Origin of the sequence: Massilia agrisoli, from assembly GCF_020831365.1 — a bacterium.
GTDB lineage: Bacteria > Pseudomonadota > Gammaproteobacteria > Burkholderiales > Burkholderiaceae_D > Telluria_A > Telluria_A agrisoli.
In genome coordinates this window covers 334,618-447,333 of record NZ_JAJHPV010000021.1, presented here as the reverse complement: position 1 = coordinate 447,333, position 112,716 = coordinate 334,618, and the positions used below count along the sequence as shown (strand labels likewise).

The following is a 112,716-nucleotide window of genomic DNA, read 5'->3' as shown; positions in this document are numbered from 1 at the left end:
TTGCTGCGGTCGGGGTCGGGCTCGCGCACTGGTCGGTGGTGGTCGTGGCCATGTTCCTGACGATGGGCGCGCACGGCATTAACTTCCCCGTATCGCAATCGGGTTCGGTCACGCCGTTCCCGCAGCAGGCCGGCACCGCGGCGGGCCTGATGGGCGCGATCGTCATGCTGGCCGCCTTCGGCGTCGGCACCATCGTCGGCGCGACCTTCGACGGCACGTTGTTCCCGCTGGCCGCAACCGCATGCGGCCTTGGCGCCTGCATCTTCGCGTCGGTGCGGCTGGTCGATCACAAGGAGGCGCAATGAAACCGCTGGCAGTTGCCATCATGGGTCCAACCGCATCCGGCAAAACGGCGGCGGCACTGGCAATCGCGCGTGAGATCCCGGCCGAGATCATCTCGGTCGATTCCGCGCTGGTCTACCGCGAAATGGATATCGGCACCGCCAAGCCAAGCGCTGAAGAACTGGCCAGCGTGCCGCACCACCTGATCGACATCATCGAGCCGACCGAGTCCTACTCCGTCGCCCAGTTCCGCGACGATACGCTGCGGCTGGTAGCCGACATCAGCGCGCGCGGCAAGCTGCCGCTGCTCGTCGGCGGCACCATGATGTACTTTAAAGGGCTCACCGACGGCCTCGACGACCTGCCGACGGCGGACGCCGAGCTGCGCGCGCGGATCGAGCTGGAAGCGGCGCGTATCGGCTGGCCCGCGATGCACGACAAGCTGCGCGCGCTCGATCCGCAAACTGCGGACCGCCTCGCGCCCAACGACGCGCAGCGGATCAACCGCGCGCTGGAGATCATTGAACTGAGCGGCAAGCCGATGTCCGAACTCCTCGCCAAACGTGAGAAGACCGAGCTGCCGTTCGAGCTGCTGTCATTTGCGCTGGAGCCTTCCGATCGCGCCGTGCTGCACGCGCGCATCGCCACCCGATTCGACCAGATGCTGGGCCAGCGCGACGACGAAGGCCTGGTGGCTGAGGTAGCGCGGCTACGCGCACGCGGCGACCTGAATCCTACGCTGCCGTCGATGCGCTGCGTCGGCTACCGCCAGGCCTGGGACTACCTGGAAGGCGTCACCGACCGCCCCACCCTGCGCGAGACCGGCATCATCGCAACGCGACAGTTGGCCAAGCGCCAGCTGACCTGGTTGCGTTCGATGCCCGCACGCGTCGTTATCGATTGCCTCGGCCCGGACGTTGCTGGTATCATGCTGGACTCGCTGAGCAATCGGAGAAAATAATATTCCGATAATATCTGTTCAAAGTTTCGCAGCGATTTACGCGAATCCTTGACAGACCGGATGAAAATCTGGATAATGCTCGGCTGTCGGGTGATATAGCTCAGTTGGTTAGAGCACAGCATTCATAATGCTGGGGTCGGTGGTTCAAGTCCACCTATCACCACCAAGAACACGCAAAAAGGCCTGTCTCGCAAGAGTCAGGCCTTTTTTGTTTGCTACGATTCTTTCGTTAGCTGTACACGAACACCCGGCGTGCCGGCCGGGTGGATCGGCACGAAAACTTACGCCCCCTGCCCTCTCGTATCTGTCGCCAACACCCGCTGGGAATCCTCGCTGGCGTTCGACGCAGGCTGGCGCGGCGTCATCCCCGCCCGCAGCGCCTGCTGGGCGGATGCCGCCTGGACGGCTGCCTGGAAAGCGGTCTGGCGCTGCATCGCCTGCGCTTGCGTCTCCCTCAACACGCCGCCGCGAAGCTGGTTTGGCGAACCCGCTGGCGCCGATCGCGCCAGCGGCGACTGTGCCGAGCCGGTGGAGACGGTGCCGGGCCGGTTCAAGCCGGTCGCTACGACTGTCACACGCATGGCGTCGCCCAGCGTGTCGTCGAACACCGCGCCAAACTTGATGATGGCTTCGTCGCTGGTCTGCGCGCAGATCACGTTCATCACCACCTTGGTTTCGCGCAGCTTCAGCGTTTCCTCCGATGCCGCGATGTTGACCAGCAGACCGCGCGCCGCATGCAGGTTCGAGCCGTCGAGCAGTGGACAAGAGATCGCCTCTTCGGCCGCCTTGACGGCGCGGTCTTCGCCGGCATGCTGGGCAGAGCCCATCATCGCCGTGCCGGTCTGGCGCATCACCGTGCGCACGTCCTCGAAGTCGACGTTGATCATGCCGGGCACGGCAATGATCTCGGCGATGCCCGAAACCGCCTTGCTCAACACCTCGTCTGCGGCTGCGAACGCCTGCTTTTGCGTGATGTCGTCGCCCAGCACTTCCTCGAGGCGGCTGTTAAGGACGATGACGAGCGAGTCGACGCTTTTCGCCAGCATCGCAATGCCTTCGTCGGCCACGCGCATGCGCCGCGCGCCTTCGAACTCGAAAGGCTTCGATACGACACCAACGGTCAGGATGCCCATCTCGCGCGCCACGTCGGCGACCACGGGAGCGGCGCCGGTGCCGGTGCCGCCGCCCATGCCCGCGGTGAGGAACACCATGTGCGCGCCCTTGAGCGCTTCAGCGATGACGCTGCGTTCGCGAATCGCGGCTTCACGGCCCACCACCGGGTCGCTGCCGGCGCCCAGCCCGCTCTCGCCGAGCTGGATGCGGTTTTCGGTGCGGGTATTCGACAGCGCCTGCGCATCGGTGTTAGCGCAGATGAATTCGATGTCGGCCAGTCCGGAGGTCGCCATATGGTTGACGGCATTACCGCCGGCGCCGCCGACGCCGATTACTTTGATTACCGTGTCGGGTTGGGCATTTTTCAGGTCGAACAAGGGAGACTCCTTTTGATGGGTTGTGCCCGGCCAGGCTTGCCATCCCGCAATTTGGCTCAACGCCTGAAACAGGGGCGGAGCGTGGGGCGCAACAAGTCCGCGGAGGAGGCCGCAAGACGGTCCTGGCCAGTGCCGAATCCAGTAGAGTAATCGCTGGGGCGCGCACGCGAAAGCGCGTAAAGTGTTTCAGACGAAAGCATTTGTAAGAAGGCGTGCAATCGAATCGAAAGGCTGGCCTCGCCAATGCATCGCGTCCCGGATAATGTTGACGCGAGGAACGGAAATACCAGCTGAGCAGGTTGCTTCGCCTTACAGCCCGAGCTCAGCCAGGATGGCGTCCTTCAGCACCTGCATCTCCGGACTGGACAGTTTGCGCGGGTGCGGCTGCGGCACCGCGAAGCTGGCCTGGATAACGGTCGGGCGCGGCGACAGCACGATGATGCGGTCAGCCAGGTACAGGGCTTCCTCGACATCGTGGGTAATCAACAGCACGGTGTGGCGCTCCTCCTGTAGAATGCGCAGCAGCTCGGTGCGCATGCGCAGGTTCATCAGCGCGTCCAACGCCGAGAATGGTTCGTCCATGTAGAGGATTTCGGGCTTGACCACCAGCGCGCGGGCGATTTCGACGCGCTTGAGCATGCCGCCGGACAGTTCGCGCGGGTAGCTGTTCTCGAACCCTTTCAGGCCCACCATCGCGGCGTAGTGATCGGCCAGCGCCGCCTTGTCGCCGTGGCCGTCGCCGTTCAGCCCGAACATCAGGTTTTCCTGCACGGTCAGCCAGGGGAAAACGGACCCGTGCTGGGAGATGACGATGCCTTTTGCGTTCGGCCGCAGCAGGGGCACGCCGTCGACCAGCACCTCCCCTTCGTCGGCCCGCTCGAAGCCCGACACGATCTTCATCAGGGTCGACTTGCCGCAGCCGGACGGTCCGACAATGGCGACGAATTCGCCGTCCGCCACGCTCAAGGTGACGCCGCCCACCACCGGCAACGACTGCTTGCCGGACATGAAGTTTTTCTTGACGCCGTTGACGGCAATCTTATCGGCCATAACGCCACCTTACCGAGTTGAGTCCTTCGAGCAGGCGCATGGCGCCGTCCAGCAGCAGGCCAATCAGGCCGATGATGATCATCCCGGCGATCACCAGGTCGTAGCGGTTGCCGGCATTGCGAGCGTCGATGATCAGGTAGCCGAGGCCGGAGCGCGGCGCGATCATTTCGGCGGCCACCACCACCAGCCAGGCGACGCCGAGCGTGATGCGCATGCCAGTCACCACTTCCGGCAGCACCGCCGGAATGACCACCCGGCGAAACAGCACGCCGCGCGAGACGCCGAAGTTTTCGGCCGCGTCGAGGTAGCGCCGCTCGATGGTGTGCACGCCCGCGGCGGTCTGGACGATCAGCGGGAATACCGAGGCGATAAAGATCAGGAAGATCGGCGAGGTGTTGCCGACGCCGAACCAGAGGATCGACAGCGGGATCCAGGCGATCGGCGAAATCGGCCGCAGTATCTGGAACAGCGGGTTCACGGTACGGAACACACCGTCAATGCGCCCCATCCACAGGCCCATCGGCACCGCCACCAGCACCGCCACCAGGAAGCCGCAGCCTACCCGGAACAGCGAACTGCCGATGTGAGTCCACAGCGTGCCGTCTTCAACCAGTTCCAGCGTACCGGTGAGCACCTGCAACGGGGTCGGGAAGATCACGCTGGCGCTTTGCACGACGATGATCCACCAGACGGCAAGTACGGCTGCAATCAGCGCGGCGGGCGGCATGAGCTGCTTTAATTTATCCAACTGGAGTCCTATTCAAAATAATGGCGCAGCGCGGCGAGCCGCCACTTCAACCGCGCCCAGCCAGGTGCGGGCGGGGCCACCACCGACACCGTCATCTGGCCGCTCGAGTGGGCGGTGCAGGCAAACTGGTTTTCGGAGACCTGTTCGAAAGGCAGCCGGAAATCCTGGCCAGGCATGATCAGCACCGGGCCAAACTGCTGCGGCACCGTGTCGCTGTTGCGCAGCAGGAGCACGTCCTGCACGCCCAGCGTCAGCGTCACCACCGACGGCAGGATCTCGACCTTGTCGCCGGCCATGCGGCGCTCCCAGGTGCCCTTCGGGATCTCGAACAGCAGGTCACGGCTGGCGGCATGGGGCGGCGCGAGGGCTGCCCATGCCAGCGCCAGCGCCAGGCAAGCGGCGAGGGTCCACGCGGCAGGATGGCGCCGCAAGCTGCGCATCATCGCCATCTAGTTGCGCAGCAGGAGCTGGACGTCACGCGCGATGTCGGCGGCCGGACGGCCGAATGGCATCATCGCGCGCAGCATGCCGCGCGTGTCGACAAAATACAGGTAGGACGAGTGGGCCATCATGTACTCAGTCTTCGAGCCTCCGGTCATTCGCTTGGTGGCGGTGATGCCGTAGGCTTTGAGCACGGCATCGACCTGGCCGGCGCTGCCTGTCACGCCGAGGATGCCGGGGCCGAACGGCGCCAGGTAGTCACGCATGCGGGCGATGCTGTCGCGCTCCGGATCGACGGAGATGAACACCACCTGCAGCCTGGCGGCGTCGGCGCCAAGCAGCTTGCGCGCCTGCGACAGCGCGTACAGCGAGACCGGGCAGACCTCGACGCAGTGGGTAAAGCCAAATTCGAGCACCACCACCTTGCCGCGGTATTTGGCCAGGTCGAACACGCTGCCATCGGTGGCGCGCAGGCCGATCGGCGGCGCCACGCGCGGCGGCTCGAACAGGCCTGACTTGAGGCCGGCAACCGGCTGTGCGGCTGCGCCGGCGGCACACAGCAAGAAAGAGGCAAGGACGAGGATGGATTTGAACATGGTCAGGCTTCAGGGCGCGATGGCGACTGGTTTCAGGTTTTTCACAAAGCTCTCGTCGACGTAGCGCTCGAAGGCGACCGGGCGCTTGAGCGTGCGCGCCTCGAGCGACAGTTTCATCAGGTCGTCGAACTCGGCGCGCAGCATGCGCAGGTCGCCGTAGGTGACCCGGTCTTCCGGGTTGTCCATCACGAAGCGCAAAATCTTCGGGTCCTGGTTGAAGAACTCGCGCCGCGCGGCAATCCGCACCGCCTTGTCGCGGTTGGCGGCGCCGGCGTCGAGCCAGCTGCCGGCCGCCTGCACGTAATTCACCAGGTCCTGCACAACCGGCCTGTGATCGCGGATCAGGTCCTCGCGCACAGTCAGCACGCAGCAGATGTAGTTGCGCCACTGGTCGCGCGTCATCGCCAGCGGCCGCGCGTAGCCGGCGCGCTGCGCCGCCGCGCCGAACGGCTCGCCCGTGCAATACGCGTCGATGGTGCGGGTGTACAGCGCTGCCGGCATGTCGGGCGGCGGCATCTCGATGATCTCGATGTCCTTCGCGGTCATGCCGGCGCTCGCCAGCATTTTGCGCAGGAACAGGTAGTCGACAGCGAAGCGGCTCGGGATCGCGATCAGCTTGCCGCGCAGGTCGCTGAACTTACGGTAAGCCGAATTCGCATGCACCATGATCACGGCGCCGGAACGGTGGCCGAGCGAGACGATTTTGAGGGGAATCCGGTAGTCGACCAGGTCCATCACCAGCGGCGCCAGCATGTAGGCGGCCTGGATCCGGCCCGTCATCAACGATTCCTTGATCTCCGCCCAGCCGCTGTATTTGGCATACTCGAAGCCGACCGGCTGGCCGCCGCCCTGCCTGAGCGACGCAGCCTTCGCCATGCAAGTGACCGGCAAGGTCAGGTTGCAGGTCACTGGCAGGCCGCCGACCACCAGCGGCGCTGGCGCCCGGCCATGCGCCAGCGACGGCACGGCCAGCGGCAGCGCGGCGGCCAGCGCGGCGCGCATCACCTGGCGCCGGCGCAGCAGGCCAGCAGTGAGGGAGTGTTCAGATTCTGGAGAAATGATGGTTAGCCTGCCGGTGAATGTCGGGCGACGCTTGCTTGCGCGTCGCCCCGATTCTCACGGCAAGCGGCCGTTTTGTAAAGGCCCATGAACCACAACCCGGAATACGGATGGAGGTCTAATGCGCTGTGATCAGGAACCTGCGGCAGCCACCGCAGCCAGCAGCGCTGCCGGACTCACCGGCTTGACCAGGTAGGCATCAAAGCCTGCCTCGATGGCGCGGGCGCGGTCTTCTTCCTGGCCGTATCCCGACAAGGCGATCGCATACGCGCGCTGGCCTTGCGCCGCGCGGCGCAGTTCCGCGATCAGCGCGAAACCGTCCATGCCGGGCAGTCCGATGTCGCATACCAGCACGTCGAAGCCGCCCTGCAGCGCGCTCGCCAGCCCTGCCACGCCGTCATACGCGGTGCTGACCACGTGGCCTTCGATCTCGAGGAAGCAGGTCAGGGTCGTGCAGGCGTCGACATTGTCTTCCACCAGCAGCACGCGGCAGCGGCTTGCCGCGCCCTCGCCCGCTTCAACTGGTGGTGCGGCCAGTTTCGCTTGCGCCGACACCGGCAACGTCACGGTGAATTCGCTGCCGTGGCCAATGCCTTCACTGCGCGCGACCACCGTACCGCCGTGCATGGAGATCAGGTTGCGCACCACGTTCAGTCCGACGCCCAGCCCGCCCTCGGAACGGGCCAGCGAGCGCGGCCCCTGCGTGAACAGGTCGAAGATATGCGGGATGACGTCGGCGGCGATGCCGGTCCCGTTGTCGGACACCTTGATGATGGCGAAGCCGTCCTGCTGCGCAACCGACAGGCGCACCTCGCCCAGGTCGCCGGTGTATTTCGAGGCATTGCCCAGCAGGTTGGAGAACGCCTGGGTCAGGCGCACCGGGTCGCCGTCGATAATCAGCCCGGCATCGGGAATCCCGGCCACCAGGCTCTGGCGGCGTTCGGCGATACGCGGCTCCACCGTTTCGACTGCCTGCGCGAGCACGTCCGCCAGCGACACCGGCTGGACGGTCAGGGTAATCTTTCCACTGCTGATGCGGGCCGCGTCGAGCAGGTCGTCAAGCAGGTGCGACATGTGGTCGACCTGGCGGCCGATCACCTGGGTCAGGTTGAGCAGTTGCGGAGTGGCTGCGGGAATACGTTCGAGCAGCGCGGCGGCCATGTTGATGGGCGCTAGCGGATTGCGCAATTCGTGCGCGAGCATGGCGAGAAATTCGTTCTGGCGCCGGTTGGCCGCCTCGGCGTCGTCGCGCAGCCCCTGGGCGTTGAGGGTGGCGAACACCAGGTTTTCGTTGGCTTCGCGCAGCTGCGCCACCATGCCTTCGAGCGCGTTACGTTCTTCCAGCGCCTGGCGCAGCGCGCTCACTTCGGCGGTCAGTGCCGCGATCCGCGCCTGCGGGTCTTGCGCCGCCGCGGCCGCGTCGTCATTGAAGGAACGCTCTGTTGAGCCAGGGCTGACATCATGTAACGTTCCCATCAATGGTGATCCTTAACCTATCGGCTGCTGGGGTGAGGGATGGCCCGACAGCAGGCCGTCAAACTGCATCGGCCCGCTTTCGATCTCGATGCCCGCGTCGGTGATGCGGTATTCGCGCAGATCCGTGCTGTGGCCGCTGCCGCGCACCTTGACGACCGAGATCAGCTTGGCCAGGCGCCCGCGCGTTTCCGCGTAGCGCATCGCCACGATCGCGTCGGTCAGGAAGGAGATTTCGGCCTCGCTGAAGCGCAGTTCGGTGAAGCGGTCATCCATGCCGATCGTCACCAGCACAGTCACGCCGCGCTGGGCCAGGCTCGACAAGATGCGGAACACCGCCGAGCGCAGGTCCTGGCGGAACTCCGGCGCCACATACAGGCCGAACTCCGACAGCGAGTCGATCACCACCCGGGTGGCCTGGGTGCTGTCGATGGCGTGGTTCAGGTAGTCCAGCAGCTCTTCCACGGTCAGGTCGAGCGAGCGGCTTTCGACCGTCACCACAGTGCCCGCTTTCACCATTTTGGCCAGCGCGGCATTGCGCAAGCGCGAGGTGCCTTTTTCGAAGAACACGGCCACGCCTTTTTCGCCATTGCGCTCGCCTTCCTGCAGGAAGCGGGTGCCGAGAATGGTCTTGCCGGAGCCGGATGGACCGACCACCAGCACCGAGTGGCCCTGCGGCAGGCCGCCATGGAGCATCGCGTCGAGGTCGGGAACGCCGGTGGAAATGCGCCGCACTTCGCCATCGGCGTCGCCTGCATTGGCGTGGTCCGCAGCCAGCGGCGGCAGCAGGCGCGGATACACGCGCAGTCCGTCCTGGGTGATGCGGAAAGTGTGCGAGCCGGCCATGTGGGCCTGGCCGCGCATCTTGACCACGCGGATCTTGCGCACGACTGAATTCTGTTCGTGGGTCTGGCCAAGCGCCAGCATGCCGTCGGCTACCGTCATGATGGGATTGGCTTCGGCGTCGGCATGCGCGTACTCGCCGATCAGGAAGGTGGTCGCCTGCCAGCTGGTCATGCGGGTACCGAGTTCCTGGATAAAGTGCTGCAGGTCGGCCACGCCCTCGGCGCCGCTTTTCGCGGTCTGCGCGACCGAGCGGAAGGAATCGACAAACACCAGGCTTGGCGAAAACGCCTCGACTTCCTTCATGATGCGTTCGAGCACCATACTGAAGTCGCCTGCGCGCAAGTCCTCGGCCAGGTTGACGTAGCGGATCGACTCGCCGACCTTGTCCAGGTCGAAGAAGGAATATTGCTGCTGGTAGCGCAGCATCTTCAGGGGCGGCTCGCCCAGCACAGTAAAGAACAGCGCCCTGCGCGACGGGTTCGCGAGCGTGAACATCATCTGGTGCGCCAGCGTGGTCTTGCCGCTTCCGGGCGCGCCGGCGATGAGGTTGAACGAGAACTCGCTCAAGCCGCCACCCAAAAGAGTATCAAGCCCGGGAACGCCTGTGGATAATGTCCCCAAGGTTACTTTGTCGGTCATTACTTGTGCTCCTGTACATGCTTTTGCTCGGTATTTTCCGAAGCTAGAAGCCGATTCGTAAGCGCTTCGCCGATCAGGGCGGTAAGCAGCTTGGTAAAGGTTGTGAATAAGGCCGTGTTGCCGGCGGCTGCCGTGCTGCCGTCGACAGAGGCGAGGTCGCCGCGCAAGGTCTCGAGCAGGGACGTGATCGAGGTGCAGGACTGGCTGGCGGTCAGCCATCCGAAGCTGGGCAGGACGAGCTTGACGGCGCGCCCGTACAGGGCGCAAAAGCCGCGCTCACCGACGAGCGGCGTGAGTTTTTCGGCCAGCCAGTGCCAGCGCTGCAACAGGCGCTCGACTGCGCCTGGCGCGCTTTCGCTGATCGCCATATCAAGCAGGGTGGGCCGCTTGTCGTCGTATTTTTCCATGCATGCTGGTCAGTTGAAGGGTGGGATCTGATGCGGCGGTCTTTTACTGCGTGCCGCAGGTTTTCAGGTGCCGTCGCGGATTATATCCTGTTTGTTAAATGCAAATATGGGAAATGTGTCATTACCGTACAATTTGACCGCGCTAGCGCACCATTGCTGCCAGCTGCGACACGAGATACAGCAGCACGCCGATCATGCCGCCGACGATGGTGCCGTTGATGCGGATGAACTGCAGGTCCTTGCCGATATTGAGCTCCACCTGTTCCGACATCTCACGGCTGTCCCAGTTCTTGACGGTGTCGGCGATATGGCGGGTCAGGAACTGGGCAAACTCGGGGCCGGCGCCGCGTACCGCGCCTTCGAGATGGTCGTTGAGCGAGGCGCGCAGCCGCGCATCGTCCTGCAGCACTTTGCCGACCCACGCGCCGGCGCCGACCACGCGCTTGTGCAGCACCGAGTCTGCGCTGTGCAGGTCTTTCCTGATCCATTCGCGCAGGTCGTCCCACAGCGCGCCGATGTAGGCGTTCATGCTCTCGTCGTCCTGCAGGTGGCGCTTGATCTCCTCGCCCTTGTCGACGAACTCCGGGTCGGTCTTCAGCCGCTCGATGAATTCGGCGGTGAAGCGGTTGAAGTTGACCCTCACCGGATGCTGCGCATCGTTGTGGATGTCGTTGATGATGCGGTGGGCGGTGGCCACGGCCACTTCCGCGCCCTTGCGGCCCAGCCAGTCCGACGGCAACACCTTTTCAGTGAACGGATAGGCATCCTTGAGCCAGTTGACGATGCCGTCGGCGATATAGCCCTGGGTCTCTTCGCTGCCCATCACCGTGGCCAGCTGGCCGATGCCGGCGTCGAGCAGCGCCTGGTGGCGCCCGTCGCGGGTCAGCGCTTCGAGCACCACGCCCGCGGTGCGCGACAGGTCGACCGTGCCGATCGCCGAACGGATCGCGCGGCTGATGAAGCTGCGTACCGGCGCGTCGTCAATAAAGTCGAGCATGCCCGACGCCAGCCTGACCAGGTAGCTGCCCAGCTGCTCGGTGTGCGCGGGCAGCGCCAGCCATGCCGCCACCTTGGCGGCCGGATCATGGCGCCGCACCAGGCCGACGATCGATTCGGTATCGAGGAATTTCTCGCGCACGAACAGCGCGAGGTTGTCGGCGATCTTCTCCTTGTTCTTCGGGATGATGGCGGTGTGGCGCGACACCACCGGTATCGGCACGCGCCGGAACAGCGCCACCACCGCGAACCAGTCGGCCAGCGCGCCCACCATGGCGGCCTCGGAGAATGCCTCCAGCAGTTCGGCCCACCATACGCGCGGCAAAAACAGCGTGAGGACGAACAGCCCGGCCGCGCCAGCCAGGAAGGCCAGCGCCAGCTGCTTGGCCTTGCGCAGCTCAATTTCCTTGGTCATTCGGGCTGGCCGACGTCGGCGTCGTCGCCCAGCGCAAAGGCGCCGCGCTCGAAGGCGTCCAGGACGCGGCGGGCCTCGTCCAGGTGCGCCGCCGGGACCAGGATGCGCACGCCGCCCAGCGCGGGTGCGATCAACAGGTCGGCCTGGACATGGTTGGCGTCGGCGACCACCGCCGGGATGCCCGCCGCGACCAGGCAACCCTGGACCACGTAGGCGTCAGTCGGCACCAGGCATTTGGCGACCACGAACAGGTCGCGGCCCGGAATGGCCTCCGCCCCAAGCTGGCCGGCAGCCATCGAGCCCGTACGCATCAGTGAATCCATAAGCCCTCCATCTGCCAGGATCGGCGAAGTCTTATGTTTAGCACAACTCCATGCCTAGCTCCAAGCGTGCTCGGCTTTTATGCGCCCAGCATATTATTTTTTAGCCAACACAATCCGGGTTTTACCGATTAAAATTGCCTCAAGACAATACAAGGAGGCCTTGTGGACCAGGAAGAATTTTGCTGGCTGGTGAACCGGCTGGAAGCAGAAGCGGCCAACCGGCCGGCGGCGTTCCGCGCCAAGGTTATCCTGATCAGCTGCGCCACCTACATCGTGCTGTTCGCCGCGCTGGCCCTGTACGCGAGCTTTGTCGTGCTGGGCTGGATCTACCTCGCCGACCAGGGCATGTGGGTGCACAAGGCCGCCTTCGCGCTGGCGACGCTGGCCGCGCTGCCGGTTTTCTACGGCGTCCTGCGCACCCTGCTCACGCCGCTCGCGCCGCCCACTGGCCGCGCCATCACGCGCGCCGAAGCCCCGGTGCTGTTCGACCTGCTCGATAAAATGCGCCGCAAGCTGGGCGGTCCGGCAATCCACCACGTGCTGGTCGACGAGGAGTACAACGCCTCGATCTGCCAGCTGCCGCGCTGGGGCCTGGTTGGCCCGGTCACCAACTACCTGGCCATCGGCCTGCCCTACCTGCTGGGCGGCCAGACCTCCGAAATCATGTCGGTGATCGCGCATGAATACGGCCACCTGTGCGGCGCGCACGGCAAGCTGCACGCGTGGATCTACCGCCAGCGCAACACGCTGGAAGCCGTGTACCGGAACGTCGGCGCGTCGGACAACGAATCGCCGTGGCACGCCATGATGGCCTGGCTGCTGGACCGCTTCATGCCCTACCACGACGCCTACACCTTCGTGCTGGCGCGGCAGGACGAGTATGAGGCCGACCGCACCGCCTGCCAGCTTGCCGGGCCCGACGCCAGGGCCAATGGTTTGATCCGCAACACGCTGCAGGGCCGCTGGTTCCACGAAGACTTCTGGCCCGGGCTGTACCTGCAGGCGGAAACGCGCGAGCGGCCGGCGTTCATGCCGTACCAAGCGATGCACACTGCCTTCAAGATGAGCTATGCGGACTGGGCGACCGGCGAGCGCCTGAAGCAGGCGTGGCAGGCCGGGTCAAGCGCGGACGACACGCACCCCTGCCTGCGCGACCGGGTTGAGGCGCTGGGCCTGCATGCGCGCCTGCCGCAGCCCATCACCGCGAACGCCGCCAGCGCGCTGCTGGGAAGCTCGGCCAAGCTGCTGGTCGATGAGTTCGACCGTGCATGGTGGGAGCGCGAGGGCCGCGGCTGGGGCGCGCGGCGCCGCCACGTGGAGCGCTCGCGCACACGGCTCGATGAACTGGCAGGCATGCCGCTTGCCAGCCTGGCGCTGCATGAACTGCAGGAGCTGGCCATGCTGCAGGTCGACCTGGAAGCGACGCCGGCCGCCCGTGCCACGCTTGAACACCTGCTGCGCCAGCCTGGCGGGCCTTTCCCGAAAGCCGAGTACACCTACGGCCGCCTGCTGCTGCGCCACGGCGACAGCCAGGGCCTGGACTACCTGCGCAGCGCGGCGCGCCACGACCGCAGGCTGGCCGACGATGCACTGCGCATGGCTTATTCGTTCCTGGCGGAGAAGCGTGGCGAGGAGGCCGCCGAAGCCTGGGTCAGTGAGACCATGCAGACTACGCAGGCCGCCTAAGCGTCAGCCGATCACCTGCCGCGCGCGCAGCGCGGCAATCGCCTCTTGCGGCCAGCCCCAGTCGGACAGGATCTCGCCGCCATGCTGTCCTGGCGCGGCGGGCAGCAGGCCGGTTTCGGGCTGGGTGCGGCTAAAGCGCGGCGCTGGAGCAGGCTGGGTGACGCCATCGACCTCGATAAAGGTCTCCCTTGCGCGGTTGTGCGGATGCTGCGGCGCCTCGTCCATGTCGAGCACCGGGGCGAAGCACACGTCGGTTCCTTCCATCAGCTCGCACCATGCGTCGCGGGTGCGGGTGCGGAAGACCGCGGCGAACTTCTGCTTCAGCGACGGCCACTCCGACCGCTGCATCTGGGCGTTGAAAGCGGGATCGGTGACACCGGCCAGGTGCAGCAGCTGCGCATAGAACTGCGGCTCGATCGAACCGATCGAGACGAACTTGCCATCGGCGCAGGCATAGGTGTCATAAAACGGCGCGCCGCCGTCGAGCAGGTTGGCTTCGCGCTTGAGGCCCCACGAACCATAGGCGCGAAAGCCATACATCATCGCGCCAAGCAGCGCGGCGCCGTCGGTCATGGCGGCGTCCACCACCTGACCTTTGCCGGAGGTGCGCGCTTCCAGCACGGCGCACACGACGCCGAACGCCAGCATCATCGCGCCGCCGCCAAAGTCGCCCACCAGGTTGAGCGGCGGAGCCGGAGGCTCGCCCTCGCGCCCCATCGCATGCAGCATGCCGGTCAGCGCGATGTAGTTCAGGTCATGGCCGGCGGCCTGCGCCAGCGGGCCGTGCTGGCCCCAGCCGGTGACGCGGCCGTACACCAGCTTTGGATTACGGGCGTGGCAGGCATCGGGCCCTGCGCCAAGCCGCTCCATCACGCCGGGACGGAAGCCTTCGATCAGCACGTCGGCCTTGTCGACCAGCTCGAGCAGCAGCTGCATGCCTTCCGGGTTCTTCAGGTCGAGCGCCAGCGAGCGCCGCCCGCGCGCCATCACGTCGTACTTCGTGCCCAGCATCGGGAACGGGTTCTGCGCACCCGCCGCAGCCTTGCGGTCGATGCGTATCACTTCGGCGCCCATGTCCGCCAACATCATGGCGGCAAAGGGACAGGGGCCCAGTCCCACCATTTCGACAACCCTTACGCCAGCCAGCGGTCCTGCCATGCGGTGTGCTCCCTACAGTGAACGTGCGATGATTTCTTTCATGATCTCATTGGCGCCGCCGTAGATGCGCTGGACGCGCGCGTCCACGTACATCTGGGCGATCGGATACTCGAGCATGTAGCCGTAGCCGCCGAACAGCTGCACGCACTGGTCGATGACCTTGCACTGCAGGTCGGAGATCCAGTACTTGGCCATCGAGGCCTGCACGGTGTCCATGCGCCCGGCGATCATGTCGTCGATGCAGCGGTCGATGAAGATGCGGGCGATGGTGGCCTCGGTCTTGATCTCGGCCAGCACGAAGCGGGTGTTCTGCATGTCGAACAGCGCCTGGCCGAAAGCCTTGCGTTCCTTGGTGTGTTCGACCGTCAACCGCAGGGCGCGCTCGATTGCGGCTACGCCAGCCACGCCAAGGATGGTGCGCTCGTACGGCAGCTCGGTCATCAGCTGGGCGAAGCCCTTTCCCTCGACGCCGCCCAGCACGTTCTCGAGCGGCACGTGGGCGTCGTCGAAGAACAGCTCGCAGGTGTCCTGGCCCTTCTGCCCTACCTTTTCCAAAATGCGGCCGACGCGGAAGCCCGGGTTGTTTCTGGTTTCGAGCAGCAGCAGCGATACGCCCTTGGCGCCAGCCGCCGCATCGGTTTTCACCACGACCAGGATCAGGTCGGCCAGGTAACCGTTCGAGATGAAGGTTTTCGATCCGTTGACCTTGTAGCCGTCGGCGCCTGCCGTGGCGGTGGTGCGGATGCCCTTCAGGTCGGAGCCCGCGCCCGGTTCGGACATCGCAATGGCCGCGACCATCTCGCCGCTGGCCAGCTTGGGCAGGTACTTGAGCTTCTGCGCCTCGGTGCCCTGGTTAAGAATGTAGTGCGCGACGATGGCGTGCACGTGGATGCCGAAGGCCATGTCGCCGGCGTAGCCGAGTTCCTCGAACACGACCGACTGGTGCGCAAAGCTGCCGCCCGAGCCGCCGTACTGTTCCGGGATGTCGGCCAGCAGGATGCCCATCTCGCCGCCCTTGTCCCATACGCTGCGGTCAACGTGCTGCTGTTTGCGCCAGTGCTCCTGGTTGGGCACGATTTCGGTGTCGACGAAGCGGCGTACGGCATCGCGGAAGCCTTCCAGCTCCGCGTTCATCCATGGCGAGGTGTATTCCATGGTGCTCACGCCGCGCGGTACATGGTGACGACGCAGGCGCCGCCCAGGCCCAGGTTGTGCTGGAGCGCGACGCGCGCGCCTTCCACCTGGCGGGCGCCCGCGCTGCCGCGCAGCTGGTGGGTCAGCTCGTAGCACTGCGCCAGCCCGGTGGCGCCGAGCGGATGGCCCTTCGAGAGCAGGCCGCCGGACGGGTTGGTGACGACCTTGCCGCCATAGGTGTTGTCGCCTTCGGTGATGAACTTGTCGGCGCCGCCTTCAGGGCACAGGCCCAGCGCTTCGTAGGTAATCAGTTCGTTATGGGCGAAGCAGTCGTGCAGTTCGACGACGTCGAGGTCGGCCGGGCCGATGCCGGCCTGCGCGTACACCTTCTGCGCCGCCTCGCGGCTCATGTCGTAGCCGACCACGCGCATCATGTCGTTCGAATCGAAGGTGCTTGGGCGGTCGGTGGTCATGGCCTGGCCGGCGATATAGACGTCGGTTTTCAGGCCGCGCTTTTTGGAGAAGTCTTCCGACACCAGCACCGCGGCCGCGGCGCCGCAGGTCGGTGGGCAGGCCATCAGGCGGGTCATCACGCCGGGCCAGATGGCAGGCGACTCCAGCACGTCTTCAGGGGTCACCACTTTCTTGAACAGCGCCAGCGGGTTGTTGGCCGCATGGCGGCTGGCCTTGGCGCGGATCTTGGCGAAGGCGTCGAACGGGGTGCCGTATTTTTTCATGTGCGACAGGCCGGCGCCGCCGAAGTAGCGCAGCGCCAGCGGGATGTCCGGCATGCCGACCAGTTCATCGGTGACGGCGTCGAACGGGTCGAACGGGCTTGGGCGGTCGTTGAACACCGAACCGAGTGCGCCAGGGCTCATCTGCTCGAAGCCCAGCACCAGCACGCAGTCGGCGGCGCCGCTGGCAATCGCCTGGCGCGCCAGGAACAGGGCGGTCGAACCGGTCGAGCAGTTGTTGTTGACGTTGACGACCGGGATGCCGGTCATGCCGACCTTGTACAGGGCCTTCTGGCCGCTGGTCGAATCGCCGTAGACGTAGCCGGCGTAAGCCTGCTCGATATCGTCGTAGGACAGGCCGGCGTCTTCCAAAGCCTGGCGGGCCGCGAGCGCGCCCATCTCGTCGTAGGGGGCGCTGGCGCCTGGCTTGGCGAACGGGATCATGCCCACACCGGTTACATAAACGTTGCGGCTCATCGAAGTCTCCTGGATGGTTGGATTAGGTCGCGCGACCTATCGCGACGATTATAGGTCAGCCGTACTATTTTTCCAAGCGGCATGCGATAATCCCGCCATGCCCGCCTCCCTCGCCACCGCACTCAAGCACAAGCCGTCGAACACCACCGGCAAGGGGCTGGGGCGCGCCCACGAAATTCTGCAGGCGGCGCGCACCGTGCTGGCCGCCGAAGGCTATGCGGGGCTGTCGATGCGGCGCGTGGCCGGCGAAGTGGGCATCAGCCTGTCCAATGTACAGCACTATTACCAGAGCAAGGATGCGCTGCTTGAAGCGGTGCTGCTGTACACGATGGACGTGTTCCAGGCCAAGATCGACGAGATCTCGGCGGCGATGCAGAGCGAATCACCGATCGACCGCTTCTTGTCGACGGTGGACATGTTCCTCGACGAGATCACCGACCCGGTGACCCACGCCATCTTCTTTGAAATCTGGGCGCTGGCCTCGCGCAACGACTTTGCCTCGAAGCTGATGGACAAGATGATGGCGCGCGAGCGCAAGACCATCTTCCACCTGATCCGCGGGCTGGCGCCTGCACTCAGCGACGACGACACCATGCAGCGCGCGGTTTTGATCGTGGCGCAGGTCGAGGGGCTGATGCTGTTCCGCCTGGACCGCCAGGCGCGCCCCGCCGAATTCATGCAGGTGCGCGCCTCGGTGCGCAAAGCGCTGACCGCGCTCGCAACCGAGCCATAGTAAAAACATATCAGGCGGCCCCGTGGCGCTTATACTTGGTGCTCAAGTAACGCGCAACGGGACCGCCTGCATGCACCACAATATCAGCCTGATCACCACCATCGCGGCCGCGCTGGGTTTCGGACTCATCTTCGGCATGATCGCCGTGCGCTTCAAGTTGCCCGCGCTGGTCGGCTACCTGGCGGCCGGCATCGTCATCGGTCCGGCTACGCCCGGGTTCGTTGCCGATGTGGCGCTGGCGAGCCAGCTGGCCGAGATCGGCGTGATGCTGCTGATGTTCGGTGTCGGGCTGCACTTCTCGCTGAAGGACCTGCTGGAAGTGAAGAAGATCGCGCTGCCCGGCGCGATCTTGCAGATTGCGGCCGCGACCGGCATGGGCATCGGGCTGGCGACCATGTGGGGCTGGAGCATCGGCGCGGGCCTGGTGTTCGGCCTGGCGCTGTCGGTGGCCAGCACCGTGGTGCTGCTGCGGGCGCTGGAAGACAAGGGCATCCTCGACTCCATCAACGGCCGCATCGCGGTCGGCTGGCTGGTGGTCGAAGACCTCGTCACCGTGCTGATGCTGGTGCTGCTACCGGCGATCGCAGGCTCGCTGGGCGGCACGGCCGCGCCTGGCGGCGACGACAATTTCTGGAAAGCGCTGGCCATCACCTTCGGCCAGGTGGCCGCATTCATCGCCTTCATGATGCTGATCGGGCGCAAGCTGTTTCCCTGGTTCCTGTGGCGCGTCGCCGCCACAGGCTCGCGCGAACTGTTCACGCTGGCGGTGGTTGCCACCGCGGTCGGCATCGCCTACGGCTCATCCGAGCTGTTCGGCGTATCGTTTGCGCTGGGCGCCTTTTTCGCCGGCATGGTGCTGCGCGAATCCGAGCTGAGCCACCGCGCCGCGCACGAATCGCTGCCGCTGCGCGACGCGTTTTCGGTGCTGTTTTTCGTCTCGGTGGGCATGCTGCTCGACCCGATGGTGCTGGTGGAAAGCCCCGGCCGGGTCGCGCTGGTGGTGGCAGTCATCATGTTCGGCAAATCGATAGCGGCCTTCGTGCTGGTACTCGCGCTGCGCTACCCGCTCAACACCGCGCTGACGGTATCGGCCAGCCTGGCGCAGATTGGCGAGTTCTCGTTCATCCTGGCCGCGCTCGGACTATCGCTGGGGCTGCTGCCGCCGGAGGGGCAAAGCCTGATCCTGGCCGGCGCCATCATCTCGATCGCGCTCAATCCCCTCTTATTCAAGACGATCGAGCCGGTCCAGCGCTGGCTGCGCAGCAAATCGCACCTGGCGCGGAAGCTGGAACGCTCGGCCGACCCGCTGGCCGAGCTGCCGGTGACCGTCGAGCAGCACAAGCTGAGCGGACAAGTGGTACTGGTCGGCTACGGCCGGGTCGGGCGCAAGATTGCCGAGGAACTAGAAGCCAACGGCGTGCACTACGTGGTGGCCGAGCAGAACCGCGAGCTGGTCGACCAGCTGCGCAAGCAAAATGTACCGGCGGTGGCAGGCAATGCGGGCGAGCCGGCGGTGCTGATCCAGGCGCACATTGCGCGTGCCGGCACGCTGGTCATCGCCACGCCCGATACGTTCCACGTGCGCGCGATGTGCGAAACGGCGCGTGCGCTCAATCCCGACATCCGCATCGTCATTCGCACCCACAACGAAGAAGAAGCGCAGCTGCTGCGCGAGGAAACCTCGGGCAAGGTATTCCTGGGCGAAAACGAACTCGCGACCAGCATGGCCCGCCACGTGCTCGAAGGCCTGAGGACAGCGGAAGCCGGGCACTGATCCAAAACAAATCCGCAAAAAAAAGGCCGACACCCAAAAATTCGGGGTCAGACCACCGGTTTTTTGGAATATTCCAAAAAACCGGTGGTCTGACCCCGAATTGGGAAATTGTTTGCCGGGGGGCTTAGGCGGCGGTGCCTTCCGTGCACAGCTTCAAGGCGGCGGCGCGCGGGGCGTGGATGTGCGCCATCAGCAGTTCGCGGCGCTCTTCCAGCAGCGCGAACACGGCGTCTTTCGACAGCACGTATTGCTCCAGCAGCGTGTCTTTCAGCGATTCGATCACCGCCTTGTAGTCGCGGATCGCGCCCAGCGTGTAGCTGTAGAGCTCGTCCGACTTTTCTTCTACCTGGCGGATCGTCGGGTTGTCGCTGCCCTCTTGCTTGAGCTGCGAGTAGTCGATCTTCGAGCGCGAGTACATCGACAGGCGGTTGACCATCAGGTTCAGCATCTTGGTCGCCTTTTCGATGTCGTTCTGGCTGCCAACCGAGATGCCGCGGGCGCCGTAGAACAATTCTTCCGCCGCCACGCCGCCGTACAGCTGGATGACGTCGCGCTCCAGTTCTTCCAGCGTGCGCAGCGAGACGTCGTCGCCCGATTGCAGCACGTAGCCCAGCGCGCCCAGCTTCGATACCGATTCGGTACTGATCTTGAGCAGGTGCGACTTTTCCTTCACTTCAGCCAGGCTCATGCCTGAACGCAGGTAGGGGTCGATCTGCATGAAGAAGTGGCCCAGCTCGTGCAGCGCAACGCGCTCGCGCTGCTTGTCCTTCTCGGCCGTGGTGGCGCGGTCGGTCAGGCCCAGCGTCGAGCGCTCGAAGGCGCGGAACATCAGGTCGGTGTCGATGATCGCCTTTTCCTGGATCGAGATCATGCTGGCGCGCTCGACCACGGTTTCCAGCAGCGCAGGGCTGAGGTTGGCCGTCATTTCGGCGACCTGGTCGAGGTCGAGGTTGTTCCAGTCCACCAGGCCTTCCTTCTTGCGCTTGAGGAAGCTGCGCAGCAGTTCGGTGCGCTCGCCTTTGTTGGGCAGGCGGAAATTGATCTTGACCGAGAAGCGGCGCAGCATCGCTTCGTCCATCTCGGACGAGGCGTCGTCGAAGTTCGAGGCAACCACCCAGATCACGCCCGCGCCCTTGTCGCTCTTGACGCCGTCGAGCAGGCCGAGCAGCGTGTTGGCGGTGTCGTCTTCCCATTTCTTTTCGCCGCGGCCGCGTGGCGTGAACAGGGTCTGCGCTTCGTCGAGGAAGATGATGCAGCTGCCTTGCTTGCAGGCCTTGCGGTACAGCGCGTTGAGCGCCTTGGAGCCGCCGCCGACATAGCCCGACTCCAGCGCCGAGCCGGAGGCCTGGATCAGCGGCACGTTCAGGCGCTTGGCCAGGTAGCCGACCAGCTTGGTCTTGCCGGTGCCCGCGGGCCCGGTCAGCATCACGTTGAAGGGCTTGTCGATGTTGTGCGACTTGTATTCGGCGCGGTTGCGGATCATGTCTTCGAGGTGCAGCACTTCCTGCTTGATGTCGTCCATGCCGATCAGGTCGTCCATGCTGCCCTTGAGCTTGTCCGGGCTCAGCACGTTGGCGGACATGCCCATGCCGGGGATGCCGAACTTGAGCACATAGATCAGCAGCAGGATGATGGCGATGTCGAGCGCGTGGCGCTTGAGGAAGGCCAGCGCTTCGGCGCTGGTCGAGTCTTGCCCTTCGTCGAGCAGCACGGCTTTGTGCGATGCCAGGTAGTCATCCTTGGCGATCGAATACGGAATCGCGTTCTTGAGCAGCACTTCGCGCTCGAGGCTGAGGTGCGAGGTGCTCGGCACCTTGACCACATGCAGCTGCTCGGCATTTTTGAACTTGTAGATGTAGCGCGGGGTTTCCGACAGCGGCTTGGCCACCATCAGGTACTCGAGATTGCCTTTCTGGGCAGCCAGGCTTGTAATCTCGGAAATATTTTGCGAGTACACGATCGGGCTGGTGGTCTGCGGCACATCGTTCTTATAGATGGCCAGGCCAATGACCGTGGCGAGCAGGAGTGCGGCGCTGATGCGCACGTAGACATTCTTGAAGGCGATCTGGAGTTTGGCGAGGTTAGGCATAATTTACTTTGTGAATAGTGGACGCAGGTACCGCAACATCGTTAAAAGTTCTGTTCTCCGCGCGCATTCCGGGCGCGGTCGCGACAGCAACGCTCGATATCGGTTCATCAACGTCGCTATACAGATCACGCAATTGCCGGGAAAGTCTGGCCCGGCGTGATCTTTTGCCATCAAATTAGTGCTTGGAAGCAAGAGGGATATGGAGACTATACCTCCTTTAAAAAGGCGCACGCAAACAGTTTTCGTAAAAAAATTTTGCGTCGCAACAGCTGTGGTGAAGGTGTCAATTGAATGCGTTATGAAGCTGGCAAAGTTCCTTGGCGAACTATCAAAAATGGCGGAATTCGTAACAGTTCGTTTCAGCAGTTGATGAGTTTGCAATGACGTTCCATCATCGTCCGAACTGCTTAGTGGACGATCTGTCATGACCTACTTCCTTGCGTTTTTTCACCGCTTGTTCGGCACATCAATTTCCGCGAAGGAAGACCATCTGGGCGGGGCCATTGACCTGTCGGACGCAGCATACTGCCTGGGATTATTGACGCAGGAAGCCGAGTAAACGCACGCCACTTTTTCCGCGCCGCACTGGAGCTGGCTCGGAGAAAAGTTCCGCTTGTAAACTCTCACGAAAATTCAGGCGATTCAATCGAATCATCGTAGGAAAACCGGCAGGGCCGTGGTTAAATACGATGAAGAAAAGGCATGCGACTGACGTATTTTTCGCTGCGGTGCACCATGATATCGGCGCATCAGGTCCAGATCAATAAGAAGAGGGAAACATCGTGAAAAAATTTGCCCTTTGCATTGCGTTGGCGGCTGGCCTGACAGGCACTGCCCAGGCTGCCCTTGTTGAATTCGAGCGCGCATCGGTCAATGCCGCGCCCATCGCCGGCTTCGCGTCCCGCGCCGACCTGATGGTAGCGGCCGGCACTGCTCCCTCTCCAGGCGACATGTCCGAGCTGCCCGAGCCGGAAGTGTTTGCCATGATGCTGCTCGGCCTGGTGCTGATCGGCTGGCGGGCCAGCAGGCACAGCGACGAAAAATTCGAATAACAGTGTTCAAAAAATCCCGCAAGCAGCGGGATTTTTTATTTCACCACGGAGCTCTACATCACTCGTAGTACTTCGGCGCATGCCGGATTTTCGCGTTCTGCTCCAGGTCATGCTGGATCCATAAGGTGGCCTTGTTGGCCTTCATGAACTGGGCCTGCTCTTCCATCGCCTTCAGCGACAACTCCTTGTCGACGTTAAAGCTCGGCACCCTGCGGTTTTCCCAGTTCTTGCTGAAATGTACCAGGTCGCCTGACAGCAAGACATTACCGGTTTTCGGCAGCTTGACGAACAGCGTCTGGTGCCCCGGCGTGTGGCCGATCGCCCGCTTGATGACGACGCTGCCGTCACCGAACACGTCGTGGTCGCCGGCCAGCTTGGTCACCGGGTTGGCCGACAGGGTCGGATAGTTCTTCGGGTCGTTGCCATACTTGGCGCTGTCAGGCCCGAAGGCCGCCTCGTATTCCTCGGCCTGCATCAGCAGGGTCGCCTTTGGGAACAGGCCGACATTGCCGATGTGGTCGAAGTGCATGTGCGATAGGCCCAGGTAGGTCACCGATTCAGGCGAGAACCCCGTCTCCTTGAATTGCTGGGCCAGCGTCTTGTTCATGCGTAAGTGGAAGCTCTGGCCGCGCTTGACGCCTGCCTTCTCCTTGGCCACTTCGTCCGGCAAGCCGGCATCCCATACCAGCGTGCCCTTCGGGTGCGCCACCAGGTAGCACGAATCGGTCAGGGTTTTCTTCTGTCCTTTATCGACACCCGGACTGAACAGCGAAATGTCGGACACGTCGATCGTGCCGCAATCGAACACGTACAGGCGCAGCGACGATACCGCCGGGTTGGTGTCGGCGGCATGGGCCGTGCAGGCGAAAACAGCAAGGCTGGCGCACAAGGCGCGAAGTTTCAGTGACATCTCTGGAGCTCTCCCTTCGGTTGGAAAAATTATTTCAGCAGGCCTTCGTCGCCCAGCGCCTGCTGCACGGCAGGACGGGCCGCGACCCTGGCCTGGAATGCCTGCAGGACTGGCCAGGGCGCCATGTCGATGCCGCTGAAGCCGCACCAGTTCAGCACCGTGAACAGGTAGGCGTCGGCGACCGTGAAGCGCTGGCCCATCAGGTAGTCGCGCCCTTCCAGCGACCGCGCCAGGTGGCCGAAGCGCACCGTCAGCGCAGAGATCGCCATGTCGCGCATTTCCGGCGTGGCGGCGCGGTTGAACAGCGGGCTGAAGCCCTTGTGTACTTCGGTGCCGATGTAGTTCAGCCATTCGGCCAGGCGGTAGCGCTCGAAGGAGCCGGCCGGCGGCGCCAGCTGCTTCTCCGGCACCAGGTCGGCCAGGAACTGGATGATCGCCGGTCCTTCGGTCAGCACCTCCCCATCCTTGAGCATCAGCGCAGGCACGGATCCCTTCGGGTTGACCAGCTTGTAGTCGGCGCCGCCCGTGGTCCGCTTGGCGCGCAGGTCAACTTGCTCGGTCGTGAAATCAAGTCCCGCTTCCAGCAGCACGATATGGGGCGAGAGCGAGCAGGCGCCGGGGCTGAAGTACAGTTTCATGATGGTCCTTTGCGAAAGGGTTATGGGGCTTATCGGGCAAAATGCCGAGAATACAACAGAAAGCATTCTGGCACTTACGCCCCCTCAAGTTGCCACACCGGTCGATGGTAAGATCGACTTATTCACTTGGAGAAATTGATGAGCGCTGCTTACCAGCATCTTGCCGTGGCCAAAGCAAGGCCAGGAATGATTCTCTCGGACGAGCTCCTCGACAGCCAGGGCCACCTGCTGCTGCCGCGCGGCGCCGTGCTGACCGAAGCCACCATTGCGCTGCTGCCGCGCCACGGCATCGAGTCGGTCGCCGTGCAGGTGGCCGCCGCCGCCCAGCCCGCACCCGACCCGGACGCCGTCGCCCAGCGCCTGGCGCACCTGTTCCGCAAGAATGACATTGACAACCAGAACGACTGGGCGACCGGCATCCTGCGCCGTTATGTCGAGGACTACCGCCTGCAGCGGGGAGTCGAGGAATGACGGCACTGGCGATTGACGACGTGGTCCGGAACCTGCATGACCTGCCGTCGTTGCCCGACGTGGTCATGGAACTGCTCAGCAGCATCGACGCCCAGGACGTCGATATTTCAGTGCTGGCGAAAAAGGTCTCGCACGACCAGGCCTTGATGGCCAAGACGCTGCGGCTGGCCAACTCGCCGGTCTACGGCCTGCAGGTCAAGGTCACCACGCTGAGCCAGGCGATCACCTTCCTCGGCTTCCAGGCCACCCGCAACCTGATCATCGCCGCCGCCGTGACGGGTTGCTTTGCCGAAGGCAAGTGCGCCGGCTTCGACGACAAGGCGTTCTGGCGCCATTCGATCGCTACCGCGGCCTGCGCCAGGGTGCTCGCGCGGCGCATGAAGTTCAACCAGGATTACGCATTTACCGCCGGGCTGCTGCACGACATCGGGCGCCTGGTCCTGGTCACCAGCTTCCCCGCGCAGTACGCCAAGGCAATTGCCTTGCGCAAGGAACGCGACTGCGAGTTGCTCGATGCCGAGCGTGAAGTATTGGGGATTGACCATGTGGCGGCGGGAATTGCCTTGGCCGGACACTGGAATTTTTCCGACACCATGCGGTTGGCCATCGCCCACCACCATGATCCCGAAGCGCCCGGCGCGGGCTTTCTTGCCACGATCGTGCACGTGGCGAACGCGATTGTCCATGGGCTGGACCTCGCGCGCGACGAGGATGACCTCGTTCCCGCAGTCTCATCGGTCGCGTGGACCGCGCTGGGGCTGAACGAAGAGTCCTACCTGCATGCATTCCGCGAAACGGAACTGCAGTTTGAAGAGATTTCTGCTGTCCTGATGGGCTAAGGTCCTCGCGGACCGGCGCAGTCAGGCGGCGGCAGGGCCCGTCGCACGCGGCGGCGGGCCGTTGCCAACTTCCACCGAAGGCATGACCGCTGTTGCCGTCACGCCATCGGTGTTAGTGCGCATAATTGCCAGGTGTCTGCTGCTGTTGTGCCGCTGCCGCTTCCGCCGCTGCCTTGTCTTCTGGCTTTGGACGGCCTTGCGCGTCGGACAGGCGATACTTGGTCCTGCGGTCGCCCATCAGGTCGCGCAGGTCGCGAATGCTCATGCCGGTGACTTCGTGCATACGGATCAGCAGCGAGGCGCCGACCGGCAGGCGGTGGTGGCGGATCTTGCTGATGACCGGAGGCGCGACTTCCAGCATGCGCGACAAGGCTGCATCGTTCTTCAGCTGCATCTTACCCAGCAGGATGTCGAGCAGGTGGTTCGGGTTGTAACTTTCCTGTGATGCCAGAGCATGGTGTGCCATGATTTACCTCGTGAGTGTGGTTGAAATGATTCCGTTACGAACTTTGCTAAAGACCATGATTTGCCCAAAGAAGTTCCCGGAAACGCCCTTCAACGTGATTTACAGAACAAGTCCGATCATCAGTCCAAGCACGTGACCGGTTCGTAGGCTCCCTGCGCTACGCGCCTTCCACCGTCTACTTGTATTTCACACAAATTATCAGACTCATACGCCATCAGTACATCCGACCAGCGCACAGGCGTCATTGTTTGAAATCAAGCTATCGTGCGGAAAGCTTGTCACATAATTATTTCAACACATGAATCAGATTTGTGTCGCACGCAAGAAATAAATAGTTTTGATTCGTGGGATTACAATTCTTCTGGAACTCATTGATTTTCAACAGGAAATACCTCGCCCACAATCAAATGATTGTTAATCTTTTGATCCGGAAACATGTAACTAAAGGTGACAGGCAATTAATATTAACTAGCGGAAATTACGCGGAATGGCGCACGCGCGTTTATTGCCGTTTTGGCCGCAAAAAAGGATTTGCGGTAAACTGGTTCAACGCATTGTCAAAACATCTATTTACGCTGAAAACTTCATTCGCCAGGCACCGTTGAAAACCAAGACTCCTATCCAGCCCGAATATTTCGTACCCGAGCCACTCGACAACACGCGGCTGGCCCACCTGTGCGGGCCGCTTGACGAAAACCTGCGCCAGATCTCGGCGGCGCTCGACGTCACCATCTTCCGGCGCGGCGAGAAATTCATCGTCAGCGGCGCCAACGCCGGGCGCGCGGTGGAAATCCTCGAGCGCTTCTACGCGGTCGCCAACAAGGTGGTGCCGATCGAGGAAGTGCAGCTGGCCCTGGTCGAACAGCGCAGCGGCCTGCGCCCGGCATCGCCGGACGCCGAGCCCACCGAAGAACTGCCCGAGATCGAAATCAACAGCCCGGTGCTCAAGACCCGCCGCACCGACCTGCGCGGGCGCACGCCGCACCAGATCCAGTACCTGCGCGCGATCCTCGAACATGACATCAGCTTCGGCGTCGGCCCCGCCGGCACCGGCAAGACCTACCTTGCGGTGGCCTGCGCGGTCGATGCGCTCGAACGCGACGCCGTCAAGCGCATCGTGCTGACCCGCCCTGCCGTGGAGGCCGGCGAACGCCTCGGCTTCCTGCCGGGCGACCTGGCCCAGAAGGTCGACCCTTACCTGCGCCCGCTGTACGACGCGCTGTACGACCTGCTCGGCTTCGACCGCACCCAGAAGATGTTCGAGAAACAGGTGATCGAGATCGCGCCGCTGGCCTACATGCGCGGACGCACCCTGAACCACGCCTTCGTGATCCTCGACGAAGCGCAGAACACCACGGTCGAACAAATGAAGATGTTCCTGACCCGGATCGGCTTCGGCAGCAAGGCCGTGGTCACCGGCGACGTCACCCAGGTCGACCTGCACAAGACGCTGCGCAGCGGCCTGGTGGACGCGGCCCATGTCCTGAAGGACGTGCGCGGCATCGCCTTTACCCATTTCTCCAGTGCCGACGTGGTGCGCCATCCGCTGGTGGCGCGCATCGTCGATGCCTATGAATCGGCCGCGTCGATCGAAGACCTGGCCGTCCTCCCGAAACGTCCCGCTGCTAAAAATGTCCGAAAAAAATAAACTCGACCTCGAGGTCCAGTACCCCGACGAACGCCTCGAAAAGACCATCCCGCCCGAGATGGTCGAACGCTGGGTGCATGGCGCCCTGTTCGCGCCCGCCGAGCTGACGGTGCGCTTTGTCGCCGAAGAAGAAGGCCGCACCCTGAACCGCGAATACCGCGAGAAGGACTACGCCACCAATGTGCTGACCTTTGCCTACAACGAAGGCGAGACCATCGCCGACGACGAGCCGACCCGCGCCGACATCATCCTGTGCACCGACGTGCTGGAGCGCGAAGCGGCCGAACAGGAAAAGACAGTCGAGGAGCACGCCGCCCACCTGGTGGTGCACGGGGTGCTGCACGCGCAGGGCTACGACCATGAACACGACGAGGACGCCGACGAGATGGAGCAGCTCGAACGCGACATCATGGAGGCGCTGGGCTACCCCGACCCCTACCCCGAATAAGCCGCCAGCGCCCCGCCCGTGGCACGCCAAGGCGTGCTTAAAAAACAGGCAACCGGGCTTTTGGTGTATCCTACACCCCATCGCAACAACGGCTTCATGCCAACTATGCCAGAGCACCCTAGTGACGTCCGAACAGACGCCAAACCCCACCGGTCACTGTTTGAACGCCTGACCGCACTGATTTCCCCCGAGCCCGAGAACCGCGTCGAGCTGCTCGAAGTGCTGCACGACGCCCATGGACGCAACCTGATCGACGCCGACGCCCTGTCGATGATCGAAGGCGTGTTCCAGGTCTCCGACCTGTCCGCCCGCGACATCATGGTGCCGCGCTCGCAGATGGACGTCATCGACATCTCCAAGCCTATCGAAGAGTGGATGCCCAACGTGCTGGAAACGGCGCACTCGCGCTTCCCTGCCGTCGAGGGCGACCGCGACCGCGTGGTCGGCATCTTGCTGGCCAAGGACCTGCTGCGCTACTACGCCGAAGAATCGTTCGACGTGCGCGACATGCTGCGTCCGGCTGTCTTCATTCCCGAGTCCAAGCGCCTCAACGTGCTGCTGCGCGACTTCCGCGCCAACCACAACCACATGGCGATCGTCGTCGATGAGTACAGCGGCGTGGCCGGCCTGATCACCATCGAGGACGTGCTAGAACAGATCGTCGGCGACATCGAAGACGAATACGACTTCGACGAAGAAGAAGACAACATCCTGTCGATCAAGGAAGGCCAGCTTGGCCCGCGCTGGAGGGTCAAGGCGCTGACCGAGATCGAACAGTTCAATGAAGAACTGGGAACCTCGCTGCCTGAAGACGACGCCGATACCATCGGCGGCCTGGTCGCCAGCGAACTGGGACGCATGCCGCACAAGGGCGACGTGGTCGACATCGACAACCTGCGCTTCGAAGTGCTGCGCGCCGACGCGCGCCAGGTCCACGTGGTACTGGTTGAAAAACTGCCTCCCGGCGAAGACGACCACGATTGATGCTGCGTCGCCGCGCCACCCCGCCTGATCCTGCCACCCGCAAGCCGCGCACCACTGCGCTGCCGATGCTGGTGGCCGCCGTGGCGGGTTTTTCCAGCCTGTTCTCGTTCCAGCCATTCGCATGGTGGCCGGTCCAGGTCGTCGCACTGGCGTGGCTGTTCTACCAAATCGGCATGGACACCTCGGCCAGGCGCAGCCTGCTGGTCGGCTGGGGCTTTGGCTTCGGCTGGTCGGTCGCAGGCATGCACTGGCTGTATGTCGCCATTACCGTCTACGGCGGCATGCCGGCGCCGGTCGCAGCCATCGCCATTGCGCTGCTGGCCGTCTACATGGGCGTGTTCTCCGCTTTGGGCACAGGCGCCGCCACCTGGCTGCGCCGCCGCTGGTCGCTGCCGGTGCCGGCCTTCCTGCTGCTCGTGCTGCCGGTGATGTGGGGCCTGTCCGAATGGGTGCGCGGCTGGATGTTCACCGGCTTCCCGTGGGCCTCGTCCGGCTACGCCCATAACATCAGTCCCCTGGCCGGCTACGCGCCGGTCATTGGCGTGTTCGGCATCGGCGCGCTGGTGGCGCTGTGCGCCTCCTGCCTGGTCATGCTGACCCAGCGTGCGCGCCTGCAGGCGCTTGGCATGCTGGCCGCCATCATGGCCGCCGGTTACGGCCTCACCTTCATCGACTGGACCCGGCCAGCCGGCGCCCCGATCACCGTGCGCCTGCTGCAGGGCGATGTCCCGCAAGACCAGAAATTCGACGCCGCGCACATCGACCGCGCGCTGGCGCTGTACGACGGCATGATCAAGGCCGCTCCCGCCGACCTGATCGCCACGCCGGAAACGGCCATCGTGCTGTTCCCGCAGCAGCTGCCGCCCGGCTACCTCGACGGCCTGGCGCGCTTTGCGCGCGAGACCGGCAGCCACCTGATGTACGGCATACCGCTGGCCGACAGCCCGACCCAGTACGCCAACAGCGTGGCCGGCATTTCGCCCGATGGCCGCAGCTACCGCTACGACAAGCAGCACCTGGTGCCGTTCGGCGAATTCGTGCCGTCGGGCTTCCGCTGGTTCGTCGACATGATGGCGATCCCGCTGGGCGACTTCACGCGCGGGGCCAAAGTGCAGAAGCCCTTCGCAGTCAAGGACCAGATGGTGCTGCCGAACGTCTGCTACGAAGACGCGTTCGGCGAAGAGATCGCGCTGCAATTGCGCTCATCGCCGAACCCCGCCACGATGCTGCTGAACGTGTCGAACCTGGCCTGGTATGGCAAATCGGTCGCGATCCCGCAGCACCTGCAGATTTCGCAGATGCGCGCGCTGGAAACCGGCCGCCCGATGCTGCGCTCGACGAACAACGGCGCCACCGCCGTCATCGACGCCAAAGGCCGGGTCACCGCCAAGCTGCCATCGCACAGCCGCGGCAGCCTGTCGGCCACCGTGCAGGGCATGCAAGGCTCGACCCCGTACATCCGCTTCGGTAACGTGCTGTTCCTGCTGCTGTCTGGCGTGGCGCTCGGTGCAGCCTGGCTGATGGGCCGAAAATACCGTCAAACCCTTTCGCAACCCGCGCAAAAGTGACATAGTCGCCACAACGGCCCCAGTCCCCGCGCAAAACCCGCTAAAATTGGTCTTTTGGCAAACCCAACAATCGTTCACGCCGCGGCGTGACGGCCACTCACGATGCTCACATTTCAACAAATTATCCTGACCTTGCAGTCCTACTGGGACAAGCAGGGCTGCGCCCTGCTCCAGCCATACGACATGGAAGTCGGCGCCGGCACCTTCCACACCGGTACCTTCCTGCGCGCGATCGGCCCTGAACCCTGGCGCGCCGCTTACGTGCAGCCATCGCGCCGCCCCAAGGATGGCCGCTACGGCGAGAACCCGAACCGCCTGCAGCACTATTACCAGTACCAGGTCGTGCTCAAGCCAGCCCCGGAAAACATCCTCGACCTGTACCTTGGCTCGCTGGAGGCGCTGGGCCTGGACCTGAAGCAGAACGACGTGCGCTTCGTCGAAGACGACTGGGAAAGCCCGACCCTGGGCGCCTGGGGCCTGGGCTGGGAAGTGTGGCTGAACGGGATGGAAGTCACCCAGTTCACCTACTTCCAGCAGGTCGGCGGCCTTGACTGCAAGCCGGTGCTGGGCGAGATCACCTACGGTATCGAGCGCCTCGCGATGTACCTGCAGGGCGTGGAAAACGTCTACGACCTGGTGTGGACCGAGTGGGAAGAGAACGGTGCAAAGAAGTCGCTGTCGTACGGTGACGTCTACCACCAGAACGAAGTCGAGCAGTCGACCTATAACTTCGAGCACGCGAACACTGAACTGCTGTTCGCGCAGTTCGCCAACCATGAAGCCGAAGCCAAGCGCCTGGTCGAGCTGCAGCTGACCTTGCCGGCCTACGAGCAGATCATGCGCGCTTCGCACAGCTTCAACATGCTGGATGCGCGCGGCGCCATCTCGGTGACCGAACGCGCCGCCTACATTGGCCGCGTGCGCACGCTGTCGCGCCTGGTGGCGCAAGCATATTACGACTCGCGCGAGAAGCTCGGCTTCCCGATGGCCCCAAAGGCGCTTGACGCCGCCGCCTGAACGACAGATAGAACAACATGAACCAGACATTACTAGTCGAACTGCTGACCGAAGAACTGCCGCCGAAGGCACTCGTCAAACTGGGCGACGCCTTTGCCGCCGCCATCGTGAACGGCCTGAAGTCGCGCGATTTCCTCGACGACGGCAGCGCCGCCACCACCTACGCCACCCCGCGCCGCCTGGCCGTATCGATCACCAACGTGCGCGGCACTTCGCCCGACAAGTCGATCCGCGACAAGGTGCTGCCGGTCAGCGTCGCGCTGGACGCCGACGGCAACCCGACCGCGCCGCTGGCCAAGAAGCTGGCCGCGATGGGCTTTGCCGACGTCACCGTCGACCGCCTCGAACGCGCCGTGGACGGCAAGGCCGAGAGCTTCTTCTACACCCACACCGCGCAAGGCAGCGCGCTGTCGACCGGCCTGCAGGCCGCGCTGGCTGACGCCCTGGCCAAGCTGCCGATCCCAAAGCTGATGAGCTACCAGCGCCCTGGCGGCGACACCGTGCAGTTCGTGCGCCCGGCGCACAAGCTGGTCGCGCTGCATGGCGAACAGGTGATCCCGCTGACTGCGCTGGGCCTGGCCGCATCGAACATCACGCTCGGCCACCGCTTCCTGACCGACGGCAGCGACATCGCCATCGCGCACGCGCAGCACTACGAAGCAACCCTGGAAACCGAAGGCCGCGTCATCGCCAGCCCGGCCGCCCGCAAGGAGCGCATCCGCACGGCGCTGCTTGAAAAAGCCGGCGCCGACAAGGTCTTGATGCCCGAATCGCTGCTCGACGAAGTGGCCGCGCTGGTCGAATGGCCGGTGGTCTACGAATGCCGCTTCGAAGAAGAGTTCCTGGCCGTGCCGCAGGAATGCCTGATCCTGACGATGCAGACCAATCAAAAGTATTTCGCGCTGACCGACACCGCCGGCAAGCTGCGTTCGCGCTTCCTGATCGTCTCGAACATCGCCACCGAATCGCCGCAGCACATCATCGGCGGCAACGAGCGCGTGGTGCGTCCGCGCCTGGCCGACGCCAAGTTCTTCTTCGAGCAGGACAAAAAGAAGACCCTGGAAGCGCGCCTGCCGCTGCTGGCCAACGTCGTCTATCACAACAAGCTGGGCACCCAGTCCGAGCGTACCATGCGCCTGGCCGCGCTGGCTGGCGCCATCGCCAAGCGCCTCGGCTACGACATGCTGCTGGCCGAGCGCGGCGCGCTGCTGGCCAAAGCCGACCTCTTGACCGACATGGTGGGCGAATTCCCTGAACTGCAAGGCATCATGGGCAGCTACTACGCGCGCCACGATGGCGAGCACGAGGAAGTCGCGCTGGCCGCGTCCGAACACTACCAGCCACGCTTTGCCGGCGACGCCCTGCCGTCGACCGCGACCGGCACCGCCGTCGCACTGGCCGACAAGCTGGAAACCCTGGTCGGCATCTGGAGCATCGGCCTGCAGCCAACCGGCGACAAGGACCCGTTCGCGCTGCGCCGCCACGCCCTCGGCGTGCTGCGCATGATGATCGAGAAGCGCCTGCCGGTCGGCATCAGCGAGTTGCTGGCATTCGCCGCCGCGCAGTTCGAAACCCGTGCCGGGTTCAAGGACCCGACGCTTGATGTCAGCGCCTTCATCATCGACCGCCTGCGCGGCATGCTGCGCGAGCGCGGCTTCACACCGAACGAAGTCGAAGCGGTGCTGGCGCAAAACCCCGACCGCCTCGACGACATCGTCCAGCGCCTCGAAGCGGTGCAGGCGTTTGCCGCGTTGCCGGAGAGTGCGTCGCTGGCCGCCGCCAACAAGCGCATCACCAACATCCTGAAAAAGACCGACGCCGCCATCGGTACCGTCTCGGAAGGCCTGCTGAAGGAAGAAGCGGAGCGCAACTTGTACAGCGCGATCAACCGCGTGCGTCCCGATGTCGATGCGGCGTTTGCCGCGGGCGACTTCACAGGCACGCTCAAGACGCTGGCGCGCCTGCGCGACGACGTCGACGCCTTCTTCCTCGACGTGATGGTGATGGATGAAGACCTTGCGCTGCGCAACAACCGCCTGGCCTTGCTGTCGTCCTTGCACGGCATGATGAACCGCGTGGCCGACATTTCGAAACTGGCATCGTGATCGGAGCCGCCATGAAGATGATCATCCTCGACCGCGACGGCGTCATCAATCATGACTCGCCCGAATTCATCAAATCGCCGGCCGAGTGGATTCCCATCCCCGGCTCGCTCGAAGCGATCGCGCGCCTGAACCAGGCCGGCTACCGCGTCGTGATCGCGTCGAACCAGTCCGGCATCGCGCGCGAGCTGTTCGACATGTCGATCCTGAATGCGATCCACCAGAAGCTGCACACCAGTGCGCAGCAGGTGGGAGCGGACATCGACGCGATTTTCTTCTGTCCGCACGCGGCGATCGACAACTGCGACTGCCGCAAGCCCAAGGCTGGCATGTTCGACGAAATCTCGAAGCGCTTCAAGGTCAGCCTGAAGGGCGTGCCGACCGTGGGCGACTCGCTGCGCGACCTGCAGGCAGGGTTCATCAGCGGCTGCGCGCCTTACCTGGTCCTGACCGGCAAGGGCCAGAAGACGCTGGAGACCGGCGGCCTGCCGCCAGGCACCCAGGTCTTCCCCGACCTGGCCAGCATGGTCGACGCGCTGCTCAAGGCCGCTACCGCGCCTGCCGCAAGCGCTGCATAACAACATAAAAAATCCGGAGATATTTTGCGTAACTTCACCCTGTTCCTGCGTTCCCTGTTGTTCACCGTCGTGATGGTGCTGGCCACCGTGATCTGGGTGTGGGTCTGCATGCTGGCCGCGCCCCTGCCTTACAACAAACGCTTCTGGGTGACCTCGCGCTGGAATGTCTTTGTGATCTGGTGCGCCAAGGTCATTTGCGGCATCCGCTACGAGTTCAAAGGCTATGACAACCTGCCGGACGCGCCGGCCATCGTGCTGTCGAAGCACCAGTCGGCATGGGAGACCATCTTCCTGCTTCCAAGCCTGACGCGCCCCCTGGTCTACGTTTTCAAGAAAGAGATTTTGTATATACCTTTCTTCGGCTGGGGCATGGCGCTGCTGCGCATGATCCCGATCGACCGCAGCCAGGGAAAAAACGCATTCAAACATGTTGTAACTCAGGGCAAACGCAGGCTGGCGGACGGCCAATGGATTATCATGTTCCCTGAAGGGACACGGATACCGGTTGGCCAAAAGGGCAAGTACAAAAGCGGAGGCACACGCCTTGCCATCGAAACCAACACGGTCGTCGTGCCGATCGCGCATAATTCTGGCGAGTGCTGGCCGAAGAACTCATTCATCAAGCGCCCCGGCCTGATTACGGTATCGATCGGAAAACCAATAGCTCCGGATGGCCACACGGCCGACAGCATGATGGAAGAGGTGGAAAATTGGATAGAATCAGAAATGCGCGTCATTTCACCCCACGTCTACAACGCTGGCTAAGCGAAATGGGCGCCCTGATCCGCGCATCGACCCCGCAGCAGAACATGACGTCACCAAAGATCAACGGGCACCAACTCGAATTATTTGCACAGGACTTTTTCGCGGCGCTTGAACCAGCCGCGAAAAGCCCGCCACCTCCGCCACAACCGCTGTTCAAGGCGCCGCCAGTCCCGCCGCGCCCAACCATCCCAACGTCGCCACGCTCGCCCGATTCGCCGCCGCTGCGCCGCATCCAGCTTGGCGCGCACTTCCTCGAATTCGAGCTGCGCCGCTCGACGCGCCGCTCGATCGGCTTCATGATCGACGATAACGGCCTGCGCGTCACCGCGCCGCGCCGCATCACGCTGGCAGAAATCGACACCGCCATCCGCGCCAAGCAGCGCTGGATTTTGAATAAGCTGCATGAACGGGGCGAGCGCCGCGCGACCCGCGAAGAACGTCCGCCGGTGCGCTGGACCGACGGCGCCCAGCTGCCTTTCCTGGGCGGAGACATCACCTTGCGTATCGAGGAGGCGCCGCGCAGCCACTGCGTGTTCGATGGCGAGGCGCGCATCCTCCGCCTCGGCGTGGCGCCAGGCCTGTCCGAATGGCAGCTGAAAGAACGCGTGAAGATCTGGTACCAGGCCGAGGCCAGGCGCCTGTTTGCCGAGCGGCTCGACCTGTACGCGGAGAAGCTGGGGGTGCGCTACGCCTCGATGGCCTTGTCGTCGGCAGGTACGCGCTGGGGTTCGTGCACCGTGGGCGGCAACATCCGCCTGAACTGGCGGCTGGTGCACTTCGCGCTGCCGCTGATCGATTATGTGGTCGCGCACGAACTGGCGCACCTGCTCGAGATGAATCACAGCCCGCGCTTCTGGGCGCAGGTCGGTTCGGTGTATCCGGATTATGAAGGGGCGCGCGCGGCGCTGCGACAGCGCTCGCAGGAACTGCCGGTATTGTTCGATTGATCGGTCGTTCCCGCGGAGGCGGGAACGACGCATACTATCAGGCATGCCGCGCCTGCGCGGCGATTTTCAGCATCTCTGTGTAGCGCTCCATCCCTGCCCGCTCGGCCTCGCCGAGGCAGCGGTACGGAATCGGCAAGGTGCCGCGCTTGAGCACCATCAGGTAGCCGCGCCGGTAGCGCCGGATGCGCACCACGTCATCCCACGAAATCAAGGTTACGCCGCGCGAGCAGCTGCGCACGATGCCATGGTCGTCGATGGTGAATTCGTAGACCAGTTTGCCGCGCCCCGCGGCGGCAAAATGCAGCGCGGCCGAACCAGTGGTCTTGAGCAGCATCAGGTAGGTGCGCAGCACGCCAAGCCGGCGGCGGCGAATCAGGTAGCCGCCGTGCTCCCACATGAAGCCGGAGTACTCGGACAGGGAATACCGGACCGAGAAAACCATCGGTACGCGGGCCGGATCGTCATGCAAAACGGGGACGCGCGCATCAGCGTGCTGGCTTGGCGGAACGGCGATGTTGATCGTGGTGCGCGGTTCGAGCGATGCAAGCGGCTCAGTGCCGGCCATTTTGGATTGGTTGTACCCTAACATGAACTTCCCCTGCTTTTCTTATGGGGACATGGTAACAAAATGTTAGTGAATTAATGGCCTCAACAGTTCAAGCGTGCGCAGGGTCGCGCCCTTGTGTGCCCCTGCGAAGGCCGCGGCGCGTTGTCCCATCGTGGCGCGCGCGCCACGGTCTGCCAGCAAACGGGCGCCTTGTTCGAGCATCCGGGCCGCATCCTTCACACGTAACGCGCCGCCGGCGGCAATTGCCTCCTCGGTCGCCTGGGCAAAATTGAAGGTGTGCTGGCCGACCAGGACGGGGCGCGCGAGCGCGCAGGCTTCGATCAGGTTCTGCCCTCCCAGCGGCAGCAGGCTGCCGCCGATGAAGGCGCAGTCGCATGCTTCGTAGTACGCGAACATCTCGCCCATCGAGTCACCCAGCAAAACGTCGGCGGCAACCGGCTCTTCGCCAAGCTGCGAACGGCGCTGCACAGTCATGCCCCGCGCCGCGGCAAGGCCCGCGACTTCGTCAAAGCGTTGCGGGTGGCGCGGCACGATCGCCAGCAGCATGCCTTGGGGCCGCGGCGCCATCGCCTGCCACGCGTCGAGGATCAGCGCTTCCTCGCCCTCGCGCGTGCTGGCGCACAGCAGCACCGGGCGGCCGCCAATGCGCTCGCGCAGCCAGGCGCCAGTGTCCAGCGCAGCCTGCGGCACCACGACATCGAACTTGATGCTGCCGGTAACCTCCACCTTCGGCGAGCCGAGCGCACGGACACGGGCGGCATCGGCTTCGGTTTGCGCAGCCACCAGGGTGATGCCGCGCGCCGTCTGCATCATCAGCGCGCCAAAGCGCTGGCCGCGGCGCAGCGAGCGTTCGGACAGGCGCGCATTGACCAGCGCAACCGGCACATCGTGCCGCTGGCAGGCCGCGATCATGTTCGGCCACACCTCGGTCTCCATCAGGATGCAGATGCGCGGTGCAAAAAAGCGCAGGAAGCGCCGCACCAGCCATTCGATGTCGTAAGGTAGATAGCTTTGCACCAGCCGCGCGCCGTGCTTGGCGTACAGCGCCTTGCCGGTCGCGCGCCCGGTCGGGGTCATGTGGGTCAGGACGATGCGGCTGTCCGGGTAGGCCTGCATCAGCGCGTCGACCAGCGGTTCGGCCGCGCGCGTTTCGCCGACCGAGACTGCGTGCACCCAGAGCGTGTGCCAGCCGGCGTCGCGCCGGCCGTAGAATCCGAGGCGCTCGCCAAGGTGCTGGCGGTAGCCGGGCTCGCGCAGGCCGCGCCACCACAGCCGTCCGAGCACGAACGGCAGCGCCAGCACCCACAGCGCGGAGTACACGCCGCGCGTCAAGGCTGGCCTTTCAGGCGCTCCACTGCGGCCAGGACCTCGGGCACAGATGGCGGGGCGCCCAGGTCGCCCAGGTTGATGATGCGCTGCGACCAGTTGCCTTCGGTTTTCCACTTCGGCGAGTCGCAATACAGTTCGATGGTCGGGCGCACGAAGGCGGCGGCGATGTGCGTCAGGCCGGTGTCCACGCCGATCGCCAGTGCCGCGTTGCGCGCCAGCGAAATGGCTTCGTCCATCGACAGCTTCGGCAGCACCACCGCGTTCGGCGCGCCGCCTGCAATCGCCTCGGCTTCGCGCTTTTCGCCAGGCGAGCCCCAGGCCAGCAGCACCGGCATCGGCGCCAGTGCATTGGCGGTATTGATCCAGTTCGCGCCTGGCCACTTCTTGGCGTCGCGCGCGGTCCCGTGGAAGAACACGGCGTAGTCCTCAGGCGGCATCCAATGCGGACGGTTGGCGGTGCCTGGGCCGGGCAGCCCGAAATCGGGCGCCACGTCCACCGGGTAGCCGAGCGCCGCGCCGGCCACCAGCCGCCCGCGCGCTACCGCATGGGTGCGCGGGTCGAGCGGGATGCTCTTTGTATGGAAGATACGCGAGATGCCTTCGTAGCCCGACCCTTCGCTGCCGTTGGCCAGGCCGACCTTCTGGCCGCCTGCGACAGTGCGGGCCGCCCCCATGATGATGCCGGTCTTGAGCAGGCCCTGGGTGTCGAAGACGTAGTCGTAGCGCTCCTCGCGCAGCGTGGCGAAGAAGGCCTTGATCTCGGCGCGCGTGGCCTTGTCGCCGAGCTTCTTGCGCCAGCGCCGCAGCGCGAACGGGATGATCTTGCGTACGTGCGGGTTCAGCCGCACCAGGCTGACATAGCCCTCCTCCACCACCCAGTCGATGTTCGCATCGGGGTAATGGCGCAGGATGTCGGCCACCATCGGCAGGTTGTGCAGGACGTCGCCCAGCGACGACACCCGCACCAAAAGGATATTCAAGGCCACGCTATGCTCAGAACGGCAGGTGCGCGTCAGGCTTGGCGGCCACGATCACGCGGCGGAACTCGCCCTGGATGCGGCTCAGCGCTTCCGGCGACTCCGCCTCGAAGCGCATGACGACGACCGGCGTGGTGTTCGACGAACGCGCGAGGCCGAAACCGTCGGCGTATTCGACGCGCAGGCCGTCGATGGTGATGATGCGCTCGGCGCCCGTGAAGGTCGCGCCGGTGCGCAGCTTTTCGATCAGCTCGACGTTCTCGCCTTCCTGCAGGTGCAGGTGCAGCTCGGGCGTGCTGTCGGACTGCGGCAGCGCGTTCATCAGCGCCGACGGGTCTTCCACGCGGGTCAGCAGCTCGAGCAGGCGCGCGCCCGAGTACAGGCCGTCGTCGAAGCCGAACCAGCGGTCCTTGAAGAAGATGTGTCCGCTCATCTCGCCGCCCAGTGGCGCGCCGGTTTCACGCAGCTTGGCCTTGACCAGCGAGTGGCCGGTTTTCCACATCAGCGGGCGGCCGCCGTGCTTTTCGATCCATGGCGCCAGGTGGCGCGTGCACTTGACGTCGTACAGGATCTCGGCGCCCGGATTGCGCGACAGGACGTCGGCCGCGAACAGCATCATCTGGCGGTCCGGATAAATGATCTGGCCGTCCTTGGTGACGACGCCCAGGCGGTCGCCGTCGCCATCGAAGGCCAGGCCGATCTCGGCGTCGGTCTCCTGCAGCACGCGGATCAGGTCCTGCAGGTTTTCCGGGTGGGCCGGGTCCGGATGGTGGTTCGGGAAGGTGCCATCGACTTCGCAGAACATCTCGATGACCTCGCAGCCCATGCCGCGGTACAGGTCGCCCGCGAAAGCGCCGGCCACGCCGTTGCCGCAGTCGACCGCGATTTTCATCGGGCGCGAAATCTTCACGTCCGCCAGGATGCGCTCGATGTAAGCGGCGCGGATGTCGTGGGTGCTGTAGCTGCCCGGGATGTCGGCGGCTGCGCCGTCGCCGCTGGCGATGGCCTGGTACAGCGCCTGGATGGTGTCGCCGTGGATCGCTTCGCCGGCCAGCACCATCTTGAAGCCGTTGTAGTCAGGCGGGTTGTGGCTGCCGGTGACCATGATGCCGGAGGCTGCGCCGAGCACATTGGTGCCGAAGTAGACCATCGGGGTGGCGACCATGCCCAGGTCGATGACGTCGACGCCGGCGTGCTGCAGGCCGGCGGCGAGGGCCGCCGACAGTTCGGGACCCGACAGGCGGCCATCGCGGCCGATGACGACCTTGCGCTCGCCCTTGGCCAGCGCGGCCTTGCCAAATGCGATACCGATTTGGCGCGCAATACCGGCGTCGAGCGTGCTGCCAATGACGCCGCGGATGTCATAGGCCTTGAAAATCGTCTTGGAAAGAGAAACCATGTTTGTTTTTACCTTTGAATTAAACGCGGCGCGCGGACCCTGCGCGGCCCGGTTCAATCGCGGGCGCGGCAAACAAGGGAAACCGTCGGAAGCTAAGGGAATTAGATTGAATAGAACACATCATATTGTAGCGGCAAGCGGGGCGCTTGGGAAATGCGCCCGCGAGTCGTGCCGCTACATGGGACTGGCTTAAACGCGCAGCTTGTCCAGCGATTTGCCGCCTTCAACCCATTCCTTGACCCACTTTGGCTGGCGGCCGCGGCCGGTCCACTGCTGGGCTGAATTGTCAGGGTGGCGATAACGGACCGCGACGCTGCCAGTTTTACCGCCGCGCGCGCCGGTGCCGATCAGGTCTTTCAAAGGTACGCCGACGCTTTGCGCGATAGCCATGATTTGTTCGCGAGCCTTTGCGACTTCCTGGTGCTCACGCTTTTTCATTTCCTGTTTGATTTGATCCTGCAGGTTACGCAAATCACCAACGGACATATTTGACAGATCCATCATGGTTCCTTAGTTGTGGTTTGAACGAATAAGTGAAATATCACCAATTGTCGCAATATACTACAATCCCGGACAAATGCTAGTCCTTCTTGTACATTATCAGCCACCTCGGTGACTTGAATCGAACGATACGCGCATACAACCAAATGTAGCTGATAACGAACAATAAACAGAAACAAATCAATATACCTGTATTTCGCCAGAACACCGTTGCCGGTATTACCGCCATCAGTGAAAACGTCCACAAGTAAGGCGATGTCAGCGAGTTACGGCGCATCAGGGCGCGCGCCTCCGCGCGGCCTACCGCCCATTGCACGATGCGGCGGAATATCAGGCTGTGCAAATGTATACCGTCCGGCATTGCGGGTGACTTCCCGCGTACAAACATCCGGCGATAGGCCGAGAATAAGGTTTCAAAAGCCGGGTAAATCAGCAGCAAGGCGGCATACCAGGTCGAGACCTGCGGGTTGCGCATCACCAGCAGCAATGCCAGCTCGCCCAGCATGAATCCGATGAAATACGCGCCGCCGTCGCCCAGGAAAATCAGCCCGACCGGGTAATTCCAAATCAGGAAGCCTGCAGTCGCCCCCGCCACCATCAGGGCCGCCACCAGCACAAACACGTCGCCCACCTGGAACGCCACATAGGCGAGCGAAATCAGCATGCAGATCGTGACAACGCTGGCCAGGCCGTTAAAGCCATCGATGATATTGACGGCGTTGGCAATGCCGGCCACCGCCAGCAGGGTGAAGGGCAAGGCCAGCCAGATATAGTCGAATACCAGCGAGCCGCCAAACGGCATATCGATGCGTGCCAGGCGCGCGTCGAGCAGGAAGTAGCCAAGCAGCGCCGCCACCATCGTCAATAACAGGCGCCGCGATGCGCTGACGTTGCCGGTATAGTCTTCGACGATGCCGGCCGCGAACGCGACCGACGAACATAACAACAGCCCCAGCAGCCAGCCCGACATGTCCGGCACGCGCCAGATGGAAATCGCCGCGCTGGTCACGACCGCGAGAAAAATCGGCAGGCCGCCGATCCGCGCCACCGCGTGCGAATGGACTTTTTGAACGCCGAGGAAATCGGTATCGAGTGCGCGCCCGTGCAGCCTCACCTGCTTAATTACCAGCAGGGTCAGGAGCGCGGACGCGACGAAACTCACGAGGAAAGAAAACATTAATTTTATTATTCTATAAGAACAAGCCCCCGGCAAGCTCGTGCCCTGCCTGGTAAGTTAATAGCGGCTGCAACCGCAGCTTGATCGGAACATCCACACCAAATGCCGTGATTGTACCGGATTGGAAGGTACTGTCTTGACAGTTCAGCAAACTCTTTTATTGAACAACCGGCAATTGCTTTTCGATAAAGCACCGAGATTGTGCTTGCAGCATTCGATATATCCGAGGAGATTTACATTTCGAAATAATGAATTTCCACCTTATCGCTCATTCCAGGCACAAAGCGAGCGCGTCGCGCCAATCCGGCAACGCACACAGGGCGCGCAAGCGGGTGCAATCGAGCAGGGAATTCTGGGGACGGCGCGCCGGCAAGGGATAATCAGCCGTTGTGATCGGCACCAGCTTGCAGTTCAACTTCTGCAATGCAAGGATTTCTTCGGTAAAGCCGCACCAGGTCGTCTGGCCGCCGCTTCCCAGGTGGTACAGGCCGGTGTGTTGTGCCCACCAGTCGCGCCCGCCCTGTTGGGCCTTGGCCAGCAGCACTGCGCTGGTATCCGCCACCGTCCGGCTCCAGGTCGGGGCGCCATGCTGGTCGCATACCACGCGCAACTCGTCGCGCTCTTTTGCGAGGCGCAGCATGGTCAGCAGGAAGTTTTTCCCGCGCATGCCATATACCCAGCTGGTGCGCAGGATCAGGTGGTCGATCCCGGCTGCGGCAACCGCCTGCTCACCGTCCAGCTTGCTCTGTCCGTAGACGTTGAGCGGGTTGGGCGTATCACTCTCCACGTAGGCGCCGGACTTGCTGCCGTCGAACACGTAATCGGTCGAATAGTGCACCATCGCCGCGCCCAGTTTGCGCGCCTCAACCGCCATGGCCTCGGGCGCTTCGGCGTTGACGCGGCGTGCGAGTTGCGGTTCCGACTCCGCCTTGTCCACCGCCGTATAGGCCGCCGCGTTCACGATCAGGCCAGGCTTGACCGAACGGATCACATCGCGGACCTGGCCGAGGTCGGACAAGTCCATGGCGGACCGGTCCACGGCCATTACCTGCCCCAGTGGCTGCAGGCTGCGCGCCAGCTCATAGCCGACCTGCCCACCCGCGCCAGTCAGCAATATCCTCATGGGAATACTTCGGCGTCGGCAAGCAGCTTGCCCTGGCTATCTTTGCCCGACAACATAGGCGTACCGGACAGCGGCCATTCGATGGCCAGCGCCGGGTCGTTCCACAGGATCGAACGCTCGTGCTCGGGCGACCAGTAATCGGTGGTCTTGTAGAGGCATTCGGCGTTATCGCTGGTGACCACGAAGCCGTGTGCAAAACCGGGCGGCACCCACAGCTGGCGGCGGTTTTCGGCGGACAGCTCGACACCTACCCAGCGGCCGAAAAACGGCGACGAGGCGCGGATATCGACGACCACGTCGAAAATCGCGCCCGATACCACCCGCACCAGTTTGCCCTGCGGCTGGCGGATCTGGTAATGCAGCCCGCGCAAAACGTTTTTGGCCGAGCGCGAATGGTTATCCTGGACAAAATTGACCGACAGGCCCGTCATTTGCGAAAACTGGCGCGCGTTATAGCTTTCATAGAAAAAGCCGCGGTCATCACCGAAGACAGTCGGCTCGAATACCAGGACTTCCGGCATGGAGGTGGGCGTAACTTTCATCAAAATACCTTATCGTTGAGCACGCGGAGCAGATATTGGCCGTAGCCGTTTTTTTTCAGTGGATCGGCCAGCCGCTCGAGCGCTTGCGCATCGATATAACCCTTGCGGTAGGCAATCTCTTCGGGCACCGCCACTTTCAGGCCCTGGCGCTTTTCTATGGTGGCGATGAATTGCGAGGCCTCGAGCAGCGATTCGTGGGTGCCGGTATCGAGCCAGGCCAGGCCGCGCCCCATGACTTCCACCGATAGCTGTTGCGCTTCAAGATAAGTCCGGTTGACATCGGTGATTTCCAGTTCGCCGCGCGCCGACGGCTTGATCGACGCGGCGATGTCGCACACCTGGCTGTCATAAAAATACAGCCCGGTGACCGCGTAATTGGACTTTGGCTGGCGCGGTTTTTCCTCGATCGAGACGGCACGCTGCCCGGCGTCGAATTCAACCACGCCATAACGCTCCGGGTCGAGCACGTGGTACGCAAACACGGTGGCGCCAGCGGTGCGCGCATTGGCCACGCTCAGCTTCTGGTCGAGGCCATGTCCATAATAGATATTGTCGCCAAGGATTAGCGCCGACGGCCCGCCGCCGACAAAATCGCGCCCGATCACGAATGCCTGCGCCAGGCCTTCCGGTTCCGGCTGCACCGCGTAGCTGAGGCTGATGCCCCACTGCGAGCCGTCACCCAGCAAATCCTGGAATCGCGGCGTATCTTGCGGCGTCGAGATAATCAGGATGTCGCGGATTCCAGCCAACATCAGCGTGGTCAGCGGATAGTAAATCATCGGCTTGTCGTAAATCGGCAGCAACTGCTTCGATACGCTCATGGTCACGGGATACAGCCTGGTTCCCGATCCGCCGGCCAGGATAATTCCCTTGCGCGCCCTGCTATTCAACTGGCCTCCCGTTTCGCGTAATTTTGCTCGACCCATGACAGGTAGGCGCCCGACTGCACATTGGCCACCCAGTCCTGATGGTCCAGATACCATTGCACGGTTTTGCGAATGCCGGTGTCGAATGTCTCAACTGGCTTCCACCCGAGTTCGCGTTCGATCTTTCCGGCGTCGACGGCATAGCGGCGGTCGTGGCCGGGACGGTCCGCCACAAACCTGACCTGGCTGGCGTAGCTGCGGCCCGGTGCCGGCCTGAGCTCGTCGAGAATGGCGCAAAGCGTGCGCACCACGTCGATATTCTTCATTTCGTTCCAGCCGCCGACGTTATACACCTCGCCCGGCCGGCCGGCTTCGAGCGCGCGCCGCACCGCCGCGCAGTGGTCGCTTACATACAGCCAGTCGCGAACCTGGCCGCCGTCGCCATAGATCGGCAGCGGTTTGCCGGCGAGGGCATTGGCCATCACCAGCGGGATCAGCTTTTCAGGGAACTGGTAAGGCCCGTAATTGTTTGAACAATTGGTGGTAATCGTGGGCAGGCCATAGGTATGGAAATAGGCGCGCACCAGGTGGTCGGACGATGCCTTCGATGCGGAATACGGGCTGTTTGGCGCATAAGCCGTCATTTCGGTAAATGGCGCGTCGTTTTCGCCCAGCGAGCCGTACACCTCGTCGGTCGAAATATGCACGAAGCGGAATTCGTCCTTTTCCCTGCCGGTCAACGTATTCCAATACGCGCGGGCCGCTTCAAGCAATGCGAAGGTACCGCTCACATTAGTCGTGATGAATGCGGAAGGAGAGTGGATCGAGCGGTCGACATGGCTTTCGGCGGCAAAATGCACGAGCGCGCGCGGCCGGTATTGTTCCAGCAGCGCCAGCATCGCGTCGCCATCGCAGATATCGCCGCGCACAAAGTGGTGGCGCGCGTCGCCCTGCAGCGAAACAAGGTTGTCCAGGTTGCCGGCGTAAGTCAGTTTGTCGACGTTGACGATGCCCTCGCCCGACTGCGCAAGCCAGTCGAGGACGAAATTCGAGCCGATGAAACCGGCGCCGCCGGTAACGAAAATCATGAAGTATCCCGCCTGGGTTGTTGATCCGAAGGCATAATTCTATGCGAAACTTGCGCTCTTCTTAGTAATTTCATCATATGGGTAAACAGGAATGAGGACTTACGCCATCGGCGACTTGCAGGGCTGCGCCCATGAAGCGCAACTGCTGCTCGACCGGATACACGCAGATGCGCAAGGCGACGCCAGCATCCTTTTTGTCGGTGACCTGATCAACCGGGGCCCGGACTCGCTCGGCGCGCTGCGCCGCGTGCGCGCGCTGCAGGAGGCCAGCGGCGGACGGGTCGAAGCCCTGCTCGGCAATCACGACCTGCACCTGCTGGCGGTGGCCGCGGGCGCGCAGGCGGTGTCGCCGTCGGACACGCTTGACCCCATCCTGGCCGCGCCCGACCGCGATGAACTGGTCGGCTGGCTGCGCCAGCGTCCATTGGCGCTGCGCTCCGGCCGCTGCCTGCTGGTGCATGCGGGCGTGCTGCCGCAATGGTCCGCCGACAAAGTGATGGCGCTGGCCGCGGAAGTGCAAGCGGCCTTGCGCGGGGCCGGCTGGCGCGATTTCCTCGCCCAGATGTATGGAAACACCCCGGATCGCTGGGACGAGTCGCTGACCGGCATCGCGCGCCTGCGCTGCATCGTCAACGCGCTGACCCGCATGCGCCTGTGCACCCCTGGCGGCGTGATGGACTTCAAGCAGAAAGAAAGCGCCGCTGCGCCGGCAGGGTCAGGCCTGCTGCCGTGGTTCGACCTGGAAGGCCGCCAGACGCACGACGTGACCGTGGTGTTCGGCCACTGGTCGGCGCTGGGCCTCCTGATGCGCGACGACGTTATTGGCCTCGACAGTGGCTGCGTCTGGGGCGGCAAGCTGACCGCGGTATGCCTTGACGACCGCCGCCTGCTGCAGGTCGACTGCCCGGAATACAAGCCGCACAGCGGCAAGAAGAAGTAGTCAGCCGAGCGCGCCCTGGATGGCGCCGTGGGCCCGGTCCGCCAGTTCGCGCCGGTGCGCGCCGGCGGCGTCGATCGGCGCGAGGCGAACCAGCTCCGCGCGGATCGACCCGGATGCGAGGATGGCCATCACGCTCTGCACGAAGGTCATGTCGCCGACGAAGTCCACCGCCGGGTGCAGCGCGCCATTCGCATCGAGATACCTGAGCGCGTAGGGCTGCACCTGCACTTTTGCGTCCACCGCGGCCTCGAACAGGTTGGCATGAAACGGCAGGACGGTACCCTGCGGCGCGGTCGTCCCTTCAGGGAAAAAGGCGACGCGCGCGCCCATCTGGAGCGCGGCGACAATCCCTTTGAACACGCTACGCAGGTCGCGCCGGCTGCCGCGCGCGATGAACACGGTGCCGGCCTGTTCGACCAGCCAGCCAAGCACCGGCCATTCGCGGATTTCGGATTTGGCGACGAAGCGGCACGGGTGTACCGAATTGATGACGAAAATGTCGAGCCACGACACATGGTTGGCGACGATCAGCGCGTGATGCAAGGCCGGCGCGCCCGAAGGCGCCGCGACGGTGACCTTGCAGATCGCCAGCAGGCGGCGCGACCAGTTCTGGATACGCGCGCTGCGGCGGCCAGTTCCAACCCACGGGAAAACGATAGCGCAGGTTACCAGCCCCTCCAGCAGGTGCAGTAGGATACGGGCAAGGCGTAAGGTGAGTCGAAGATTCAATGTGGACCAGTACAGTGGCACCGTCGTTCCCGCGAACGTCTCGGCGGCCCCGCGGGAACCCATACTGAGCGTCAATGCACGCAGGGTATGGGTTCCCGCGTTCGCGGGAACGACGGCGAGGTGCTATTTGGCTTGGCGTTCGTAGGCCACGTGGCCCGCGACGATCGTCGTGAGCACCTGCCCGGTCAGCTCGTAGCCGACGAACGGCGTGTGCTTGCCCTGGCTGGCGAGGGCAGACGCTTCCACCTTCCAGCGCGCGCCCGCATCGAACACCACCACGTCTGCGGCGGCGCCAGGCGCCAGCGTACCCGCCTTCAGGCCCGCAACACGGGCTGCATCAGCCGTGATGCGCGCAATCGCGCGCGACAGCGGTGACTGCGAACCTGCTTCGGCATGCTGGCTTGCGGCGTAATCGTCAGCCCACTTCAGCGCCAGCGACAGCAGCAGTTCCAGCCCGGTCGCGCCCGGCGAGGCTTCCGCGAACGGCAGCAGCTTTTCGTCGTCATCGACCGGCGTATGGTCCGAGCACATGGCGTCGACGGTGCCGTCGAACAGCCCGGCGCGGATCGCGTCGCGGTCGCGCTGGCTGCGGAACGGCGGCGCCACGCGCGCCTTCGAGTCGAAGAAGCCGATATCGGCGTCGGTCATGTGCACATGGTGCGCGCCGACGTCGCAAGTGATTGGCAGGCCTTCCTTCTTGGCGGCGCGTACCAGGTCAAGCCCCGCGGCCGACGACATGCGGCACAGGTGAACCCGCGCGCCGGTCGAGCGCACCAGCTCGAAAATCGTGTGCAGCGCAATAGTCTCGGACATCACGGGTACGCCGGACAGGCCAAGGCGCGACGCCAGCGGGCCGCTGTGGGCGATGCCGCCCCGGCCGATGTGCGCGTCCTGCGGACGCAGCCAGACGGTGTAGTCGAAGGTTTTCGCGTACTGCATTGCGCGCAGCAGCACGGTGGTGTCCTCGATCGGTTCCTCGGCCTGGGCGAAGCCGATGCAGCCTGCTTCGGTCAATTCGGCCATCTCGGTCAGCGCCTTGCCCTGCAAGCCCATCGTCAGCGCGCCCAGCGGATGGACGTTCGCCTGGTTCAGGTTGCGCGCGCGGTACTTGAGCATCTCGACCAGGCCCGGCTCGTCGAGCACCGGGTCGGTGTCGGGCGGGCACACCAGGCTGGTCACGCCGCCCTGCACCGCCGCCTGCATTTCCGATTCCAGCGTCGCCTTGTACTCGTAGCCCGGCTCGCGCAGGCGCGCCGACAGGTCGACCAGGCCAGGAGCGACCACCAGGCCGGTGGCGTCGATGACGCGCTCGGCTTCAAAGCCTGCCGGCGCCGTGCCGGTTGCGGCAACCACGCCGCCGTCAATGAACAAATCGGTGACTGCGTCAATGCCGTTTGCCGGGTCGATCAATCGACCATTCTTGATATGTAGTTTCATCCGTGTGTGCCTGCCAAAATACTCATTACCGCCATCCGTACCGCGATCCCGAAAGTCACCTGCGGCAAAATCACTGCCTGCGCGCCATCGGCCACCGCCGAATCGATCTCGACGCCGCGGTTCATCGGCCCCGGGTGCATCACGATGGCGTCCGGCTTGGCCAGCGCGAGGCGCTCCGGCGTCAGGCCATAGCTCTTGAAATACTCCTGGGCCGACGGCAGCAGCGCGCCGGTCATGCGCTCGTTCTGCAAGCGCAGCATGATGATGACGTCGACGTCCTTCAGGCCTGCTTCCATGCTGGTGAACACGCGCACGCCCATCTGCTCAAGCCCGCCCGGCAGCAGCGTGTGCGGTCCGATCGCGCGCACTTCCGGCACGCCCAGCGTGGTCAATGCGTGGATATCGGAACGCGCCACCCGGCTGTGCAGGATGTCGCCGACGATCGCCACGCGCAGGTTGGTGAAGTCCTTCTTGTAGTGGCGGATGGTGTACATGTCGAGCAGGCCCTGGGTCGGGTGCGCATGGCGCCCGTCGCCGGCGTTGACCACGTGGCAGTGGCCCTGCTTGGTGTCGTTCAGGTGCTTGGCAATCAGGTAGGGCGCGCCCGACTGCGCGTGGCGCACCACGAACATGTCCGCGCTCATCGCGGCCAGGTTGTCGATCGTGTCGAGCAGCGACTCGCCCTTGCTGGCCGAGGATGCCTGGATGTTCAGGTTGATCACGTCGGCCGACAGGCGCTTCGAGGCGATCTCGAAGGTGGTGCGGGTGCGCGTCGAGTTTTCGAAGAACAGGTTGAATACGCTCTTGCCGCGCATGAGCGGCACCTTCTTGACCTCGCGGTCGGAGATGCTGACAAAGCTCGATGCGGTGTCGAGGATGTGGTTGACAATGGACTTGGGCAGTCCTTCGATCGTCAGCAGGTGCTGGAGTTCGCCGTTCTTGTTCAGTTGCGGGTTAAGCATTGTCGTCTTCGATGGTCAGGGTAAGTTTGCCGTCTGCGCCGCGCGACAGCGCCAGCGACTGATGATCGCCCAGGGCGACGCGGGTGGCGACGAAGTCCGCCGCGACCGGCAGTTCGCGTCCGCCGCGGTCGGCCAGCGCCGCCAGCGTAATGCGCGCCGGGCGGCCGTAGTCGAACAGCACGTTGATCGCCGCGCGCGTGGTGCGGCCGGTGTAGAGCACGTCGTCTACCAGCAAGATGGTGGCGCTGTCGACCGAGAAGCCGATCTGGGTCGGCTTGACGTCGGGGTGCAGGCCCTTTTTGGCGTAGTCGTCGCGGTAGAACGAGACGTCGATGAAGCCAAGCCGGTCCTTGACGCCGAGGTCGTCGGCGAGCCGTTCGGCCAGCCATGCGCCGCCCGAATGGATGCCGACGATGGCCAGGTTGGGCAAGCCGGGCATGGCGGCGCGCACCTGTTGCAGCAGTTCGCGGTACAACGCTTCCGCGTCGAACTGTTCAGTTGTTGTGGTTGGCATGATCGTCAAAGTATTGTTGCAAAATGATGGAGGCGGCTTTCGCATCGATGAGCTCGCCGCGTTTGGACGCGATCACGGCCGACGAATAGCGTTCGTCGACGAGCTCGACCGGCAGGTTGAAGCGGCCATGCAATTGGTTGGCGAAGCGGCGGCAGCGCAGGGTCATCTCGTGCTCGGCGCCGTCGGGGTGGCGCGGCTCGCCGACGATCAGGCGGGCCGGGCGCCACTCGGAAATCAAATCGCCGATCTGTTTGAAGCGGGCGGCGTTGTCGATGGCCTGGATGACGGCGAGCGGCTGCGCCTGCCCCGTCAGGGTATTGCCCATCGCCATCCCAATCCGCTTGATGCCGAAGTCGAATCCGAAAACGAGCTCAACCATTACGCATGGCCGGCCTCGGAGGCGAGCATCATTGGGTCGATGCCCAGCAGCTTGATGGCAGCGGTGTAGCGCTGCTCGATCGGCAGGTCGAACATGACATTGGCGTCGGCGCCGACGGTCAGCCAGCCGTTGCGGCTGATCTCCTCTTCCAGCTGCCCCGGGCTCCAGCCTGCGTAGCCGATCGACACCAGCAGGCGTTGCGGGCCGTCGCCGGACGCCACCGCTTCAAGCACGTCGATGGAGGTGGTAAACGCCACGTCATCGGTCACCGGCAGCGACGACGAGTAGCGCCCGCCCGGCGTGTGCAGCACGAAGCCGCGGTCATCCTGGACCGGGCCGCCAAACATGATCGGCTCGCTGGCAACCTGCTCCTGCACGCTGTCGGCCACCTTCAGGTCGATGCGCTCGAACAGCACATCCATCGTCATGTCGGTCGGCTTGTTGATGACCACGCCCAGCACGCCCTTGTCGTTGTGCTCGCAAACGTACACCACGGCGCCGCCAAAGATGGGATCCTGCATGGACGGCATGGCGATCAGGAAATGATTTGCAAGGTTGAGCGTCGATGGCGCCATGGCGGACATTTCCTCGTCGACGGATGAATGCTGCGCAAGCCCGTGGATGGGCAGAGATTTGCCGACTTTGCTCTTCTTCATACGCATCACTCTCTCCAGGCTCGCTCTCTGGTGTTTATTGCAACAAACTGGCTACAACCGTGCTCTTTTCGATAGTTTACACTGATTTGCGCCGCTCACCATTGGAAGCGCCCAGCCGCGCGTCCCGAAAACAGCAAAACCTTGACCCTGCACACGAATAAATGACCCTCAATAAATCCTTAGTCTGGTTCCGCCGCGACTTGCGCGCCTACGATCATGCCGCGCTGCATCATGCCCTGACCGCCTCCGGCCAGGTGTATTGCGTTTTTATCTACGACACCACGATCCTCGCGCCGCTACCGCGCGACGACCGGCGCGTGAGTTTCATCCACGCAAGCATCGCCGAGCTCGACGCCGAGCTGCGCGAGATGGGCGGCGCGCTGCTGGTGCGCCATGCCGATCCGGTCGAGGCGATCCCGGCGCTGGCCGCCGAACTGGGAGTCGATGCCGTCTTCACCAACAACGATTACGAGCCGGGCGCCATCGCCCGCGACGGCGCGGTTGCCGCGCGCCTGAAAGCCGACGGCCGCGCCTTCCACGGTTACAAGGACCAGGTGATTTTCGAAAAGGACGAGGTGCTGACGCTGGCCGCACAGCCCTTCTCGGTCTTCACGCCCTACAAGAACGCCTGGCTCAAGCGCCTCGCCGCGCAGCCCGACAGCCTCGACCCGTTCGATATCGCGCCGCATGCAAGCGGTTTCGCGCCGCCGCTGCCCTGGACAGCGCTGCCGACCTTGGCGGAGCTTGGCTTCGACCCGGCGGACACGCATGTCGCGACCGGCATGGACGGCGCCGCGGCAATGTTCGATGGCTTCCTCGAACGTATCGAACAGTACGCGACGGCGCGCGACTTCCCGGCTGTCGCGGGCACGTCGAGCCTGTCGGTGCACCTGCGCTTCGGCACCATCTCGATCCGCCACCTGGTGCGCACCGTGCAGGCGATGCTGGGTTACGGCGGAGGCGGCGCGGGAGCGCCGGTGTGGCTATCGGAGCTGATATGGCGCGAGTTCTACGCGATGATCCTGTACCGCCATCCGCACGTGGGCGAGCGCTCGTTCAAGCCGGCGTACGACGCCATCGAGTGGGAGTCCGGCCCTGACGCGGACGAGTTGTTCGCCGCCTGGTGCGAAGGCCGCACCGGCTACCCGCTGGTCGACGCGGCCATGGCGCAGATCAACCAGACCGGCTTCATGCACAACCGGCTGCGCATGGTCACGGCCAGCTTCCTGGTCAAGGACCTGGGCATCGACTGGCGCTGGGGCGAACGCTATTTCGCGCTCAAGCTGATCGACTACGACATGGCGTCGAACACGGGCGGCTGGCAGTGGGCTGCGTCCACCGGCTGCGATGCGCAGCCCTACTTCCGGATCTTCAATCCGGTGACGCAGTCGGAGCGTTTCGACCCCGATGGCGAATTCATACGCCGGTACGTGCCGCAGCTCGCATCGATGGGCCGCAAGCAGATCCATGCGCCATGGCTGCATGAGCGCAAAGGCGCGGCGCGCGATTATCCTGCGCCGATCGTTGCGCACGACGAAGCGCGCAAGAAGACCCTCGCGCGCTTCGACGTGGTGAAGGCCGCCGCTACCCGGCTTTAAGCTCGCGCTGCAGCAGGCCGTTGATGGCCGCCAGCAGCGCGTCTTCCTGGTACGGCTTGCCGAAGTAGGCGTTCACGCCCAGGTCCAGCGCGTAGTTGCGGTGCTTGTCGGCGGTGCGCGAGGTGATCATGATGATCGGGACCGACTGCGTCGCCTCGTTGCCGCGGACATTGCGTGTCAGGTCGAAGCCATCCATGCGCGGCATCTCGATATCGACCAGCATCAGGTCGGGACGGATCTCCTGCATGTGCTCAAGGGCGTCGACCCCGTCCTTGGCCAGCATCACCTGGAAGCCCTCGCGCTCGAGCAGGCGCTGGGTTACCTTGCGCACCGTAAGCGAATCGTCGACCACCATGATGACCGGCTTGCGCGACAAGGCTTCCGGCGCTGGCGCATTCGCCGGACGGCCCGCCAGCAGCGCATGGTGCGCGCCGTGGTGCGCCAGCGCCACCGGGTTCAGAATCAGCACGATGTCGCCCGAACCCAGCACGGTGGCGCCCGCGATGCCCGCCATGCGCGCCAGCTGCGGTCCGATATTCTTGATGACGACCTCGCGGTTGCCCTGCACCTCGTCGACGTGCACCGCCACCCGCTCGGAGCCGCTTTTGAGCACCATCACCGGGCATGAGCGCTGCGCCGCCGGCTGCGCCGATGGGTCGCCGAGCAAAGCGGGCAGGTAGTGCAGCGCTACGCGCTGGCCCTGGTACTGGATGTGGCCGGCAGCGTGGGCTTGCGCCAGCGCCGCTTCCTTCACCTGCAATACCTGTTCGACCAGCACCGACGGCAGCGCGTAGCTTTTTCCCGCGCTGGAAGTCAGCACCACCTGGGTTACCGCCAGCGTCAGCGGCAGGTGGATGGTGAAGCGTGCGCCTTTGCCGGGCTCCGACACGATCGCGATCCGTCCGCCCAGCGCCTGGCTCTCGGCGCGCACCACATCCATGCCGACACCGCGCCCGGCCAGTTCGGTCAGCGATTCCGCCGTCGAAAAGCCGGGTTCGAAAATCAGGTCGGCCGCTTCCGCGTCGCTCACGTCGATGCCTTCGCCAAGCAGGCCGCTCTCGCGCGCCTTGGCGCGGATCCGGTCCAGGTCGAGGCCCGCGCCGTCGTCGCTGAACTGGATCACCACTTCGTTACCCTGCTGGCTGGCTTGCACCAGCAGCTCGCCGGTTTCGGCTTTGCCGCCGGCCACGCGCCGCTCACGCGCTTCGATGCCGTGCACGATCGCGTTGCGCAGCAGGTGTTCGAACGGCGCCGCCATCTGCTCCAGCACGCTGCGGTCGATCTCCACCGAGCCGCCGCGAATGTCCAGGTTGACCCGCTTGTCGACTTCTTTCGCCGCTTGGCGCGCCACACGGAACAGCCGTTCCGACAGGCTTGCGAAAGGCACCATGCGCACCCGCATCAGGTCGCGCTGGAGGTCGCGCGTCAGGCGCGACTGCACCGCCAGGTCGGCGTTGGCGGCATCGACGCTGCGCGTCAGGCTGTCGTGGAACGAGGCCACGTCGCTGACGCTTTCGGCCATCATCCGCGTCAGCTCCTGCAATCGGGTGAAGCGGTCGAACTCGAGCGGATCGAATTCACGCTCGCCCGCGATCGACATGCGCGATGCGATCTGCGATTCGGCCTGCATTTCCACTTCGCGCAGCTGCTGGCGCAGCCGCGCCAGGTTGTCGGCGAAATCGGACAGCGACGTTTTCAGCGTGCCAACCTGGTTCTCCAGCTTGGAGCGCGTAATCGATACTTCACCGGCCTGGTTCACCAGGCGGTCAAGGATGTCCGCGCGCACCCGCACCAGCGGCGTACGCGCCTGTGCGGCCAGCGCATCGTCAGGCGCGACTTCCGTGTCCACCGGCGCCGGCGCCGGCGCTGCCGGCTGCTGCAGCTGCTCGAACAGCACCATCGCCTGGTCGTAGTTGACCATCAACTCGTCGAACGCGGCCGGCGTGCTGGTCGCCGCGTGCACCATGTTCTCGATCTGGGTTTCGATCTCGTGGGTGTGCTGGCCAAGGCGCATCGCGCCTGCCATGCGCGCACTGCCCTTCACCGTGTGCAGCGCACGCAATACGCTTTGCACGGCGGCGCCGTCCTGCGGGTTCTGCTGCCACTGGCGCAGGCCCTGGCCGATTTCCGGCAGCAGGTCGCTTGCTTCTTCCAAAAAGACCGGCAGCAGGTCCGGGTCGATTTCGTCGGCAAATACCGCGTCGCCCGACACCGCCTGCAGGCCGTCCTCAAGCCCCACGCCTGGTTCAGGTTCAGGTTCAGGTTCAGGCTCCCCTACCGGCGCGATGCCCGGAATGGACGGCTGCGGTTCGGCTTCGGAAATCAGTTCGAGCGCCAGCTCGTCGTCCTCGATGTCGTCGTCGCCGCCGACAGGCGGGGCCGGCGGCGGCGCCGCCTGCTCAAGCTCGGGCGCATCGAAAGCGTCGTCGAAGGCGGCGTCGTACATGTCGCCTGCTTCGATCGCCGTTTCGGCCATCGCCGTTTCCGCGTCGCGCGGGGCGGCTTCCGCAAGCACCGGTGGCGGATCAAGCAGTTCTTCCAGGGTCGCGGCAAACAGCGCGTCGAGGCGTTCCGTCAGCTCGCCATCGGCGTGCTGGCCGGCGGGAGCGTCGAGCTGCTCGCGCAGCGCCTCCAGGCGCGCGACCAGTTCGGGCTGCGCCGGCGACAGCGCGCCCTGCGCAAAGCGCTGGAGCATATGGCCGGCGCGTTCGAGCGTTTCGTCGAGCAGTGCGCGCTGCCCTTCGTCGAGCACCGGTGCTGGCGGCGCCAGCGCCTGCAACACCATCTCAAGCGCATGCGCCAGTTCGCACAGCGCCTTGAAGCCGACGGTGGCCGAGGTGCCGGCCAGCGTATGCGAGGCTTTCAGCGCTTCGGCCGTGACCGGGCGGTCCGGCTCATGGCGCCACTCGCTGAAGTCGCGGGTCAGCAGGCGCATCAACTCGTCGGTCTCGACGACGTAGATGTTATACAGCGGCAGCGGAATCGCCAGGTCGCCGATGCGCCTTGCGTTTTCTTCGGGCGGCGTGACAGCCGGCCGCGCGTTGCCCGGGAATTCGATGACATTGCCACTCGACGGCGCGCGCGCCTCGGCTGCGGGAGCCTCTGGCACCGGCGCTGCCTGCGGCGCTGCGAACGGGCCGCCATCCTGCACCCGCGCGGCGGCTTCCGCCAGCGCATCGCCACTGCGGCGCGATGCACCGGTTTGCACCAGCTCGTCCACCCAGGCGGTCATCTCCTGCGTCGCATGGTCCAGCAGCGCGAGCAGGTCGGGGCTCGCTTCGCGCGCCTCCGACAGCCATACGTTCATCACGCGCTCAACGCCGGCTGCGGCATCGGCAAAGCTGTCCAGGCCGACCATGCGGCCGCTGCCCTTCAGCGTGTGGAACGAGCGCCGCAACAGCGTCAGTGTTTCCTGGTCGGCCGGCGCATTGCGCGCGGCCGGCAGGGTGGCGGCGACAAACGCCAGCACTTCCTGCGCCTCGCCGATGAAGATCTCGAGCAGCTCGGCCTCGATGGCCGCCTCGCCCTGTTCCTCCACGGCCGGGGCAGTCACTGGCGCCAACTCCTCGGCAACCGGGGCGGCAGGCGGCGGCACGCTGTCTTCCTGGTCGAACGGCGTCGCGGCAGCGGCGGCCTTTTCGAACGGCACCTGGCGGAACATGCCTTCGTTCTGGTCGAACTCGAACCGCTCCCTGGCGGTGTCGACGTTCTGGCCGAGCATGTCGGCAAAGAAGCCCAGTGCGCCCACGTTCTGCGCGATGTTCTGCAGCGACGCGGCTTCCGAGGCCTGGTCGCCGTCGCCGGACGCCAGCAGGCGCACCGCGTCGCGCACGTGCGAGGCCGCGCGCATCGCGTGGTCCTGGTCGAGGATCGCCAGCGCGCCGTGCAGCTGGTGCAGCACCGGGTCGATCTGGGCCAGCGTCGGCCGCCTGGCGGGGTCCGCGTAATAATCGTCGAGCACCTTCTCGACCTGGCGCAGCCCTGCCTTCATCTCGTCGGCCAGCACCGCCACGGTCTGGCCCTGCTGGATCTGGCGCGACAGGTTGCCTTGCCATTCAGGCGCGGCAGCGGGTGTTTCGCCGGCGGCCAGCGCCAGCAAGCGTGCGCCCACCACCTCGGCCTGCGCATCGAAGTCGGCGGGCAGCTGGCGGACCTGGTCGAGGCCATGTTCGACGAACAGCAGGGCCGCCGCCATCTCAAGGCTGAACTGGTCGCTGCGCCCTGCTGCGATCGAATCCCTGGCAACCCGGCCAAGTTCGCGCAACAGCTGCGCCAGCGCGGTGGCGCCGAGGCGCGTGCTGGCGTCTTCCAGCACCGCGAGCGCGTTGGCGAATGCGCTCTCCCCGGCAGGGTCGATGCCGGTGGCCACGCGGTCCCACGCCGCCTGGGCCTGGGCCAGCGCTTCGCGCGCCTCCTTCAGCGCCTGGGCGTCGATGCGGCCGTAGCGGCGCGTCTCGTAATCGGCCGGCACCATGCCGTCGAGGCGGTAGGCGCGGCGCAGCGGTATCGCCCCATCGAAGGGTTCGGGCGCGGCGGCGATGAAAAACAGCGCGTCGCGCAGCATCGCTTCGGGCAGGCTGCCCTGCCCTTGCGACAGGCGCCGGATCTGCAGGTTGATCAGCCCGAACAGCTGCTTGACATACAAATCGCCGGCCAGCTGGCCGCTGGCGACCAGCGCGGCGACGCTGTGCATCGCCAGCCAGAAGGCGCGCGCATGCACGTCCTGCTGGCCGTCGGCGATGTCGCCGATGGCGTCGCGCATCGCTGCCGCATGGGTGCGGCGCGCTTCATCGGCGCTGCTTTTCAGGAAAGGCAGCAAGGCCTTTTCGAAGCGCGCGCGGCAAGCGGCGTAGTCGGGCGCCGCCGCAGGCGCAGCCGGCGGCAGGTCGACCCGCGCCGAAAGGTCGGGATGGAACAGGTCCGCCGGATGGATGCGCGCGGCCCCGAGCAGTTGCTGGATGTCGCGGTAATACGGAAACAGGCGCGCCGGCTGCGGCACGGCGCCCGACAGCAGCTCTTCAAGGTATTCGATGACTGCCTGGTACAGGTCGGCGACCACCTTTGCGCTGGCAGGATCGCAGGCCGGCGCGCCGTCGCGGAAGCGCTGCAAGGCCTCCTCGGCGCACGCGGTCAACGCGCCGACGCCGTCGACGTCGACCATCTGCAAGGCGCCGTGGGCCTGGTGCAGGTGGGCGCGCGCGTGCTGCAGCGGTGTGCCCTGGGCGTCGGCGCTGCGCGCGGCCGCGTCCAGCAGCGCCTCGCGCGAGCGCACCAGCGCCTCGCGGATCTCGCTCATGACCCAGGACAGCGGTCCGGTATCGAAATGCGGCGCGTGCGAAAAATCAGTCATGGTCATGCTTGCCTTGGACTTTCAGTGTGCGGGTCAGGCCGCGATGCGGAATCGCGTTACCGAGTTCTTGAGCTCCTGCGCCAGCGCGCTCAGCTGGCGAATCGACTCCGCCGTCTGCTGGGTGCCGTCCTGGGTATGTTCGGTCACCGACAGGATGTGCTGCATGTTGTGCGCAACCCCGTTCGCCGACGTGGCCTGCAGTTCGGTCGCAAACGAGATCCCCTGGATCAGCTCCGCGAGGCGGTTCGACACGCGCGAAATGTCCGACAGCGCGGCGCCCGCAGCATCCGACAGCCTTGCCCCTTCGACCACGCCCTGGGTCGACTTCTCCATTGCCGCCACCGCGTCGTGGGTGTCGGTCTGGATGGTGCGCACCAGCGCGCCGATCTGCTTGGCCGCGTCGCCCGAGCGTTCCGCCAGCCGCTGCACCTCTTCCGCAACCACCGAGAAGCCGCGTCCCGCTTCGCCCGCGGAGGCGGCCTGGATCGCCGCGTTCAGCGCCAGCACGTTGGTCTGTTCGGTAATGTCAGAAATCAGCTCGGTGATCTCGCCAATCTCCTGCGACGATTCGCCCAGCCGCTTGATGCGCTTGGAGGTTTCCTGGATCTGCTCGCGGATGTCGATCATGCCCTTGATGGCGTTTTCCACCGCGGTCGAGCCCTGCTGGGCGGCCGCCACCGACTGGCGCGCCACCTCGGCCGATTCGTTCGCCGAACGCGATACGTCGTTAATCTCGCTTGCCATCTTCAGGACCGTGTTGGATGCGTCCTGGATCTCGCGCGACTGCTGCTCGGTCGCGCTCAGCAGTTCGGTGGAGATCTCCTGCGCGTTGCCCGACGCCGTGGTCACCTGTTCGGCGGTGGCGGTCACGCGCTCGACCAGCCCGCGCAGTTCTTCGACGGTGTAGTTAACCGAGTCGGCGATCGCGCCGGTAATGTCTTCCGACACCGTCGCGTGGACTGTCAAGTCGCCGTCCGCCACTTCCTGCAGCTCGTTCATCAGGCGCAAAATCGCGGCCTGGTTCTGTTCATTGGTCGCTTTCGCTTCCTCTTCCTTGGCCTGCGCCATCAGGCGCATCGCCTCGGCTTCTTCGCGGCGGCGGTCGGCGCCGCGGGTACGGTTGCGCGAATCCTGCAGCATCACGCGGCTGATCGCGCCGGCGGTGGCCAGCGTGAAGACCGCCGACAACAGCAGCAGGAACAGCCAGGCATTGGCCGAATCCTGGTCGCTACGGAAGCTCGATTGCAGGTCGGTCAGCAGCTTGCGCACCTCTTCGTTCTCGTAGAAGATCGACTGTTCGGCCGCCTTCGCCGCCGCAAACTTCGGCAGGTCTTCCAGCACCGACGCCACCAGGCCCTGGTAGGTGTCGAATTTCGATTTGATCTGGATGACCTTCTCGCGCATGCCGGGGTCGCGGATTGGCGCCAGCTGAAGCTGCGCGCTGCCGTCGAGGAAGCCGTCGACGATCAGGCGGAAGGTGGTGGTGTCGCGCCCGAGCTGGAAGGCGGTGTCGGAGCGGATGCCGCCCGACGTCAGGAACTCGCCCGAGCTGCGCGCCATGCGCTGGGTCAGCATCATCATGCGGCCGATTGCCGCCAGTTCGCGCGCGCTGCCGCCGCCCTGCACCTTCTGGTTCAGCAGTTCGTCGGACAGCGCCAGCAGTTCCGGCGACAGCACATCGAGCTGCTTGAACGTCATGTCGAAGCTGGTCAGCTCCGGCTTCATCTTGAGGATGGTGCCGGCCGCGTTATCCGAGCTTACCCACTTGGTGCGCACCGCCGCCAGCGCCTTGTTCTTGCTGCCGGGCGCGGCGGGAATGGTATTGCCGGCAAAGCTGCCGCCGCGCGACAGCAGGTTCAGGTCGCGCGTGAGCAGCGCGCGGCTTTCCTCAAGCTGCTTGAAGGCGTCCACGTTACCCTGGACCGCATTCGGCGCCGCTTTACCGATTCGCTGCGAGTGCATCAGCGCGTCCGACGCGATCTGGGTCTGGGCCGACGCCACCTCGTTACTGGCGGCGTTGCGCCACAGCGCGAGAATCGTCACCAGGATGCCGGCGCCAAACACCATCAGCAGGATACGCAGCTGGCGCGGCAGCGACAGGTGGCCGATGAACGGCAACGGGTTATCGATGGCTTCATCGGCGGGAGCGGCGCCGCGCTTGCGGCGGATCGCCCCGCCGATACTGAGCGGGCTGGCGTCGTCCGGCGCGCCTGGCTGCGGCTCCGGGGCCGGCGCAGGTGCTGCGGCCTCGCCGCCGAACTCGGTGTCCGGCCCCGCTACCGCAACGGCGCCGTCCTGCTTCTCTTCAGGGCCAAGCCCCTTCCACGCAAATCCCATTACCGCCCCCATCCCTAGTGTGCGGCCGCTATCGATGCGGCCTTGTCAGTTCTTGTTAACGACTTAAATTCAGGTTGCTGCAGCCACGTGCAGGAAGCGCGGGTCCTGCACCAGTTCAGCCAGGTCCAGTACCAGCCACTCGTTGTTGTCGGCGTCGACCAGGCGCTCGCCCGCCACCTGCATGTCGGATGCCTGGCGCAGGCCATACACCCGGTTGACCAAAATGGCGCAGTTGAAGCCCAGGCTGTGCGCGAACGTCAGCATGCGGCTGTCCGGCGCCACCGCGGTTTCGCCGGCGTCGAGGTAGCGCGCGTAATCGATGATGCCAACCAGGTTGCCGCGAATGTTTGCCAGCCCGAGGTACCAGGGCTGGGTCAGCGGCACCGTGCAAATCGGCGCCAGCGGCACGATTTCACCGGTCTGGGTCAGGTCGACCAGGAAGCGTTCGGTCCCGATCATCACGCCCAGCTGCTGCAGGCGGGCGCCGCCGCTGAGACGGGCGGCCTGCATGCGCTCCAGCAGCTGCTGCTGGTACTGGCGCAGGCGCGCACGGCGGCCGGCGGCGTCGGGACGCGCCCCGCCGAACCTGGCCTCGACCGGCAGTGTGTCGCCGCTCATCGTTTCACGCGCCGAGGCTGGCGATACGCGCCAGCAGCTGCTCTGGGTCGACCGGCTTGACCAGGTAGTCCTTGGCGCCCTGGCGCATGCCCCAGATACGGTCGGTCTCCTGGTTCTTGCTGCTGCAGATGATGACCGGCACATCGGCCAGCTCGGGGTCGCGCGCGATGGCGCGGGTGACCTGGAAGCCGTTCGCGCCCGGCATGACGACGTCCATCAAGATCAGCTCCGGCTTGTCGGCCTTGATCTTTGCCAGCGCCTCCTCGCCGTTGTCGGCGGTGCTGACGGTGAAGCCGTTGCGGACCAGGATGTCGGTCAGGTAGTAGCGTTCGGTCGGGGAATCATCGACGATGAGGATTTTTTGAATGGCCAAAGGGCGCTCCAGCTTTCGTATTGGGTCAAGCCTGCGGCACGGCGCCGGCGGAATGCTCGCGCACCGCGGACAGCAGGCTGTCTTTGCTAAATGGTTTGGTAAGGTAGGCGCTCGATCCGACCATCGCGCCACGGGCGCGGTCGAACAGGCCGTCCTTCGAAGACAGCATCACGACAGGGGTGGCGTGGAAGCGCGCGCTCTTTTTGATCAGCGCGCAGGTCTGGTAGCCGTCGAGGCGCGGCATCAGGATGTCGCAAAACACCAGGGCCGGGTGGTGGTCGTTGATCTTGGCGAGGGCGTCGAAGCCGTCTTCCGCCAATACCACCTGGTACCCGGCCTGGGTAAGGAAGATCTCGGCGGACCGGCGAATCGTACTGCTATCGTCGATCACCATGATTTTCAAGGCTGTCGGTTGCGGCGGTGTCGTCATATAAAGTTCACTCGGCAGATTCAGCACGATAGCATAGGGTTCGCCCCTTGTGCGGATATCTGTTGCGTAGAATCAACTTATTGAAAGCGCGCCGCCGCGCCAGGCGCGACCGGTCAGATTTCGGTCATTTCAAAGTCGTCCTTGCGGGCGCCGCATTCAGGACAGGTCCAGTTCATCGGCACGTCGGCCCAGCGGGTGCCGGGGGCGATGCCCTCGTCGGGTGCGCCGGCGGCTTCGTCGTAGACCCAGCCGCAGATCAGGCACATCCAGGTCTGGAATGCGCCGCTTGATTCTTTGCTACTCACGTTGTTGATCCTTCTATCTAGTAAAATGCCGAATCAGGTATCTTAATCTACTGGCCGTGCAAAACCAATCGTATCCACTCATACTTTGCTTCGGCGTGTCCGATCCGTCAGGCGCCACGGGCATCCAGTCCGACCTCGCGAGCTTTTCCGCGCACGGCTGCCATGGCCTTTCTGTCACTACCGCCCTCCTGATCGCCGACACCGCGCGGGTCGACGACATGCATGAAATCGACGCCGACTGGGTGATCGACCAGGCCCGGGTCCTGCTGGAAGACATGCCGGTCGCCGCCTTCAAGGTCGGCGCGCTGGCCAGCGTCGAACAGGTGGCGGCGGTGGCCGAAATCGTCTCCGACTACCCCGACATCCCGATGGTGCTCGACCCCTTCCTGTCCAGCCTTCCCGACTCCGGCCTGCTGGACGACGACATGCTCACCGCGGTGCGCCAGATCCTGGTACCGCAGGCGGCAATGCTCCTGGTGTCGCAGGTCGAACTGGCGCGCATGGCCGAAACCTGGCGCGAAGGCCCCGCCACCCTGGCTGAAGATGTGGCCGAACTGACAGGCACCGGCTGCGGCTATGTGCTGGTCACCGGCACCGGCTCGGCCGGCGGCACCCTGGCCGACACCCTGTACGGCGAGGACGGCGAGATCGCCAGCTACAGCACGCCGCACCTGCCTGGCCCGTTCATCGGCGCCGGCTCCACCATCTCCGGCGCCCTGGCCGCGCTGCTGGCGTCCGGCGCCGACCCTGTGCACGCGGCGCCCGCCGCCCTTGGATTCACCGCCGGCGCACTCGCGCATGCCCAGCGCTTCGGCATGGGCAAGCTGGTACCGAATAAATTCTTCAACGCCGCGCAAGCGGCGGCCCTGAACCCAACCTCAACACCGATCGACTAAGCCATGACTGACACTTCCAGGAACGACACGCTGTTTGCACGCGCACAAAAAACCACGCCCGGCGGCGTCAACTCGCCGGTGCGCGCCTTCCGCTCGGTCGGCGGCACCCCGCGCTTCATCACGCGCGCAGAAGGCCCGTACTTCTGGGACGCCGACGGCAAGCGCTATATCGACTACATCGGCTCCTGGGGCCCGGCCATCGTCGGCCACGCCCACCCTGAAGTCGTAAAAGCGGTGCAGGAAGCGGCCGCGCGCGGCCTGTCGTTCGGCGCGCCGACCGAAGGCGAAGTCGAGATGGCCGAAGAAATCTGCCGCCTGGTGCCGTCGATCGAGCAGGTGCGCCTGGTGTCGTCGGGCACCGAAGCGACCATGAGCGCGCTGCGCCTGGCGCGCGGCGCCACCGGCCGTGACAAGATCATCAAGTTCGAAGGCTGCTACCACGGCCACGCCGACTCGCTGCTGGTCAAGGCGGGCAGCGGCCTACTCACCTTCGGCAACCCGACCTCGGCCGGCGTGCCGGAAGACTTCGTCAAGCACACCCTGGTCCTCGACTACAACAACGTGGCGCAGATCGAAGACGCGTTCGACTCGATGGGCGACACCATCGCCTGCGTGATCGTCGAGCCGGTGGCCGGCAACATGAACCTGGTGAAAGCCACGCCGGAATTCCTGCAGGCGCTGCGCACGCTGTGCACGCGCCACGGCGCGATCCTGATTTTCGACGAAGTCATGTGCGGCTTCCGCGTAGGCCTGGGCGGCGCGCAGGAACTGTACGACATCCAGCCCGACCTGACGGCGCTGGGCAAAGTCATCGGCGGCGGCTTGCCGGTGGCGGCCTTCGGCGGCCGCGCTGACCTGATGCAGAACATGGCGCCGATCGGCGCGGTGTACCAGGCCGGCACCCTGTCAGGCAACCCGGTGGCCGTCGCCGCCGGCATGACCACCCTGAAGTTGATCCAGCAGCCTGGCTTCTACACCCGCCTGGCTGACCAGACGGCCAAGCTGGCCGCGGGCCTGGCGGCGGCGGCAAAGGAAGCCGGCGTCACCTTCTGCGCCGACTCGGTCGGCGGCATGTTCGGCATCTACTTCAGCGAAGACGTCCCTACCAGCTACGCCGAGATGATGGCCGGCGATAAGACCAGGTTCAACGCCTTCTTCCACGCCATGCTCGACGAAGGCGTGTACTTCGCGCCAGCGGCGTTCGAAGCCGGCTTCGTCTCGGCCATGCACGACGACGGCGTGATCGAAGAAACGATCGCTGCGGCCCGCCGGGTCTTTGCGAAACTTGCCTGACCAGCCAGCACGGTTGTTCAACTGTACACAGGCGCCCGCCAAGGCGGGCGTATAATCGCGCGGCCCATCCGTGCGATCGCCCGGATTTCAAGCCCGTTTAAGGAAGCCCATGTCGGTCAAGTCCAGGAACAACGTCCAGTGCTACGGCAGCGGTCCGGTGTCGCTGCTGTTCGCCCACGGTTTCGGCTGCGACCAGTCCATGTGGCGCCTGATCGCCCCGGCTTTTGCCGAGCGCTTCAAGGTGATCACCTTCGACCTGGTCGGCAGCGGCGCTTCCGACCGCAGCGCGTACGACCGCGCCAAATACAGCTCATTGCAGGGTTACGCCGACGACGTCCTTGAGATCGTCGACGAATTCGCGGACGGCCCGGTGATTTTTGTCGGCCATTCGGTCAGCGCCATGATCGGCGTGCTGGCCACCGCCGCGGCGCCGGACCGCTTTGCGGCGCAGATCATGGTCGGGCCATCGCCGTGCTACATCAACGAAGGCGACTACGTCGGCGGCTTTAGCCGCGAAGACATCGACGAACTGCTCGACACGATGGACGCCAACTACCTCGGCTGGTCCAGCAATATCGGGCCGGCGATCATGGGCGTGCCCGACCGGCCGGAACTCGGAGCCGAGCTGACCGCCAGCTTCTGCCGCAACGATCCCGAGATCGCCAAGCATTTCGCCCGCGTCACCTTCCTCTCGGACCACCGCGACGACGTGGCCAGGTCGCCGACGCCGGCGCTGATCCTCCAGTGTAGCGACGACATGATCGCGCCGCGCGCGGTCGGCGACTTCCTGCACCAGCGCCTCCCCGACAGCAAGCTGGTCATCATCGACAACGTCGGACACTGCCCGCACCTCAGCGCGCCGGACGCAAGCAGCGTCGCCATCAAAGGCTTCCTGGCGCAGGTACTGGAGCGGTAATGACAGCGGCATGTGCGCCGGATGACGCGCTCTACGAGCACGCGGCGTGCGGCCTGCTGCTGGCCGACACGGATGGACTGATCCGGCGCGCCAATGCCACCATCTGCCGCTGGCTGGGTTACGAAGCAGGCGACCTGGTTGGCCGCGTGCGTGTCCAGGACCTGCTCACCGTCGGCGGACGGCTGTTCCACCAGACCCACATCAACCCGATCCTGCAGCTGCAGGGATCCGTCGCTGAAGTGCAGGTCGAAATGCGGCGCCGCGACAAGACGCGCGTCCCCCTGATGATCAATATCGTGCGGCGCCGCCACGGCGCCGACACCTTCGACGAATTTGCGCTGCTGGTCGGCGAAGACCGCCGCTCCTATGAACGCGAACTGCTGGCGGCGCGCAAGACGGCCGAAGCGGCGCTCGAAGCGCGCCACGGGGCCGAAGCCAAGCTGCACGCGCTGAATGAACAACTGTCGCTGGCGGACCGGCGCAAGGACGAATTCATCGCCACGCTCTCGCACGAACTGCGCAACCCGCTCGCCCCCATGCACAGCGCCCTTGAGGTGATGAAGCTCAAGGCCTCCGGCCACCCATCGCTCGAACCGGTGCTGCCGGTATTCGAGCGCCAGCTCAACCACATGACCCACCTGGTCGACGACCTGATGGAAATCTCGCGCATCACGCAGGGGCGGATGGAACTGCGCCTCGCGCCGCTCGACCTGGCCACGGTGGCGCGCGCCGCCGCGGCCGACGTCGTCCCGCTGATCGACGCATCCGGCCACACCCTGTCCGTGAACCTGCCGGCGGAAGCCTTGGTGATCGAAGGCGACGCCACCCGGCTCACGCAGGTGGTGGTCAACCTGCTCACCAACGCCGCAAAATACACGCCGCGCGGCGGGCAGATCTGGCTGGAAGCGGCGCGTCGGGACGGCGACGCGGCCATCTCGGTGCGCGACAACGGCATCGGCATTCCCGAGCGCTCGCTCGCCGCGATCTTCGACATGTTCTCGCAGCTTGAACCTGCGCTCGACCGCTCGCAGGGCGGCCTCGGTATTGGCTTGGCGCTGGTCAAAGGCATCGTCACGCTGCACGGCGGCGACATCCGCGCGATGAGTCAAGGGGTAGGACTGGGATCGGAGTTCGTGGTGCGCCTGCCGCTAAGTTCATCTGCCGTCACGGCAGGCGATGGCGCCGGGAAGGCCGGCAGCATCGCCCCCTTGCGGGTTCTGGTCGTCGACGACAACGCCGACGCGGCCGACACCCTGGCGATGGCGCTCGAACTGCTTGGCTGCGAAGCGAAGGCGGTCTACACCGCGACGGAAGGGCTGGCGCAGCTGGCGGCCTTTGCGCCGCAAGTAGCGCTACTCGACATCGGCCTGCCAGACATGAACGGCTACGACCTGGCGCGCAGGGTGCGCGGCACGGCCGCCGGCGCCGCGGTCACCCTGATCGCCGCCACTGGCTGGGGCCAATCCACCGACAAACAGCGTGCGCTCGAAGCCGGCTTTGACCACCACCTGACCAAGCCGATCGACTTCGACCAGCTACAGTCGATTCTCTCCCTCGTAAAACATTCCTAAATCGGGGTCAGACCACGACGTTTCCGAAACATTTCCAAAACTGTGGTCTGACCCCGAATTTGGAAATGCTAAATCGGGGTCAGACCACGACGTTTCCGAAACATTTCCAAAACTGGGGTCTGACCCCGAATTTGGAAATGCTGAGGGGCGGCGAGCCGGATTTTTTGGGATTATTTCAGCCAGCCGCGGTGGCGGAAGTAGAGGAATGGGGCAATTGCCGAGGTCAGCATCAGGCCGAGCGCCCACGGGTAGCCCCAGGCCCAGTCGAGCTCGGGGAACCAACGCTTGAAGTTCATGCCGTAGATACTCGCGATCAGCGTCGGCGGCAGGAAGGCAACCGAGGCGACCGAGAAGATCTTGATGATCTTGTTCTGGTTAATGTTGATGAAGCCGACCGTGGCGTCCATCAGGAAGTTGATCTTGTCGAACAGGAATGAGGTGTGGCCGTCCAGCGATTCAATGTCGCGCAGGATCTGGCGCGCTTCTTCGAACTGGTCGGCGTTGAGCAGCCGCCCGCGCATCAGGAAGCTGACCGCGCGCCGCGTGTCCATCATGTTGCGGCGGATCCGGCCGTTCAAGTCTTCCTCGCGCGCGATCGCGTTCAGCGCGTCGGCCGCGTCCTGGTCGGTGAATTCCTTTTGCAGTACCCGGCGGCTGACTTCTTCGAGGTCCTGGTAGATGCCCTCGAGCGCGTCGGCCGAGTATTCGGCGTCGGTGGCGTACAGGTCGAGCAGGACGTCCATATAGTCGGCGATCGAGCCGGGACGCGAACGGGCGCGCATGCGCACCAGCCGGAATACCGGCAGGTCGTCGGTGTGCACCGAGAACAGCATCTTGCGCGCCAAAATGAACGCCACCGTGACCACGCGCGACGGGCCGTCGTCTTCTTCCAGCAAAAAGTCGGTGCGCAGGTGCAGGTCGCCGTTTTCCGCTTCGTAGTAGCGGGCCGACGCTTCGATGTCCTTGACCTCGTCCTCGCCCGGCAAAATCACGCCGTAGATGGCCTTGACCCAGGCCCGCTCGTCGTCGGTCGGGTCGGTCAGGTCGACCCACACGGGCGCGACGTTTTCGAGATCCTCGCGGGTCTCGATGGGTACCTGGTTGAGGCGGCCATTCTGTAGGACAAATACGTTGATCATGCGCTTTTCTCGGCCGCGTTTCGCAAACAGCGCAAGTGTACCCGTTAGCCCCTGCCCCTACCACCCCGAAACGAAAATTTTGACTCAAGGAAGCTGCTTTTTTACCAATAAATGCTCATGGCAGGTCCGCCGAGTTCATGCGGATCAAAATCGTGTTGGTGCGCCGCCCGAGATAGCGGGTGTCGCGGTGGCGGTCGTAGTAGCGCGGGTTGGGCAGCATGACCGCCAGTTTGGCTGCCTGCGCGGTGCCCAGGCCCGCTGCGCTGGTCTTGAAGTAGTAGCGCGCCGCCGCTTCGGCGCCGAACACCCCGCGTCCGAATTCCACCACATTCAGGTAGATTTCGAGGATGCGTTGCTTGCTCATCACCGTTTCGAGCATGAACGCGATCACCATCTCCTGCGCCTTGCGCACGTAGCTGCGCGACCCGGACAGGAACAGGTTCTTGGCCAGTTGCTGCGTGATGGTCGATCCGCCGCCCACCACCTTGTGGCGGCGCGTGTTCTTTTCGTAGGCCTTCTGCAGCGCAGCCCAGTCGACGCCGTCATGTTCGTTGAAGTTGGCGTCTTCCGAGGCGATCACCGCGCGTTTCAGGTTGTTCGAGATGCGCTCGTACGGCACCCACTGGTGCCGCAGCTTGGCTTTTGGATTGGTCTCTTGCAGCGCCGACATCTGGGTGCGCATCATGCTGGTCGACGATGGATTGAACATGGTCCACCAGCAGATCATCAGGAAGAAGTACAGCTGGATCAGCAGGACGATGATGAGCGGCCCGAAAATGAGCCATTTGATCCAGGGACGTCCCGCCTTGGCGCGCGCCTTGCCCCCTCTTGCTTTGGCCATACGTTGTTCTGGTTATAGGGATGTACGCAACTGCTCAAGGACTGCCGGCGTCTCGGGGCGCACCCCGCGCCACACCGTGAACGCTTCCGCAGCCTGCTCCACCAGCATGCCGAGGCCGTCGCGCACATGGGCGCCGTGGCTGCTGGCAAACTGCATGAATACGGTGGGCTGCTTTCCGTACATCATATCCAAAGCAAGTGTTTCTGGGCAAAAAGTTTCTGCCGGTATCGGTGGCAGGTCGCCTGCCAGGCTGGCCGAGGTGGCGTTGATGACGATATCGAAGGGCGCGGCGATGTCGCCGAAGCCGCAGGCGCGCAGCAGCGGCGAGCCGAATTGCGCCACCAGCGCATCGGCGGTGGCGCGGGTGCGGTTGGCGACCACCAGTTCGGCCGGGCCCTGCTCCAGCAATGGCAGGATGACGCCGCGCGCAGCGCCGCCCGCGCCCAGCAGCAGCACACGTTTGCCACCGATCGCCACGCGCGCATTGCGGGTGATGTCGTTGACCAGTCCCGCGCCGTCGGTGTTATCGCCGACGATCCCGCCATCCACGAAGCTGAGCGTGTTCACGGCGCCGGCGGCGCGCGCGCGTCCGGTCAGGCTGGTGGCGATGGCTGCGGCGTCGAGCTTGAACGGCACCGTGACGTTGGCGCCCTTGTAGCCCTGGGCGATCAATGCGCGGACCGTGTCGTTAAAGCCGTCCAGGGGCGCCAGGCAGCGCTCATAGGTCAGGCTCTGGCCCATCTGCGCAGCGAAAGCGGCGTGGATGTCGGGCGACTTGCTGTGCGCAATGGGGTTACCGATGACGCAGTAGCGGTCTGTCATTGCGCGGCTCCGCGCAGGTCGGCTTCCATCCGTTCTTCACGCGTGAACTTGAAGCGCGTGATGATCACCCACAGGTCGTCCTTGTCGGACGAAAGCATATTGGGCGGGAAGCGCCCAAAAGGCGCCGCGCGGCGCACGATGGCCAGCGCCGCCTTGTCGAGGTCCGCGTTGCCCGAGCTTTTCTCGATACGCGCGCCGCCGTCTTTCTGGTAGATGCTTCCGTCCTGGAAAATCGGGATATAGACCACCAGCTCGCCGTACAGCTTGCGCCCGTTCACCTGGGGGAAGTTCAGCGTGCCGATTTCCTCGACCCTGCGCTGCATGGTCTTGTAATACATCGCGTAGCCGACTTCACGCGTCGACGGCGTGATGAAGGTTTTGCGCGGGCGCTTGTTTTCGTCTTCGATGCGCTGGGTGATCTCGGCGGCCGCGCGGGCGATCGCCTTGCTGCTTTCGATCATGTCGGCGCCGGTGCGGTTCGGGTCTGGCTTGTCGCGCTCCGTCACCGGGGCGACGTTGAAGTTCGAATTGCGTGCGCGGGTCAGCAGGTTTTGCTGCGCCTGTTCGAGTTCGGCGATGCGGCGCTGGGTGGCCTTGACGCTTTCGCCGGTTTCCATGCGGCGCAGGTCGGGCAGCGGCGACTTGGCGCGGCCTTCCGAAGCATTGCCGCCGCCGTCGAGGTTAGCCTGCGCGAGCGCCTGCGCCTTGGTTGGCGCTTTATTGTGCTTGGCGTTGACGAGGATGACTTCGAGGCCGGGATCGGTGGGCTCCAGGCGGAACGCGTCCGGCGCAACGAAGCGTACTGCCAGCAGGGCTGCATGGACCGCGACCGACACCGCAAGCGCGATAGTCAGTGTTCTATGTTGTTGAAAATACTTCACCCGGTGCTTCGCTGTTGAAACTGAGAATGGGCAATTCTAACCCGTGTGCGGTGGCGGGGCGCAACTGATTTCCAGCATACGCCGCGGGCCACACAGGTTCACTGTGGGTTCCCGCTTGCGCGGGAACGACGACGGTTATTGGGCTTCGGGCTCCGGGTCCGTGGTAACGACGGCTACCACGCCTTCCGCCTCAACCACTTCCTCCACCGCGGCTTCGCCCGTATCCGGACCTTCATCCTCTTCAAAATCGAGGTCGACTTCCGCCGGCGCCACTGCCGCCACTTCGAGCAAGCGCGCCTCGATCGACAGGTCTACCTCGTCCCAGCGGATGATATCGAGCTTGACCTGCGCGCCGCGCGCCACCTGCGGCATGCCCGGCAAACGAATGATCAGCGGGATATCGACCAGGCGCAGCACTTCATCCTTCAGCACTACCGCATCGACCTGTTTTGCGGCCTCCTGCCCCAGCCAGCGCAGGCACCAGTAGCGTTCCATGTTCTGCTGGTGGTCGTTGTAGGCCGCATACGCCGCATCGAACGCCGACACGATCGCAAACAGGTTCGCATCGCGCGGCTTGAACGGCGCCACCAGCGGCGCGGTCACGCCATGCTCGGCGCAGGCCAGGATCTGCCACTGGTTGACCAGGTCGGTGTAGCGGCGCAGCGGCGAGGTGCTCCATGCATACTGGTCGACACCGAGGCCCTGGTGCGGGGCCGCGTGCGTCACCATCCGCACCTGCATCTTGGCCGCCCAGCCCGCGCCGGCGCCGCCGCCTTGCGAGCGGTAGATGCCCGGCACGCCGCTGTCGTGCAGCAGCTTGCCCCAGGTGCTGTTCGCGAAGATCATCAGCTCGGCCACAATCTTGTCGAGCGGCGCGCCGCGCTTGCGCCGCACTACCGACACCACGTCGTCCTCGACATAGAAGTTGAAGTCGACCCGGTTGTTCTGCTCCGGCTTCAGGCCAAAGCCTTCGCGCTTCTTCATGCGCCCTTCTTCAAGCTGCAGCGCCCATTTCCACAGCAGCGCCAGTTCGGCCTTGTGCGGATACTCGCCTTCGCCGCTGGCCAGCGTCTCCTCGTTGACCAGGTCATCGAGGTCGTTGTGGCGCAGGTTGCTCTTGATCGGCACCAGCTCTGCGCGCGTCACGGTCGACAGCACCGTCCAGTCGGCAGGGTTCAGCGTGGCGTACAACGACACCGCCGGGCAGTTCTTGCCCTCGGCGAGCGTGAAGGCGTTGACGATATCGTCGGGCAGCATGGTGATCTTATCGCCCGGCATATACACGGTCGACATGCGCGAACGCGCCATCTTGTCGATCGCGTCGTCCGGCTTGACGCCAAGGCCAGGCGCGGCGATGTGGATACCGACCACCACCGAGCCGTCGTCCAGCGTACGTACCGAGAAGGCGTCGTCGATTTCGGTCGTGGTGACGTCATCGATCGAGAACGCGGCCACGTCGGCCACCGGCAGGCTGGCCGGCGCGGACGGCACCGGCACGCTCGGGAAGCCGGCGCCGCGCGGGAAGTTCTCGAACAAAAAGCGCGCCATGTGCAGGTCTTTGGGCGACGCGATGCCGCCCACCTGCAGCATCAGGCGCTGCGCCGTCGTGTGCAGTTCATCGGCGGCCGCTTCCAGCGCCTTGTATTCGATGGTGTTCTTGTCCGGCTTGAACAACAGCTGGTTGACCATCGGGGCCATCGCCTGCGGCAGCTTGCCGGCCTTGAGTTCGTCGACATAGGCAGCCTGGATCACCAGTTGCTGCTTTTTCTTTTCAATGCCAGCCTGCGCGGCGCGCAGCGCTTGCTCCGGCGCGGCCTTGTAGCGCCCGCGGCCTTTTTTGTAGAAGTAGATCGGCGAACCGTGCAGCGCCAGGATCAGTCCCGCAGCTTCGACTGGCAGCGGCGCGTGGCCGAAGTATTCGGCGCCCAGCTCGGCGAAGCCGAATTCCTCCTGGCCGGCGACTTCCCACAAAAACTCGAGGTCGGCGTCCTGTGCCACCACCTTGGCCTGCTCCAGCAGCTCTGACGGGTCGGGCTTTTCGAACTGGAGCAGCACGTCCTTGGCCTTGACCTTGGTGCGCTTGCCGCTGGCCAGTTCAACCTGGTAGGCCTCGCCCGCATGGGACAGCACGGTGCCAGCCTTGAAATCGCCGGACTCTTCGAAGAATAAATTCATGATGCCTTTTATTTATAGTGTCTTGTTTGGCGCCAGCCGGGTTACCGGGGGAAGGAACACCTCGGTCACCAGCAGCGTTCCGTTGCGGCGGCGGTACAGGCAGCGGCGCGCATAGTAAACAGGGTCGTCCATCCCTTCGAGCACGGCGCGCGCGCGCTCAAGCAGGGGATGGCCGGCGCGTATCCGCGCAAATTCAAGTTCGCCGCGTGTTACCAGCGGGTCGTAAAACAGGGTGCTGCCAAGCGAGCGCTCGCCAAGGGCCGAAAACTGCGGCCAGTCGGCGGCCGTGCATGCGGCCGGAACCACCGTGTGGGCGAACACCACCGGCACGCCGTCGCAGCGCAGCAGCACTTCACGCTCCCACACCCGGCCCGGCTGCTTCATGCCAATCGCCTGCGCTTCGTCGGCCAGGCACAGGCCTGAGCTCTGGTGCAGGCGCTGCACGCGGAACGCTGCGCTGTGCGCGACCAGCCGCGCCGTCAGCGAGCCCTCGGTCAGCAGCCAGTCGCGCACGGCGCACGGCGCGGCCACGCCGTTGATGTGCCGGTGCCACGTGGCCCGGCGCAGCGAACCGCTCCTCACCGGGCGGCTTCCGCCAGGCAGAAATCGAGCACTTCGTCCACATACTGCGGGAACTCCGAAATCGCGTGGTCGCTGCCTTCAATGACATGCTGCTTCGCGCCGTCGTAGCGCGCCACCATGTCGCGGTAATCGAGCACCTCGTCGCCGGTGGCCGCAAGCAGGAAGTAGCGTTCCGGTTGGGTGATGCGTTCAACCTTCAGCGCGCGCAGTTCATCGATGTATTCGCGCTTGAACTCGAACGGCTTGTCCGAGTGGTATTCGGTGGTCACGCCGACATGCTTTTCCAGGTTCTTGAGCGGATCGACGGAAGGATTCAGCAGCGCGGCGCGGCAGCCAAGGCGTTCGGCCAGCCAGGTCGCATAGAAACCGCCCAGCGATGAGCCGATGACGGCCAGCTGCTCGGCCGGATAGCGTTCGACCAGGGTCAGCACCAGCGCCATCGCTTCTTTTGGCGAGGCCGGCAGCTGCGGGCAAATCAGTTCGTTGGCGCGGCCGAGGGCCTTCATCCGTTCGCCCACCACCCGCGCCTTGAAGGAGCGCGGCGACGAGCGGAAGCCATGCAAATACAAAACGTGCGCGTTGGCGATCATGCCAGCGCTTCCAGCAGTTTCTGGTGGATGCCGCCGAAGCCGCCGTTGCTCATCACGAGGATGTGGTCGCCCGGCTGGGCCGCGTCGACGATGGCCTTGAGCAGGAAGTCGAGCTGGTCGAAGCTGTGCGCGATGCCGCCGAGCGGTTTCAGCGCGTCGGCCAGGCTCCAGCCCAGCGCCTGCTGGCTGCCGAAGCCGAACACCAGGTCGGCGTCCTTCAGGCTGCCCGGCAGCGCATCCTTCATCGCGCCCAGCTTCATCGTGTTCGAGCGCGGCTCCAGCACCGCCAAAATGCGGCCGGTGGCGCCCAGTTTCTGGCGCAGGCCGCCGACGGTGGTCGCGATCGCGGTTGGGTGGTGCGCGAAGTCGTCGTACACCGTGATGTTGTTGACCACGCCGCGCACTTCCATGCGGCGCTTGACGCTTTCGAAGCGCGACAGCGATTCGGCTGCCTGCGCCGGCGGCACCCCGACATTGCGCGCAGCGGCAATCGCGGCCAGCGCGTTGGAGCGGTTGTGCTTACCAGTCAGGCCCCAGTGGACAGTGCCGACCACGTCGCCATTGAACAGTACATCGAAACCGTCCGACGGATGCTCGACCAGGGTCCAGTTGACGCCTTCGGACACGCCGAACGACTCCTTGTCGCTCCAGCAACCGCGCTTCATCACGCGTGCGATCGACGCTTCGTCGCCGTTGACGACCAGGCGGCCCACGCCGGGCACGGTGCGCACCAGGTGATGGAACTGGGTTTCGATGGCGCCAATGTCCGGGAAGATGTCGGCGTGATCGTATTCGAGGTTATTCAGTACCGCGGTTTTTGCGTGGTAGTGGACGAACTTGCTGCGCTTGTCGAAGAAGGCGGTGTCGTATTCGTCCGCCTCGATGACGAAGAAGTCCGACGGCGTGCTTCCCTGCAGGCGCGCCGAGATGCCGAAGTTCATCGGTACGCCGCCGATCAGGAAGCCCGGCGAGTAGCCCGCGTCTTCCAGGATCCAGGCCAGCATCGCCGAGGTGGTTGTCTTGCCATGCGTGCCAGCCACGGCCAATACCCATTTGTCGCGCAGGATATGTTCACCAATCCACTGCGGGCCAGATACATATGGCAGGCTTTTGTTCAAAATCTCTTCGATCAGCGGATTGCCGCGCGAGACCACATTGCCGATCACGTACAGGTCCGGGTTCAGCTCAGTCTGCTCGGGGCCGAAGCCGGTGATCAGTTCGATACCCTGGGCTTCGAGCTGGGTGCTCATCGGCGGATACACGTTGGCGTCGCAGCCGGTCACTTTGTGGCCCGCCTCTTTTGCCAAAACTGCAAGGCCGCCCATGAAGGTGCCGCAAATACCGAGGATGTGAATATGCATGGTTGTGTTGTGCTGGCAAAAGTCGGAATACGCGATTTTACCCGACAAGGTGGCATTTTCCGTTCAAGAGTATGATCTCGTCATGATGCCTAACCAGAACGACGATCTCCAGCAGTTGCGCTCGCAAATTGCTGCCGTCGCTGCGCGCATGATCGCGCAGGACGGCGCCGACTACGCCACGGCCAAGCGCAAGGCCGCCACCCAGGTGCTGGGCGACGAGCGGCCCGCGGCCAACCTGATGCCCGACAACCTCCAGGTCGAGGAGGAAGTACGCCAGTACATCGCCCTGTTCCAGTCCGCCACCCAGCCGGCCCGCCTGCTCGAGCTCCGCAAGGCGGCGCTGGGGGTCATGGAAGCGCTGTCCGAGTTTTCGCCCTACCTGACCGGCCCGGTGCTGAACGGCACTGCCGGGGAACACGACGATATTCATTTACAATTGTTTGTCGAGAGCCCCAAGGACGTCGAAATTTTTTTGCTGAACCGCGACGTCAATATAGATATCTCTGAAACCCCGCACTTCAAAGGCGCCCGCTACGATCCGGTCGAGACCATCAGTTTCATGTGGCGGCGTGAAGGCGTGCACGCAGAAGTGTATGACCTGAACGACCTGCGCGGTGCACTCAAGCCCCGCGCGGACGGCCGCCTGCAGCGCGCCGACATCGAGGCGGTGCGCGCGCTGATTGAAGCTTCACCCGATTTGAATGAACCATAAATGATCAATAAGAAGAACCTGCTCGTGTACGGCATCATCGCCGCCACCTTTGCCGCCATGGGCGCCTATGTCGGCGTTCAAAAAAAGCAACCCGACCCTGTTACCACCAAGATCGCGCCAACCGACGGCCGGCCGCACACCCCGGTCACCGCGCTGTTTGCCGAATCGATGGACGACGCCAAGGGACAGCGCCAGGAGCTGGCGCAATGGAAAGGCAAGGCGCTGGTGGTGAATTTCTGGGCGCCCTGGTGCGCGCCCTGCGTGGAAGAAATGCCCGAGCTGGACCAGCTGGCCAAGGACAGCGCCAAGAAGAACATCAACATCATCGGCATTGGCATCGATTCGGCCGCGAACGTGGCCCAATTTGCCGAGAAATTCAAAATTTCCTATCCGCTGTACGTGTCCGGCTTGCGCGGAACCGAACTCGCGCGTGAATTTGGCAACGCCAGCGGCGGCTTGCCGTACACTGTATTGATCGGGCCTGACGGACAGGTCCGCAAGACCTATCTCGGCCGCCTGAAATTCGACGAACTGAAGGCAGACCTCGCCGCGCTTGGCTCTTAAACGCACGACCGTACGATTTCGATCTGGCAATTTTTCCCCTTGCCAATGACCATCGTTGGCGGCAAAATGCCTGACTTTCGCGGAAAACGACCTTCAAAACATGGCAAAAAAGCTTCTTCTGCTCAATGGTCCCAACCTGAATTTGCTGGGAACCCGAGAGCCTGAGGTGTACGGCGCCGCCACCCTGGCCGACATCGAAAGCGCCGCGACAGCCCAGGCTGGCGCGGCGGGAGCGACGCTTTCTTGCTACCAAAGTAATCACGAAGGTGCGCTGATCGACCGTATTCACGCCGCAAAAACGGACGGCGTGGAGATGATCGTCATTAATCCGGGCGGTTTGACGCATACCAGCGTCGCCTTGCGCGACGCGTTGGCAGGCGTGGCGATTCCCTTTGTTGAGGTGCATATTTCCAATATTTACCAACGCGAAGAGTTTCGCCATCACTCTTTCTTGTCAGCAATAGCACAGGGAACAATCTGTGGGCTGGGCACGGATGGATATCGCCTTGCCATCGACTTCGCCCTTAAAAAGCGTTAATCTTCGTTATCTTCACGCATTTGCGCGGGCTGCCCGATCAGGCGGCACCGCATAACTCTTAATTACACAATAATTCCAAGGGGTTTCACATGGATTTACGAAAACTCAAGACATTGATCGACCTCGTAGCCGAGTCGGACATCGCCGAACTCGAAGTGACCGAGGGCGAGAGCAAGGTTCGCATCGTCAAGTCGTCCGCAAACCCACAGAACCAGATGGTCATGATGCAGCCGCAGCAGATGCATCAGCAATACTCGGCCCCGATGCCGTCCAGCGCGCCGGTGGAAGCCGCAGCAGCAGCGCCGGTCGCCGCCGTCGAAACCGGCCACGTCGTCAAGTCGCCAATGGTTGGCACCTTCTACCGTTCGTCCGCCCCAGGCGCGGCTGCGTTCGTCGAAGTCGGTTCGACCATCAAGGAAGGCGAAACCCTCTGCATCATCGAAGCGATGAAGCTCCTGAACGAAATCGATGCCGACGTTTCCGGCACCGTGACCAAGATCCTGGTCGAAAATGGCCAGCCAGTCGAATTCGGCCAGCCATTGTTTGTGATCGGCTAAGGAAAGCGCGCGCGGCACCCGCTGCCGCAGCCATCCTGGCGTTCCCATGTTGTTCCCGGCCTAGGCCGGCACTCACAGAAACACCGAACCTATGTTTGAAAAAATCCTTATCGCCAATCGTGGTGAAATCGCGCTACGCATCCAGCGCGCCTGCCGCGAGATGGGCATCAAGACGGTAGTCGTCCACTCCGAAGCTGACAAAGACGCAAAATACGTGAAGTTGGCCGATGAATCGGTTTGCATCGGCCCTGCCCAATCGACCTTGAGCTACCTGAACATGCCGGCGATTATCAGCGCGGCCGAAGTGACCGACGCGGAAGCGATCCATCCCGGTTACGGCTTCCTGTCCGAGAACGCCGACTTCGCCGAGCGCGTCGAGAAATCGGGCTTTGTCTTCATCGGCCCGCGTTCCGACTCGATCCGCATGATGGGCGACAAGGTATCGGCCAAGCAGGCCATGATCCGCGCCGGCGTGCCTTGCGTACCTGGTTCGGAAGGCGCCCTGTCGGATGATCCGAAGGAAATCATCCAGACCGCGCGCAAGGTCGGCTATCCGGTCATCATCAAGGCAGCCGGCGGCGGCGGCGGACGCGGCATGCGCGTCGTGCACACCGAAGCGGCCCTGCTGAACGCGGTAGCGATGACCAAGACCGAAGCGGGCACCGCCTTCGGCAATCCAGAAGTCTATATGGAGAAGTACTTGGAGAATCCTCGCCACATCGAGATCCAGATCCTCGCCGACGAACACAAACAGGCCGTCTGGCTGGGCGAACGCGACTGCTCGATGCAGCGCCGCCACCAGAAGGTGATTGAAGAAGCGCCAGCGCCGGGCATCCCGCGCAAGCTGATCGAAAAGATCGGCGACCGCTGCGCCGAAGCCTGCCGCAAGATCGGCTACCGCGGCGCCGGCACCTTCGAATTCCTGTACGAAAACGGCGAGTTCTACTTCATTGAAATGAACACCCGCGTCCAGGTTGAGCATCCGGTGACCGAAATGATCACCGGCATCGACATCGTCCAGGAACAGATCCGCATCGCCGCCGGCGAAAAGCTGCGCTTCAAGCAGCGCGACATCATGTTGTCGGGCCACGCGATCGAGTGCCGCATCAACGCGGAAGACCCGTTCAAGTTCACGCCGTCCCCTGGCCGCATCAACGCATGGCATCCGCCGGGCGGCCCTGGCATCCGTGTCGACTCGCACTCGTACGCCGGCTACTACGTGCCGCCGCACTACGACTCGATGATCGGCAAGGTCATCGCCTACGGCGCGACGCGCGACCAGGCGATCCGCCGCATGCAGATCGCGCTGTCGGAAATGGTGGTTGAGGGTATCCTCACGAATATCCCGCTGCACCGCGAACTGATGGTCGATGCCCGCTTTATTGAAGGCGGCACCAACATCCACTACCTGGAGCAGAAGCTGGCCAACAAGCCGGACCTGCCGAAGGCGGGCAGCATCGCCACCAAATCGGAAGTCAAGGCAGAAGCATGAGCTGGACTGAAGTCGTCATCGAGATCGCACGCGAACACGCCGAGGCGTTGTCCGACGCCCTGATGGAAGCGGGCGCGTTGTCGGTCTCGGTGGAAGACGCTGACGAAGGCACCGACCAGGAAAAGCCGATGTTCGGCGAACCGGGCATGGAGCCAACCGAAGCGGCTTGGGACCACAGCCGCGTGGTCGCGCTGACCGACGTCGACGCCGACCAGGCAGCGATCGTCGCGGAAGCCGCGGCTGCCATCAAACTCGCCAAGGTACCGGCGTTCACCACCCGTTCGGTGGCGGACGAGGACTGGGTGCGCCTGACGCAGTCGCAGTTCGCGCCTATCCATATCGGCAAGAACATCTGGGTTGTACCGAGCTGGCACGAAGCGCCGGACCCGGACGGCCTGATCCTCGAACTGGACCCGGGCCTCGCGTTCGGCACCGGCAGCCACCCGACCACCCGCCTGTGCATGGAATGGCTGGAAGCGCACCCTGCGCCCGGCAAGACCGTGCTCGATTACGGCTGCGGTTCGGGCATCCTGGCGATGGTCGCCAAAAAGATGGGCGCGGGCGATGTGGCCGGCGTCGACATCGATCCGCAGGCGATCGAGTCGGCCAAGGACAACGCAGAGCGTAACAACTGCGACATCGCCTACTACCTCCCGGACCAGCTGGCCACTGCCAGGCCTGAACATGCCACCGGCCGTTTCGACACCGTCGTGGCGAACATCCTGTCGAGCCCATTGAAACTGATGGCGCCGATGCTGGCCGGCCGCGTTGCGCCTGGCGGCGCCTTGATTTTGTCCGGCGTGCTCGCGCGCCAGGCTGAAGAAGTAGCCGAAGCCTACGCACCCTTCATCAAGCTGGGCGTCTGGGCCGAACAGGACGGCTGGGTCGCCCTGCACGGCCGGATGGGAAGCGACACCGTACCGCCGGCACGTTCAACTGGCGAGTAACGGCATGGCGCTCGCCACCCGCTGCCCCCACTGCCACACGACCTTCCGTGTCGCTGCGGACCAGCTCAAGCTGCGTGGGGGTATTGTTCGTTGCGGCTCCTGCAAAGAAGTATTCGACGGTAATGCCATGCTGGTCAACCTGGACGCACCTGCGCCAGAACCGGCGCCGGCTGCCGTCGAACCTGTAGCACCTCCCACACAAGAAGTAACTGCCGACGAGCAGGCTCCGGTCGAAGCCGCAGCGGCTCCAGAAGCCGAGCCGTCACCGGCCGAAAGCGTCGAGCAGTTCTACACCCTCGATTTCGATACCGCGATCGACCCGGCCTCCCTTGTGCCGCAACAAGCTGAAACCGAACCCGCACCACAGCAGGAACCTGAGCCAGAACCAGAACCTGAGCCAGAACCTGAGCCGGAACCAGAACCTGAGCCGGAGCCTGAGCCGGAACCAGAGCCTGAGCCAGAACCAGAACCTGAGCCGGCACCTGAGCCTGAGCCTGAGCCTGAGCCTGAGCCTGAGCCTGAGCCTGAGCCTGAACCTGAGCCAGAACCAGAACCAGAACCTGAGCCGGCGCCTGAGCCTGAGCCTGAGCCTGAGCCTGAGCCTGAACCTGAACCTGAACCTGAGCCGGAGCCGGAAGCGCTTCCTGAACCTCATCCTGAAGCTGAGATTCGTTTGCGCCCTGCCCACATGGTTGCGGAAGAGGAGCATGCTGAACTCGTGCCGGACGAAGAACTCGTCGCAACCGCTTTACCGGACGACGCCACAGGTCCTGACCCGGCCGTTCTGCTGATGCGCGAATCTTCGCCTGCAGCGCCGCACGATGCATTCGAAGCCGAAGCGCCTGCGCTTCCCCGCCCTGCCCCGCGCAAGACTGGCCGCAAACTGCGCCCGCCAGCGCCGCGCCCTGCGCCAGTCGCGGTTCCGGTCGAACCGGAACACGACGAGCCCGAATTTGTTCGCCGCGGCCGACTGCTGGAAAAAGCCAGCCGCACGCGACGCATCGTGATGGCCATCGGCTCGGCCATCCTGGTACTCGCGCTGCTGATCCAGGCGATGACGACCTTCCGCAATACGCTCGCGGCCCAGTTCCCGCCGCTGAAGCCAGTACTGACCGCCACCTGCGCGGTCTTCGGCTGCCGGGTCGAACTGCCAGCCCAGATCGACGCGCTGGCGATCGAAACGGGCGAGCTGGAGACCGTCTCCGGCGACACTTACCTGATGACGACTTCGCTGCACAACCAGGGCCGGCTGACGCAGGCCTGGCCAAGTATCGAGCTGGCCCTGACCGACGCCGACAACAAGACCGTGCTGCGCCGCGTGTTCGCGCCAGCCGAGTACCTGCCCAAGGATGTCGCGCCCGCCAAAGGCTTTGCCGCACGCAGCGAGCAGCCGGTGCGGCTCTATTTTGAACTCAGCCAGGTCAAAGCATCTGGCTATCGCATTGCCGTTTTCTACCCATAAGGCTTCATCCATGACCAAGACCTCGCTGATCTGCGGCTCGCTCGCGTTCGACAAAATCATGCAATACCACGGCCGTTTCGGCGAAACGCTGCTGGCCGACCAGCTCCACAAGGTCAATGTATCGTTCCTGGTCCCGACCCTGCGCACCGAATTCGGCGGCTGCTCGGCCAACGTCGCCTACAATCTTAAAATGCTGGGCGGCGACCCGCTGATCATGGCCACCATCGGCCAGGACGGCGGCGAATACCTCGACCGCCTCGGCAAGCTTGGCATCGAAACGCGCGCCATCCGCACCATCGGCCACGCCTACACGGCGCAGTGCTTCGTCACGGCGGACCTCGACAACAACCAGATCAACGCCTTCCATCCGGGCGCGATGCAGTTCTCGCATGAGAACAACGTGGCCGACGCCGGTGCGGTGCGCGTGGCGATCATTGCACCGGACGGCCGCGACGGCATGCTCAAACACGCGCATGACTGCGCGCGCCTGAACGTACCGTTCATGTTCGATCCGGGACAGCAGCTGCCGATGTTCAGCGGCGAAGAGCTGATCCAGTTCATCAACGAAGCGAGCTATGTCGCCGCCAACGACTACGAATTCGAGATGCTGATGGACCGCACCGGCCTGACCTTGCCGCAGATCGCGGAACGCCTCGACGCGCTGATCGTCACGCGCGGCGAAAAAGGGTCGGAAATTTATGCCAAGGGCGAGCGCTTCGAGATTCCGTGCGTGCCGGCTGCGGCGGTGGTCGATCCGACCGGCTGCGGCGACGCCTTCCGCGCCGGCCTGCTGCACGGCATCACCAACGGCTGGGACTGGCCGACCACTGGCCGCCTGGCCAGCCTGCTGGGCGCGATCAAGATCGCCCACCAGGGCGGGCAGAACCACTCGTTCACTGCGCAGGAAATCGCAGAGAAGTTCGAAGCGGCATTCGGATACAAGCACCCTTAATCGAGATCCGTAGGGCGGACAAGCGCGAAGCGCGCCTCCGCGTGCATGCGTCAACGCAACGCAAACAAGCGGAGGCCCGTTCCCTTGGGAACGTGCTTGTCCGCCCTACGCGTTTACCGGCTTTTAACAGCTTCCCCGATCAAATTCACCTATGGAAACGAACCGCTTGAGGGTCAACAAGCGAACCCATCATTAGCACGCATTCCCATCGATGAGCGGCCTAGACTGAAGTACAACTTGTTCAGGAGGCCGCCATGCATGCACCGCTCACCGCTCCCACCCTGTTTGCCCTCGGCCTCGCTGGCCTTCTCGCCGCATGCGGCGGTTCGGACAAGCCACATCCCCCTCCACACCCGCCCGGCCCACATGCGCTCACCTATGACGTCATCCCGCTGAACCCGCGCGGGGAGACCTATGGCGTGATCAATCCACATGGAATCAACGCCAACGGGCAGGTTACCGGCCACAACTTTTCCGACGAAGGTACCCGTGCCTTCCTTTACGATGGCACGCGGCTGTTTGAAATTGGAACATTCGGCGGCGCGAACTCGCAGGCCAACGGTATCAACCGATGTGGCCATGTCACCGGATGGGCCGAGCCTGCAGTGGGGCTGCCGCAGGCGTTCCTGTACGACGGGACCTTGCGCAACCTCGGCTCGCTGGGGGGAGAGTCGGTCGGCTATGCCGTCAACGATTGCGACGTGGTTGCCGGGTGGTCGGCCGCGCCGGGCGGCGTACACGCCTTCGTCCACGACGGCGCCATTCGGGATCTTGGCAGCTTCGGAGGCAACAGCTTTGCACTGTCGATCAATTCCCGCGGCCTCGTCGCCGGCTACTCTTTCTTCGCCAACAGCGAGGCGATGCGCCCTTTCATTTACGACAGCAAGGCCGCAACCGGCTTGCAGGACCTGGGCACGCTGGGCGGCCACCGCGCGCTCGCCAAAGTCATTAACGAGGCCGGGCAGGTTGCCGGCTGGTCGCTCAACGCGGACGGGGTGATGCGCGCATTCCGCTACTCCGACGGCGTGATGGCGGACCTGGGATCACTCGACGGGACGGGCGTATCCGAGGCGATGGACATGAACGAATCCGGGGTAGTGGTCGGCAATGCGACCAGCCAGAGTGGCGCACAGCATGGCTTCGTCCATGACGGGACGTCGATGCGCGACATCGGTACGCTCGGTGGACTGTTCTCGGAAGCGGTGGCAGTCAACGCCAGCGGGGTGGTGGTGGGCTCGTCCCAGACTGAAACCGATCCCTTGCAACGCGCGGTATCGTGGACGCCAGCAGAGGGCATGGTGGACCTGAACACCCAGCTGCACGCCCCGCCGCGCGGGATCCATGTGACGCGCGCGCTGGCTGTGTCGGATAACGGGTCGATTGCGGCGCTGGCCAATACCGGGCTGGTACTGCTGAAGGTGCGCCGCTGACAGTCAGGCGCCGGGTGGCAGCAGCAGGCTTGCCACCCGCTCCGCCGTCAGGGTCGCAGACTTCACCTCAACCAGCTTGCGCTTGCTGGTGTGGCCGTGCGTGATCGTGACTGCGCTGCGCGGCACGGAGAGCGTCTCGGCCAGATAGCGCACCAGCGCCTCGTTCGCCTTGCCCTCGATCGGCTGCGCCTGCAGCTTGAGCTTGAGGGCTTCGTCCAGCACCCCGATCACTTCAGTTTTCTTTGCGTTCGGGGTGATCTGCACCGCCAGCCGCACTCCGCCAGGAAGCGCGGAGCACCAGGTGCGACTCACCGGAAGCCGAATACCATGCCAAGTACGACCTGGGCGATCTGCAGCAGTATCAGGGCCACCAGCAGCGACAGGTCAAGCCCGCCCACCAGCGGCACCACGCGGCGCAGTGGACGCAGGAGCGGGTCGTTGAGCGCGCGCACGAACGGCGCCAGGGGCGCGTGCGGATTCACCCAGCTGAAGATCGCCTCGATGATCAGGAGGGCGATGAAGCCGTAGATGATCCAGGTGAGGAAGCGGTAGAGCGCGAGCAGGAACATCGCCTCGCCCGAAGCGCCGGTGAGCAGTACCACCGAGGTGGCCAGCAGCACGACCAGGAACGCGCCGATCAGGCTTGCCCAGTCATAGCCACCCACGCCCGGCACGATGCGGCGCAAAGGGCGCACCAGCCAGTCGGACAGCGTAAAGGTAAATTGCGCTACCGATGAAGGCGGGCGCACGCGGATCGCCTGCATCCAGAAACGCAGCAACAGGACACCGCCCAGGATGGTGGCGGCCGCATCGACGATCAACTTGAGAATGACGAGCACAAGGACTCCTTGATAATTTACCGGCCGCGCATGCGCGTGGCCACGTGAACCTTTGGCTGGCGCACAAAAAAAAACCGCTGTGTGAAACGTGTCACACAGCGGTATTTTGCCTTATCCAGGCACAGCTGGCTATTACGGACGGCTGCTGGTCGGGAAAGGCCATGCTGCTGCTGGAGCCAGGACAGTCTTGGCTGCTGGTGCCGGTGCTGCTGGCGCAGGTGCTGCTGCCTTTTCAGGAGCTGCTGCTGGCTTGGCCGCTGGCGCTGCTGCTGGCTTGGCCGCTGGAGCTGCTGGCTTTGCCGCTGGCTTAGCTGCTGCTTTCGGAGCTGCTTTCGCTGCTGGCTTGGCTGCTGGCTTAGCTGCTGGCTTAGCTGCTGGCTTCGCTGCTGCTTTCTTCGCTGCTGGCTTTGCTGCTGGCTTGGCTGCTGCTTTCGCTGCCGGCTTCGCTGCTGCTTTCTTCGCTGCTGGCTTAGCTGCTGGCTTGGCTGCTGCCTTCTTCGCTGCTGGCTTAGCTGCAGTCTTAGCTGCTGGCTTAGCTGCTGCTTTCTTGGCTGCTGGCTTAGCTGCTGCTTTTTTCGCTACTGGCTTAGCTGCTGCCTTCTTTGCTGCTGGCTTAGCTGCGGCTTTCTTTGCTGCTGGCTTGGCTGCTGCTTTCTTGGCTGCTGGCTTAGCTGCTGCTTTCTTGGCGACTGGCTTCGCTGCTGCTTTCGACGCAGTCTTCTTTGCTGCTGGCTTAGCTGCTGCTTTTTTGGCGACTGGCTTCGCTGCTGCTTTCGACGCGGTCTTCTTCGCTGCTGGCTTGGCCGCTGCTTTTTTCGCTACTGGCTTGGCTGCTGCTTTCGACGCGGTCTTCTTTGCTGCTGGCTTAGCTGCTGCCTTCTTCGCTACTGGCTTAGCTGCTGCTTTCTTTGCTGCTGGCTTAGCTGCTGGCTTAGCTGCTGCTTTCTTCGCTACTGGCTTGGCTGCTGCTTTCTTTGCTGCTGGCTTAGCTGCTGGCTTCGCTGCTGCCTTCTTCGCTGCTGGCTTAGCTGCTGCCTTCTTCGCTGCTGGCTTAGCTGCTGGCTTGGCTGCTGCCTTCTTCGCTGCTGGTTTTGCTGCAGCTTTCGCTGCTGGCTTGGCGGCTGCTTTCGCGGCCGGCTTCTTAGCTTCGGTTTTCTTTGCGGCTGTTGCCATTTGAGTTCTCCTTCATCTTCGATGGGATAGATTCAACTTACAAGATTTAAACCCGTCCGACCGATAGTCAGGCCAGGCGAATTATTCATCGGCACAAACTGGTTCTGTGTTTGCGCTAATGAATTCGGCACCAGCTGAACTGCTGCAACTCCTCACGATTGCAGCACTTCAGCCATAGTCGTTTTCCGTCCAATCTTGCCGGGGACGGTAAAAAAATCCAAACTTCAGATACGACAAATTCAGTGTTCCGGTGCGCTGCCTTCTTCACACACTTGCACATGCGCGAAACGAAAAAGCCGCCATGCCCGAAAAAATCGGGCAGTGCGGCTCAGTTTTCGCGGCGTGTTTTAAGTGCATATCCGTTGGATTCAGCGTCCCATTTTTATTCGTTTGTTTGCCATCGCGCGTGGTTCAAAAACACACATTCACGTTTTGACAAATTCAATCACGTAAAGTACACGAAAACCTTGTCAGTGCGCAACTGGCGCACCGAAGTTTCGTGCGGCTTTTAAGAATGCGATGCGATGCATCTGCGCGTGCGGTTTGAAGAATCGCTTTATACGCGCTTCAAAGTGGCGCCGCGTGCGCGCATCGCGATGACGACGCGCGCCTTTTTTTCGGCGCATCCCGCGCACGCCGCCGCCATCGTTTTCACGCACGCCAGGCGGCGCAGCGCATCGACTTTCGGCGCCGCGAATGGCGGCAAAACGGTAGCTCGCATGACCGCGCAACGCGACGTTTATGCCCGCTTCACTTCAGCACAAACCCGTGCCGATATGCGTGCGCCCGCGCTTGGTTCCCCACCGCGCGCCAAGCAATTTGCGTTGGCAAACCAGCGCCTGCGGATCCGTCGTTTGACGCACACGAATTCGCAATGCATTGATTAGTCACGAAAATTTTTTGCGCGCGTGTAGCGTGCGTCCATTCTGACGTCCGCCGCCGGCGAGAATACAGCGCCAATAAAATGTGTGTTTGCTGGCTCGGAAAAGTCCGGGAACGAGCCGGCGGCCGATGAGAATCGCACGCTATTTTTTGCGTCGGGGATGATTGCGCGATGCGCCGTTTGAAGAGCCGCCGGCGTCATCATTTCCGGTGCCGGCGACGTCATAACTTCCACGATCTTCGCGCGAAAATTTTGCGCTCGCGTGCTTGTGACACCAACGTTTTTGCGCCGCGTGCGAGCGCTGCCGTGCACGGCTCGCGCACCGCTCGCGCGCTCTCGCGCTTCACTGCTCAAACCGTTGGGATTTTTCCACAACTTGAACACGCGATGTGTGCGCGCGCATTTGTATGCGCGCACATCGGACATCACAGGTCTTAGCTTTTCAAGGTCTTGAGCTGCTCTTCCGAATCGGTCCGCATCGATTTCGCGAGCCCGGCTTTGAACGACAACGCTTTTTCAAAAGCTGCGGCCGCCTTCGCCTTGTCGCCAACTGCCTGAAGCGATTTGGCCATCCGGTAATAAACATGCGGCAGCGGAGTCTTGGTCACCACCTCGTCCAACACCGCCAGCGCTTCGCGATGCTTGCCCTGCTCCTGGTGCACGCGTGCGACCACGAATGCAATCACCGGGCTATCCGGATAGCGCTTCTGGGCTTCACCAAGTACACGCGCGGCGTCACTGTATTTCTTTTCACTTAAGTGGGTTGCGCCCACTGCCATCAGCTGCTCTTCGTGCCGCTGGCCGATCGCGTCGTCGGCGCCGGGTTTGATCGCAAGGACGCCTGCCTCGGCCTTGGCGAGGTTATCGCCCTTGAGGTCGAGGCTGACCGACATCAGCTTTCCCGCTTCGGCATTCAGGCTTGCCGTCTCGCGCGCAAGCGCCTGGGCTTTCGAATCGCCGCCGCCGACGATAAACGGCGCCATCATGTAATAGTCGAGCAGTGCGAAACGGGCTTCGTAATCGCGCGGATTGAGTTCGACCGCTTTTTTGAATGAATCGCGAATGGTGCCGGCATATCCGATAGCGGAGGTGATACCGCCCGCGACCGCCTTACTGCCGAGCGCTTTTCCCAGCGCGAGATGGCAACCGCCATTGGCTGGGTGCCTGGCGACGCACTTCTCCGCCTGCGCCGCAGCTTCGTCATAGCGGCCGTCGCGCACGCCGAGAATCGCCTTGGTGCGAGCGATCATCGCGCTCGCGTCGGCCGGGTCCCGGGCCAGCTTTGCAGTTGCGGCCTTTTCGACTTCCGCAAACTTCCGGTCCTTCAGCAATGCATGGTATTCATCCGCGGCCACAGCCTGGCCAGCCATCAGCATGCCGAGCGCAATCGCGCCAAGTCCCAGAGTCGATTTCTTTTTCATCTTTGTGAGATCCCGTAGTTGGTCGATGTCGTTGGCGCATATTCCAGCGTCGGATGAAGTGTCCAGCATCTTTGCAAAAGATGCAACATATGCACATGGCGCGAGATTTGTAAGGGTGTAAAAAAGCCCGCACTTGGCGGGCTTTCGAATCGACGGGCGCGAACACCCTCTATATATAGAGCAGGATTATTCCCAGTTCAGCGCGCCGCCGGTCTGGTACTCGGTGACGCGGGTCTCGAAGAAGTTACGCTCTTTCTTCAGGTCGATCATTTCGCTCATCCATGGGAATGGATTTTCTTCCTGGGCGAACAGCGCTTCGAGGCCGATCTGGGTCGCGCGGCGGTTGGCGATAAAGCGCAGGTAACCCTTGAACATCGTCGCGTTCAGGCCCAGCACGCCGCGTGGCATCGTGTCTTCGGCGTACGCGTACTCGAGGTCGACAGCTTTCAGGAACAGCTGCTTGATCTCTTCGCGGAACGCTGGCGTCCACAGCTGCGGATTTTCCATCTTGATCGTGTTGATCAGGTCAATGCCGAAGTTGCAATGCATCGACTCGTCGCGCAGGATGTACTGGTACTGCTCCGCCGCGCCCATCATCTTGTTCTGGCGGCCCAGCGCCAGGATCTGGGTAAAGCCGACGTAGAAGAACAGGCCTTCCATCAGGCAGGCGAACACGATCAGCGACTTCAGCAGCTTCTGGTCGTTTTCGATGGTGCCGGTGGTGAACGCAGGGTCGGTCAGCGTGTTGATGAAAGGAATCAGGAATTCATCCTTGTCGCGGATCGATTTGACTTCGTTGTAGGCGTTGAAGATTTCGGCTTCGTCCAGGCCCAGCGACTCCACGATGTACTGGTAGGCGTGGGTGTGGATCGCCTCTTCGAACGCCTGGCGCAGCAGGTACTGGCGGCACTCAGGGGCCGTGATGTGGCGGTAGGTGCCCAGCACGATGTTGTTGGCGGCAAGCGAGTCGGCGGTCACGAAGAAGCCGAGGTTGCGCTTTACCAGGCGGCGCTCGTCTTCGGTCAGGCCGTTCGGGTTCTTCCACAGCTCGATGTCGCGCTGCATGTTAACTTCCTGCGGCATCCAGTGGTTCGCGCAGCCGGCCAGGTATTTGTCCCAAGCCCACTTGTACTTGAACGGCACCAGCTGGTTGACGTCGGTTTTGCCGTTGATGATGCGCTTGTCGTCCGCGTGGACGCGCTTGGCTACCAGGGCAGCATCTGCTTCCGGCTCGGCGGCGCCCATCGGCACTGGACGGGCTGCTGGCGTTGTTTCTTCATCCCATGACAACATAGTCGTATTCCTTCTTAGATCGTTGGTCCCGGTCCCGTGTCCGCGGATGCACTTCGTTTATCCGCCCTACGGCACCGTCCCCGATATTCGTATTCCGAAATTCGTAGGGCGGGTAAGCGCAAAGCGCGCACCCGCCGATTACGGTCAATATTTTACTGGCAGGCTTCGCATTCCTCGAAACCGTCGTCACCCGGACGCAGGTAGCAGGCCGCGCCGTCTTCGACTGCCGCCGCTGGCGCTGCCGCCACAGATGGTGCTGCCGCCGCCATCGCGCTGGCCGACATGCCGCCGTCCACCGCAACCGCGTTCAGCGCGCCGGTGCGGGAAGTCGACTTCTCCATGTGCGTCGCCGCGATGGTGCGCAGGTAGTAAGTGGTCTTCAGGCCGCGCAGCCATGCCAGCTTGTAGGTCTCGTCCAGCTTCTTGCCCGATGCGCCAGCCATGTAGATGTTCAGCGACTGGGCCTGGTCGATCCACTTCTGGCGGCGCGATGCCGCTTCCACCAGCCAGCTTGGCGATACTTCGAACGCGGTGGCGTAGATGTCGCGCAGGTCTTGAGGAATGCGGTCGATCTTGGCCAGCGAGCCGTCGAAGTACTTCAGGTCCGAAATCATCACTTCGTCCCACAGGTCGCGCGCCTTCAGGTCGCGCACCAGGTACGAATTGATCTCGGTGAATTCGCCCGACAGGTTCGACTTCACGTACAGGTTCTGGAAGGTCGGCTCGATACATGCCGACACGCCGATGATGTTGGAAATCGTCGCGGTCGGAGCGATCGCCACGCAGTTCGAGTTACGCATGCCGAACTGCTTGATACGCTCTCGCACCACGGTCCAGTCCATCGATTCGGACGAATCGACTTCCAGGTAGCCGCCGCGCTGTTCCGCCAGCAGCTTGACCGAGTCCTGCGGCAGGATGCCGCGGTCCCACAACGAACCTTCGTACGACTCGTAGCGGCCGCGTTCTTCGGCCAGCTCGGTCGACGCCAGGTAGGCGTAGTAGCAGACAGCTTCCATCGACTTGTCGGCGAATTCCACCGCGGCCATCGACGAATACGGTACGCGCATCATGTGCAGGCAGTCCTGGAAGCCCATGATGCCCATGCCGACCGGACGGTGGCGCATGTTGGCGTTACGCGCTTTTTCGACGGCGTAGTAGTTAATATCGATGACGTTGTCGAGCATGCGCATCGCGGTGCGAACCGTCTTTTGCAGCTTGATGGTGTCGAGCTTACCGTCCTTCATGTGGGCCGGCAGGTTGACCGAACCGAGGTTGCAGACAGCGATTTCGTCCGGGCCGGTGTTCAGGGTGATCTCGGTGCACAGGTTCGAGCTGTGGACCACGCCAACGTGCTGCTGCGGCGAACGGATGTTGCATGGGTCCTTGAACGTGATCCATGGGTGGCCGGTTTCGAACAGCATCGACAGCATCTTGCGCCACAGGTCGAGCGCTTCGATCTTCTTAAAGACGCGCATTTCGCCGGCGGCTGCCTTGGCTTCGTAGCCGACGTAGGCTTCTTCGAAGGCCTTGCCGACCTTGTCGTGCAGGTCAGGCGTCTCCGATGGCGAGAACAGGGTCCAGGTGCCTTTTTCCATCACGCGCTTCATGAACAGGTCGGGAATCCAGTTCGCGGTGTTCATGTCGTGGGTGCGGCGGCGGTCGTCGCCGGTGTTCTTGCGCAGGTCGAGGAATTCCTCGATGTCCATGTGCCAGGTTTCCAGGTAGGCGCAGACCGCGCCCTTGCGCTTGCCGCCCTGGTTGACCGCGACGGCGGTGTCGTTGACCACTTTCAGGAACGGCACGACGCCCTGCGATTTGCCGTTGGTGCCCTTGATGTGGGCGCCCAGCGCGCGCACCGGGGTCCAGTCGTTACCCAGGCCGCCGGCAAACTTGGCCAGCAGTGCGTTTTCCTTGATGGCGTCGTAGATGCCTTCGAGGTCGTCCGACACGGTGGTCAGGTAGCACGACGACAGCTGCGAACGCAGGGTGCCGGAGTTGAACAGGGTCGGGGTCGAGCTCATGAAGTCGAACGACGACAGCAGGTTGTAGAACTCGATGGCGCGCGCTTCGCGGTTTTCTTCGCGCAGGGTCAGGCCCATGGCGACGCGCATGTAGAACGCCTGTGGCATCTCGATGCGGACATCGCGCACGTGCAGGAAGTAGCGGTCGTACAGGGTCTGCAGGCCGATGTAGCCGAACTGGAGGTCGCGGTCGGCGACCAGCGCCTTGGCCAGCTTGGCCAGGTCGTACTTGGCCAGTTCAGGGTCGAGCAGTTCGTTTTCGATGCCCTTGGCGATGTACTGCGGGAAGTAGTCGACATAAGCGGCGGCGGCTGCGGCCTGCGCGACTTCCTTGCCGAAGACTTCCTTGCGGATCGTGTGCAGCAGGATGCGTGCGGTCACCTGCGAGTACGCAGGATCTTTTTCCATCAGCGCGCGCGCTGCCAGGATGGCCGACTTGTGCAGTTCTTCGACTGGCACGCCGTCGTACAGGTTCTTGACCGTCTCGGCCAAAATAGCGTCGGCGTCGACGTGCTTTTCCAGGCCGATGCAGGCGGCGTTAATCAGGCCGGTGACCTGGTTCATGTCCAGCAGGCGGCGTTCGCCGTTTTCGGTCACGTGGATTTGCGGCGCCGCCACTTCAGCCGAACCGCCCTGCGCCTGCTTGAGCGCCTTGCGCTCTTCCATCTGCTTTGCGCGATACAGCACGTAGGCGCGCGCGACATCGTGCTCGCCCGAGCGCATCAGCGACAGTTCCACCTGGTCTTGCACGTCTTCGATATGGAAGGTGCCGCCGGAAGGCTGGCGGCGCACCAGTGCCGAGACGACGTTGTCGGTCAGCTGCTCGACCAGCTCGCGGATACGCGCGGAAGCGGCGCCCTGCCCGCCGTTCACGGCGAGGAAGGCTTTGGTCATGGCGACGGCGATTTTCGACGGCTCGAACGCGACCACTGCGCCGTTACGGCGGATGATGCGGTAGTCGCCGTTGGCAACGATGGCGGCGCCCGAATGCGCTGCCGTGCCCGTCCCTGGTGTGACGTGGTTGGTGGTGGAAATGTCTTGGGAAGTTTGCATAGTCTCTCCAGGAACGACGTACAGTTTTGCTGCCGCCGATTGTTATGAGTAAAACCGGGGATGCCGGTTCGCGAACAAATCAAAAAAGCAAAAAAATACCCCTTCCGAGCGGTGCTGCCTGGTAGGGGAAACACTATCAAAAAAGGTTTTTATAACGCAAGATCAAGGCCTTATGAGCGCTTTGGAACAATCGGGTTGAGGATCTCGGGTACCACTACATCTAGTGCATTGCTATCGAATGACACTAATTGTAGTGCCGCACCCATCCCGTTGCAATAGCTTTCAGACCATGAAAGTCTAATTTATTTGGCATTTTTTTCGGTCCGCGCGCTTGACATTTCACAGGTCCCGTCCGCGCTGACCTACCGCGTGAGTAAGCACTAACATCAAGCCCGTCAAGACGAAAGTTTTGGTGATTTTATGGTGGGTCTGTCGAGGCTTTACAGCCCTTGCGAAGCCCTGGTTTTTGCTGGAAAAACCGGCCCGGCGCACCGCTTTGGTAGGGCGGACAAGCACACCGGGCGCATCCGCCGAATTATGCGCCGACCCGACGCCAACCCGGCGGATGCGCCCTGCGGGCTTATCCGCCCTACGGATTTCGTTTGATCAGTCCTCAGGCGCGTGGATGTCGAGCTTCTGCATCTGGTAACGCAGCTGGCGGAAGCTAATGCCCAGCAGCTGGGCAGCCTGCGTGCGATTGAACTGGGTCTGCGCCAGTGCGCGCAGGATGATATCGCGTTCAACCTGCTCAAGGTACTCTGGCAGGTTGCTCGGGAGCGTATCGGGACCCGCGGGCGCCGCGGCCGACATGGGGCTGGCCACTGGCGCGGCCGGCGCGGGCACATCGATCACCGGCGCCTGCGCAGGCATTGAAGCCGCGGAAGGCTCGGCCAGGCGCGCGCTCTTGAGCGACAAGTCCCCCACTTCGATCACGCCGTCATTGGCAAATGCGAGCGCGCGTTCCAGCACATTTTCAAGTTCGCGCACGTTGCCAGGGAAGGAATAGGCGGCCAGCGTCTCCAGCACCTGCGGCCCCAGCTTCGCCTGGCCGGGGCCTGCAAGCCGGTCCAGCACCGCGCCGGCGAGGATGCCCAGGTCGTCGAGCCGTTCGCGCAAGGGCGGCAGCGACAGCTCGATCACATTCAGTCGATAGAACAGATCCTGCCTGAACTTGCCAGTCTCGACGCACTTGGCCAGGTCCTGGTGGGTGGCGCTGATCAGGCGCACGTCCACCGGCTCCTCCGCAGTCGCGCCGATCTTGCGCACGCGCCGCTCCTGGATGGCGCGCAGCAGCTTGACCTGCATTGCCAGCGGCAGGTCCGCCACTTCATCGAGCATCAGGGTGCCGCCGTTGGCCGCCTGGAAGAAGCCATCGCGGTCCTCGGCTGCGCCGGTAAACGCGCCCTTGCGGTAGCCGAAGAACTCCGCTTCCATCAGCGCTTCGGGGATCGCGCCGCAGTTCACAGCAATGAAAGGCTTGGAAGCACGCGAGCTTTGCGCGTGGATTTCGCGCGCGGCCAGCTCTTTGCCGCTGCCCGATTCGCCGGTGATGGAAATGGGCGCCATCGAACGCGCCAGCCGTCCGATCTGGGCGCGCAAGGACTGCATCGCTGGCGAATTGCCGATCAGGCGCGATGGCGTGCCGGCTTCGGGCTCCGCCTGGCCGCCCTGCGCCGTCGACAGGCGCAGGGCCGACTGCACCATGATGCGCAGCTGGTCGAGCGCCACCGGCTTGGTCACGTAATCGAAGGCGCCCGCCTTCAACGCGACCACCGCGTTCTCGGCGCTGCCGTAAGCGGTGATCACCGCGATCGGCGTGCCTTTATATAGTGCCGTCACTTCGCGCACCAGTTCGATGCCGAGGCCGTCGGGCAGGCGCATGTCGGTCAGCACCAGCGCGTATTCAGCCTTGGCGAGGAAGGCGCGCGCCTCGCCCAGCGTTTCGGCGCTGTCCACGTCCAGGCCCATTTTCAGGAGCGTTATCTCGAGCAGCTCGCGCAGGTCGGCCTCATCGTCGACAACCAGGATACGTGGAGAACTCATTGCGCTGCCTTTCTGGTACTGGACCGCATCACGCGCGCGGCGCAAATGTAATAACAAACCTGCCGCTGGCCTTCTGCTGGCCTGATGCATTGGCGTCGAAGCGATACTCGTAATCGAGCTTCGCTTCATTATTCAGGCACAGCTCGCGCGCGAGGTACAAGCCAAGCCCGGTTCCCTTGCTCGACGTTGTGTAGAACGGCTCAAACAGGTGCGAGCGGACTTCGGGCGTGATGGCCGGGCCATCATCCTGCACGTGCAGCTCCATCTGGCCGCCCGTCTCCACCACCCAAAGGCGCATGCTGGCCGGCAGGCGGCTGGCGTAGCGGATCGCGTTGGTGAGCAGGTTGATGACAACTTCGCGCAGGTGCAGCGCATCGAAGCGCACCGGTGCGCTGCCGCTGTTGCCGACCCAGACTATATCATCGGCCAGGCCGTAGGTTTCCTGGAATTCCGCCTTCAGCTCGGACAGGAAAGCGTCGAGGTACAGGGGTTCGCCGTTGGGTTGCACCTTGCGCGACAGCTTCAGGATATCTTCGACCATGCGGTCCACGCGGGCCACGTTGTCGCCGACGATCTTCAGCAGGCGCGCGTGGACGGGCGTTTGCAGGTCTTCGGCCAGCAGCGCGGTGGCGTGGCCGATGGCCGACAGCGGGTTGCGCACTTCGTGCGCGATGCTGGCAGTCAGGCGCCCCATCGACGCCAGCTTGAGCTCCTGGGCCTGGTTCTCGATCGCTGTCACGTCGTGCAGGAAGATCACGCAGCGCTCGGCCGCGCCAGCGGGCGTATCGACGCGCGCGAAGCGCAGCTTGAGGTGGGCCGACAGCTCGCGCCGGCCGGACAGGGTCAATGTGGTGCCGGGCGCGGGCGCCTCGTGATATGGCTTGATCGTGACGAAGGCGGCGTGCGGCTCGCTGCGTTCGGCGTCCTCCGCCAGCTCCTGCCAGCCGACGAAGGCAAAGGCCACAGGCGCCAGCGCCGGAATGTCGCCCAGTGCGAAATCGACCTCACCATCGGCAAGGCCAAGCATATTGCGCGCCGCCGGATTGCTGGCCAGGACACGGCCATCGCGCCCCACCACCAGTACGCCGTCGGCTACATCGGCGATCACGATCTGGTTGATGGCCTGCTGGGTGGTCAGGTCGATGCCGCGTTCGGCCGCCAGTTCCTCTTGCCGGATCAGCTTTGCAGCGAGGCTGTTCACAGCCAGGACAATCGCGAAGAACGCCGCGCCGTACAGGCCGGCCTGCATCACGCTGCCGGTGCTTTGCTGGACCAGTACCTGCCATGTCGTCTCGGCCAGCAGGAACAGGGTCACCAGCGCGGCGGAAAACAGCGCCAGCACCAGCGGCGCGAGGATCGCAGCGCCGGCCAGCGGGAACAGGTAAAGGATCACCAGGCCGCTGCGCACGCCGCCGCCGGCCAGGTACAGTAACGAGATCACGACGATGTCGACCGCGACCTGGCTGGACAGCTGCAGCAGGAAGCGGTGGCGCCAGTACTGGGTCAGCACGGCGAAGCCAATCGCCAGCATCAGGTAGGCGGCGCAGGTTTCGGCGTACAGGAACTGGCCGCTGTCGCTGACGCCGCGGCCGTTGAAAGTCAAGTAAACCAGCAGGACCAGCGCGATGACGACGCGCGAAATGTTCAGCGTCTGGAGCGAGCGCCAGAAGGTCGAGCGCGACTCGGCCGACAGCGCATGCCAGCGTCCCATCGGCGGCTACTGCGCGGGAAGGCGGACGTGGGCGGGGCTGCAATAATCCAGCCCGTCCGCACGCACCGCTTCCGAAGCCGGGAAATACACGCCGCAATGGGCGCATTTGGCCATCGACTCAACCTGCTCCGGCTCGCGCGGCGTGCGTTCGGCGCCAGGCTGCTTGGGCGTCATTGCGCGCAGCTTGGCGCGGACAGCCATCACCACCAGGATAATTAAGGCGATCCAAAACAAAATACGGGTCATGCGATCCCTCGGTGCAAAACAACTTCAAGAACAAACCGGCTGCCGACATAAGCCAACACCAGGGTCGCGAAGCCGGCCAGCGTAAAGCGCAGGGCCGTCTTGCCGCGCCAGCCGCGCCAGCGGCGGCCCGCCAGCAGCGACGCAAACAGCACCCATGACAACATCGCGAACACGCTCTTGTGATCCCATTTCAGCGCGATGCCGAACAACTGCTCGGAGAACAGGATGCCCGACAAGACGGTCAGTGTCAGCAGCACGAAGCCGACGCCGATCAACCGGAACAGCAGCTTTTCCATCGTCAGCAGCGCGGGCAGCTGGTCGAGCGCACTGGCGAACCACCCACTGCCTGCGGGGCGCGCGTGCAAGCGCGACTCCTGCAGCGCCATCAGCACGGCATGGAAGGCGGCGATGGTCAGGGTGCTATACGCGAGGATGGCCACGGCGATATGCCAGCCGAAGGCAGGCGCGGCATGATCGAGCTGGAACACGCTGCCGGGAAACACGGCCGGCAAGATAGCGGCCAGGGCGGCGGACGGCATGACAAGCCGGCGCAGGCCATCGAGCGCGAAGTTGCGGTTCTCGAGCCAATACACCATTACCGAGATCCACATGGCGGCGGAAATCATCGACGCGAAACCGACGCGCAAGCTTCCGGGCCCCATCATTCCCTGCCACAACGCCGCGCCATGCAACAGCCATGCGCCTGCGGTGACACTGGAAATGAGCGTGCCCAGCCGGGTAGGAAGCGCCGCACACACGGCATACAGCAGCGCGGCAGCGAAAAGGAGGTAGGTCTGCATACGGCCAAGTTTACACCATCGCGGCCCGCCCAGCCGACCGCCGGCCCGCATTACTCAGCAATATTTTTATATGTACATCTTTCCCAAATCGGGGTCAGACCACCGCCATTTGGGAATATTTCAAAAACCCTGTGGTCTGACCCCGATTTGGGAAATGTTTCAAAAAACCTGTGGTCTGACCCCGAATTTGGGAAGGGCAGTCCTAGCCGGCGGCACGGGTTAACTGAACGGTATAAGGGCCTGACCCCGGTTTTGGAGAGTTTCGACCGATTAGCATAAGGGGAGGCATTAAGTGTCAAACTACAACAAGCCGAAGTTTGCGATTGCTTAAGATGGACGGCTTTGCGTATGCGGCGCGGGTAGGCTGGAGATGGCTGCCACATAGGGTAAAATGTCGGCGCAACCGGCTACGTGCCGGCATTTTTCGCTGTATGCCTCTTATTAGCCAGGTCTCCCATGCTAGATAACTTAACCCAACGCCTTGCCAAGGTCGTCAAGACCATGCGCGGTGAGGCGCGTCTGACCGAATCGAACACCGCCGACATGCTGCGCGAAGTGCGCCTCGCGCTGCTCGAAGCCGACGTGGCGCTGCCCGCGGTGCGCGAATTTATCGCCCGCGTCAAGGAAAAGGCGCTGGGCGAAGAAGTGATCGCTTCGCTGTCGCCAGGCCAGGCCCTGGTCGGCGTAGTCCAGCGCGAGCTGGCCGCCCTGATGGGCGCCGACCTCGGCCCCGAAGCGTCGCAACTGAGTTTTGCGCAGCAGCCGCCGGCGATTATCCTGATGGCCGGTTTGCAGGGTGTGGGTAAAACCACCACCGTCGGTAAACTCGCCAAATACCTGCGCGAGCAGAAGAAGAAAAAAGTGCTGACCGTGTCGGCCGACGTCTACCGTCCCGCCGCGATCGCCCAGCTCGAAACCATCACCAAGCAGGTTGGCGCCGACTTCTTCCCGTCGACCAGCGCCGACAAGCCGGTCGACATCGCGCTGGCCGCGGTGGACTGGGCGCGCAAGCACTACCACGACGTGGTCATCATCGACACTGCCGGCCGTCTCGGTATCGACGAAGCGATGATGCAGGAGATTAGCGCGGTCCACAAAGCGGTCAAGCCGATCGAGACCCTGTTCGTCGTCGACGCGATGCTCGGCCAGGACGCGATCAACACGGCCAAGGCCTTTAACGACGCGCTGCCGCTGACCGGTATCGTGCTGACCAAGCTTGACGGCGATTCGCGCGGCGGTGCTGCGCTGTCGGTCCGCCACATCACGGGCAAGCCGATCAAGTTCGCCGGCGTCTCCGAAAAACTGGACGGCCTTGAAGCGTTCGACGCGCAGCGCATGGCCAACCGCGTGCTTGGCATGGGCGACATCCTGGCGCTGGTGGAAGAAGCGCGCAAAGGCGTCGATTCAAAGGCAGCTGCGGACCTGGCCAACAAGATCAAGGTTGGCGGCCGCTTCGACATGAACGACTTCAAGTCGCAGCTCGGACAGATGAAGAAGATGGGCGGCATGGCCTCGCTGGTCGACAAGCTGCCGGCCCAGTTCCAGCAAGCCGCGGGCGGCGCCAACATGGACCAGGCCGACCGCCAGGTGCGCCGCATGGTCGGCATCATCGACTCGATGACGCCGCAGGAGCGCGCCAAGCCGGAGCTGATCAAGGCCACGCGCAAGCGCCGCATCGCGGCCGGCGCCGGGGTCCAGGTGCAGGAGGTGAACCGCATGCTGGCCCAGTACGAGCAGATGCAGACCATGATGAAGAAGCTCAAGGGCGGCGGCATGATGAAGATGATGCGCTCGATGAAGGGCATGATGCCGGGCGGGATGCGCTAAGCAAAAGGGGGGCAAGTCCCCCCTTTGACTGTCTGCAAGGGGCGAAAAATGGCGTTCTCCCTATGAAAACGGCCAAAATTTTCGAAAAACACTTGCAACAACAGTAAAACCCCACCAATATAGGCCGGTGCGTTCAATTGCGCAATTTCCCCATGTGTTCGTTTAGGAGGCTCGAAGATGGCAACAGCCAAAAAATCCCCAGCAGCGCCAGCAAAAAAAGCAGCGGCAAAGCCAGCTGCCAAGAAGGCCGCTCCAGCAAAAGCTGCAGCAGAGAAGAAACCAGCAGCTCCACGCAAGCCTAACGCAGCCTTCATGAAGGCGATGACGCCGTCGGATGTACTGGCACAAGTTGTTGGTTCGACCCCACTGCCGCGCACTGAAGTGACCAAGAAGGTCTGGGACTACATCAAGAAGCAAGACCTGCAAGACGCAGCGAACCGCCGCATGATCAACGCAGACGACAAGCTGAAAGCTGTCTTCGGCGGCAAAGCCCAGGTTTCGATGTTCGAAATGACCAAGCTCATTTCCGACCACCTGAAATAATAAGAATTAGCTGTCCAAGCAAATTAAAAAAAGCCCCGGTTGAAGAACCGGGGCTTTTTGTTTTAGCCGTGGCGTGAACAGGGGTTCGTAGGGCGGATAAGCGAAGCGCATCCGCCGGGTTGGCGTCTCGTCGACGCAGATCGGCGGATGCGCGCTTCGCGCTTATCCGCCCTACGGACGTTTGATTAAAGCGCGCATCCGCCGCGTGTGCGGTCGTCAATCCGTACGCAGCAGTGATGAAGTGAAATAGCTTCGTCACCGCGCAAAGCCTATATAGAGGTGAGTAATTAATGCAGAGCCTGCCAAGCACCAGCCTAAACGTGGCGCCGCCCAGTTGAAGGCCCTATAGTAGGTCTCGTTATCTCGCCTGTCGTAATGATCGATGATTGCCACGAGCAGCACGAGCGCCGCGACCAGAAATGCACTGGCCATTAGCCATGCTGATCCGCCCTCCAACACGCCCCATCGTAGCCGCCTTCCTGACAAATCGAGGCGGCCGGTAAAAAATGCGATTGCGGCAACCACGAGCAGGACCAACGCCAGCAGGATGTTGGTAACCCGCTCGGCCTTTGGCACCACGTTAGGTTCGTACCGCTTCGATTTCGCGCTTGGTTTCATGTGGCTCACGGCTTTCGATTTGCACGTCGGGTGACCTGCTCGTACGTGTAGTGCGTCATCCGTAGGTTGGTTCAACACGGCGCATGGCGGATGCGCGCTTCGCGCTTATCCGCCCTACCGTTCGCGGTGCCTTACGCTTAAAATCCGAACGCCGCCTTCATGAGGTGGAACACCCTGGTGTTCTCCATCGTCCCCTTGAACGCTGCTGATCCCGCGCCCGTAGCGAAGAGCTTGACGTCGCCGCCACCGTGACTTTCCGTGGTCGTTCGCACACCGGTCTCCTGGTGATAATCATCCGCCAGCGCCTGTTCACTGGTCACATCGACCCGCTCGCCCTTGCGGTTCGGGCCGTTGCCGAACACCAGCGTCGTGTAGGTCTTGCCGTCGGCATCGCGCGCCGGCTGGCCGTCGTGGTAGCTGCGCACGATGTCGAGGATCGGGTTGCCGCGCTTTGCATACCCGTTGAACGTCAGCGTATGGTCATGGTCAGCGGTGACCACGATCAGTGTGTTCTTGAGCCCCGGATCGGTCGCGCGCATCTTGTCGACCGCCGCCTGCACCGCATCGTCCATCGCCACCGCATCGATCAGCGCATTCCTGGCGTTCGATCCATGCAGCGCATGATCGATCTTGCCACCTTCGACCATCAGGAAGAAGCCATCCGGGTCATGCGCCAGCAGGTCGATCGCCTTGCGCGTCATCTCCGACAGGCTTGGCTGTTCCGGGCGGCGCGCAGATTCGAAGTCCAGGTGGGTATCGGCACTGTAGATGCCGACGAACTTGCGCGCCAGGGGCGCCGCCTGCATGCCATTGCGGTCCAGCGCCACCGTATAGCCGCGCGCGGCAAACTCCGCCATCATGTCGCGGCCGTCCGCGCGGCCTTTCGGATTACGCTCCTTGTCGTATGGCGTGAAGTGGTTCCGCCCTCCTCCCATCAGCACGTCGACGCCGTCCTTCAGCGCGGTGTTGTACCCTGCGCCGCCCGGCACCACCTGCGCCGCAATCAAATACGCCGCGTCGCGGTCGCACACGTGCGAGAACGTGGAGGCTGGCGTGGCGTGCGTCAGTTCGGTGGTCGTGATCGATCCCACGGCCTTGCCACTGGCCTTGGCCAGTTCAAGGATCGTCGGCGCCGCGCGGCCGTTGCCTTCGCCGCAGCGGTCGATGGTGGCGTTGCCGTTGGCGTCCTTCACCGGCGATACCGGTTTCGCGTCCGCCATCGAGATAACGTCGTTGTTGATCTTAATGCCGGTCATGTACGAACCCATCGACGGTGCGCTGTCGGTAGTCTGGGCGTCGTTCGAATAGGTTTTGATGCGGGCGGTGCGTTCGAACTTTTCGAAGTTGAGCAGGCCCTCTTCCTTGTACTTGAAGATGCGCGCGGCGGTGATGGTGGTCGGGCCCATGCCGTCGCCGAGGAAGAAGATGATGTTCTTTGCAGGGCCGGCGGCCAACGCCGGTGCGGCTGCTGCGATGGACGCAGCCAGCAGCAGCGCGAGGATTCGGTTTGGTTTCATCGTTGGTTCCTGTTCGTGTGCGCCGCGGCTTACCAGCCGGCTGCCGCCTTGATGACGTTGAAGACGTGCGTGTTGTCGATGGTGCCGTGGAAGCCTTCCGCTCCCGCACCGATCGCGCCCAGGTAAACGTCTGTGCCGCCGTGCGTCTCGTTGCCGGGCTCCATGCGTACCACCGCTTCCTGGTGGTAGTCGTCGGCGCTGACAATCTCGTCGGTCAGCCCGGCCTGCGATGCGCGGCTGCCCTTCACGCGGTTCTCGCCGGTCCCGAACCCGATGATCGTCATCGGCGCGCCATCGAGGTCGCGGCGCGGCTTGCCGTCCGAAACCTGCTTGAGCAGGCCAAGCACGCCAGGCTGCGTTGCCGTTGTCGGGCCGGTGCGTTTTGCGTAGCCGTTCAACAGCAAGGTGTGGTCATGGTCGGCGGTCGCCACGATCAAGGTGTTTTTCAGGCCCGGGTCGATTGCCTCCATCTGCGTAATCGCTGCCTTGAGCGCCTGGTCGAAGGCCACCGTCTCCTGCAGCGCGCGCTTGGCGTTGGTCGAATGCAGGGCCAGGTCGATCAGGCCACCTTCCACCATCAGGAAGAAGCCGTTCGGGTTCTTCGACAGCACGCCGATGGCTTTCGACGTCATCTCGGTGAGGCTCGGCTCCTTTGCCGCGTCGCGCATGGCGTTGAAGTTCATGTCCGAGGGTGCGAACAGGCCGATCACCGGCTGGCCGGCACGTTCGTCGAGCGCCTTGAGTTCGGCGGTGTTCGCCGGCATTCGGTAGCCTTTCGCGCGCAGTTCGGCCAGCAGGTTGCGGCCGTCGCTGCGCTTGGCGAAAGCGTCGACGCCGCCGCCCAGCACGACATCGAGCCCGGCCGGGCCAAGGGCTGCGTTGTAGCCGGCGCCGCCTGGCACCAGCGATGCGGCAATCTCGCCCTCAAGCTCGCGCTTCGGAACGTGCGCATAGGTCGCCGCAGGCGTTGCGTCAGTGACGCGGGTGGTGGTCACCACACCGGCCGACATGCCGCGCCGCTTGGCCATTTCGGCCAGCGTGACAGCACCCATCGAAATGACGCCATTGTTCGCCTTCACCCCTGTCATGTAGGCCGTCATCGAGGCCGCGCTGTCGGTCACCTGCGCGTCGTTCGAGAAGGTCTTCACGAACGCGGATTCAGGCAGCGTGTCGAGCGTCAGCTGGCCTTCTTCGCCCACAGCGTAGATGCGCGCCGCGGTCAGCGTGTTGATACCCATGCCGTCGCCGAGGAAGAAGATGATGTTCTTCGGCTTGGCGCCTGCCGTTTGCTGTGGCGGCGCCGTGGCGCATCCGGCCAGGGTCGCCACCAATGCGGCGGCCGCAACGAGGTGAAGTCGCATGTTGTGCCTTATGTTTGTTGAGTTATTCGTGGAATTCCCACTTCTTCCATGCGCCGAGCACCGCGTTCGGGTACTTCGGCTTCCCGCGGCTGCCGTTGTAGCGGCCCAGCGCCAGGTACAGGTTGCCCTTCTCCATATCGATGTACATCCGCAGGATCGAGCAGCCGTAGCGCAGGTTGGTCTGCATGTGGAAAAGTTTGCTGCGGTCGTTGTCGCCGATGACCTTCGCCCAGAACGGCATCACCTGCATGTAGCCGCGCGCGCCGACCATCGATACCGCGTACTTGCGGTAGGCCGATTCAACCTGGATCAGCCCGAGCACAAGGCCAGGGTCGAGCCCTGCCCTGCTCGATTCGTACCAGGCCGCTTCGAGGAACTCGGTGCGCGACTGCTCATCGGGGATCTTGCGCTTGAGGCGCTCGGACATCGTTGCCAGCCAGCGCTGGTAGCGCTGGCGCGACGCTTCGTCGCGGAACACGGGCTTGGGCGGCCGCGCGTCCTTGATGGCGTTGGCAAGCGCAAGGCGAACCGAGTCCGCCATCGCTTCTTCTTTCTGGTTGCCCGCCTGAGCCACGCTGGCGCAGGCGAGCAGCACCACCAGCGCGGTGCCGGCGATGCGCCTTGCGCTTGCCCTGCTTTTCACTGGGCGAGTTTGCCCTTGATGAAGTCCACCATGCCGGAGGCCGGCACTGCGGTCGCTTCGGTATCGCGGCGGCCCTGGTATTCCAGGTTGCCTTCCTTCAGGCCACGCTCGCCGATCACAACGCGGTGCGGCACGCCGATCAGCTCCCAGTCGGCGAACATGGCGCCGGGACGCAGGCCGCGGTCGTCGATGATGACGTCGACTCCGGCTTCCTGCAGCGACGCATACAGCTTGTCGGTTTCTTCCTTGACCATCTCGCTGCGGTCGTAGCCCATCGGGCACAGGACCAGTTCGAACGGCGCGATCGAGGTCGGCCAGATGATGCCCTTGTCGTCGAAGTTCTGCTCGATCGCCGCGCCCAGGATGCGGGTTACGCCGATGCCGTAGCAGCCCATCTGCAGCGGTGCAGGCTTGCCGTTTTCGTCGAGGAAGGTGGCCTTCATCGCTTCCGAGTAGGCGGTACCGAGCTGGAACACGTGGCCCACTTCGATGCCGCGTTCGATCGCCAGCACGCCTTTGCCGTCCGGCGAAGCGTCGCCTTCGACCACGTTGCGCAGGTCGGCCACTTCTGGTTCGAGCGCGTCGCGGCCCCAGTTGGCGCCGGTCAGGTGGTAACCCTCTTCGTTGGCGCCGCAGACGAAGTCCGTCATGTTGGCGACCGTGCGGTCGGCCACCACGCGGACCGGCTGCTGGGTGCCGACCGGGCCGAGGTAGCCAGGGACGGTGCCGTAGGCTTCGCGGATTTCGTCTTCGGTGGCGAAGCGGTGGTTCGACAGGCCCGGTACTTTGCCGACCTTGATTTCGTTGAGCTCATGGTCGCCGCGCAGCAGCAGGAGCCAGTTCTCTTTGGTGACCTTGCCTTCGAGCTCGCGTTCGACGGTCAGCGCGATCGACTTGACGGTCTGCTTCAGGTCGATCTTGAGCAGTTCGGCCACGGTTTCGCACTTGGTGGTGTTCGGGGTCGCCACCTTGGCCATGTCCTGCTTAGGCGCTGCGCGCTCGGCAGCCAGCGGCAGCGCTTCTGCCGCTTCCATGTTGGCCGCGTAGTCGGAGGTCGGGCAGTAGACGATGGCATCTTCGCCGGTGCTGGCGATGACGTGGAATTCATGCGAGCCGGTGCCGCCGATGGCGCCGTTGTCGGCAGCGACTGCGCGGAACTTCAGGCCGAAGCGGGTGAAAATGGCGGTGTACGCGTCGTACATGATCTTGTACGACGCCTGCATGCCGGCCAGGTCGCGGTCGAACGAGTAGGCGTCCTTCATGGTGAATTCGCGGCCGCGCATCAGGCCGAAGCGCGGACGGCGCTCGTCGCGGAACTTGGTCTGGATATGGTAGAAGTTCAGCGGCAGCTGGCGGTACGACTTGATCTCGCCGCGCACGACGTCGGTGATCACTTCTTCCGAGGTCGGCTGGATGGCGAATTCGCGGCCGTGGCGGTCTTTCACGCGCATCAGCTCAGGGCCCATTTTTTCCCAGCGGCCAGTTTCCTGCCACAGTTCGGCTGGCTGGACGAGCGGCATCAGCAGTTCGATGGCGCCAGCCTTGTTCATTTCTTCCCGGATAATCGCTTCGACCTTGCGGATCACGCGCAGACCGGTCGGCATGTAAGTATAGATGCCGGAACCGAGTCGTTTGATCATCCCGGCGCGCATCATCAGCTGGTGGCTGACGATTTCGGCGTCGGAAGGCGCATCTTTAAGAGTTGAAATAAAAAAACGGGAGGCACGCATATGGATGAATTCTTTTTAAAAAGAGAGAGTTATAATCAACCTAATTTTAAAGGATTAGCTGGCCGATGCGACCATTCTTTATACAAACAGGCCCGTTTGATGTGGGATCCGCCGTTTTCGCGCTGCGAAAACCGGGTGGATGCCCGGATATGTGGGTAAAAATGTAAGAAGGCGCCCGGCCGCAGAAAGTTTCGAGGTGCACTATGCTCGATCGTGAAGGGTTCCGCCCCAACGTCGGCATCATCCTGCTCAACGCCCAGAACGAGGTGTGGTGGGGCAAGCGGGTGCGCGAGCACTCGTGGCAATTCCCGCAAGGGGGCATTAAATACGGCGAAACGCCGGAACAGGCGATGTACCGCGAGCTGGAGGAAGAAATCGGTTTGCGCCAGGAGCATGTCAAAATCGTGGGGCGCACCCGCGATTGGCTGCGCTATGAAGTTCCGGACCATTTCATCAAGCGCGAGATTCGCGGGCATTACCGTGGGCAGAAACAGATCTGGTTCCTGCTCCGCATGGTCGCGCGCGACAATGAAGTGAACCTGCGCCTGACCGACCACCCGGAGTTCGACGCCTGGCGCTGGCATGATTACTGGGTGCCGCTCGATGTCGTGATTGAGTTCAAGCGCGACGTCTACCAGCGGGCATTGCAGGAACTATCACGCTTCCTGTCCTGGCCGGCGCATGCCGGGCAGGAACGCCGGCATACGCCCCGCTATTTGCGCCAGCCGCATCCGCAACGCAGCCAGCAGGCTGCGGCGCCGTCCGTGGCGGCCGAGCCACAGCGGGTTGCTGAGCAGCAGCTGGTGTTGGTGCCAGGAAAGAGCTAGGGCACGCTCATTCCCGCGAATGCGGGAATCCATGGCGCCCGCGCACATCGGTTATGGATTCCCGCCTCCGCGGGAATGATGTTTTGCGGCGTGGACACGCGGTACAATACGCGCATGTTCACCCCGTCCTCCCATGATGTGCGGCGCTTCTTTTGCGAAGCGTTCCGCAAGCAGCGCGCTGGCGAAGTCCTGACCCCGATGGATGCCATCGCGGCCGACTGGATTGCCATGCATCCCGAATACGCCGACGTCCTGGCTGACGCCGACAGCGCGATCGCGCGCGACTATTCCGTGGAAGGCGGCCAGCCGAACCCGTTTTTGCACCTGTCGATGCACCTGTCGATTGCCGAACAGGTGTCGATCGACCAGCCTCCCGGCATCCGCGCCGCCCACAACGCGCTGGTACAGCGGCTGGGCGAGCATGATGCGCACCACCAGATCATGGAATGCCTGGGCGAGATGATCTGGACCTCGCAGCGCAACGGCACCCCGCCGGATACCGCCGCCTACATCGACTGCCTGCGCAAGCGCGCGGGCTAGCCTAGTTGCCGGCCGCAAGGCTGGCGCGCTCGACTTCCTTACCGCCAATCCACACAGTCACGATGTTGTCGTAGGCCGCCAGGTCCTGCAGCGGCGACATTTTCATCAGCAGCAGGTTGGCCTTCTTACCCTTTTCGATCGTGCCTACCTCTGCGTCAAGCCGGAAGGTGCGGGCGTTATTGATGGTCGCCGCGCGGAACACCTGCTCCAGCGACAGTCCCGCTTGGTGCAGGCGGCGCATCTCCAGATAGCCGTTGAGCCCCGGCAGGTTGCCGTAGGTCGGCGACGACGGCGTATCGCTCCCGAACGTAAAGTTGGCATCCTTGCTGGCCAGGTAGGCGAGCACCATTTTCTGGCGCCGCAACGGCGCCTCGAATCCCAGTAATGCGTCGGCGTCGGATTCCCCCTCAGCGACCTCTTCCTTGAACCACTTGCCTTCGGGAGTTGCAAACCAGTCGGCAAGTGCGGCGGGCACTACTTTCCGCACAGCGGGATCGTTCAGGTAAGCAGGGTTGAGATAGGCCAACATTCCGTACAGCACCTGCATGGTCGGCTGATAGCCGATGCGCCTTGCGACGATCTGGTCGAGCAGCGCCCGGATCTCGGCGGGCAGCTCCTTGCTCGCATTGTGAGGTCCCCAATGCCACATGCCATGCGCCAGCACATCGGCATTGCCCCGGACCGCGAACGATTGGGCCTCAAACGAGTTGCCGTGGGTGACCAGGACCAGTCCATTCTTCACGGCAGCCGATTTAACGTCGGCAAAAACGCGGTCACTCATCACCGGAAGCTTGCGATTTGCGCCGAAACCGCGCTCATAATGCGTCTTCACACATTTACCGCCGCCTTTGGCGACGCGCGCAACGCCAGCTTCGGGCGTGTGATCCGCAGGCGTGAAGCGCTTCGGTATCGCCGCCGCCTGCGCCGGGTCGTAGATGAAGTTGCCGAACATCTCAAACCGCTCGACCGGCGCGATCCATGACATCGGGTAGCCGTTGGCGTACACCAGCGGCTCACCGCAATGGACGACGTCCGGGTGCAGCGGCGCACGGTTGAAGTTATCGATCACGGCCCGGTCCGAGACAGCCAGGTCGATCACCGTCGTATAGCCATAATAGAGGTAGGATCGCGGCATTTGCCGGTAGTAGGCTTCAACAATGCCTTTGTGGCGCTTTACATGGTCGAAGCTCATGCCTGGCACGCCGAACAGGTGGACGTGAGAGTCGATCAGGCCGGGCGTCAGGTAGTAGCCTTTGCCGTCGACCTTGCGGACGCCTGGCGGAACTGCCCTGGCCGGGCCGCGCTCGACAGCGGCGATGATCCCGTCCCTGACCAGCACGCTGCCTGGACCAACCCGGCCGGGTTGTTCAGGCGAGACGAGGTTGACGTTGGTAATCCACAGCGTCTCGGCAGCGGCAGCGGTAGACAGGAGCAGGGCGCCTGCGGCGATCAATAGTCGGGTTTTCATCAGGGTTCCAATCAGCGTGAAGTGGGCTAGAAGTAGACCCAGTGTCAGCTTTCAGCCCCCGGATTGCGTCGCAAATGATGATTCGGCACGCCGGAACTCGCTGGGCGTCATGCCCGTATGCTTCTTGAACGCCCGGTTGAGGGCGCTTTTGCTAGCGAACCCTGCGGCCATCGCCAGGTCGAGGATCGTCGCGTCCGCATTCGCGGGCGACAGCAAGGAAAGCTTTAGCGCCTCGACCCGGTAGCGGTTCAGGTAGTCCTGGAAGTTGACGCCGCATGCCTCGTTGATCAGCTGGGACAGTTCGTGGCCAGTCATCGCGAGCTCGGCCGCGAGTTCGTCCAGCTTCAGCTCGCCATTCCGGTACAACTCGCGCTGCTCCATGCTGTGCGTTAATTTCGCCAGGAACCCTGAACGCGCCTCCTCCGGCATCAGACTGTTGGCATAACGGGGCTTGGGCATCGGCTCCGGCTGCGGACGGTACCCGAGCGGCAGGCGGATGGCCAGGAAAGCGGTCGCGTAAACAAAGCACAGCAGCGCCAGCGCGCCAACCGCATCGGCCGAGATGGCCATCGGCACATCGGCAAATTCCATTGCAAGAGCTGCAACACTGAGAACGCCCCCGACCAGCCATACAATCAGCAGGCGCCGCAGTCCATGGACGAGCGGCCCGGCGTCGATCTTTTTTACCAGCAGGTGACTTGCGCGGATATAGCCCAGGAAAAAGGCCAACTTGGCGACCGCGGCCACGGCGAGATACCACGGCGGACCTGTACGCCCCAGCATCCACGCCAGCTTGGCTTCGGCGGGCTGCAGGTAGAAAGGCAGCAGGGCCAGCGTCGCGATGGCAAACGGGGCAATATGGACCAGCTGGCGGCGGCCCAGCGGACGGTCGAACAGCATGCTGCCAAGATAAAGGTAAAGCAGCGGACCTGCCAGCAGGCCGAGCGTCGCCACCGCCAGCGCGCTATGCGGATACGCAAGGTACAGGCCATTGGCGCCCAGCCAGGCATGGCCGATGATCGCGGCGCATACCAGCAGCAAGGCCGCCAGCAAGCGGTTGGCGCCGCGCACGGCCGGCTGGCCCGACAGCAGCAGCGCCGCGGCCAGGAACAGGCCCTGGCCGATAGCCATCAGGAATAACAGGGACAGGATCGAGTTTGGCACGCCGGTTGCATGAATCACAAGTAAGGCGTGCAGTGTGCCTCAGTCAGCCAAGCTTGTCATCGGCAATGTGGTAGCGCGGGTCTTCCAGCACGTTGACTTCGATCATGCCTTTTGCGTTCCCCAGCACCTCGCGGCAGTCCGGGCTCAGGTGGCGCAGGTGCAGCCGCTTGCCGGCCTGGCGATAGCGTTCGGCCAGGGCATCGATGGCCTGGATGGCCGAATGGTCGACTACCCTCGCCTTGCGGAACTCGATCACCACATCCTGCGGATCTTCCTTCGGCGAGAACAGTTGCCCGAAACCGGCCACCGACGCGAAGAACAGCGAGCCTTCCAGCTCGTACACCTTCCAGCCATTCGCGTCAGTTGATACGGTGGCGCGCACCTGTTTTGCATGCTCCCATGCAAACACCAAAGCCGACACGATGACGCCCGTAATGACCGCGATGGCGAGATCGAACACAAGCGTCACCACCGCCACCAGCAGCCCGACGAAGATGTCGGCCCTCGGCACCTTGCCGAACAGGCGGAAGCTGCCCCACTCAAAGGTCTTCTGGCACACCACGAACATCACGCCGATCAGCGCCGCCAGCGGAATGCGCTCGATCCAGGCCGAGCCGAACAGGATGAAGGCCATCAGGAACACCGCGGTGGCGATGCCGGACAGGCGCCCGGTCGCGCCGCTGTTCACGTTGATCATGCTCTGGCCGATCATCGCGCAGCCGCCCATGCCGCCGAACAGGCCGGTGACGACGTTGGCGGCGCCCTGCGCCATGCTCTCGCGGTTCGGCTGGCCGCGGGTGTCGGTGATCTCATCGATCAGCGTCAGGGTCAGCAGCGATTCGATCAGGCCGACCGCCGCCAGCACCAGCGCATAGGGGAAGATGATCGCCACGGTCTCCCAGGTGAGCGGAACCTGCGGCAGGTGGAATGACGGGAAGCCCCCCTTGATCGAGCCGAGGTCGCCCACCGTCTTGGTATCGATGCCGGCAAACGCCACCAGCGCCGACACGGCCAGGATGCCCACCAGCGTCGACGGCACCGCCCTGGTCAGGCGCGGGAACAGGTAGATGATCGCCATCGTCAGGGCCGCGAGGCCGAGCATGGTGTACAGCGGCGCGCCCGTCATCCACTGCTGCACGCCGTCGGCGCCGGCGACCTTGAAGTGCCCGAACTGCGCGATAAAGATCACCATTGCCAGGCCGTTGACGAAGCCGAGCATCACCGGGTACGGCACCATGCGGATGAATTTACCCAGGCGCGCCGCGGCAAACAGCAGCTGCAGGATGCCCATCAGGACGACGGTGGCGAACAGGTACTCGACCCCGTGCGCTACCACCAGCGCCACCATGACAACGGCCAGCGCGCCGGTCGCGCCCGAGATCATGCCGGGACGGCCGCCAAACGCGGAAGTGATGAAGGCCACCAGGACCGCGGCGTACAGGCCGGTCAGCGGGGACACGTGGGCGACCAGCGCGAAGGCAATCGCTTCGGGCACCATCGCCAGGGCGACGGTCAGGCCGCTGAGCAGGTTGGTTTTGGTGTCGCGGAGATCAAAGGCAGGCAAGGCATGCTCCAGTGCGGGCGTAAAGACGCCGCAGGAATAAAAAAATCCTTTCGAACCGGCCCGTGGCGCCGGCTGAAAGGATTTTTCAGGTCATCCGAAGATGACGGGGAATTAACGCTTGAGGACGAGGCCCGATGGCAGGCTGTGCAGGTAAGCTGCGATGTCGGCCATGTCGGCGTTCGACAGTGGCTGGACCTGGCCGGTCATGATTGGGTTGTTGCGGCCGTGAGGACCCGCGCCGCGCTTGTAAGCAACCAATGCCTGCTTCAGGTAGTCGGCGTGCTGGCCGGCCAGCTTTGGATAGCTAGGATCGATTGGCTTGTTGTAGTCCGCGCCGTGGCAGGCTGCGCAGTTGTATTTCTTGGCCAGGGCTTCACCGTTGGCGACGTTGCCAGCGGCGACAGCGCTCATGGACATCGCGCCGAAGAACAGGGCTGCAATCATTTTTTTCATGGTTCTGTCCTTATTTCTTCGCGGTTTGTGCGGTCTGCTGCGAGTAGTACGCGGCCACGTCAGCAATTTCCTGGTCGCTCATCGACGCTGCGATACCGCGCATCGACGGGTGCTTGCGCTCGCCCTTTTTGTAAGCATTCAGCGCGTTTTCGATGTACTTGGCCGACTGGCCGCCAATCATCGGAACGGAATAAACTTCAGGGAAAGTCGCTTTGTAGCCAGGAATGCCGTGGCAGCCGATGCACATGTCGACCTTGGCGGCCTTGGCGTTGGCGACGACGTCAGCCGCTGCAGCAACATTGGCGATGCTGGCGAACATGAGCAGTGCGAAGAATTTTTTCATGGTGGCGATGGTAAGTGGTAATCGGGTACCGCACGTGCAAAAACAACATCTTTCGCACTATCAACCTGCGATTCTAACCCAAACACTGGACGATCGTCCACATTCGCGGAGCGAGGGGCTGCGGTCTGGACAACACCGCCAACGTCGTTCCCACGCAGGTGGGAACCTGTTCGCCGCACCTTCGGACACGCAGGACGGGTTCCCGCTTTCGCGGGAACGGCGGCCAGGGGAGCAGGCGTCCATTCTGGAATATACTTGAATTAATCAAACCTACCGCTCCAATCCCATGCACGCACCGCATCAGCAAAACCGTTTCGAAGGCACCGAGAGCTATGTCGCCACCGACGACCTGAAACTGGCAGTGAACGCCTCCCTCACCCTGCAGCGCCCCCTGTTGATCAAGGGTGAGCCTGGCACCGGCAAGACCATGCTGGCCGAAGAAGTGGCGCAGGCGCTGAACATGCCGCTGATGCAGTGGCACATCAAGTCCACCACCAAGGCCCAGCAAGGCCTGTACGAGTACGACGCCGTGTCGCGCCTGCGCGACTCGCAGCTGGGCGACGAGCGCGTGCGCGACATCCACAACTACATCGTCAAGGGCGTGCTGTGGCAGGCGTTCACCTCGCCCGAACCCGTGGTGCTCTTGATCGACGAAATCGACAAGGCGGACATCGAGTTCCCCAACGACCTGCTGCGCGAGCTGGACCGGATGGAGTTCTACGTCTACGAGACGCGCGAAATGGTCGTCGCCAGGCACCGTCCGCTGGTGATC

At 63.6% G+C, this 112,716-nt stretch carries 110 protein-coding genes, 1 tRNA gene and 1 pseudogene (2 of these 112 cut by a window edge); 44 read left to right on the top strand and 68 right to left on the bottom strand.

Annotated features, from left to right (window positions below; translation table 11 throughout):
• From LMJ30_RS20960 to LMJ30_RS20950, 3 genes are all read left to right on the top strand, one after another.
• Positions 1–305: the 3' end of a multidrug effflux MFS transporter gene (locus LMJ30_RS20960; RefSeq protein ID WP_229434496.1), read on the top strand. The gene continues 913 nt to the left of window position 1, outside the view; 305 of the gene's 1,218 nt are visible here — the last part of the coding sequence; its start codon lies beyond the left edge, outside the window; its stop codon occupies positions 303–305.
• Positions 302–1,243 carry a tRNA (adenosine(37)-N6)-dimethylallyltransferase MiaA gene (gene miaA / locus LMJ30_RS20955; protein ID WP_229434495.1) on the top strand — a complete coding sequence of 314 codons (942 nt, stop codon included), beginning with the start codon at positions 302–304 and terminating at the stop codon, positions 1,241–1,243. The genes LMJ30_RS20960 and miaA overlap by 4 nt, the downstream gene beginning before the upstream one ends.
• A gap of 89 nt (positions 1,244–1,332) precedes the next feature.
• A tRNA-Met gene (locus LMJ30_RS20950) sits at positions 1,333–1,409 on the top strand.
• 115 nt (positions 1,410–1,524) lie between these two features.
• Here LMJ30_RS20950 and ftsZ read toward each other — a convergent pair.
• From ftsZ to LMJ30_RS20895, 11 genes are all read right to left on the bottom strand, one after another.
• Positions 1,525–2,733, bottom strand: a complete 1,209-nt coding sequence (gene ftsZ, locus LMJ30_RS20945) for a cell division protein FtsZ (protein WP_229434494.1) — start codon at positions 2,731–2,733, stop codon at positions 1,525–1,527.
• A gap of 309 nt (positions 2,734–3,042) precedes the next feature.
• Positions 3,043–3,783, bottom strand: a complete 741-nt coding sequence (locus tag LMJ30_RS20940; protein ID WP_229434493.1) for an ABC transporter ATP-binding protein — start codon at positions 3,781–3,783, stop codon at positions 3,043–3,045.
• Complete coding sequence (locus tag LMJ30_RS20935) at positions 3,773–4,531, bottom strand: ABC transporter permease (protein WP_229434492.1); 759 nt, start codon at positions 4,529–4,531, stop codon at positions 3,773–3,775. Before LMJ30_RS20935 ends, LMJ30_RS20940 begins: the two co-directional genes overlap by 11 nt.
• A gap of 8 nt (positions 4,532–4,539) precedes the next feature.
• Complete coding sequence (locus LMJ30_RS20930) at positions 4,540–4,974, bottom strand: cupredoxin domain-containing protein (protein ID WP_229434491.1); 435 nt, start codon at positions 4,972–4,974, stop codon at positions 4,540–4,542.
• Positions 4,975–4,980: 6 nt separating this feature from the next.
• A complete protein-coding gene (locus LMJ30_RS20925) occupies positions 4,981–5,568 on the bottom strand; it encodes an SCO family protein (protein ID WP_229434490.1) in 588 nt (195 codons plus the stop codon).
• A 9-nt stretch (positions 5,569–5,577) separates the two neighbouring features.
• On the bottom strand, positions 5,578–6,570 hold the full coding sequence (locus LMJ30_RS20920) for an ABC transporter substrate-binding protein (RefSeq protein WP_229434489.1): 993 nt from the start codon (positions 6,568–6,570) through the stop codon (positions 5,578–5,580).
• Between the two features lie 189 nt (positions 6,571–6,759).
• A complete protein-coding gene (locus LMJ30_RS20915) occupies positions 6,760–8,103 on the bottom strand; it encodes a hybrid sensor histidine kinase/response regulator (RefSeq protein WP_229434488.1) in 1,344 nt (447 codons plus the stop codon).
• Between the two features lie 12 nt (positions 8,104–8,115).
• Positions 8,116–9,585: an ATPase domain-containing protein gene (locus tag LMJ30_RS20910; RefSeq protein WP_229434487.1), complete on the bottom strand. Its 1,470-nt coding sequence runs from the start codon at positions 9,583–9,585 to the stop codon at positions 8,116–8,118.
• Positions 9,585–9,992 carry a hypothetical protein gene (locus LMJ30_RS20905; protein ID WP_229434486.1) on the bottom strand — a complete coding sequence of 136 codons (408 nt, stop codon included), beginning with the start codon at positions 9,990–9,992 and terminating at the stop codon, positions 9,585–9,587. Before LMJ30_RS20905 ends, LMJ30_RS20910 begins: the two co-directional genes overlap by 1 nt.
• A gap of 142 nt (positions 9,993–10,134) precedes the next feature.
• Positions 10,135–11,403: a DUF445 domain-containing protein gene (locus LMJ30_RS20900; protein ID WP_229434485.1), complete on the bottom strand. Its 1,269-nt coding sequence runs from the start codon at positions 11,401–11,403 to the stop codon at positions 10,135–10,137.
• The gene (locus LMJ30_RS20895) at positions 11,400–11,726 is read right to left on the bottom strand and encodes a putative signal transducing protein (protein WP_229434484.1); all 327 of its coding nucleotides are present in this window, start codon (positions 11,724–11,726) and stop codon (positions 11,400–11,402) included. Before LMJ30_RS20895 ends, LMJ30_RS20900 begins: the two co-directional genes overlap by 4 nt.
• Before the next feature lie 162 nt (positions 11,727–11,888).
• Here LMJ30_RS20895 and LMJ30_RS20890 point away from each other — a divergent pair, with 162 nt between their 5' ends.
• The gene (locus LMJ30_RS20890; RefSeq protein ID WP_229434483.1) at positions 11,889–13,412 is read left to right on the top strand and encodes a M48 family metallopeptidase; all 1,524 of its coding nucleotides are present in this window, start codon (positions 11,889–11,891) and stop codon (positions 13,410–13,412) included.
• Positions 13,413–13,415: 3 nt separating this feature from the next.
• On the opposite strand, the gene LMJ30_RS20885 is transcribed toward LMJ30_RS20890, so the two are convergent.
• The 3 genes from LMJ30_RS20885 to LMJ30_RS20875 are packed head-to-tail and all read right to left on the bottom strand — an operon-like array spanning position 13,416 to position 16,915.
• The gene (locus LMJ30_RS20885) at positions 13,416–14,570 is read right to left on the bottom strand and encodes a CaiB/BaiF CoA transferase family protein (protein ID WP_229434482.1); all 1,155 of its coding nucleotides are present in this window, start codon (positions 14,568–14,570) and stop codon (positions 13,416–13,418) included.
• A 12-nt stretch (positions 14,571–14,582) separates the two neighbouring features.
• Positions 14,583–15,725: an acyl-CoA dehydrogenase family protein gene (locus LMJ30_RS20880; RefSeq protein WP_229434481.1), complete on the bottom strand. Its 1,143-nt coding sequence runs from the start codon at positions 15,723–15,725 to the stop codon at positions 14,583–14,585.
• Between the two features lie 5 nt (positions 15,726–15,730).
• Positions 15,731–16,915, bottom strand: a complete 1,185-nt coding sequence (locus LMJ30_RS20875) for a lipid-transfer protein (protein ID WP_229434480.1) — start codon at positions 16,913–16,915, stop codon at positions 15,731–15,733.
• A gap of 97 nt (positions 16,916–17,012) precedes the next feature.
• On the opposite strand from LMJ30_RS20875, the gene LMJ30_RS20870 reads away from it, so the two are divergent.
• Both LMJ30_RS20870 and LMJ30_RS20865 read left to right on the top strand, forming a co-directional pair.
• Positions 17,013–17,648: a TetR/AcrR family transcriptional regulator gene (locus LMJ30_RS20870; protein ID WP_229434479.1), complete on the top strand. Its 636-nt coding sequence runs from the start codon at positions 17,013–17,015 to the stop codon at positions 17,646–17,648.
• 70 nt (positions 17,649–17,718) lie between these two features.
• On the top strand, positions 17,719–19,422 hold the full coding sequence (locus LMJ30_RS20865) for a cation:proton antiporter domain-containing protein (protein WP_229434478.1): 1,704 nt from the start codon (positions 17,719–17,721) through the stop codon (positions 19,420–19,422).
• A gap of 124 nt (positions 19,423–19,546) precedes the next feature.
• On the opposite strand, the gene LMJ30_RS20860 is transcribed toward LMJ30_RS20865, so the two are convergent.
• A complete protein-coding gene (locus LMJ30_RS20860; RefSeq protein ID WP_229434477.1) occupies positions 19,547–21,511 on the bottom strand; it encodes an AAA family ATPase in 1,965 nt (654 codons plus the stop codon).
• A gap of 424 nt (positions 21,512–21,935) precedes the next feature.
• On the opposite strand from LMJ30_RS20860, the gene LMJ30_RS21730 reads away from it, so the two are divergent.
• Both LMJ30_RS21730 and LMJ30_RS20855 read left to right on the top strand, forming a co-directional pair.
• The gene (locus LMJ30_RS21730) at positions 21,936–22,070 is read left to right on the top strand and encodes a hypothetical protein (RefSeq protein ID WP_267869740.1); all 135 of its coding nucleotides are present in this window, start codon (positions 21,936–21,938) and stop codon (positions 22,068–22,070) included.
• A 223-nt stretch (positions 22,071–22,293) separates the two neighbouring features.
• Positions 22,294–22,563: a PEP-CTERM sorting domain-containing protein gene (locus LMJ30_RS20855; RefSeq protein WP_229434476.1), complete on the top strand. Its 270-nt coding sequence runs from the start codon at positions 22,294–22,296 to the stop codon at positions 22,561–22,563.
• A gap of 58 nt (positions 22,564–22,621) precedes the next feature.
• Here the strand turns inward: LMJ30_RS20855 and LMJ30_RS20850 are convergent, their stop codons facing one another.
• On the bottom strand, positions 22,622–23,473 hold the full coding sequence (locus LMJ30_RS20850) for an N-acyl homoserine lactonase family protein (RefSeq protein ID WP_229434475.1): 852 nt from the start codon (positions 23,471–23,473) through the stop codon (positions 22,622–22,624).
• Between the two features lie 29 nt (positions 23,474–23,502).
• Positions 23,503–24,111, bottom strand: a complete 609-nt coding sequence (gstA, locus tag LMJ30_RS20845; protein WP_229434474.1) for a glutathione transferase GstA — start codon at positions 24,109–24,111, stop codon at positions 23,503–23,505.
• A 138-nt stretch (positions 24,112–24,249) separates the two neighbouring features.
• On the opposite strand from gstA, the gene LMJ30_RS20840 reads away from it, so the two are divergent.
• Together LMJ30_RS20840 and LMJ30_RS20835 are read left to right on the top strand one after the other, a co-directional pair.
• Positions 24,250–24,582: a hypothetical protein gene (locus LMJ30_RS20840; protein WP_229434473.1), complete on the top strand. Its 333-nt coding sequence runs from the start codon at positions 24,250–24,252 to the stop codon at positions 24,580–24,582.
• On the top strand, positions 24,579–25,421 hold the full coding sequence (locus LMJ30_RS20835) for an HDOD domain-containing protein (RefSeq protein WP_229434472.1): 843 nt from the start codon (positions 24,579–24,581) through the stop codon (positions 25,419–25,421). The genes LMJ30_RS20840 and LMJ30_RS20835 overlap by 4 nt, the downstream gene beginning before the upstream one ends.
• A gap of 112 nt (positions 25,422–25,533) precedes the next feature.
• On the opposite strand, the gene LMJ30_RS20830 is transcribed toward LMJ30_RS20835, so the two are convergent.
• Positions 25,534–25,887 carry a hypothetical protein gene (locus tag LMJ30_RS20830; RefSeq protein ID WP_229434471.1) on the bottom strand — a complete coding sequence of 118 codons (354 nt, stop codon included), beginning with the start codon at positions 25,885–25,887 and terminating at the stop codon, positions 25,534–25,536.
• A gap of 601 nt (positions 25,888–26,488) precedes the next feature.
• Between LMJ30_RS20830 and LMJ30_RS20825 the strand changes: the two genes are divergently transcribed.
• The 9 genes from LMJ30_RS20825 to LMJ30_RS20785 all read left to right on the top strand — a co-directional run bounded on the left by LMJ30_RS20825 (position 26,489) and on the right by LMJ30_RS20785 (position 35,944).
• Positions 26,489–27,535 carry a PhoH family protein gene (locus tag LMJ30_RS20825; protein WP_229434470.1) on the top strand — a complete coding sequence of 349 codons (1,047 nt, stop codon included), beginning with the start codon at positions 26,489–26,491 and terminating at the stop codon, positions 27,533–27,535.
• Entirely contained in the window at positions 27,519–27,983 is a 465-nt protein-coding gene (gene ybeY / locus LMJ30_RS20820; protein WP_229434469.1) for an rRNA maturation RNase YbeY, read from the top strand. The genes LMJ30_RS20825 and ybeY overlap by 17 nt, the downstream gene beginning before the upstream one ends.
• Positions 27,984–28,088: 105 nt before the next feature.
• Complete coding sequence (locus tag LMJ30_RS20815) at positions 28,089–28,967, top strand: CorC family transporter (protein ID WP_229434530.1); 879 nt, start codon at positions 28,089–28,091, stop codon at positions 28,965–28,967.
• On the top strand, positions 28,967–30,535 hold the full coding sequence (lnt, locus tag LMJ30_RS20810; protein WP_229434468.1) for an apolipoprotein N-acyltransferase: 1,569 nt from the start codon (positions 28,967–28,969) through the stop codon (positions 30,533–30,535). The genes LMJ30_RS20815 and lnt overlap by 1 nt, the downstream gene beginning before the upstream one ends.
• A gap of 102 nt (positions 30,536–30,637) precedes the next feature.
• Positions 30,638–31,552: a glycine--tRNA ligase subunit alpha gene (gene glyQ, locus LMJ30_RS20805; protein WP_229434467.1), complete on the top strand. Its 915-nt coding sequence runs from the start codon at positions 30,638–30,640 to the stop codon at positions 31,550–31,552.
• Between the two features lie 17 nt (positions 31,553–31,569).
• Positions 31,570–33,657 carry a glycine--tRNA ligase subunit beta gene (gene glyS / locus LMJ30_RS20800; RefSeq protein ID WP_229434466.1) on the top strand — a complete coding sequence of 696 codons (2,088 nt, stop codon included), beginning with the start codon at positions 31,570–31,572 and terminating at the stop codon, positions 33,655–33,657.
• 11 nt (positions 33,658–33,668) lie between these two features.
• Positions 33,669–34,232 (top strand): D-glycero-beta-D-manno-heptose 1,7-bisphosphate 7-phosphatase, encoded by a 564-nt coding sequence (gene gmhB, locus LMJ30_RS20795; RefSeq protein WP_229434465.1) that lies wholly within the window; start codon positions 33,669–33,671, stop codon positions 34,230–34,232.
• A gap of 24 nt (positions 34,233–34,256) precedes the next feature.
• Positions 34,257–34,997: a lysophospholipid acyltransferase family protein gene (locus tag LMJ30_RS20790; protein ID WP_229434464.1), complete on the top strand. Its 741-nt coding sequence runs from the start codon at positions 34,257–34,259 to the stop codon at positions 34,995–34,997.
• A gap of 5 nt (positions 34,998–35,002) precedes the next feature.
• Complete coding sequence (locus LMJ30_RS20785) at positions 35,003–35,944, top strand: M48 family metallopeptidase (RefSeq protein WP_371873065.1); 942 nt, start codon at positions 35,003–35,005, stop codon at positions 35,942–35,944.
• Between the two features lie 37 nt (positions 35,945–35,981).
• Here LMJ30_RS20785 and LMJ30_RS20780 read toward each other — a convergent pair whose 3' ends face one another.
• From LMJ30_RS20780 to rfbB, 10 genes are all read right to left on the bottom strand, one after another.
• Positions 35,982–36,533: a YcxB family protein gene (locus tag LMJ30_RS20780; RefSeq protein ID WP_229434463.1), complete on the bottom strand. Its 552-nt coding sequence runs from the start codon at positions 36,531–36,533 to the stop codon at positions 35,982–35,984.
• Positions 36,534–36,575: 42 nt separating this feature from the next.
• Complete coding sequence (waaA, locus tag LMJ30_RS20775; RefSeq protein WP_229434462.1) at positions 36,576–37,844, bottom strand: lipid IV(A) 3-deoxy-D-manno-octulosonic acid transferase; 1,269 nt, start codon at positions 37,842–37,844, stop codon at positions 36,576–36,578.
• Positions 37,841–38,821: a lipopolysaccharide heptosyltransferase I gene (gene waaC / locus LMJ30_RS20770; RefSeq protein WP_229434461.1), complete on the bottom strand. Its 981-nt coding sequence runs from the start codon at positions 38,819–38,821 to the stop codon at positions 37,841–37,843. The genes waaA and waaC overlap by 4 nt, the downstream gene beginning before the upstream one ends.
• A gap of 13 nt (positions 38,822–38,834) precedes the next feature.
• Positions 38,835–40,217 (bottom strand): phosphomannomutase/phosphoglucomutase, encoded by a 1,383-nt coding sequence (locus LMJ30_RS20765; protein ID WP_229434460.1) that lies wholly within the window; start codon positions 40,215–40,217, stop codon positions 38,835–38,837.
• 189 nt (positions 40,218–40,406) lie between these two features.
• On the bottom strand, positions 40,407–40,718 hold the full coding sequence (locus tag LMJ30_RS20760; RefSeq protein WP_229434528.1) for an H-NS histone family protein: 312 nt from the start codon (positions 40,716–40,718) through the stop codon (positions 40,407–40,409).
• A 79-nt stretch (positions 40,719–40,797) separates the two neighbouring features.
• Positions 40,798–41,895: an MraY family glycosyltransferase gene (locus LMJ30_RS20755; protein WP_229434459.1), complete on the bottom strand. Its 1,098-nt coding sequence runs from the start codon at positions 41,893–41,895 to the stop codon at positions 40,798–40,800.
• A 268-nt stretch (positions 41,896–42,163) separates the two neighbouring features.
• Positions 42,164–43,018 (bottom strand): dTDP-4-dehydrorhamnose reductase, encoded by an 855-nt coding sequence (gene rfbD, locus LMJ30_RS20750; RefSeq protein WP_229434458.1) that lies wholly within the window; start codon positions 43,016–43,018, stop codon positions 42,164–42,166.
• Positions 43,015–43,560: a dTDP-4-dehydrorhamnose 3,5-epimerase gene (gene rfbC / locus LMJ30_RS20745; RefSeq protein WP_229434457.1), complete on the bottom strand. Its 546-nt coding sequence runs from the start codon at positions 43,558–43,560 to the stop codon at positions 43,015–43,017. Before rfbC ends, rfbD begins: the two co-directional genes overlap by 4 nt.
• A complete protein-coding gene (gene rfbA, locus LMJ30_RS20740) occupies positions 43,560–44,486 on the bottom strand; it encodes a glucose-1-phosphate thymidylyltransferase RfbA (protein ID WP_371873064.1) in 927 nt (308 codons plus the stop codon). Before rfbA ends, rfbC begins: the two co-directional genes overlap by 1 nt.
• The gene (gene rfbB, locus LMJ30_RS20735; RefSeq protein WP_229434455.1) at positions 44,447–45,514 is read right to left on the bottom strand and encodes a dTDP-glucose 4,6-dehydratase; all 1,068 of its coding nucleotides are present in this window, start codon (positions 45,512–45,514) and stop codon (positions 44,447–44,449) included. The genes rfbA and rfbB overlap by 40 nt, the downstream gene beginning before the upstream one ends.
• Positions 45,515–45,605: 91 nt before the next feature.
• Here rfbB and LMJ30_RS20730 point away from each other — a divergent pair, with 91 nt between their 5' ends.
• Entirely contained in the window at positions 45,606–46,454 is an 849-nt protein-coding gene (locus LMJ30_RS20730) for a symmetrical bis(5'-nucleosyl)-tetraphosphatase (protein ID WP_229434454.1), read from the top strand.
• Here LMJ30_RS20730 and LMJ30_RS20725 read toward each other — a convergent pair whose 3' ends face one another.
• The 6 genes from LMJ30_RS20725 to LMJ30_RS20700 form a co-directional block, all read right to left on the bottom strand.
• Entirely contained in the window at positions 46,455–47,183 is a 729-nt protein-coding gene (locus tag LMJ30_RS20725) for a lysophospholipid acyltransferase family protein (protein ID WP_229434453.1), read from the bottom strand.
• A 123-nt stretch (positions 47,184–47,306) separates the two neighbouring features.
• Positions 47,307–48,620 (bottom strand): dihydroorotase, encoded by a 1,314-nt coding sequence (locus LMJ30_RS20720; protein WP_229434452.1) that lies wholly within the window; start codon positions 48,618–48,620, stop codon positions 47,307–47,309.
• Positions 48,617–49,582: an aspartate carbamoyltransferase catalytic subunit gene (locus tag LMJ30_RS20715; protein ID WP_229434451.1), complete on the bottom strand. Its 966-nt coding sequence runs from the start codon at positions 49,580–49,582 to the stop codon at positions 48,617–48,619. Before LMJ30_RS20715 ends, LMJ30_RS20720 begins: the two co-directional genes overlap by 4 nt.
• Complete coding sequence (pyrR, locus tag LMJ30_RS20710; RefSeq protein ID WP_229434450.1) at positions 49,575–50,096, bottom strand: bifunctional pyr operon transcriptional regulator/uracil phosphoribosyltransferase PyrR; 522 nt, start codon at positions 50,094–50,096, stop codon at positions 49,575–49,577. The genes LMJ30_RS20715 and pyrR overlap by 8 nt, the downstream gene beginning before the upstream one ends.
• Positions 50,077–50,475, bottom strand: coding sequence for a Holliday junction resolvase RuvX (gene ruvX / locus LMJ30_RS20705; protein ID WP_229434449.1), 399 nt, complete (start codon positions 50,473–50,475; stop codon positions 50,077–50,079). The genes pyrR and ruvX overlap by 20 nt, the downstream gene beginning before the upstream one ends.
• Positions 50,475–51,131, bottom strand: a complete 657-nt coding sequence (locus tag LMJ30_RS20700; protein WP_229434527.1) for a YqgE/AlgH family protein — start codon at positions 51,129–51,131, stop codon at positions 50,475–50,477. Before LMJ30_RS20700 ends, ruvX begins: the two co-directional genes overlap by 1 nt.
• Positions 51,132–51,292: 161 nt before the next feature.
• Here LMJ30_RS20700 and LMJ30_RS20695 point away from each other — a divergent pair, with 161 nt between their 5' ends.
• Positions 51,293–52,729: a cryptochrome/photolyase family protein gene (locus tag LMJ30_RS20695; protein WP_229434448.1), complete on the top strand. Its 1,437-nt coding sequence runs from the start codon at positions 51,293–51,295 to the stop codon at positions 52,727–52,729.
• Here LMJ30_RS20695 and LMJ30_RS20690 read toward each other — a convergent pair.
• The 6 genes from LMJ30_RS20690 to LMJ30_RS20665 form a co-directional block, all read right to left on the bottom strand.
• Complete coding sequence (locus LMJ30_RS20690; RefSeq protein ID WP_229434447.1) at positions 52,716–58,085, bottom strand: hybrid sensor histidine kinase/response regulator; 5,370 nt, start codon at positions 58,083–58,085, stop codon at positions 52,716–52,718. The genes LMJ30_RS20695 and LMJ30_RS20690 overlap by 14 nt on opposite strands.
• Before the next feature lie 27 nt (positions 58,086–58,112).
• The gene (locus tag LMJ30_RS20685; protein WP_229434446.1) at positions 58,113–60,416 is read right to left on the bottom strand and encodes a methyl-accepting chemotaxis protein; all 2,304 of its coding nucleotides are present in this window, start codon (positions 60,414–60,416) and stop codon (positions 58,113–58,115) included.
• Between the two features lie 69 nt (positions 60,417–60,485).
• A complete protein-coding gene (locus LMJ30_RS20680; protein ID WP_229434445.1) occupies positions 60,486–61,034 on the bottom strand; it encodes a chemotaxis protein CheW in 549 nt (182 codons plus the stop codon).
• Between the two features lie 4 nt (positions 61,035–61,038).
• A complete protein-coding gene (locus LMJ30_RS20675; RefSeq protein WP_267869739.1) occupies positions 61,039–61,407 on the bottom strand; it encodes a response regulator in 369 nt (122 codons plus the stop codon).
• 25 nt (positions 61,408–61,432) lie between these two features.
• Positions 61,433–61,837: a response regulator gene (locus tag LMJ30_RS20670; RefSeq protein ID WP_229434444.1), complete on the bottom strand. Its 405-nt coding sequence runs from the start codon at positions 61,835–61,837 to the stop codon at positions 61,433–61,435.
• 113 nt (positions 61,838–61,950) lie between these two features.
• Positions 61,951–62,103, bottom strand: coding sequence for a rubredoxin (locus LMJ30_RS20665; protein WP_229434525.1), 153 nt, complete (start codon positions 62,101–62,103; stop codon positions 61,951–61,953).
• 95 nt (positions 62,104–62,198) lie between these two features.
• On the opposite strand from LMJ30_RS20665, the gene thiD reads away from it, so the two are divergent.
• From thiD to LMJ30_RS20645, 4 genes are all read left to right on the top strand, one after another.
• Entirely contained in the window at positions 62,199–63,038 is an 840-nt protein-coding gene (thiD, locus tag LMJ30_RS20660) for a bifunctional hydroxymethylpyrimidine kinase/phosphomethylpyrimidine kinase (protein ID WP_371873062.1), read from the top strand.
• Positions 63,039–63,041: 3 nt separating this feature from the next.
• Entirely contained in the window at positions 63,042–64,331 is a 1,290-nt protein-coding gene (gene hemL, locus LMJ30_RS20655) for a glutamate-1-semialdehyde 2,1-aminomutase (RefSeq protein WP_229434442.1), read from the top strand.
• Positions 64,332–64,440: 109 nt separating this feature from the next.
• Positions 64,441–65,247, top strand: coding sequence for an alpha/beta fold hydrolase (locus LMJ30_RS20650; protein WP_229434441.1), 807 nt, complete (start codon positions 64,441–64,443; stop codon positions 65,245–65,247).
• Entirely contained in the window at positions 65,247–66,818 is a 1,572-nt protein-coding gene (locus LMJ30_RS20645) for a hybrid sensor histidine kinase/response regulator (RefSeq protein WP_229434440.1), read from the top strand. The genes LMJ30_RS20650 and LMJ30_RS20645 overlap by 1 nt, the downstream gene beginning before the upstream one ends.
• 170 nt (positions 66,819–66,988) lie before the next feature.
• Here the strand turns inward: LMJ30_RS20645 and corA are convergent, their stop codons facing one another.
• The 8 genes from corA to mpl all read right to left on the bottom strand — a co-directional run bounded on the left by corA (position 66,989) and on the right by mpl (position 75,209).
• A complete protein-coding gene (gene corA, locus LMJ30_RS20640) occupies positions 66,989–67,957 on the bottom strand; it encodes a magnesium/cobalt transporter CorA (protein ID WP_223468234.1) in 969 nt (322 codons plus the stop codon).
• A gap of 115 nt (positions 67,958–68,072) precedes the next feature.
• The gene (mtgA, locus tag LMJ30_RS20635) at positions 68,073–68,798 is read right to left on the bottom strand and encodes a monofunctional biosynthetic peptidoglycan transglycosylase (protein ID WP_229434439.1); all 726 of its coding nucleotides are present in this window, start codon (positions 68,796–68,798) and stop codon (positions 68,073–68,075) included.
• Between the two features lie 12 nt (positions 68,799–68,810).
• A complete protein-coding gene (gene aroE / locus LMJ30_RS20630) occupies positions 68,811–69,620 on the bottom strand; it encodes a shikimate dehydrogenase (protein ID WP_229434438.1) in 810 nt (269 codons plus the stop codon).
• Complete coding sequence (locus LMJ30_RS20625; protein WP_371873061.1) at positions 69,617–70,456, bottom strand: energy transducer TonB; 840 nt, start codon at positions 70,454–70,456, stop codon at positions 69,617–69,619. Before LMJ30_RS20625 ends, aroE begins: the two co-directional genes overlap by 4 nt.
• A 180-nt stretch (positions 70,457–70,636) precedes the next feature.
• A complete protein-coding gene (locus tag LMJ30_RS20620; RefSeq protein WP_229434436.1) occupies positions 70,637–72,676 on the bottom strand; it encodes a ribonuclease catalytic domain-containing protein in 2,040 nt (679 codons plus the stop codon).
• Positions 72,677–72,688: 12 nt separating this feature from the next.
• Positions 72,689–73,258 (bottom strand): chorismate--pyruvate lyase family protein, encoded by a 570-nt coding sequence (locus tag LMJ30_RS20615; protein WP_229434435.1) that lies wholly within the window; start codon positions 73,256–73,258, stop codon positions 72,689–72,691.
• Positions 73,255–73,848 carry a YqiA/YcfP family alpha/beta fold hydrolase gene (locus LMJ30_RS20610; protein WP_229434434.1) on the bottom strand — a complete coding sequence of 198 codons (594 nt, stop codon included), beginning with the start codon at positions 73,846–73,848 and terminating at the stop codon, positions 73,255–73,257. Before LMJ30_RS20610 ends, LMJ30_RS20615 begins: the two co-directional genes overlap by 4 nt.
• Entirely contained in the window at positions 73,845–75,209 is a 1,365-nt protein-coding gene (gene mpl, locus LMJ30_RS20605; RefSeq protein WP_267869738.1) for a UDP-N-acetylmuramate:L-alanyl-gamma-D-glutamyl-meso-diaminopimelate ligase, read from the bottom strand. The genes LMJ30_RS20610 and mpl overlap by 4 nt, the downstream gene beginning before the upstream one ends.
• Before the next feature lie 82 nt (positions 75,210–75,291).
• Here mpl and LMJ30_RS20600 point away from each other — a divergent pair, with 82 nt between their 5' ends.
• The 11 genes and pseudogenes from LMJ30_RS20600 to LMJ30_RS20550 all read left to right on the top strand — a co-directional run bounded on the left by LMJ30_RS20600 (position 75,292) and on the right by LMJ30_RS20550 (position 83,863).
• The gene (locus LMJ30_RS20600; protein WP_229434433.1) at positions 75,292–75,921 is read left to right on the top strand and encodes a hypothetical protein; all 630 of its coding nucleotides are present in this window, start codon (positions 75,292–75,294) and stop codon (positions 75,919–75,921) included.
• A gap of 3 nt (positions 75,922–75,924) precedes the next feature.
• On the top strand, positions 75,925–76,485 hold the full coding sequence (locus tag LMJ30_RS20595) for a redoxin family protein (protein ID WP_229434523.1): 561 nt from the start codon (positions 75,925–75,927) through the stop codon (positions 76,483–76,485).
• 100 nt (positions 76,486–76,585) lie between these two features.
• Entirely contained in the window at positions 76,586–77,023 is a 438-nt protein-coding gene (gene aroQ, locus LMJ30_RS20590) for a type II 3-dehydroquinate dehydratase (protein ID WP_229434432.1), read from the top strand.
• 89 nt (positions 77,024–77,112) lie between these two features.
• Positions 77,113–77,580 carry an acetyl-CoA carboxylase biotin carboxyl carrier protein gene (accB, locus tag LMJ30_RS20585; RefSeq protein ID WP_229434431.1) on the top strand — a complete coding sequence of 156 codons (468 nt, stop codon included), beginning with the start codon at positions 77,113–77,115 and terminating at the stop codon, positions 77,578–77,580.
• 91 nt (positions 77,581–77,671) lie between these two features.
• Positions 77,672–79,072, top strand: a complete 1,401-nt coding sequence (gene accC, locus LMJ30_RS20580; RefSeq protein ID WP_229434430.1) for an acetyl-CoA carboxylase biotin carboxylase subunit — start codon at positions 77,672–77,674, stop codon at positions 79,070–79,072.
• Complete coding sequence (prmA, locus tag LMJ30_RS20575; RefSeq protein ID WP_229434429.1) at positions 79,069–80,019, top strand: 50S ribosomal protein L11 methyltransferase; 951 nt, start codon at positions 79,069–79,071, stop codon at positions 80,017–80,019. Before accC ends, prmA begins: the two co-directional genes overlap by 4 nt.
• A gap of 4 nt (positions 80,020–80,023) precedes the next feature.
• Positions 80,024–80,089: pseudogene (locus tag LMJ30_RS21910) on the top strand (zinc-ribbon domain-containing protein); the annotation flags it as partial.
• A 259-nt stretch (positions 80,090–80,348) separates the two neighbouring features.
• The gene (locus LMJ30_RS20565) at positions 80,349–80,810 is read left to right on the top strand and encodes a hypothetical protein (RefSeq protein WP_229434532.1); all 462 of its coding nucleotides are present in this window, start codon (positions 80,349–80,351) and stop codon (positions 80,808–80,810) included.
• Positions 80,810–81,481, top strand: coding sequence for a DUF3426 domain-containing protein (locus tag LMJ30_RS20560; RefSeq protein WP_229434522.1), 672 nt, complete (start codon positions 80,810–80,812; stop codon positions 81,479–81,481). The genes LMJ30_RS20565 and LMJ30_RS20560 overlap by 1 nt, the downstream gene beginning before the upstream one ends.
• 10 nt (positions 81,482–81,491) lie before the next feature.
• Positions 81,492–82,433: a carbohydrate kinase family protein gene (locus LMJ30_RS20555; RefSeq protein ID WP_229434428.1), complete on the top strand. Its 942-nt coding sequence runs from the start codon at positions 81,492–81,494 to the stop codon at positions 82,431–82,433.
• A 254-nt stretch (positions 82,434–82,687) separates the two neighbouring features.
• Positions 82,688–83,863 (top strand): hypothetical protein, encoded by a 1,176-nt coding sequence (locus LMJ30_RS20550; RefSeq protein ID WP_229434427.1) that lies wholly within the window; start codon positions 82,688–82,690, stop codon positions 83,861–83,863.
• 3 nt (positions 83,864–83,866) lie between these two features.
• Here LMJ30_RS20550 and LMJ30_RS20545 read toward each other — a convergent pair whose 3' ends face one another.
• Both LMJ30_RS20545 and LMJ30_RS20540 read right to left on the bottom strand, forming a co-directional pair.
• On the bottom strand, positions 83,867–84,175 hold the full coding sequence (locus tag LMJ30_RS20545) for a DUF167 domain-containing protein (RefSeq protein ID WP_229434426.1): 309 nt from the start codon (positions 84,173–84,175) through the stop codon (positions 83,867–83,869).
• Positions 84,172–84,702, bottom strand: a complete 531-nt coding sequence (locus LMJ30_RS20540; protein ID WP_443094043.1) for a YggT family protein — start codon at positions 84,700–84,702, stop codon at positions 84,172–84,174. The genes LMJ30_RS20545 and LMJ30_RS20540 overlap by 4 nt, the downstream gene beginning before the upstream one ends.
• A gap of 161 nt (positions 84,703–84,863) precedes the next feature.
• Between LMJ30_RS20540 and LMJ30_RS20535 the strand changes: the two genes are divergently transcribed.
• The 3 genes from LMJ30_RS20535 to LMJ30_RS20525 all read left to right on the top strand — a co-directional run bounded on the left by LMJ30_RS20535 (position 84,864) and on the right by LMJ30_RS20525 (position 86,762).
• Positions 84,864–85,013: a hypothetical protein gene (locus LMJ30_RS20535; RefSeq protein WP_229434425.1), complete on the top strand. Its 150-nt coding sequence runs from the start codon at positions 84,864–84,866 to the stop codon at positions 85,011–85,013.
• Between the two features lie 32 nt (positions 85,014–85,045).
• Positions 85,046–85,879 carry a hypothetical protein gene (locus LMJ30_RS20530; protein WP_229434424.1) on the top strand — a complete coding sequence of 278 codons (834 nt, stop codon included), beginning with the start codon at positions 85,046–85,048 and terminating at the stop codon, positions 85,877–85,879.
• 520 nt (positions 85,880–86,399) lie between these two features.
• The gene (locus LMJ30_RS20525) at positions 86,400–86,762 is read left to right on the top strand and encodes a hypothetical protein (protein WP_229434423.1); all 363 of its coding nucleotides are present in this window, start codon (positions 86,400–86,402) and stop codon (positions 86,760–86,762) included.
• On the opposite strand, the gene LMJ30_RS20520 is transcribed toward LMJ30_RS20525, so the two are convergent.
• The 8 genes from LMJ30_RS20520 to LMJ30_RS20485 form a co-directional block, all read right to left on the bottom strand.
• Complete coding sequence (locus LMJ30_RS20520; protein ID WP_229434422.1) at positions 86,759–87,184, bottom strand: hypothetical protein; 426 nt, start codon at positions 87,182–87,184, stop codon at positions 86,759–86,761. The genes LMJ30_RS20525 and LMJ30_RS20520 overlap by 4 nt on opposite strands.
• 8 nt (positions 87,185–87,192) lie before the next feature.
• On the bottom strand, positions 87,193–88,179 hold the full coding sequence (locus LMJ30_RS20515; protein ID WP_229434421.1) for a tetratricopeptide repeat protein: 987 nt from the start codon (positions 88,177–88,179) through the stop codon (positions 87,193–87,195).
• 186 nt (positions 88,180–88,365) lie between these two features.
• Positions 88,366–89,472: a ribonucleotide-diphosphate reductase subunit beta gene (locus tag LMJ30_RS20510; protein ID WP_371873060.1), complete on the bottom strand. Its 1,107-nt coding sequence runs from the start codon at positions 89,470–89,472 to the stop codon at positions 88,366–88,368.
• Positions 89,473–89,624: 152 nt separating this feature from the next.
• Positions 89,625–92,546 (bottom strand): ribonucleoside-diphosphate reductase subunit alpha, encoded by a 2,922-nt coding sequence (locus tag LMJ30_RS20505; protein WP_229434420.1) that lies wholly within the window; start codon positions 92,544–92,546, stop codon positions 89,625–89,627.
• Positions 92,547–93,152: 606 nt separating this feature from the next.
• Positions 93,153–94,589: a sigma-54-dependent transcriptional regulator gene (locus tag LMJ30_RS20500; RefSeq protein WP_229434419.1), complete on the bottom strand. Its 1,437-nt coding sequence runs from the start codon at positions 94,587–94,589 to the stop codon at positions 93,153–93,155.
• 28 nt (positions 94,590–94,617) lie between these two features.
• Positions 94,618–96,300, bottom strand: a complete 1,683-nt coding sequence (locus LMJ30_RS20495; protein ID WP_229434418.1) for a sensor histidine kinase — start codon at positions 96,298–96,300, stop codon at positions 94,618–94,620.
• Between the two features lie 6 nt (positions 96,301–96,306).
• On the bottom strand, positions 96,307–96,546 hold the full coding sequence (locus LMJ30_RS20490) for a PP0621 family protein (RefSeq protein WP_229434417.1): 240 nt from the start codon (positions 96,544–96,546) through the stop codon (positions 96,307–96,309).
• On the bottom strand, positions 96,543–97,346 hold the full coding sequence (locus LMJ30_RS20485) for a cytochrome C assembly family protein (RefSeq protein WP_229434416.1): 804 nt from the start codon (positions 97,344–97,346) through the stop codon (positions 96,543–96,545). The genes LMJ30_RS20490 and LMJ30_RS20485 overlap by 4 nt, the downstream gene beginning before the upstream one ends.
• Positions 97,347–97,802: 456 nt before the next feature.
• On the opposite strand from LMJ30_RS20485, the gene ffh reads away from it, so the two are divergent.
• Both ffh and LMJ30_RS20475 read left to right on the top strand, forming a co-directional pair.
• Positions 97,803–99,173 carry a signal recognition particle protein gene (gene ffh / locus LMJ30_RS20480; protein WP_229434415.1) on the top strand — a complete coding sequence of 457 codons (1,371 nt, stop codon included), beginning with the start codon at positions 97,803–97,805 and terminating at the stop codon, positions 99,171–99,173.
• Between the two features lie 177 nt (positions 99,174–99,350).
• Positions 99,351–99,716, top strand: a complete 366-nt coding sequence (locus tag LMJ30_RS20475; protein ID WP_229434414.1) for an SWIB/MDM2 domain-containing protein — start codon at positions 99,351–99,353, stop codon at positions 99,714–99,716.
• Between the two features lie 255 nt (positions 99,717–99,971).
• On the opposite strand, the gene LMJ30_RS20470 is transcribed toward LMJ30_RS20475, so the two are convergent.
• The 5 genes from LMJ30_RS20470 to LMJ30_RS20450 form a co-directional block, all read right to left on the bottom strand.
• A complete protein-coding gene (locus tag LMJ30_RS20470) occupies positions 99,972–100,334 on the bottom strand; it encodes a hypothetical protein (RefSeq protein ID WP_229434413.1) in 363 nt (120 codons plus the stop codon).
• 137 nt (positions 100,335–100,471) lie between these two features.
• Complete coding sequence (locus LMJ30_RS20465) at positions 100,472–101,851, bottom strand: alkaline phosphatase (RefSeq protein ID WP_229434412.1); 1,380 nt, start codon at positions 101,849–101,851, stop codon at positions 100,472–100,474.
• 29 nt (positions 101,852–101,880) lie between these two features.
• Positions 101,881–103,212 (bottom strand): alkaline phosphatase, encoded by a 1,332-nt coding sequence (locus LMJ30_RS20460; RefSeq protein WP_229434411.1) that lies wholly within the window; start codon positions 103,210–103,212, stop codon positions 101,881–101,883.
• Positions 103,213–103,234: 22 nt separating this feature from the next.
• A complete protein-coding gene (locus LMJ30_RS20455; RefSeq protein ID WP_371873070.1) occupies positions 103,235–103,753 on the bottom strand; it encodes a lytic transglycosylase domain-containing protein in 519 nt (172 codons plus the stop codon).
• A gap of 98 nt (positions 103,754–103,851) precedes the next feature.
• Positions 103,852–105,585, bottom strand: coding sequence for a proline--tRNA ligase (locus tag LMJ30_RS20450; RefSeq protein ID WP_229434410.1), 1,734 nt, complete (start codon positions 105,583–105,585; stop codon positions 103,852–103,854).
• A 203-nt stretch (positions 105,586–105,788) separates the two neighbouring features.
• Here LMJ30_RS20450 and LMJ30_RS20445 point away from each other — a divergent pair, with 203 nt between their 5' ends.
• Positions 105,789–106,412 (top strand): RNA pyrophosphohydrolase, encoded by a 624-nt coding sequence (locus LMJ30_RS20445; RefSeq protein ID WP_229434409.1) that lies wholly within the window; start codon positions 105,789–105,791, stop codon positions 106,410–106,412.
• 114 nt (positions 106,413–106,526) lie between these two features.
• A complete protein-coding gene (locus tag LMJ30_RS20440; RefSeq protein WP_229434408.1) occupies positions 106,527–106,952 on the top strand; it encodes a DUF1841 family protein in 426 nt (141 codons plus the stop codon).
• A 1-nt stretch (position 106,953) separates the two neighbouring features.
• Here the strand turns inward: LMJ30_RS20440 and LMJ30_RS20435 are convergent, their stop codons facing one another.
• From LMJ30_RS20435 to LMJ30_RS20415, 5 genes are all read right to left on the bottom strand, one after another.
• Positions 106,954–108,420 carry an amidohydrolase family protein gene (locus tag LMJ30_RS20435; protein ID WP_229434407.1) on the bottom strand — a complete coding sequence of 489 codons (1,467 nt, stop codon included), beginning with the start codon at positions 108,418–108,420 and terminating at the stop codon, positions 106,954–106,956.
• A 51-nt stretch (positions 108,421–108,471) separates the two neighbouring features.
• Positions 108,472–109,584, bottom strand: a complete 1,113-nt coding sequence (locus LMJ30_RS20430; RefSeq protein WP_229434406.1) for an AraC family transcriptional regulator — start codon at positions 109,582–109,584, stop codon at positions 108,472–108,474.
• 43 nt (positions 109,585–109,627) lie between these two features.
• Complete coding sequence (locus LMJ30_RS20425) at positions 109,628–111,148, bottom strand: SulP family inorganic anion transporter (RefSeq protein WP_267869736.1); 1,521 nt, start codon at positions 111,146–111,148, stop codon at positions 109,628–109,630.
• A 111-nt stretch (positions 111,149–111,259) separates the two neighbouring features.
• Positions 111,260–111,601, bottom strand: a complete 342-nt coding sequence (locus tag LMJ30_RS20420; protein ID WP_229434405.1) for a c-type cytochrome — start codon at positions 111,599–111,601, stop codon at positions 111,260–111,262.
• A 10-nt stretch (positions 111,602–111,611) separates the two neighbouring features.
• A complete protein-coding gene (locus LMJ30_RS20415) occupies positions 111,612–111,944 on the bottom strand; it encodes a c-type cytochrome (RefSeq protein WP_229434404.1) in 333 nt (110 codons plus the stop codon).
• Between the two features lie 286 nt (positions 111,945–112,230).
• Between LMJ30_RS20415 and LMJ30_RS20410 the strand changes: the two genes are divergently transcribed.
• Positions 112,231–112,716, top strand: partial view of an AAA family ATPase gene (locus LMJ30_RS20410; protein ID WP_229434403.1) — the 5' portion only. Its footprint extends 378 nt past the window's final position; 486 of the gene's 864 nt are visible here — the first part of the coding sequence; the start codon lies at positions 112,231–112,233; its stop codon lies off the right edge, out of view.

Excerpts from the sequence above, each read along its gene's own strand:
- miaA (WP_229434495.1), top strand. The coding sequence starts at position 302 with ATGAAACCGCTGGCAGTTGCCATCATGGGTCCAACCGCATCCGGCAAA.
- LMJ30_RS20940 (WP_229434493.1), bottom strand. The coding sequence starts at position 3,783 with ATGGCCGATAAGATTGCCGTCAACGGCGTCAAGAAAAACTTCATGTCC.
- LMJ30_RS20930 (WP_229434491.1), bottom strand. The coding sequence starts at position 4,974 with ATGATGCGCAGCTTGCGGCGCCATCCTGCCGCGTGGACCCTCGCCGCT.
- LMJ30_RS20925 (WP_229434490.1), bottom strand. The coding sequence starts at position 5,568 with ATGTTCAAATCCATCCTCGTCCTTGCCTCTTTCTTGCTGTGTGCCGCC.
- LMJ30_RS20920 (WP_229434489.1), bottom strand. The coding sequence starts at position 6,570 with ATGCGCGCCGCGCTGGCCGCCGCGCTGCCGCTGGCCGTGCCGTCGCTG.
- LMJ30_RS20915 (WP_229434488.1), bottom strand. The coding sequence starts at position 8,103 with ATGGGAACGTTACATGATGTCAGCCCTGGCTCAACAGAGCGTTCCTTC.
- LMJ30_RS20910 (WP_229434487.1), bottom strand. The coding sequence starts at position 9,585 with ATGACCGACAAAGTAACCTTGGGGACATTATCCACAGGCGTTCCCGGG.
- LMJ30_RS20905 (WP_229434486.1), bottom strand. The coding sequence starts at position 9,992 with ATGGAAAAATACGACGACAAGCGGCCCACCCTGCTTGATATGGCGATC.
- LMJ30_RS20900 (WP_229434485.1), bottom strand. The coding sequence starts at position 11,403 with ATGACCAAGGAAATTGAGCTGCGCAAGGCCAAGCAGCTGGCGCTGGCC.
- LMJ30_RS20895 (WP_229434484.1), bottom strand. The coding sequence starts at position 11,726 with ATGGATTCACTGATGCGTACGGGCTCGATGGCTGCCGGCCAGCTTGGG.
- LMJ30_RS20885 (WP_229434482.1), bottom strand. The coding sequence starts at position 14,570 with ATGGCAGGACCGCTGGCTGGCGTAAGGGTTGTCGAAATGGTGGGACTG.
- LMJ30_RS20880 (WP_229434481.1), bottom strand. The coding sequence starts at position 15,725 with ATGGAATACACCTCGCCATGGATGAACGCGGAGCTGGAAGGCTTCCGC.
- LMJ30_RS20875 (WP_229434480.1), bottom strand. The coding sequence starts at position 16,915 with ATGAGCCGCAACGTTTATGTAACCGGTGTGGGCATGATCCCGTTCGCC.
- LMJ30_RS20870 (WP_229434479.1), top strand. The coding sequence starts at position 17,013 with ATGCCCGCCTCCCTCGCCACCGCACTCAAGCACAAGCCGTCGAACACC.
- LMJ30_RS20865 (WP_229434478.1), top strand. The coding sequence starts at position 17,719 with ATGCACCACAATATCAGCCTGATCACCACCATCGCGGCCGCGCTGGGT.
- LMJ30_RS20860 (WP_229434477.1), bottom strand. The coding sequence starts at position 21,511 with ATGCCTAACCTCGCCAAACTCCAGATCGCCTTCAAGAATGTCTACGTG.
- LMJ30_RS21730 (WP_267869740.1), top strand. The coding sequence starts at position 21,936 with ATGACCTACTTCCTTGCGTTTTTTCACCGCTTGTTCGGCACATCAATT.
- LMJ30_RS20850 (WP_229434475.1), bottom strand. The coding sequence starts at position 23,473 with ATGTCACTGAAACTTCGCGCCTTGTGCGCCAGCCTTGCTGTTTTCGCC.
- gstA (WP_229434474.1), bottom strand. The coding sequence starts at position 24,111 with ATGAAACTGTACTTCAGCCCCGGCGCCTGCTCGCTCTCGCCCCATATC.
- LMJ30_RS20840 (WP_229434473.1), top strand. The coding sequence starts at position 24,250 with ATGAGCGCTGCTTACCAGCATCTTGCCGTGGCCAAAGCAAGGCCAGGA.
- LMJ30_RS20835 (WP_229434472.1), top strand. The coding sequence starts at position 24,579 with ATGACGGCACTGGCGATTGACGACGTGGTCCGGAACCTGCATGACCTG.
- LMJ30_RS20830 (WP_229434471.1), bottom strand. The coding sequence starts at position 25,887 with ATGGCACACCATGCTCTGGCATCACAGGAAAGTTACAACCCGAACCAC.
- ybeY (WP_229434469.1), top strand. The coding sequence starts at position 27,519 with ATGTCCGAAAAAAATAAACTCGACCTCGAGGTCCAGTACCCCGACGAA.
- LMJ30_RS20815 (WP_229434530.1), top strand. The coding sequence starts at position 28,089 with ATGCCAGAGCACCCTAGTGACGTCCGAACAGACGCCAAACCCCACCGG.
- lnt (WP_229434468.1), top strand. The coding sequence starts at position 28,967 with ATGCTGCGTCGCCGCGCCACCCCGCCTGATCCTGCCACCCGCAAGCCG.
- glyQ (WP_229434467.1), top strand. The coding sequence starts at position 30,638 with ATGCTCACATTTCAACAAATTATCCTGACCTTGCAGTCCTACTGGGAC.
- glyS (WP_229434466.1), top strand. The coding sequence starts at position 31,570 with ATGAACCAGACATTACTAGTCGAACTGCTGACCGAAGAACTGCCGCCG.
- gmhB (WP_229434465.1), top strand. The coding sequence starts at position 33,669 with ATGAAGATGATCATCCTCGACCGCGACGGCGTCATCAATCATGACTCG.
- LMJ30_RS20785 (WP_371873065.1), top strand. The coding sequence starts at position 35,003 with ATGGGCGCCCTGATCCGCGCATCGACCCCGCAGCAGAACATGACGTCA.
- LMJ30_RS20780 (WP_229434463.1), bottom strand. The coding sequence starts at position 36,533 with ATGTTAGGGTACAACCAATCCAAAATGGCCGGCACTGAGCCGCTTGCA.
- LMJ30_RS20765 (WP_229434460.1), bottom strand. The coding sequence starts at position 40,217 with ATGGTTTCTCTTTCCAAGACGATTTTCAAGGCCTATGACATCCGCGGC.
- LMJ30_RS20760 (WP_229434528.1), bottom strand. The coding sequence starts at position 40,718 with ATGGATCTGTCAAATATGTCCGTTGGTGATTTGCGTAACCTGCAGGAT.
- LMJ30_RS20755 (WP_229434459.1), bottom strand. The coding sequence starts at position 41,895 with ATGTTTTCTTTCCTCGTGAGTTTCGTCGCGTCCGCGCTCCTGACCCTG.
- rfbD (WP_229434458.1), bottom strand. The coding sequence starts at position 43,018 with ATGAGGATATTGCTGACTGGCGCGGGTGGGCAGGTCGGCTATGAGCTG.
- rfbC (WP_229434457.1), bottom strand. The coding sequence starts at position 43,560 with ATGAAAGTTACGCCCACCTCCATGCCGGAAGTCCTGGTATTCGAGCCG.
- rfbA (WP_371873064.1), bottom strand. The coding sequence starts at position 44,486 with ATGGGTCGAGCAAAATTACGCGAAACGGGAGGCCAGTTGAATAGCAGG.
- rfbB (WP_229434455.1), bottom strand. The coding sequence starts at position 45,514 with ATGATTTTCGTTACCGGCGGCGCCGGTTTCATCGGCTCGAATTTCGTC.
- LMJ30_RS20730 (WP_229434454.1), top strand. The coding sequence starts at position 45,606 with ATGAGGACTTACGCCATCGGCGACTTGCAGGGCTGCGCCCATGAAGCG.
- LMJ30_RS20720 (WP_229434452.1), bottom strand. The coding sequence starts at position 48,620 with ATGAAACTACATATCAAGAATGGTCGATTGATCGACCCGGCAAACGGC.
- LMJ30_RS20715 (WP_229434451.1), bottom strand. The coding sequence starts at position 49,582 with ATGCTTAACCCGCAACTGAACAAGAACGGCGAACTCCAGCACCTGCTG.
- pyrR (WP_229434450.1), bottom strand. The coding sequence starts at position 50,096 with ATGCCAACCACAACAACTGAACAGTTCGACGCGGAAGCGTTGTACCGC.
- ruvX (WP_229434449.1), bottom strand. The coding sequence starts at position 50,475 with ATGGTTGAGCTCGTTTTCGGATTCGACTTCGGCATCAAGCGGATTGGG.
- LMJ30_RS20700 (WP_229434527.1), bottom strand. The coding sequence starts at position 51,131 with ATGAAGAAGAGCAAAGTCGGCAAATCTCTGCCCATCCACGGGCTTGCG.
- LMJ30_RS20695 (WP_229434448.1), top strand. The coding sequence starts at position 51,293 with ATGACCCTCAATAAATCCTTAGTCTGGTTCCGCCGCGACTTGCGCGCC.
- LMJ30_RS20690 (WP_229434447.1), bottom strand. The coding sequence starts at position 58,085 with ATGACCATGACTGATTTTTCGCACGCGCCGCATTTCGATACCGGACCG.
- LMJ30_RS20685 (WP_229434446.1), bottom strand. The coding sequence starts at position 60,416 with ATGGGATTTGCGTGGAAGGGGCTTGGCCCTGAAGAGAAGCAGGACGGC.
- LMJ30_RS20680 (WP_229434445.1), bottom strand. The coding sequence starts at position 61,034 with ATGAGCGGCGACACACTGCCGGTCGAGGCCAGGTTCGGCGGGGCGCGT.
- LMJ30_RS20670 (WP_229434444.1), bottom strand. The coding sequence starts at position 61,837 with ATGACGACACCGCCGCAACCGACAGCCTTGAAAATCATGGTGATCGAC.
- LMJ30_RS20665 (WP_229434525.1), bottom strand. The coding sequence starts at position 62,103 with ATGTGCCTGATCTGCGGCTGGGTCTACGACGAAGCCGCCGGCGCACCC.
- hemL (WP_229434442.1), top strand. The coding sequence starts at position 63,042 with ATGACTGACACTTCCAGGAACGACACGCTGTTTGCACGCGCACAAAAA.
- LMJ30_RS20650 (WP_229434441.1), top strand. The coding sequence starts at position 64,441 with ATGTCGGTCAAGTCCAGGAACAACGTCCAGTGCTACGGCAGCGGTCCG.
- LMJ30_RS20645 (WP_229434440.1), top strand. The coding sequence starts at position 65,247 with ATGACAGCGGCATGTGCGCCGGATGACGCGCTCTACGAGCACGCGGCG.
- corA (WP_223468234.1), bottom strand. The coding sequence starts at position 67,957 with ATGATCAACGTATTTGTCCTACAGAATGGCCGCCTCAACCAGGTACCC.
- mtgA (WP_229434439.1), bottom strand. The coding sequence starts at position 68,798 with ATGGCCAAAGCAAGAGGGGGCAAGGCGCGCGCCAAGGCGGGACGTCCC.
- aroE (WP_229434438.1), bottom strand. The coding sequence starts at position 69,620 with ATGACAGACCGCTACTGCGTCATCGGTAACCCCATTGCGCACAGCAAG.
- LMJ30_RS20620 (WP_229434436.1), bottom strand. The coding sequence starts at position 72,676 with ATGAATTTATTCTTCGAAGAGTCCGGCGATTTCAAGGCTGGCACCGTG.
- LMJ30_RS20610 (WP_229434434.1), bottom strand. The coding sequence starts at position 73,848 with ATGATCGCCAACGCGCACGTTTTGTATTTGCATGGCTTCCGCTCGTCG.
- mpl (WP_267869738.1), bottom strand. The coding sequence starts at position 75,209 with ATGCATATTCACATCCTCGGTATTTGCGGCACCTTCATGGGCGGCCTT.
- LMJ30_RS20600 (WP_229434433.1), top strand. The coding sequence starts at position 75,292 with ATGATGCCTAACCAGAACGACGATCTCCAGCAGTTGCGCTCGCAAATT.
- aroQ (WP_229434432.1), top strand. The coding sequence starts at position 76,586 with ATGGCAAAAAAGCTTCTTCTGCTCAATGGTCCCAACCTGAATTTGCTG.
- accB (WP_229434431.1), top strand. The coding sequence starts at position 77,113 with ATGGATTTACGAAAACTCAAGACATTGATCGACCTCGTAGCCGAGTCG.
- accC (WP_229434430.1), top strand. The coding sequence starts at position 77,672 with ATGTTTGAAAAAATCCTTATCGCCAATCGTGGTGAAATCGCGCTACGC.
- prmA (WP_229434429.1), top strand. The coding sequence starts at position 79,069 with ATGAGCTGGACTGAAGTCGTCATCGAGATCGCACGCGAACACGCCGAG.
- LMJ30_RS20560 (WP_229434522.1), top strand. The coding sequence starts at position 80,810 with ATGCGCGAATCTTCGCCTGCAGCGCCGCACGATGCATTCGAAGCCGAA.
- LMJ30_RS20555 (WP_229434428.1), top strand. The coding sequence starts at position 81,492 with ATGACCAAGACCTCGCTGATCTGCGGCTCGCTCGCGTTCGACAAAATC.
- LMJ30_RS20550 (WP_229434427.1), top strand. The coding sequence starts at position 82,688 with ATGCATGCACCGCTCACCGCTCCCACCCTGTTTGCCCTCGGCCTCGCT.
- LMJ30_RS20535 (WP_229434425.1), top strand. The coding sequence starts at position 84,864 with ATGCTGCTGCTGGAGCCAGGACAGTCTTGGCTGCTGGTGCCGGTGCTG.
- LMJ30_RS20525 (WP_229434423.1), top strand. The coding sequence starts at position 86,400 with ATGCATCTGCGCGTGCGGTTTGAAGAATCGCTTTATACGCGCTTCAAA.
- LMJ30_RS20520 (WP_229434422.1), bottom strand. The coding sequence starts at position 87,184 with ATGTCCGATGTGCGCGCATACAAATGCGCGCGCACACATCGCGTGTTC.
- LMJ30_RS20515 (WP_229434421.1), bottom strand. The coding sequence starts at position 88,179 with ATGAAAAAGAAATCGACTCTGGGACTTGGCGCGATTGCGCTCGGCATG.
- LMJ30_RS20510 (WP_371873060.1), bottom strand. The coding sequence starts at position 89,472 with ATGTTGTCATGGGATGAAGAAACAACGCCAGCAGCCCGTCCAGTGCCG.
- LMJ30_RS20505 (WP_229434420.1), bottom strand. The coding sequence starts at position 92,546 with ATGCAAACTTCCCAAGACATTTCCACCACCAACCACGTCACACCAGGG.
- LMJ30_RS20500 (WP_229434419.1), bottom strand. The coding sequence starts at position 94,589 with ATGAGTTCTCCACGTATCCTGGTTGTCGACGATGAGGCCGACCTGCGC.
- LMJ30_RS20495 (WP_229434418.1), bottom strand. The coding sequence starts at position 96,300 with ATGGGACGCTGGCATGCGCTGTCGGCCGAGTCGCGCTCGACCTTCTGG.
- LMJ30_RS20490 (WP_229434417.1), bottom strand. The coding sequence starts at position 96,546 with ATGACCCGTATTTTGTTTTGGATCGCCTTAATTATCCTGGTGGTGATG.
- LMJ30_RS20485 (WP_229434416.1), bottom strand. The coding sequence starts at position 97,346 with ATGCAGACCTACCTCCTTTTCGCTGCCGCGCTGCTGTATGCCGTGTGT.
- ffh (WP_229434415.1), top strand. The coding sequence starts at position 97,803 with ATGCTAGATAACTTAACCCAACGCCTTGCCAAGGTCGTCAAGACCATG.
- LMJ30_RS20475 (WP_229434414.1), top strand. The coding sequence starts at position 99,351 with ATGGCAACAGCCAAAAAATCCCCAGCAGCGCCAGCAAAAAAAGCAGCG.
- LMJ30_RS20470 (WP_229434413.1), bottom strand. The coding sequence starts at position 100,334 with ATGAAACCAAGCGCGAAATCGAAGCGGTACGAACCTAACGTGGTGCCA.
- LMJ30_RS20465 (WP_229434412.1), bottom strand. The coding sequence starts at position 101,851 with ATGAAACCAAACCGAATCCTCGCGCTGCTGCTGGCTGCGTCCATCGCA.
- LMJ30_RS20460 (WP_229434411.1), bottom strand. The coding sequence starts at position 103,212 with ATGCGACTTCACCTCGTTGCGGCCGCCGCATTGGTGGCGACCCTGGCC.
- LMJ30_RS20455 (WP_371873070.1), bottom strand. The coding sequence starts at position 103,753 with ATGGCGGACTCGGTTCGCCTTGCGCTTGCCAACGCCATCAAGGACGCG.
- LMJ30_RS20450 (WP_229434410.1), bottom strand. The coding sequence starts at position 105,585 with ATGCGTGCCTCCCGTTTTTTTATTTCAACTCTTAAAGATGCGCCTTCC.
- LMJ30_RS20445 (WP_229434409.1), top strand. The coding sequence starts at position 105,789 with ATGCTCGATCGTGAAGGGTTCCGCCCCAACGTCGGCATCATCCTGCTC.
- LMJ30_RS20440 (WP_229434408.1), top strand. The coding sequence starts at position 106,527 with ATGTTCACCCCGTCCTCCCATGATGTGCGGCGCTTCTTTTGCGAAGCG.
- LMJ30_RS20435 (WP_229434407.1), bottom strand. The coding sequence starts at position 108,420 with ATGAAAACCCGACTATTGATCGCCGCAGGCGCCCTGCTCCTGTCTACC.
- LMJ30_RS20420 (WP_229434405.1), bottom strand. The coding sequence starts at position 111,601 with ATGAAAAAAATGATTGCAGCCCTGTTCTTCGGCGCGATGTCCATGAGC.
- LMJ30_RS20415 (WP_229434404.1), bottom strand. The coding sequence starts at position 111,944 with ATGAAAAAATTCTTCGCACTGCTCATGTTCGCCAGCATCGCCAATGTT.